Source organism: Micromonospora sp. NBC_00860 (genome assembly GCF_045207375.1).
In the GTDB taxonomy this organism is placed as follows: Bacteria; Actinomycetota; Actinomycetes; order Mycobacteriales; family Micromonosporaceae; genus Micromonospora; species Micromonospora vinacea.
On sequence record NZ_CP108825.1, the window covers coordinates 283,593 to 396,306 of the forward strand.

Annotated in this window: 106 protein-coding genes, 1 other RNA gene and 1 pseudogene (2 of these 108 only partly in view); 65 read left to right on the forward strand and 43 right to left on the reverse strand. The window is 71.8% G+C overall.

Translation table 11 applies throughout. The features are described 5' to 3' along the window. Positions 1-161: the final stretch of a DinB family protein gene (locus OH804_RS01395; protein WP_406062241.1), read on the forward strand. It extends 358 nt beyond the left edge of the window; the window shows 161 of its 519 coding nt (coding positions 359-519); its start codon lies beyond the left edge, outside the window; its stop codon occupies positions 159-161. Positions 162-189: 28 nt separating this feature from the next. Here OH804_RS01395 and OH804_RS01400 read toward each other — a convergent pair whose 3' ends face one another. Beyond that, on the reverse strand, positions 190-1,062 hold the full coding sequence (locus tag OH804_RS01400; RefSeq protein WP_406062243.1) for a carbohydrate kinase family protein: 873 nt from the start codon (positions 1,060-1,062) through the stop codon (positions 190-192). Positions 1,063-1,247: 185 nt separating this feature from the next. On the opposite strand from OH804_RS01400, the gene OH804_RS01405 reads away from it, so the two are divergent. Together OH804_RS01405 and OH804_RS01410 are read left to right on the forward strand one after the other, a co-directional pair. Next, positions 1,248-4,484 (forward strand): SNF2-related protein, encoded by a 3,237-nt coding sequence (locus OH804_RS01405; RefSeq protein ID WP_406062245.1) that lies wholly within the window; start codon positions 1,248-1,250, stop codon positions 4,482-4,484. Positions 4,485-4,560: 76 nt separating this feature from the next. Beyond that, positions 4,561-5,460 carry an SWIM zinc finger family protein gene (locus OH804_RS01410; protein ID WP_406062247.1) on the forward strand — a complete coding sequence of 300 codons (900 nt, stop codon included), beginning with the start codon at positions 4,561-4,563 and terminating at the stop codon, positions 5,458-5,460. A 4-nt stretch (positions 5,461-5,464) separates the two neighbouring features. On the opposite strand, the gene OH804_RS01415 is transcribed toward OH804_RS01410, so the two are convergent. After that, complete coding sequence (locus tag OH804_RS01415; protein ID WP_091409372.1) at positions 5,465-5,722, reverse strand: DUF3040 domain-containing protein; 258 nt, start codon at positions 5,720-5,722, stop codon at positions 5,465-5,467. Positions 5,723-6,154: 432 nt separating this feature from the next. Here OH804_RS01415 and OH804_RS01420 point away from each other — a divergent pair, with 432 nt between their 5' ends. The 5 genes from OH804_RS01420 to OH804_RS01440 are packed head-to-tail and all read left to right on the forward strand — an operon-like array spanning position 6,155 to position 12,445. After that, positions 6,155-8,236 carry a DUF1800 family protein gene (locus OH804_RS01420; protein ID WP_406062249.1) on the forward strand — a complete coding sequence of 694 codons (2,082 nt, stop codon included), beginning with the start codon at positions 6,155-6,157 and terminating at the stop codon, positions 8,234-8,236. A gap of 8 nt (positions 8,237-8,244) precedes the next feature. Beyond that, positions 8,245-9,627 carry a DUF1501 domain-containing protein gene (locus tag OH804_RS01425; protein WP_196919094.1) on the forward strand — a complete coding sequence of 461 codons (1,383 nt, stop codon included), beginning with the start codon at positions 8,245-8,247 and terminating at the stop codon, positions 9,625-9,627. Then, a complete protein-coding gene (locus OH804_RS01430; protein WP_196919092.1) occupies positions 9,624-11,042 on the forward strand; it encodes a ferric reductase-like transmembrane domain-containing protein in 1,419 nt (472 codons plus the stop codon). Before OH804_RS01425 ends, OH804_RS01430 begins: the two co-directional genes overlap by 4 nt. A 13-nt stretch (positions 11,043-11,055) precedes the next feature. Then, positions 11,056-11,673: an FMN-binding protein gene (locus OH804_RS01435; RefSeq protein ID WP_406062252.1), complete on the forward strand. Its 618-nt coding sequence runs from the start codon at positions 11,056-11,058 to the stop codon at positions 11,671-11,673. A 49-nt stretch (positions 11,674-11,722) separates the two neighbouring features. After that, entirely contained in the window at positions 11,723-12,445 is a 723-nt protein-coding gene (locus OH804_RS01440; RefSeq protein ID WP_406066384.1) for an FAD:protein FMN transferase, read from the forward strand. Between the two features lie 263 nt (positions 12,446-12,708). Here the strand turns inward: OH804_RS01440 and OH804_RS01445 are convergent, their stop codons facing one another. Beyond that, a complete protein-coding gene (locus OH804_RS01445; protein ID WP_196924577.1) occupies positions 12,709-13,380 on the reverse strand; it encodes a bifunctional DNA primase/polymerase in 672 nt (223 codons plus the stop codon). A 248-nt stretch (positions 13,381-13,628) separates the two neighbouring features. On the opposite strand from OH804_RS01445, the gene OH804_RS01450 reads away from it, so the two are divergent. The 7 genes from OH804_RS01450 (at position 13,629) to mctP (ending at position 20,341) form a co-directional block, all read left to right on the forward strand. Then, the gene (locus OH804_RS01450; RefSeq protein ID WP_196919084.1) at positions 13,629-14,858 is read left to right on the forward strand and encodes a helix-turn-helix domain-containing protein; all 1,230 of its coding nucleotides are present in this window, start codon (positions 13,629-13,631) and stop codon (positions 14,856-14,858) included. Positions 14,859-14,874: 16 nt separating this feature from the next. After that, positions 14,875-15,447 (forward strand): flavoprotein, encoded by a 573-nt coding sequence (locus tag OH804_RS01455; RefSeq protein WP_196919082.1) that lies wholly within the window; start codon positions 14,875-14,877, stop codon positions 15,445-15,447. Between the two features lie 118 nt (positions 15,448-15,565). Continuing rightward, the gene (locus OH804_RS01460; protein WP_372433022.1) at positions 15,566-16,402 is read left to right on the forward strand and encodes a Nif3-like dinuclear metal center hexameric protein; all 837 of its coding nucleotides are present in this window, start codon (positions 15,566-15,568) and stop codon (positions 16,400-16,402) included. Next, positions 16,392-17,129, forward strand: coding sequence for a zinc ribbon domain-containing protein (locus OH804_RS01465; RefSeq protein ID WP_406062255.1), 738 nt, complete (start codon positions 16,392-16,394; stop codon positions 17,127-17,129). The genes OH804_RS01460 and OH804_RS01465 overlap by 11 nt, the downstream gene beginning before the upstream one ends. A 3-nt stretch (positions 17,130-17,132) precedes the next feature. Next, positions 17,133-18,296, forward strand: a complete 1,164-nt coding sequence (locus OH804_RS01470) for a bifunctional RNase H/acid phosphatase (RefSeq protein ID WP_406062257.1) — start codon at positions 17,133-17,135, stop codon at positions 18,294-18,296. 153 nt (positions 18,297-18,449) lie between these two features. Next, positions 18,450-18,692, forward strand: a complete 243-nt coding sequence (locus OH804_RS01475) for a DUF3311 domain-containing protein (RefSeq protein ID WP_112582616.1) — start codon at positions 18,450-18,452, stop codon at positions 18,690-18,692. Continuing rightward, positions 18,692-20,341: a monocarboxylate uptake permease MctP gene (gene mctP, locus OH804_RS01480; RefSeq protein ID WP_406062259.1), complete on the forward strand. Its 1,650-nt coding sequence runs from the start codon at positions 18,692-18,694 to the stop codon at positions 20,339-20,341. Before OH804_RS01475 ends, mctP begins: the two co-directional genes overlap by 1 nt. Before the next feature lie 434 nt (positions 20,342-20,775). On the opposite strand, the gene OH804_RS01485 is transcribed toward mctP, so the two are convergent. Further along, entirely contained in the window at positions 20,776-21,237 is a 462-nt protein-coding gene (locus OH804_RS01485) for a MarR family winged helix-turn-helix transcriptional regulator (protein WP_406062261.1), read from the reverse strand. A gap of 54 nt (positions 21,238-21,291) precedes the next feature. Between OH804_RS01485 and OH804_RS01490 the strand changes: the two genes are divergently transcribed. Next, on the forward strand, positions 21,292-22,524 hold the full coding sequence (locus tag OH804_RS01490) for an MFS transporter (RefSeq protein ID WP_406062263.1): 1,233 nt from the start codon (positions 21,292-21,294) through the stop codon (positions 22,522-22,524). 107 nt (positions 22,525-22,631) lie between these two features. On the opposite strand, the gene OH804_RS01495 is transcribed toward OH804_RS01490, so the two are convergent. After that, on the reverse strand, positions 22,632-23,393 hold the full coding sequence (locus OH804_RS01495; protein WP_406062265.1) for a sulfite exporter TauE/SafE family protein: 762 nt from the start codon (positions 23,391-23,393) through the stop codon (positions 22,632-22,634). A 127-nt stretch (positions 23,394-23,520) separates the two neighbouring features. On the opposite strand from OH804_RS01495, the gene rnpB reads away from it, so the two are divergent. Continuing rightward, positions 23,521-23,936, forward strand: an RNA gene (gene rnpB / locus OH804_RS01500) — RNase P RNA component class A. A 356-nt stretch (positions 23,937-24,292) separates the two neighbouring features. Continuing rightward, the gene (locus tag OH804_RS01505) at positions 24,293-24,988 is read left to right on the forward strand and encodes a hypothetical protein (RefSeq protein WP_406066789.1); all 696 of its coding nucleotides are present in this window, start codon (positions 24,293-24,295) and stop codon (positions 24,986-24,988) included. Positions 24,989-25,214: 226 nt separating this feature from the next. Here OH804_RS01505 and OH804_RS01510 read toward each other — a convergent pair. Continuing rightward, a pseudogene (locus OH804_RS01510) lies at positions 25,215-25,508 on the reverse strand (DUF4241 domain-containing protein); the annotation flags it as partial. 115 nt (positions 25,509-25,623) lie between these two features. Between OH804_RS01510 and OH804_RS01515 the strand changes: the two are divergent. The 4 genes from OH804_RS01515 to OH804_RS01530 all read left to right on the forward strand — a co-directional run bounded on the left by OH804_RS01515 (position 25,624) and on the right by OH804_RS01530 (position 27,473). Next, complete coding sequence (locus OH804_RS01515; protein ID WP_406062267.1) at positions 25,624-25,926, forward strand: tyrosine-type recombinase/integrase; 303 nt, start codon at positions 25,624-25,626, stop codon at positions 25,924-25,926. A 115-nt stretch (positions 25,927-26,041) separates the two neighbouring features. Further along, on the forward strand, positions 26,042-26,332 hold the full coding sequence (locus tag OH804_RS01520) for a hypothetical protein (RefSeq protein WP_406062269.1): 291 nt from the start codon (positions 26,042-26,044) through the stop codon (positions 26,330-26,332). Positions 26,333-26,398: 66 nt separating this feature from the next. Beyond that, positions 26,399-26,833, forward strand: coding sequence for a hypothetical protein (locus OH804_RS01525; RefSeq protein WP_406062271.1), 435 nt, complete (start codon positions 26,399-26,401; stop codon positions 26,831-26,833). 82 nt (positions 26,834-26,915) lie between these two features. Further along, a complete protein-coding gene (locus OH804_RS01530; protein ID WP_406062273.1) occupies positions 26,916-27,473 on the forward strand; it encodes an RBBP9/YdeN family alpha/beta hydrolase in 558 nt (185 codons plus the stop codon). Here OH804_RS01530 and OH804_RS01535 read toward each other — a convergent pair. Further along, complete coding sequence (locus tag OH804_RS01535; protein ID WP_406062275.1) at positions 27,448-27,942, reverse strand: nuclear transport factor 2 family protein; 495 nt, start codon at positions 27,940-27,942, stop codon at positions 27,448-27,450. The two genes, OH804_RS01530 and OH804_RS01535, sit on opposite strands and share 26 nt — an antisense overlap. A gap of 218 nt (positions 27,943-28,160) precedes the next feature. Between OH804_RS01535 and OH804_RS01540 the strand changes: the two genes are divergently transcribed. Continuing rightward, complete coding sequence (locus OH804_RS01540) at positions 28,161-28,568, forward strand: hypothetical protein (RefSeq protein WP_406062277.1); 408 nt, start codon at positions 28,161-28,163, stop codon at positions 28,566-28,568. Positions 28,569-28,644: 76 nt separating this feature from the next. On the opposite strand, the gene OH804_RS01545 is transcribed toward OH804_RS01540, so the two are convergent. Together OH804_RS01545 and OH804_RS01550 are read right to left on the reverse strand one after the other, a co-directional pair. Further along, the gene (locus OH804_RS01545; RefSeq protein WP_406062279.1) at positions 28,645-28,836 is read right to left on the reverse strand and encodes a DUF397 domain-containing protein; all 192 of its coding nucleotides are present in this window, start codon (positions 28,834-28,836) and stop codon (positions 28,645-28,647) included. Further along, a complete protein-coding gene (locus OH804_RS01550) occupies positions 28,823-29,629 on the reverse strand; it encodes a helix-turn-helix domain-containing protein (RefSeq protein WP_406062281.1) in 807 nt (268 codons plus the stop codon). The genes OH804_RS01545 and OH804_RS01550 overlap by 14 nt, the downstream gene beginning before the upstream one ends. 270 nt (positions 29,630-29,899) lie before the next feature. Between OH804_RS01550 and OH804_RS01555 the strand changes: the two genes are divergently transcribed. Beyond that, positions 29,900-30,166, forward strand: a complete 267-nt coding sequence (locus OH804_RS01555; protein WP_406066387.1) for a hypothetical protein — start codon at positions 29,900-29,902, stop codon at positions 30,164-30,166. Beyond that, positions 30,163-30,429 carry a hypothetical protein gene (locus OH804_RS01560; protein WP_406062283.1) on the forward strand — a complete coding sequence of 89 codons (267 nt, stop codon included), beginning with the start codon at positions 30,163-30,165 and terminating at the stop codon, positions 30,427-30,429. Before OH804_RS01555 ends, OH804_RS01560 begins: the two co-directional genes overlap by 4 nt. 73 nt (positions 30,430-30,502) lie before the next feature. Here OH804_RS01560 and OH804_RS01565 read toward each other — a convergent pair whose 3' ends face one another. Beyond that, the gene (locus tag OH804_RS01565) at positions 30,503-33,298 is read right to left on the reverse strand and encodes a TIM-barrel domain-containing protein (protein WP_406062285.1); all 2,796 of its coding nucleotides are present in this window, start codon (positions 33,296-33,298) and stop codon (positions 30,503-30,505) included. Positions 33,299-33,515: 217 nt separating this feature from the next. Between OH804_RS01565 and OH804_RS01570 the strand changes: the two genes are divergently transcribed. Genes OH804_RS01570 through OH804_RS01585 form a run of 4 tightly spaced genes read left to right on the forward strand, consistent with a single transcriptional unit; the run spans position 33,516 to position 35,279 of the window. Continuing rightward, the gene (locus OH804_RS01570) at positions 33,516-33,881 is read left to right on the forward strand and encodes a hypothetical protein (RefSeq protein ID WP_406062287.1); all 366 of its coding nucleotides are present in this window, start codon (positions 33,516-33,518) and stop codon (positions 33,879-33,881) included. Further along, positions 33,878-34,240: a type VII secretion target gene (locus tag OH804_RS01575; RefSeq protein WP_196919046.1), complete on the forward strand. Its 363-nt coding sequence runs from the start codon at positions 33,878-33,880 to the stop codon at positions 34,238-34,240. Before OH804_RS01570 ends, OH804_RS01575 begins: the two co-directional genes overlap by 4 nt. 47 nt (positions 34,241-34,287) lie before the next feature. Then, entirely contained in the window at positions 34,288-34,959 is a 672-nt protein-coding gene (locus tag OH804_RS01580) for a hypothetical protein (protein ID WP_406062289.1), read from the forward strand. Beyond that, on the forward strand, positions 34,956-35,279 hold the full coding sequence (locus OH804_RS01585) for a hypothetical protein (RefSeq protein ID WP_196919042.1): 324 nt from the start codon (positions 34,956-34,958) through the stop codon (positions 35,277-35,279). Before OH804_RS01580 ends, OH804_RS01585 begins: the two co-directional genes overlap by 4 nt. Positions 35,280-35,376: 97 nt before the next feature. Here OH804_RS01585 and OH804_RS01590 read toward each other — a convergent pair whose 3' ends face one another. Next, positions 35,377-35,760, reverse strand: a complete 384-nt coding sequence (locus tag OH804_RS01590) for a hypothetical protein (protein WP_307788482.1) — start codon at positions 35,758-35,760, stop codon at positions 35,377-35,379. A 311-nt stretch (positions 35,761-36,071) separates the two neighbouring features. On the opposite strand from OH804_RS01590, the gene OH804_RS01595 reads away from it, so the two are divergent. Then, a complete protein-coding gene (locus OH804_RS01595; RefSeq protein WP_231392368.1) occupies positions 36,072-36,398 on the forward strand; it encodes a YciI family protein in 327 nt (108 codons plus the stop codon). Then, complete coding sequence (locus OH804_RS01600; RefSeq protein ID WP_406062292.1) at positions 36,395-37,591, forward strand: RNA polymerase sigma factor; 1,197 nt, start codon at positions 36,395-36,397, stop codon at positions 37,589-37,591. The genes OH804_RS01595 and OH804_RS01600 overlap by 4 nt, the downstream gene beginning before the upstream one ends. Here OH804_RS01600 and OH804_RS01605 read toward each other — a convergent pair. Genes OH804_RS01605 through OH804_RS01615 form a run of 3 tightly spaced genes read right to left on the reverse strand, consistent with a single transcriptional unit; the run spans position 37,578 to position 39,680 of the window. Beyond that, positions 37,578-38,036 carry a hypothetical protein gene (locus OH804_RS01605; protein WP_406062294.1) on the reverse strand — a complete coding sequence of 153 codons (459 nt, stop codon included), beginning with the start codon at positions 38,034-38,036 and terminating at the stop codon, positions 37,578-37,580. The genes OH804_RS01600 and OH804_RS01605 overlap by 14 nt on opposite strands. Before the next feature lie 59 nt (positions 38,037-38,095). Beyond that, positions 38,096-39,022, reverse strand: coding sequence for an expansin EXLX1 family cellulose-binding protein (locus OH804_RS01610; protein ID WP_406062296.1), 927 nt, complete (start codon positions 39,020-39,022; stop codon positions 38,096-38,098). 55 nt (positions 39,023-39,077) lie between these two features. Then, positions 39,078-39,680 carry a TetR/AcrR family transcriptional regulator gene (locus tag OH804_RS01615; RefSeq protein ID WP_196919037.1) on the reverse strand — a complete coding sequence of 201 codons (603 nt, stop codon included), beginning with the start codon at positions 39,678-39,680 and terminating at the stop codon, positions 39,078-39,080. A 118-nt stretch (positions 39,681-39,798) separates the two neighbouring features. Here OH804_RS01615 and OH804_RS01620 point away from each other — a divergent pair, with 118 nt between their 5' ends. The 3 genes from OH804_RS01620 to OH804_RS01630 all read left to right on the forward strand — a co-directional run bounded on the left by OH804_RS01620 (position 39,799) and on the right by OH804_RS01630 (position 42,960). After that, entirely contained in the window at positions 39,799-40,635 is an 837-nt protein-coding gene (locus OH804_RS01620) for an SDR family oxidoreductase (RefSeq protein ID WP_406062299.1), read from the forward strand. A 156-nt stretch (positions 40,636-40,791) separates the two neighbouring features. Beyond that, positions 40,792-42,018 (forward strand): epoxide hydrolase family protein, encoded by a 1,227-nt coding sequence (locus OH804_RS01625; RefSeq protein WP_196919035.1) that lies wholly within the window; start codon positions 40,792-40,794, stop codon positions 42,016-42,018. Then, entirely contained in the window at positions 42,019-42,960 is a 942-nt protein-coding gene (locus OH804_RS01630; RefSeq protein WP_196919034.1) for a redoxin domain-containing protein, read from the forward strand. Here OH804_RS01630 and OH804_RS01635 read toward each other — a convergent pair. Further along, positions 42,947-43,831 carry a transglutaminase domain-containing protein gene (locus OH804_RS01635; RefSeq protein ID WP_406062302.1) on the reverse strand — a complete coding sequence of 295 codons (885 nt, stop codon included), beginning with the start codon at positions 43,829-43,831 and terminating at the stop codon, positions 42,947-42,949. The two genes, OH804_RS01630 and OH804_RS01635, sit on opposite strands and share 14 nt — an antisense overlap. A 66-nt stretch (positions 43,832-43,897) precedes the next feature. Between OH804_RS01635 and OH804_RS01640 the strand changes: the two genes are divergently transcribed. Together OH804_RS01640 and OH804_RS01645 are read left to right on the forward strand one after the other, a co-directional pair. Then, positions 43,898-44,494, forward strand: coding sequence for an N-acetyltransferase (locus OH804_RS01640; protein WP_196919032.1), 597 nt, complete (start codon positions 43,898-43,900; stop codon positions 44,492-44,494). A gap of 25 nt (positions 44,495-44,519) precedes the next feature. Further along, positions 44,520-45,419 carry a hypothetical protein gene (locus OH804_RS01645; protein WP_196919031.1) on the forward strand — a complete coding sequence of 300 codons (900 nt, stop codon included), beginning with the start codon at positions 44,520-44,522 and terminating at the stop codon, positions 45,417-45,419. Between the two features lie 33 nt (positions 45,420-45,452). On the opposite strand, the gene OH804_RS01650 is transcribed toward OH804_RS01645, so the two are convergent. After that, positions 45,453-45,662, reverse strand: coding sequence for a GrpB family protein (locus OH804_RS01650; protein ID WP_196919030.1), 210 nt, complete (start codon positions 45,660-45,662; stop codon positions 45,453-45,455). A gap of 138 nt (positions 45,663-45,800) precedes the next feature. Between OH804_RS01650 and OH804_RS01655 the strand changes: the two genes are divergently transcribed. Genes OH804_RS01655 through OH804_RS01665 form a run of 3 tightly spaced genes read left to right on the forward strand, consistent with a single transcriptional unit; the run spans position 45,801 to position 47,982 of the window. Further along, positions 45,801-46,673 (forward strand): GyrI-like domain-containing protein, encoded by an 873-nt coding sequence (locus OH804_RS01655; protein WP_406062305.1) that lies wholly within the window; start codon positions 45,801-45,803, stop codon positions 46,671-46,673. A gap of 20 nt (positions 46,674-46,693) precedes the next feature. Then, complete coding sequence (locus tag OH804_RS01660; RefSeq protein ID WP_406062307.1) at positions 46,694-47,026, forward strand: PadR family transcriptional regulator; 333 nt, start codon at positions 46,694-46,696, stop codon at positions 47,024-47,026. Further along, complete coding sequence (locus OH804_RS01665) at positions 47,020-47,982, forward strand: hypothetical protein (protein WP_406062309.1); 963 nt, start codon at positions 47,020-47,022, stop codon at positions 47,980-47,982. The genes OH804_RS01660 and OH804_RS01665 overlap by 7 nt, the downstream gene beginning before the upstream one ends. Positions 47,983-47,985: 3 nt before the next feature. On the opposite strand, the gene OH804_RS01670 is transcribed toward OH804_RS01665, so the two are convergent. Together OH804_RS01670 and OH804_RS01675 are read right to left on the reverse strand one after the other, a co-directional pair. Next, positions 47,986-48,483: an NUDIX domain-containing protein gene (locus OH804_RS01670; protein ID WP_196919027.1), complete on the reverse strand. Its 498-nt coding sequence runs from the start codon at positions 48,481-48,483 to the stop codon at positions 47,986-47,988. Positions 48,484-48,529: 46 nt separating this feature from the next. Further along, entirely contained in the window at positions 48,530-48,955 is a 426-nt protein-coding gene (locus tag OH804_RS01675; protein ID WP_196919026.1) for a hypothetical protein, read from the reverse strand. Between the two features lie 232 nt (positions 48,956-49,187). Between OH804_RS01675 and OH804_RS01680 the strand changes: the two genes are divergently transcribed. The 4 genes from OH804_RS01680 to npdG all read left to right on the forward strand — a co-directional run bounded on the left by OH804_RS01680 (position 49,188) and on the right by npdG (position 52,662). Then, positions 49,188-49,391, forward strand: coding sequence for a hypothetical protein (locus OH804_RS01680; protein WP_196919025.1), 204 nt, complete (start codon positions 49,188-49,190; stop codon positions 49,389-49,391). Between the two features lie 82 nt (positions 49,392-49,473). Further along, entirely contained in the window at positions 49,474-50,352 is an 879-nt protein-coding gene (locus tag OH804_RS01685; protein WP_231392367.1) for a histone, read from the forward strand. Between the two features lie 80 nt (positions 50,353-50,432). Then, positions 50,433-51,863, forward strand: coding sequence for an RNB domain-containing ribonuclease (locus OH804_RS01690; protein WP_196919024.1), 1,431 nt, complete (start codon positions 50,433-50,435; stop codon positions 51,861-51,863). A gap of 100 nt (positions 51,864-51,963) precedes the next feature. After that, complete coding sequence (gene npdG, locus OH804_RS01695) at positions 51,964-52,662, forward strand: NADPH-dependent F420 reductase (RefSeq protein ID WP_091409546.1); 699 nt, start codon at positions 51,964-51,966, stop codon at positions 52,660-52,662. Positions 52,663-52,765: 103 nt separating this feature from the next. Here the strand turns inward: npdG and panB are convergent, their stop codons facing one another. Together panB and OH804_RS01705 are read right to left on the reverse strand one after the other, a co-directional pair. After that, entirely contained in the window at positions 52,766-53,611 is an 846-nt protein-coding gene (gene panB / locus OH804_RS01700; RefSeq protein WP_406062313.1) for a 3-methyl-2-oxobutanoate hydroxymethyltransferase, read from the reverse strand. A gap of 196 nt (positions 53,612-53,807) precedes the next feature. Further along, entirely contained in the window at positions 53,808-55,565 is a 1,758-nt protein-coding gene (locus OH804_RS01705) for an NAD+ synthase (RefSeq protein WP_406062315.1), read from the reverse strand. Between the two features lie 285 nt (positions 55,566-55,850). Here OH804_RS01705 and glnA (OH804_RS01710) point away from each other — a divergent pair, with 285 nt between their 5' ends. From glnA (OH804_RS01710) to OH804_RS01725, 4 genes are all read left to right on the forward strand, one after another. Beyond that, on the forward strand, positions 55,851-57,200 hold the full coding sequence (gene glnA, locus OH804_RS01710; protein ID WP_091409557.1) for a type I glutamate--ammonia ligase: 1,350 nt from the start codon (positions 55,851-55,853) through the stop codon (positions 57,198-57,200). An 89-nt stretch (positions 57,201-57,289) separates the two neighbouring features. Beyond that, on the forward strand, positions 57,290-57,715 hold the full coding sequence (locus OH804_RS01715; protein WP_196919021.1) for a DUF350 domain-containing protein: 426 nt from the start codon (positions 57,290-57,292) through the stop codon (positions 57,713-57,715). Positions 57,716-57,784: 69 nt separating this feature from the next. Then, a complete protein-coding gene (locus OH804_RS01720) occupies positions 57,785-58,477 on the forward strand; it encodes a YafY family protein (RefSeq protein WP_196919020.1) in 693 nt (230 codons plus the stop codon). A gap of 152 nt (positions 58,478-58,629) precedes the next feature. Continuing rightward, the gene (locus tag OH804_RS01725; protein ID WP_406062318.1) at positions 58,630-59,007 is read left to right on the forward strand and encodes a VOC family protein; all 378 of its coding nucleotides are present in this window, start codon (positions 58,630-58,632) and stop codon (positions 59,005-59,007) included. A 255-nt stretch (positions 59,008-59,262) separates the two neighbouring features. On the opposite strand, the gene OH804_RS01730 is transcribed toward OH804_RS01725, so the two are convergent. Further along, a complete protein-coding gene (locus OH804_RS01730) occupies positions 59,263-59,727 on the reverse strand; it encodes a hypothetical protein (protein WP_196924571.1) in 465 nt (154 codons plus the stop codon). 184 nt (positions 59,728-59,911) lie between these two features. On the opposite strand from OH804_RS01730, the gene OH804_RS01735 reads away from it, so the two are divergent. Beyond that, positions 59,912-60,802 carry a virginiamycin B lyase gene (locus OH804_RS01735; protein ID WP_406062320.1) on the forward strand — a complete coding sequence of 297 codons (891 nt, stop codon included), beginning with the start codon at positions 59,912-59,914 and terminating at the stop codon, positions 60,800-60,802. A 152-nt stretch (positions 60,803-60,954) separates the two neighbouring features. On the opposite strand, the gene OH804_RS01740 is transcribed toward OH804_RS01735, so the two are convergent. Further along, entirely contained in the window at positions 60,955-61,854 is a 900-nt protein-coding gene (locus OH804_RS01740) for an LD-carboxypeptidase (RefSeq protein ID WP_231392828.1), read from the reverse strand. 149 nt (positions 61,855-62,003) lie between these two features. Between OH804_RS01740 and OH804_RS01745 the strand changes: the two genes are divergently transcribed. The 5 genes from OH804_RS01745 to mptB (OH804_RS01765) are packed head-to-tail and all read left to right on the forward strand — an operon-like array spanning position 62,004 to position 70,402. Further along, the gene (locus OH804_RS01745) at positions 62,004-62,771 is read left to right on the forward strand and encodes a type 1 glutamine amidotransferase (RefSeq protein WP_196919016.1); all 768 of its coding nucleotides are present in this window, start codon (positions 62,004-62,006) and stop codon (positions 62,769-62,771) included. Further along, positions 62,771-65,794: a bifunctional [glutamine synthetase] adenylyltransferase/[glutamine synthetase]-adenylyl-L-tyrosine phosphorylase gene (locus OH804_RS01750; RefSeq protein WP_406062322.1), complete on the forward strand. Its 3,024-nt coding sequence runs from the start codon at positions 62,771-62,773 to the stop codon at positions 65,792-65,794. Before OH804_RS01745 ends, OH804_RS01750 begins: the two co-directional genes overlap by 1 nt. Continuing rightward, a complete protein-coding gene (locus OH804_RS01755; RefSeq protein WP_406062324.1) occupies positions 65,787-67,400 on the forward strand; it encodes a hypothetical protein in 1,614 nt (537 codons plus the stop codon). Before OH804_RS01750 ends, OH804_RS01755 begins: the two co-directional genes overlap by 8 nt. A 45-nt stretch (positions 67,401-67,445) precedes the next feature. Further along, a complete protein-coding gene (mptB, locus tag OH804_RS01760; protein ID WP_406062326.1) occupies positions 67,446-68,855 on the forward strand; it encodes a polyprenol phosphomannose-dependent alpha 1,6 mannosyltransferase MptB in 1,410 nt (469 codons plus the stop codon). 14 nt (positions 68,856-68,869) lie between these two features. Then, positions 68,870-70,402 (forward strand): polyprenol phosphomannose-dependent alpha 1,6 mannosyltransferase MptB, encoded by a 1,533-nt coding sequence (mptB, locus tag OH804_RS01765; protein WP_406062328.1) that lies wholly within the window; start codon positions 68,870-68,872, stop codon positions 70,400-70,402. Between the two features lie 451 nt (positions 70,403-70,853). On the opposite strand, the gene glnA (OH804_RS01770) is transcribed toward mptB (OH804_RS01765), so the two are convergent. Then, a complete protein-coding gene (gene glnA / locus OH804_RS01770) occupies positions 70,854-72,278 on the reverse strand; it encodes a type I glutamate--ammonia ligase (RefSeq protein WP_406062330.1) in 1,425 nt (474 codons plus the stop codon). 262 nt (positions 72,279-72,540) lie between these two features. Between glnA (OH804_RS01770) and OH804_RS01775 the strand changes: the two genes are divergently transcribed. Next, the gene (locus OH804_RS01775; RefSeq protein WP_196919012.1) at positions 72,541-72,939 is read left to right on the forward strand and encodes an RDD family protein; all 399 of its coding nucleotides are present in this window, start codon (positions 72,541-72,543) and stop codon (positions 72,937-72,939) included. A gap of 257 nt (positions 72,940-73,196) precedes the next feature. Here OH804_RS01775 and OH804_RS01780 read toward each other — a convergent pair whose 3' ends face one another. Continuing rightward, positions 73,197-73,883, reverse strand: a complete 687-nt coding sequence (locus OH804_RS01780) for a DUF4191 domain-containing protein (protein WP_196919011.1) — start codon at positions 73,881-73,883, stop codon at positions 73,197-73,199. A 207-nt stretch (positions 73,884-74,090) separates the two neighbouring features. Here OH804_RS01780 and OH804_RS01785 point away from each other — a divergent pair, with 207 nt between their 5' ends. Next, a complete protein-coding gene (locus OH804_RS01785) occupies positions 74,091-74,261 on the forward strand; it encodes a hypothetical protein (protein WP_167493919.1) in 171 nt (56 codons plus the stop codon). Between the two features lie 119 nt (positions 74,262-74,380). Further along, entirely contained in the window at positions 74,381-77,275 is a 2,895-nt protein-coding gene (locus OH804_RS01790; protein ID WP_406062333.1) for an AAA family ATPase, read from the forward strand. A 62-nt stretch (positions 77,276-77,337) separates the two neighbouring features. Here OH804_RS01790 and OH804_RS01795 read toward each other — a convergent pair whose 3' ends face one another. Next, positions 77,338-79,041, reverse strand: a complete 1,704-nt coding sequence (locus OH804_RS01795; protein WP_406062335.1) for a hypothetical protein — start codon at positions 79,039-79,041, stop codon at positions 77,338-77,340. A 53-nt stretch (positions 79,042-79,094) separates the two neighbouring features. Next, the gene (gene lipA, locus OH804_RS01800; protein ID WP_091407425.1) at positions 79,095-80,090 is read right to left on the reverse strand and encodes a lipoyl synthase; all 996 of its coding nucleotides are present in this window, start codon (positions 80,088-80,090) and stop codon (positions 79,095-79,097) included. Between the two features lie 452 nt (positions 80,091-80,542). Between lipA and aspS the strand changes: the two genes are divergently transcribed. Then, entirely contained in the window at positions 80,543-81,829 is a 1,287-nt protein-coding gene (gene aspS / locus OH804_RS01805) for an aspartate--tRNA(Asn) ligase (RefSeq protein WP_406062338.1), read from the forward strand. A gap of 38 nt (positions 81,830-81,867) precedes the next feature. Here the strand turns inward: aspS and lipB are convergent, their stop codons facing one another. From lipB to OH804_RS01820, 3 genes are all read right to left on the reverse strand, one after another. After that, positions 81,868-82,509 (reverse strand): lipoyl(octanoyl) transferase LipB, encoded by a 642-nt coding sequence (gene lipB / locus OH804_RS01810; protein WP_406062340.1) that lies wholly within the window; start codon positions 82,507-82,509, stop codon positions 81,868-81,870. A 97-nt stretch (positions 82,510-82,606) separates the two neighbouring features. Then, entirely contained in the window at positions 82,607-83,848 is a 1,242-nt protein-coding gene (locus tag OH804_RS01815) for a TolB family protein (protein WP_406062342.1), read from the reverse strand. A gap of 57 nt (positions 83,849-83,905) precedes the next feature. Then, on the reverse strand, positions 83,906-85,738 hold the full coding sequence (locus OH804_RS01820) for a DUF2079 domain-containing protein (RefSeq protein WP_406062344.1): 1,833 nt from the start codon (positions 85,736-85,738) through the stop codon (positions 83,906-83,908). Between the two features lie 217 nt (positions 85,739-85,955). On the opposite strand from OH804_RS01820, the gene OH804_RS01825 reads away from it, so the two are divergent. Continuing rightward, complete coding sequence (locus tag OH804_RS01825; protein WP_406062346.1) at positions 85,956-87,179, forward strand: PHB depolymerase family esterase; 1,224 nt, start codon at positions 85,956-85,958, stop codon at positions 87,177-87,179. Between the two features lie 25 nt (positions 87,180-87,204). Here the strand turns inward: OH804_RS01825 and OH804_RS01830 are convergent, their stop codons facing one another. Both OH804_RS01830 and OH804_RS01835 read right to left on the reverse strand, forming a co-directional pair. Further along, positions 87,205-88,119, reverse strand: coding sequence for an LLM class flavin-dependent oxidoreductase (locus OH804_RS01830; protein WP_406062348.1), 915 nt, complete (start codon positions 88,117-88,119; stop codon positions 87,205-87,207). 74 nt (positions 88,120-88,193) lie between these two features. Further along, positions 88,194-89,093 (reverse strand): TIGR01777 family oxidoreductase, encoded by a 900-nt coding sequence (locus OH804_RS01835; protein ID WP_196919002.1) that lies wholly within the window; start codon positions 89,091-89,093, stop codon positions 88,194-88,196. Between the two features lie 322 nt (positions 89,094-89,415). Here OH804_RS01835 and OH804_RS01840 point away from each other — a divergent pair, with 322 nt between their 5' ends. After that, entirely contained in the window at positions 89,416-90,267 is an 852-nt protein-coding gene (locus tag OH804_RS01840; RefSeq protein WP_406062350.1) for an NAD(P)H-binding protein, read from the forward strand. Positions 90,268-90,297: 30 nt separating this feature from the next. Here OH804_RS01840 and OH804_RS01845 read toward each other — a convergent pair whose 3' ends face one another. Continuing rightward, positions 90,298-91,296 (reverse strand): aldo/keto reductase, encoded by a 999-nt coding sequence (locus OH804_RS01845; protein ID WP_406062352.1) that lies wholly within the window; start codon positions 91,294-91,296, stop codon positions 90,298-90,300. Between the two features lie 56 nt (positions 91,297-91,352). Here OH804_RS01845 and OH804_RS01850 point away from each other — a divergent pair, with 56 nt between their 5' ends. Then, positions 91,353-91,748: a MerR family transcriptional regulator gene (locus OH804_RS01850; RefSeq protein ID WP_406062354.1), complete on the forward strand. Its 396-nt coding sequence runs from the start codon at positions 91,353-91,355 to the stop codon at positions 91,746-91,748. On the opposite strand, the gene OH804_RS01855 is transcribed toward OH804_RS01850, so the two are convergent. Both OH804_RS01855 and OH804_RS01860 read right to left on the reverse strand, forming a co-directional pair. Then, positions 91,745-92,227: a hemerythrin domain-containing protein gene (locus OH804_RS01855; RefSeq protein WP_406062356.1), complete on the reverse strand. Its 483-nt coding sequence runs from the start codon at positions 92,225-92,227 to the stop codon at positions 91,745-91,747. The genes OH804_RS01850 and OH804_RS01855 overlap by 4 nt on opposite strands. Before the next feature lie 112 nt (positions 92,228-92,339). Next, a complete protein-coding gene (locus OH804_RS01860; protein WP_406062358.1) occupies positions 92,340-93,677 on the reverse strand; it encodes a low temperature requirement protein A in 1,338 nt (445 codons plus the stop codon). Between the two features lie 153 nt (positions 93,678-93,830). Between OH804_RS01860 and OH804_RS01865 the strand changes: the two genes are divergently transcribed. Continuing rightward, positions 93,831-94,766, forward strand: a complete 936-nt coding sequence (locus OH804_RS01865) for an SDR family NAD(P)-dependent oxidoreductase (protein ID WP_196918996.1) — start codon at positions 93,831-93,833, stop codon at positions 94,764-94,766. A 65-nt stretch (positions 94,767-94,831) separates the two neighbouring features. Here the strand turns inward: OH804_RS01865 and sucB are convergent, their stop codons facing one another. Together sucB and lpdA are read right to left on the reverse strand one after the other, a co-directional pair. Continuing rightward, entirely contained in the window at positions 94,832-96,664 is a 1,833-nt protein-coding gene (gene sucB / locus OH804_RS01870; RefSeq protein ID WP_196918995.1) for a 2-oxoglutarate dehydrogenase, E2 component, dihydrolipoamide succinyltransferase, read from the reverse strand. Positions 96,665-96,730: 66 nt separating this feature from the next. Beyond that, the gene (gene lpdA, locus OH804_RS01875; RefSeq protein WP_196918994.1) at positions 96,731-98,122 is read right to left on the reverse strand and encodes a dihydrolipoyl dehydrogenase; all 1,392 of its coding nucleotides are present in this window, start codon (positions 98,120-98,122) and stop codon (positions 96,731-96,733) included. Between the two features lie 178 nt (positions 98,123-98,300). On the opposite strand from lpdA, the gene OH804_RS01880 reads away from it, so the two are divergent. Beyond that, complete coding sequence (locus tag OH804_RS01880; RefSeq protein WP_196918993.1) at positions 98,301-98,630, forward strand: hypothetical protein; 330 nt, start codon at positions 98,301-98,303, stop codon at positions 98,628-98,630. 48 nt (positions 98,631-98,678) lie between these two features. Here OH804_RS01880 and OH804_RS01885 read toward each other — a convergent pair whose 3' ends face one another. Next, positions 98,679-100,253, reverse strand: coding sequence for a leucyl aminopeptidase (locus OH804_RS01885; protein ID WP_196918992.1), 1,575 nt, complete (start codon positions 100,251-100,253; stop codon positions 98,679-98,681). A 162-nt stretch (positions 100,254-100,415) separates the two neighbouring features. On the opposite strand from OH804_RS01885, the gene gcvT reads away from it, so the two are divergent. Continuing rightward, the gene (gene gcvT / locus OH804_RS01890) at positions 100,416-101,546 is read left to right on the forward strand and encodes a glycine cleavage system aminomethyltransferase GcvT (RefSeq protein WP_406062363.1); all 1,131 of its coding nucleotides are present in this window, start codon (positions 100,416-100,418) and stop codon (positions 101,544-101,546) included. 140 nt (positions 101,547-101,686) lie between these two features. Here gcvT and OH804_RS01895 read toward each other — a convergent pair whose 3' ends face one another. The 4 genes from OH804_RS01895 to OH804_RS01910 all read right to left on the reverse strand — a co-directional run bounded on the left by OH804_RS01895 (position 101,687) and on the right by OH804_RS01910 (position 107,618). Continuing rightward, positions 101,687-102,982, reverse strand: coding sequence for a DUF2314 domain-containing protein (locus tag OH804_RS01895; protein WP_406062365.1), 1,296 nt, complete (start codon positions 102,980-102,982; stop codon positions 101,687-101,689). Positions 102,983-103,049: 67 nt separating this feature from the next. Beyond that, positions 103,050-103,823, reverse strand: coding sequence for an adenosylcobinamide-GDP ribazoletransferase (locus tag OH804_RS01900; RefSeq protein WP_406062367.1), 774 nt, complete (start codon positions 103,821-103,823; stop codon positions 103,050-103,052). Then, positions 103,813-105,762, reverse strand: coding sequence for a bifunctional adenosylcobinamide kinase/adenosylcobinamide-phosphate guanylyltransferase (locus tag OH804_RS01905; RefSeq protein ID WP_406062369.1), 1,950 nt, complete (start codon positions 105,760-105,762; stop codon positions 103,813-103,815). The genes OH804_RS01900 and OH804_RS01905 overlap by 11 nt, the downstream gene beginning before the upstream one ends. Positions 105,763-105,821: 59 nt before the next feature. Continuing rightward, positions 105,822-107,618, reverse strand: a complete 1,797-nt coding sequence (locus tag OH804_RS01910) for a protein kinase domain-containing protein (RefSeq protein ID WP_406062371.1) — start codon at positions 107,616-107,618, stop codon at positions 105,822-105,824. A gap of 145 nt (positions 107,619-107,763) precedes the next feature. Between OH804_RS01910 and OH804_RS01915 the strand changes: the two genes are divergently transcribed. After that, positions 107,764-107,964 (forward strand): hypothetical protein, encoded by a 201-nt coding sequence (locus tag OH804_RS01915; RefSeq protein WP_196918986.1) that lies wholly within the window; start codon positions 107,764-107,766, stop codon positions 107,962-107,964. After that, entirely contained in the window at positions 107,964-108,761 is a 798-nt protein-coding gene (locus OH804_RS01920) for a site-2 protease family protein (RefSeq protein ID WP_196918985.1), read from the forward strand. Before OH804_RS01915 ends, OH804_RS01920 begins: the two co-directional genes overlap by 1 nt. Positions 108,762-108,824: 63 nt before the next feature. Here OH804_RS01920 and OH804_RS01925 read toward each other — a convergent pair whose 3' ends face one another. Both OH804_RS01925 and OH804_RS01930 read right to left on the reverse strand, forming a co-directional pair. After that, the gene (locus OH804_RS01925) at positions 108,825-109,823 is read right to left on the reverse strand and encodes an aldo/keto reductase family protein (protein WP_196918984.1); all 999 of its coding nucleotides are present in this window, start codon (positions 109,821-109,823) and stop codon (positions 108,825-108,827) included. Between the two features lie 44 nt (positions 109,824-109,867). Continuing rightward, positions 109,868-112,714, reverse strand: the 3' portion of a protein-coding gene (locus OH804_RS01930; RefSeq protein WP_406062374.1) for a WG repeat-containing protein. 1,815 nt of this gene lie beyond the right edge of the window; only the last 2,847 of its 4,662 coding nucleotides appear in the window; the start codon falls outside the window, past its right edge — the gene reads right to left on this strand; its stop codon occupies positions 109,868-109,870.

Sequence of the window (112,714 nt, forward strand, 5' to 3'; positions counted from 1 at the left end):
TCGCCGCGAGCGTCGACCTCGACCACGTGGTGCCGCACCCGCAGCTCGGTGAGGTGTCGGTGCGCTGGATCCTGGTGCACATGATCGAGGAGACGGCCCGGCACGCGGGCCACGCCGACATCCTGCGCGAGCTGACCGACGGCGAGTGCGGCGCGCTCTGAACCCGGGGTCGGCGCAGGCCGTCGGCGGTCAACCGGTGGGCAACAGGCCCGGCGGGTATTCCATCCCGTCATGCGTGCAGGCCGCAGCGGCAACCCGCGCCGCGTACCGGGCGGCACGCGGCAGTGGCTCGCCGCGCAACCGGGCGGCGATCAGGCCGGCCGCGAAGGCGTCGCCGGCCCCGTTGCTGTCCACCACCGGCTTTTCCGCGGCGGCGGGCGGCACGGGCACCGCCGTTCCGTCGCCCGGGTACAGTTCGGCGCCGTCCGCGCCGCGGGTCACCACCACCGTCCGGGGCGCCAGCGTGCCGGCGAGCGACGCGGCCCGGTCGCCCAACCGCACCGTGCTCAGCAGCACCAGGTCGGCGACCTCGGCGAACGGCCGATGGTAGGTGTTCTCGCCGTCCCAGTCGTGCAGGTCGGTGGAGAGGGCCACGCCCGCCGGAGCGGCGGCCCGCACGGCGGGCAGCAACGGCACCACCCAATCCATGATCGAAAGGTGTACGTGCCGGGCGTCGCGGACCAGCGCGGCCAGCTCGGTGGCGGGAAACGGTGGAACGCCCTGCCATGGGCGCGGGTCGTACAACGACGTGCGCCGCCCGCCCGGTTCCACCAGGTTCACCGATCGGCGGGTGCCGCCCCGGTGCTCGGCCAGCAGCGCCGGCACCTCGGCCCGGGTCAACGCCGCCCGGACCAGCTCACCGGCCGGGTCCGCACCGAGGGTGTCGACAACCAGTACGCGCAGGCCGAGCGCCCGGGCGGCCAACGCCACCCCGGCCCCGGTGTTGCCGATCCGCAGCTCGATCGGCTCGACGGTGTGGGAATCGGCAGCCGGCAGCGGCAGCGCGGGCACCCGTACCCGCACGTCCACCCCGAGCCCGCCAAGAACCAGCAGATCGATCACGAAGCCGACGCTAGCCCGTTGCCGCTCGCACCTCCAGCGCCCCGCGATCTTGCGGTTTCTGTTGCGACAAAAGGCGCATCGTTCGCAGAACGCCAACACGAACGGCAAGATCGCGCAGGTGGGGGGCGTCGGTCCGGTCAGCGGGGCCGCCTATCCTGGGGGCGGGCGGCGACTAGGGGGAGCAGGTGCTGGTCATCCACGGGCTGTGGTTGCCCGGCGACAGCTCGACCGGCGGCCTCGCCGTCTGGGCCGAGGACAGCACCGCACCGATTCCCGCTGCGCGTTCGGGCCGACCGGCCCGGGAACGCCAGCACCCCTTCGCCGCCGGGCACACCGACCTCGCCGCCGCCCTCGCCGACACCGCCGAGCCGACCCGGCCGGACACCGCGCTGCTCACCCTGCCCACCCTGGCGGGCGCGCCGACCGACTCACCCGAGCTGATCCGGGCCACCGTCGCACCCGCGGCCCGCGGCCGGCTCACAGTGGCCGGGTGGCGGGTCCCCATCCTGGTGTACGCCCCGGACGACGCCCTGTCGCTGCTACAAGCCCTGGACGACATCCCGGCGGTGCCCGGTGCCACCCTGCGGCACCTCGCCGAGCTGGCCGACTTCGCCGCCGACCTGGTGACCCGTGGCCGCGTCCTCCCCGGCGTGCGCACGACGACGGGTGACCAGCCGCCCGGCGGGGCCGCGATGTCGGGCGACCAGACGGCAGGCCGCCAGACGGCCGGCGCCGGCGTCACGGCGGCGTCGGGTGCTGCCGAGCAGGTGCCCGCGCAGGCGGTGTGGCGTCCGCTGCTGACCGGCACCGACGCCGCCTGGGCGCGGTCGCTGGCGCTGGCCCTGCCACCCGCCGCCCGAGCCGCCGTCCTGCCGCCCGCTACCGAGTTGACCGCCGCCGCGCTGGTCGCGGATGCGCTCGACGCGCTGACCGACGCCGCCGCGCGGGCTGCGCTGGCGACCACCACGCTGGCCCGAGGGCTGCGCCCGGGCGGCCCGGCACCGGCCTGGTTGGCCGCGCTCGCCGGCCCGCAGCGGGACTTCACCATCGACCCGGCCGGGTTGACCGCCCTCGCCGCCGAACTGGACGCGTGGCAGCGCGACGCCGCCGGTGGCCCGGTGCGGGCCAGTTTCCGCCTGGTGGAACCGGCCCCCGACGAGGTCACCGAACCGATCCTGGCCACCCGGGCGGTGCCCGCCGACAGCGTGCCGGTGCCGGTGCCCGCCGAGAACGTGCCGGTGCCGGTCGATTCGCCCGGTGGTGGGCGCTGGCGGCTGGAGTTCGGGTTGCAGGCCGCGGACGAGCCCGGCCTGCACGTCGACGCCGCGGAGATCTGGCGGGCGCCGCATTTGCTCGGCGGCCTGGCCGGCCGGACCGCCAGCCCGCAGGAGACGCTCCTCGCCGAGCTGGGCCGGGCCAGCCGGCTCTGGCCGGACCTGGACGCCGCGCTGCGGACCGCCGCCCCGGAGGCGATGGAACTGGACGTCGAGGGGGCGCACCGGTTCCTCAGCGCGGGCGCCCCGGTGCTGCACGCTGCCGGTTTCGGGGTGCTGCTGCCGTCGTGGTGGCAGCGTCCGTCGGCGCGCCTAGGTGCTCGACTGAAGGCGCGCAGCCGTACCGCGCCGGGCACCGTGGGTGGCACCGACGCCGGGGTCGGTCTGGACGCCCTGGTCGACTACCGCTGGGAGATCGCGCTCGGGGACCAGCCGCTCTCCGCCGAGGAGTTGGCAACGCTGGCCGAGATGAAGACCCCGCTGGTACGGCTGCGCGGCCGGTGGGTGGAGCTGGACCCCGGGCGGCTCGCCGCAGGCCTCCGCCTGCTCCGCTCCGCGGGCGAGTTGACAGTCGCCGACCTGCTCCGGCTCGGGCTGGCCGACGGCGACGCCACCGGCGCGCTGCCGGTGCTGGAGGTGACAGCCGACGGGGCGCTGGGCGACCTGCTCGCCGGCGCGGTCGAGCGGCGACTCACCCCGCTGGACCCGCCGCCGGGCTTTCAGGGAACGCTGCGGCCGTACCAGCAGCGCGGGCTGGCCTGGCTGGCCTTCCTGCGCTCGCTCGGCCTGGGTGGTGTGCTCGCCGACGACATGGGGCTGGGCAAGACTGTGCAACTGCTCGCGCTGCTCGCCGGGGACCCGCCGGAGGCCGGGCCGACCCTGCTGGTCTGTCCGATGTCGCTGGTCGGCAACTGGCAGCGGGAGGCGGCGCGGTTCACCCCGGGGCTGCGGGTGCACGTACACCATGGTGCCGAGCGGGCGCGGGGGGCGGAGTTCACAGCGGCCGCGCACGGCGCGGACCTGGTCCTCACCACCTACTCGGTGGCTGCCCGCGACGCCGCCGACCTGGCCGGCATCGACTGGCACCGGGTGGTGGTGGACGAGGCGCAGGCGATCAAGAACGCGTCGACCCGGCAGGCCGAGGCGGTTCGCGCGCTGCCCGCCCGGCAACGGGTGGCGGTGACCGGTACGCCGGTGGAGAACCGCCTCGCCGACCTCTGGTCGATCATGCAGTTCGCCAACCCGGGACTGCTCGGGCCGGCCGCGACGTTCCGCAAGCGGTTCGCCGAGCCGATCGAGCGGCACGGCGACGCCGAGGCCGCGGAGCGGCTACGCCGGATCACCGGCCCGTTCGTGTTGCGCCGGCTCAAGACCGACTCGTCGATCATCTCGGACCTGCCGGAGAAGCTGGAGATGGAGGTGCTCTGCAACCTCACCGCCGAGCAGGCCGCGCTGTACCGGGTGGTGGTCGACGACATGCTCGCCCGGATCGAGACCAGCGACGGCATCGAGCGTCGCGGCCTGGTGCTGGCCACCATGACCCGGCTCAAGCAGGTCTGCAACCACCCCGCCCAGCTGCTGCGCGACGGCTCGCCGCTGGAGGGCCGCTCCGGAAAGCTGGCCCGGCTCACCGAGATCCTGGAGGAGGTGTTGGCGGCGGGGGAGCGGGCGCTGCTCTTCACCCAGTACGCCGAGTTCGGTGCGATGTTGCGCGGTCACCTGTCGGCGCGGTTCGGCCGGGAGGTGCTGTTCCTGCACGGTGGTCTCGGCAAGGCCGAGCGGGACGCCCTGGTGCAGCGTTTCCAGTCGGCGGAGGGTCCGCCGCTGTTCGTCCTGTCACTCAAGGCCGGCGGCACCGGGTTGACCCTGACCGCCGCGAACCACGTCGTGCACGTGGACCGGTGGTGGAACCCGGCGGTCGAGGACCAGGCCACCGACCGGGCGTTCCGGATCGGGCAGCGCCGACGTGTGCAGGTCCGCAAGTTCGTCTGCGCCGGCACGGTCGAGGAGAAGGTGGCCGCGCTGATCGCCGACAAGCGCAGCCTCGCCGAGCGGGTGGTCGGCACCGGCGAACAGTGGATCACCGAGCTGTCCACCGGACAGCTGCGGGACCTGTTCGCCCTGGAAGCCGGCGCGGTGGTGGAGTGAGCGAGCGGAGCGAGCGAACCATCAGGCACAGCAGCGTTCTGTCGCACGTCGGCGCGGAGCGCAGCGGAGCGCTGGCGTGAGCACGGACCGGTTCGCCGACTACGGACGTCCGCGTCGGGTCGACGGGGGCCTGCGGGCGCGCAGCGCCCGGGGCGCGATTGGCCGGTCCTGGTGGTCGCGGCGTTTCCTGGAGGTGTTGGAGTCGTTCGCGCTCGGCACCCGGCTGACCCGGGGCCGGTCGTACGCGAGGGCCGGTCAGGTGCTCACCCTCGACATCGGACCCGGGCGGGTCAGCGCGGTGGTGCAGGGTTCCCGGCCGCAGCCGTACCAGGTGTCGATCGCGCTGAAGCCGTTCCCGGCGGCGCTCTGGTCCCGAATCGAGGATGAGCTGGCCGGGCAGGCGTTCTTCAGCGCCCGGCTGCTCGCCGGGGACCTCCCCGACGAGTTGGAGGAGCTGTTCGCCGCCGCCGGCGCGCCGCTCTTCCCGACCGCCGTGGACGAGTTGACCCAGCGCTGCAACTGCCCCGACTTCGCGGTGCCGTGCAAGCACCTCGCGGCGACGTTCTACCTGTTGGCCGAGGCGTTCGACGCCGACCCGTTCGAGCTGCTGCACTGGCGCGGCCGGTCCCGCGCGGAGTTGCTCGACGCACTCCGCGCCCGGCGGGCCGCGACCACCGGTGCCGCCCTGCCAGCCGACCCACCGTCCGAACCGGACGGTGTCGTGTCGACAGTGGAGTCCCCGGCGCCGGTCGGCGCCGCCCGCGCGCTTGCCGGGCTGTCGGCGACGCCGCTGGCGGAGACGGCGGATCGCTTCTGGTCGGCGCCGGTGCCGCTGCCGGATCGGCCGCCCCGACTGGTGACCGGCACCGACCTGCTGCTGCGCCAGCTCGGCGCCCCGGCCCCGGCCATCGGTGGGCCGGGACTGCTCGAACGGTTGCGACGCGCGTACCGGGCGTTCGGCCCGGCCGACCGGTGAGCCGTCACGTCCACCGGCGGCGGAACCGCCACATGATCGCCGCGTTGGCCACCAGCACCACCGCGCAGATCGCGCCGGTCAGTCGACCGGCGAACACGGCTATCGCCGGCAGCGACGCCCACAGCACGATGGTCAACAACATCAGATAGCGGCCCCTGCGGGCCCGGGCCCGATGGTCCAGCCGGTTGAAGAAGGCCGGGTCACTTTCCCGGAGCTGACGGGTGATCTGGTCGAATCTGCGCTGATCCTCTTTGCTGAGCATGGCGCTGCCTTCCCCTCACGCGTTCAGCGGTTCGGCGGCATACCCGCTGCGGTGGCGGCTCACGCTCACCCGCTGTTGCTACTTTTCCTCCACGCGAGCGCGCTTCACGTCCGGCTTACCTGAACCTTAAGTTTGCCTGTGGTGGTGAACGGTGCCGAAAGTGTCGGGTACGGCGGTGTGGTCCGGTCCGTGCACGGCTGCCGCACGTACGCCCTGCTGGGAAGGTCTGCGAACCGGTACGCCCCACCGCGCTCCGCCGCTGTCGCACTGAGCGCTGTCTTAAGTGCCCTCACGAGTGGGTTCCGGCCACCTTGAAGGGCCCTGGGGCCTTGGTTACCTTGCCGTAGCAACCCCCCTCAGGCAACAGTCGCCGCACCTGCCGCACCTGCCCGGTAGCAGCTTTCGGCGCTCATCAGAAATCGGGATTGGTACATGGCCGACCAGAATGTGCCACCACGTCGACCGCGGGACGACCGCGGTTGGGACGGACATCAGCACCCCAGCGCTGACGGCTACGGCGACCCCCACCCGCCCGCGCCCTACGGCTACGACTCGCCCAACCCCTACCAGGCCGGCTACGCCGCGCAGGCCGACCCGCGTGAGCAGTACGCCGGGCAGCCCGCGCCCGCCCCGCGCGGTCCGCAGTGGGTCGGCCCGGAGGGCCTTGGCCGCCCGGCCCCGGCGCGACCGGCCGGCACCGGACTGCCCACCCTCGACGATGACGACGAGTCGGGCCGCAAGGTCGGCCGACGTAAGGCGATGGTGGCCCTCGGCGGTACCGCCGCCGTCGTCGCCGGTGGCGCGGCGCTCGCCATGACCCCGCAGATCCGTGGCCTCTTCGGCGACGAGGCGGCGGCTGGCGACGCGACCGGCAGCACGGTGACCGATGGCACCGCGGCGCGGCCCAGCGGCCAGCAGCCCAGCACTGTGCGTACCTACACCGAGCAGAACGAGAGCTACATGGGCTCCCGGGCCGGTGAGGCGCTGAAGAAGAACGCGCCCGTCGGTGGGCGGACCTTCTCCGGCCCCGCCGCCGCCGCGGCGGCGACCAAGGTGACAGTGAAGACGGTGCTGTCCAAGGACCCGATTCTGCACCTGGCCCGGCGCGCCACCTTCGGCGTGACGCCCGGGGTGGTCGCCGACATCAAGCGCGAGGGCATGGACGCCTGGATCCGCGCCCAGCTGGACCCGGACAAGTTGGAGCCGAGCAAGGGTGAGCTGAAGCTCGCCGAGCTGCCGACCCAGAAGCTCTCCGTGCAGCAGCTGCGCGACCAGCGGGACAACCTCAACGAGCAGGGCGCCAACCCGGAGCGGGAGATGGTCGACGCGACCATCGCCCGGCAGATCTGGTCCAAGCGCCAGCTGTTCGAGGTGATGGTCGACTTCTGGAACGACTTCCTGCACGTCGCGGCGGACTTCGACGGCGGCGAGGTGTACCGCAACTCGTTCGACCAGGACGTCGTGCGCAAGCACGCGCTGGGCAGCTACCCGGAGATGCTGATCGCCGCGAACAAGCACCCGGCGCTGCTGATCTACCTGAACCAGAAGGACTCCCGCAAGGACGCGATCAACGAGAATCTCGCCCGGGAGAACCTCGAGCTCTACTCGGTCGGCGTCGACGGCGGTTACAAGGAGCCGGACGTCCGGCAGGCCGCCATGTTGCAGACCGGCCGCGGTGTGGACGACAAGGGTAAGTACGTCTTCCGCCCCGAGCAGCACTACGTCGGCAAGGTGAAGATCCTCGGCTTCACCCACGCGAACAACTCGGCCGACCCGAAGAAGGCCGAAGCGGCGATCGACGCGTACATCACCTACATCGCGACGCACCCGTCGACAGCGAAGTACGTGGCGCAGAGTCTCGCCACCCGGTTCGTCTCGGACACCCCGCCGAAGTCCCTCGTGGACCGGCTGGCCAAGACGTACACCACCAACAAGGGCATGATCAAGCCGGTCCTGATGACGCTGTTCTGCTCCTCGGAGTTCTGGGCCGGTGTGGGCCAGAAGGTGCGTCGGCCGATGGAGTACCTGGTCGCCACGTACCGCGCCCTCGGCGTCTCGCCGGAGGCGTCGCCGAAGCACAACAACGGCGACAGCAAGCGCACCGCGTACGCCCGGGGGCTGCGCCAGATCCACGACAAGATGCGCGAGCTGGGCCAGTACCCGATGGGCCAGCCCACTCCGGACGGCTACCCGGACGTCTACGTCGCCTGGACCTCGGCCGGTGCCATGGTCAACGGCTGGAACGAGGCGGGCGAGATCCTCGCCGGCTACCGCACCACCTTCACGTACACGGCGCCGGAGAAGCTGGTCGCCAAGCCGCCGGCGACGGCCGGGGCGTACGTGGACGCGCTCTCCCAGCGGCTGGTGGGCCAGAAGTTGAGCACGCGGGAGAAGAACCTCATCCTCGGCGTGGCCGGTGTGGCGGCGACCGCCAAGGTCGACGCCACGTTCAACGGGGCCATCACCGCCGTCGCGCGGGCGATCCTCGCTTCCCCCCAGCACCACCTCCGGTGAGGCACCCGATGGAGAAGACTGTGTACAACTCTTTCCCCCTGCACCCCGAATGCCCCGACGTGCGACGGCTGGCCGACAACCCGGCTGAGGCGTTGCTGCGCGCCGAGGCGGACATCGTCGCCGCCGAGAACGCCGCCGAGTTCGACAGGTACCGCACCCTGGAGAACCTGGAGGAAGCCCAGCAGGACGGGCGGGGCGTGACCCGGCGGACCTTCGTCGCCGGTGCCGCGGCCACCGCCACCGCGCTGGCCACCGCCCAGTTCGTCACCACCTCGGCGTCGTTCGCGGCGACCAAGACCGGCACCCTGATCCACGTCTTCCTCTACGGCGGGCTGGACGGGCTGAGCCTTGTCGCGCCGGACAACGACCCGACGCTCAACAAGGCCCGCCCCGACCTGCTGCTCGGCAACGACTCGCTGGCCCTGGGCCGCGGCTTCAAGATGACCAGCGCGTTCAAGCCGCTGGAGAAGTGGCTCTCGGCCGGGCAGCTGGGCTTCATCCCGGCGGTCTCCGACGAGCGGCTGTCCCGCAGCCACTTCCAGGCCGCGGACGCCTGCAACCTGGGCGGCCTGCCCAACGAGACCGGCGGCCGGGGTTGGCTCGACGGTCTGGTCGACAACCTGGGCAAGGGCACCGCGTTCCGCAGCGTCGGCGTCGGCAGCACGCTGCCCCGCTCGCTGGTCGGCAACAACGGCGCACTCTCGCTGAACAGCGTCGGCTCCCTGCGCCTCAACGGTGACGAGCGGTTCCGCGCCGCCACCGAGAAGGCCATCAAGGGGCTCTTCACCGGGATCAACCACCCGGTCGAGGAGGCCGTGCAGGAGGGCATGGGCGCGCTGGCCACCGCCCAGAAGCTCGCCGCGAAGCCGTACCAGCCCGCCGAGGGCGTCAAGTACGAGGGCGTCGGCAACGCCTTCCAGCAACTCGCCCAGTTGATCAAGGGCGGCGCCAACGTGCGGGTCGCCACTGTCGGCATGGGCGGCTACGACACCCACGAGAACCAGGGCACCCGCGAGGGCGGCCAGCTGTACCGCCGGCTGAACGAGCTGGCCAGCGCGATGGCCGCCTTCTTCACCGACCTCGGCCCGAAGGCCGCCGACGTGACGATCATGGTGTCCAGCGAGTTCGGCCGTCGGGTCGGCTCCAACACCGGCGGCACCGACCACGGGCACGGCGGCGTTGTCACGGTGCTCTCCGGCAAGAAGCTGGCCGGTTCGCTGCTCGGCACCTGGAACGGCCTGGACAAGCTGGACTCCGGTGACGTGCCGGAGTACAACAACATGTTCAACGTCTACGGCGCGGTGGCGCAGGGCCGCTTCGGGCTCACCAACGCGGAGGTCGACAAGGTCTTCCCCCGCCAGAAGTACGCCCCGATGAAGCTGTACGCGTGACGTATTCGCACACCCACGCCGCCGGCCGTCGTACCGGGACCTCGTCCCGGCACGGCGGCCGGTCGGCTGCGCCCGTACCCCCGCAGATCCCGGACCGGCGCGGGCCCGGCGGCCGACGGCTGCTGGGCGTGCTGCTCCTGGTCGGCCTGCTCGCCAGCGTGCTGCCCTGGTGGCTGGGCACCCCCGCCGGATCGCTGCGGACCACAGCGGCCACCGTCACCGCGGCCGGCCGGATCACCGGCCTGGTCGCCGGCTACCTGCTGCTGGTGCAGGTGCTGATGATGAGCCGACTGCCGGTGCTGGAACGGTGGATCGGCGGCGAGCAGACGGCCCGCTGGCACCGGGACATCGGTGCCACCCTGCTGGTCACCGTGCTGGCGCACATGTCGCTGATCCTCGTCGGCTACGCCGACCTGCGTAAGCAGTCGGTCCTCGCCGAGGTCGGCACGTTGCTCGGCGACTACGAGGACATGGTCTCGGCGTTCGTCGCCACCGGCATCATGATGCTTGTCGGGTTCAGCAGCATCCGGGCGATCCGGCGGGCGTTGCCGTACGAGATGTGGCACCTGCTGCACCTGTCCAGCTACCTGGTCCTACTGCTCGGCTTCGGCCACCAGTTCACCCACGGCGCGCAGCTGTACCGGCCCGGCCCGGTGCGAACCGGCTGGATCGCGCTGTACCTGCTGGTGGTCGCCGCCCTGCTCTGGGGTCGTGTGATCGCGCCGTTGGTGTTCAACCTGCGCTACAAGCTGCGGGTCGCCGACGTGGTCGCCGAGAGCCCCGACACCATCTCCATCTACCTCACCGGGGAGCGGCTCGGCCGGCTGGCGATGCTCGGCGGCCAACACTTCCGCTGGCGGTTCCTCACCCGGGGCTGCTGGTGGCAGTCGCACCCGTTCTCCGTCTCCGCCGCGGCCAACGGCCGCTGGCTGCGGGTCACCGTCAAGGTGGTCGGCACCCACACCGCCGACCTGCGCGACCTGGAACCGGGCACCCGGGTCTGGGCCGAAGGCCCGTCGGGCACCTTCACCGCCGCGCACCGGCTCCGCGAGCGGGCGCTGCTGATCGCCGGCGGCAGCGGCATCACGCCGATCCGGGCCATGCTGGAGGAGTTGCCGCCGGGCGCGGCGCTGATCTACCGGGCCCGGACACCGGCCGACGTGCTGCTCAGCCGCGAGTTGGACTGGCTGGCCCAGGAACGCGACACCTCCGTCTGGTACGTCATCGGCTCCCGCGACGACCCCGGCCCCCGCCAACTGATGAGCCCGGACGGGTTGCGGCAACTGGTGCCCGACGTGGCGCGGCGCGACGTCTACCTGTGCGGGCCACCCGGTTTGGTGGAACAGTCGGTGCGGGCGCTGCGGCGGGCCGGCGTGCCCCGACGGCAGATCCACCTGGCCACGTTCGAGCTGTAGGAAGGGCATCCCCATGCGTCGCGCGCTCCTCGCGATCACCGGCCTGGCCGCCAGCACCACCGCGCTTGTGGTGTTCAAGGGCTCGCCGAGCACCAGCCAGGTCGCCCAGAACCTGCCGACCGCCCAGCCGGTCAACCCCTCCGGACCGGGCACCGACCCCGGCGCCGCAGCGGGTGCGCAGGGCACCGACCCGGCGGGCGGCACGCCGACCTCATCGGGAAGCGCCAAGCCGTCCACGTCGCCCAAGCCCGGCAAAACCACCGCCCGCCCGTCGGGCACCAAGACGACGAAGGCCCCCAGCGCTCCGCGGACCACCACCAAGGCGCCCCAGTCGACCACCCGCCGGGTCACCGGAACCGGCTTCGACGCGGTTGACGGCAGGGAGAAATACGGGTTCGTGCAGGTGCAGATCGTGGTCTCCGGCAACCGGATCGTCGAGGCCGTCGCGCTGTCGCTGCCCAGCGGAGGTGAATCCGACATCCACAGTGGCGACGTCCGCGGCTCCTACGACGGCGGCGGCGGCCAGGTGGTGCAGAAGCAGAACGCCAACCTGAACACCGTCTCCGGTGCCACAGCTACCAGCGAGGCCTACAAGAAGTCGCTGCGGTCCGCCATCGAGCAGGCATTCTGACGTGCGGGCCACGCTGACCCGACCCGGGCTGTGCCGGGTCGAACAGATCATGGGTACGACGATCACCCTGGACCTCGCCGACGACCTGCCACCGGCGACGCTGCGCCAGTTGGCGGACGAGGTCTTCGCCTGGATGCACGAGGTGGACGCGCGATTCAGCACCTACAAGCCGGACAGCGAGGTGTGCCGCTTCGACAGGGGTGAGGTGCTGCTCTCCGAGGCGTCCGCGGACCTGCGGTACGTGCTGGAGACCTGCGCCGACCTGTGGGGCGCCACCGACGGGTTCTTCGACGCGTACGCCACCGGTCGACTCGACCCGTCCGGCTTCGTCAAGGGCTGGGCCGCTCAGGTCGCCTCGGACCGCCTGGTCGCCGCCGGTGCCGTCAACCACTGCGTGAACGCCGGCGGCGACGTACGGGTGCGGGGTTTGTCGCCGTCCGGGGAGCCGTGGCGCATCGGCATCCGGCACCCGTGGGACGCGATGGCGGCCTGCCTGGTGCTCACCGGGACCGACCTGGCCGTGGCCACGTCCGGCGTCTACGAGCGGGGACGCCACGTGCTGGACCCGCGCCGGGGCGCGCCGGCCAGTGGGCTGCGCTCGGTGACCGTGGTCGGCACCGACCTCGGGGTGGCCGACGCGTACGCCACCGCCGCCCTCGCCATGGGCACCCCCGGCCTCAACTGGCTGAACCGCCTGGACGACCACACCCACGCGGCGATAACCGACAACGCCCGCCAGTACCACTCAGTCGCCCTCCCGCTGACCGACTAGCGGAGGGGGCGGTGGGTGCCGGCTGGGCGAGAGCCGGTGGGGCGTGGGCGGCCGGGGCGGGAGCCGGACGGTCGGGTGCCGGCCCACCGGCGTCCTGGGTGGCTGCGCCGGGGCGGCTCGGTGCCGCCGGGGTGAGGCGCTCTGTCGTTGCTGGACATCGTTCCCCCGTTCGTGGCGCGCGTTCGCACCGTCCCCCTGTCAACGAGGACCGGCGCCTCGGCGACGCTGTCGGGCACCGGATCGAATCGTCGATCCGGCCGCTTTCACATGCCTCGCCGGGGCAGCGGCAGGTGACCGGGGAGCAGGTCGGGGGCGAGCGTCACCCCGGTGGCCCGCAGCGCCCCGATCAACGTGTTCTGTACGAGGTAGGAATCCGGCAGCTGCCAGCGCGCCTGCTCGGGGGCGACCGCCCAGCGGACCGTGCCCTCCGGCAGCCGGGTGGGCGGCGCGGGGATCCACGAGCCCGGCCCGTGCCGGACCACGTGGAAGCAGTGCTCCAACTCCGGTCGGAGCGGATCGCCGGGGCGGACCAGGAACATCCACCTCCCGGTGGGCGTGACAAGCACCGGCCCGCGTACGCCGGTGCCGGCCGGGTGGATCTGGACCGCGTCGAGCACGTGCCGGCCGAGGTGGGCGGGCACCTCCAGCACGTCGAAGGCCCGGCCGGTGGGCAGCAGCACCCCGTGCGGTCGGCTCCGCCACCAGGTCGCCACCCGGGCCGGGTCGGCGCTGGCGGCCATCTCCCAGTTCTCCAGGGCGGGGTGGCAGCCCACTGTGGGACAGCCGGCCCGGCCGCAGACGAAGCGGCTGCGGGCCAGACAGGCACCCGGGGTGACCTCCCAGCCGTGTACGGCGTACCGGATGGCGACCCGGCGCAGCCGGACGCGTTCCAGCGGCGACAGTTCGGCGACGCGTGGTCCGACATTCCCCCACATGTGTGCCAACTCCTCTCGTCGGGCCCGGCGTTCGCCAGGTCGCATGTCGAGCACCGTCACTGCCGTAACCCACGATCGTTGAGGTTGACGAACGGCTCGTGCAACTTGCACGAAAAGTACGAGGACCAGCTGTACGGCTGACGTACATCCTGTGCGACCAGGCAAAACCTGAAAGTGAACAGAAGTCGCCGCACCCGCGGACATCGCCCCGACTCGATTGGTCGTCGGTGGCAGGGGAGGATGGGGAGATGGACGAGCTACCCATAGGACGGCGAGTTGCCTACTGGCGGGGGCGACGCAAGATGTCGCAGCAGGTCTTCGCGGACCGGCTGGGCAAGTCCAAGAGCTGGGTGGACAAGGTCGAACGCGGCGTCCGCCGGTTGGACAAGTTCTCCGTCCTCTACGAGATCGCCGACATCCTCCAGATGGATGTGCAGCTGCTCATGGGCAAGGATCCGGAGCGGCGCGCCGACGCCCTCAACTGCATCGACCAGGTCGAGGTGCAGGAGATCCGGGCGGCGCTGGAACGCTACGACTCGATGAGCGCGTATTTCGACGCGGCGCCGTACCCGCCGCCGATGGACGACATGCGCAAGGCCGTCAACCACGCCTGGCTCACCTACCAGTACGGCCGCTACGGGATGCTCACCCGGGCGCTGCCGAAGCTGCTGCGCGACGCCCAGGCGGCCGACGCCGCCTACGGCGGTGACCGGGCCGCCGAGGCGGCCCACCTGCTCGGGCAGGTCTACCAGATCGCCTCCTCGGTGCTGCGCAAGCTCGGCGAGTGCGAGCTCGCCTGGTTGGCCGCCGACCGGTCCATGGCGGTGGCCCAGCGGGCCGACGACCCGCTGCTGGCCGGGATCGCCACCACCCGGGTGTGCAACGCCCTGGTCGCGATGGGGCGGGCCCGTCCCGCGCTGGAGCTGAACGTCCAGATCGCCAACCGACTGGCACCGGGTGGGAGCAACGAGGTCTCCCCGGCCCGGCTTTCCGTCTACGGGATGCTGCTGCTCCAGGGCGCGATGGCAGCGTCCCGCATTGGCGACTCGGCCAGCGTCGACGACCTGATCAACTGCGCGCAGGAGGCCGCCACCCTGCTCGGCGGTGACCACAACCACTACTGGACGTCGTTCGGTCCGACCAATGTCGAACTGCACCGGGCCGCCGCCGCGGTGGAGCTGGGCGACGGGGGGCGGGCCGTGGAGGTGCACCAGCTGCGCATCGCGGAGCCCTCGTTCAACGCGCTGCTGCCCGAGCGTCGCGCCCACCACCTGCTCGACATCGCCCGCGGGTACGCCCAGCTGGGTGACGTGGCGAACGCCGGCGAGATGCTGCTGCTCGGTGATCGGCTCGCTCCGTCGGAGATCCGCTGCCGGCCGATCGCGCACGAGGTGATGTCCGACATCCTCCGTCGCACACGTGGTGCGCCGCCTTCTCCGGTAGCGGAGTTGGCTGAGCACATGGGAGTAGGGGTATGAGCGCGGAGCCGGTGTGATGGCCGGTGCAGCGCGCAACAGCGGGCGCCGCGAGGTGCTCTACGTCATCGCCTGCGGTTCGCCGCTGGCCCGGCACGTCGGTCGTCTGGTCGACCTGGCCCAACAGGACGGTTGGGACGTCTGCGTGGTCACCACGCCGGACGGCGCGAAGTTCATCGACCAGCCGGCCCTGATCCGGCAGACCGGCCACCCGGTGCGGACGCACTACAAGAATCCCGGTGACCCGGACGTGTTGCCGCCCGCCGACGCCATGATCGTCTGCCCGGCCACCGTCAACACCGTCAACAAGTGGGCGGCCGGGATCACCGACACCCTGGCGCTCGGGTTGTTGGTCGAGGCCCAGGGCAAGGGCGTCCCCATCGTCGCGGTGCCGTACACGAACGCGGCGATGGCCTGCCATCCGGCGTTCCGTGCCGGGGTGGCCCGGCTGGCCGAGTGGGGCGTCACTGTGCTCTTCGGCGACGATGTGATCGCCCTGCATCCACCCGGAACGGGGGAACAGCACACGCACACCTTCCCCTGGGCGATGCCGCTGGCGGCGTTGCAGACCGTCTCCTGGAGCGCCGCGTAGCGCCTCCGGCAGACCTCCCGCGCGACGTGGCCGGGCCGGGTGTGACCGCCCGGTGGCCTCCACGCCGGTAAGCTGGCCCGCCGTGAGCACAAGCGGATCCGCTTCCACTGTCAGCGACGTGGTGGCCGAGCTGGAACGGCGCTTTCCGCCAGTCTGGGCGGAAGAGTGGGACCGGGTGGGCCTGGTGCTCGGCGAGCCGGCCGCCCCGGTCCGCCGGGTGCTCTGCGTGGTCGACGTGGTGCCCGAGACCGTCGACGAAGCCCTCGCCGCCGACGCGGACATGATCGTCGCGCATCATCCGCTGCTGCTGCGCGGGGTGTCGTCGGTTGCGGCGACGACCTTCAAGGGGCGGATCATCCACCGGTTGATCCGGGCCGGGGTGGCGCTCTACGCGGCACACACCAACGCCGACGTGGCCTCCCCGGGCGTCTCCGACGCCCTCGCCGCCCGCTTCGGGCTCACCGACCTCCGCCCGCTCCAGCGGCCCGTGCCCGGTTCGCCCGCCCACGGCGACGACAGGGGTTTCGGCCGGATCGGCGAGCTGCCCCAGCCGATGACTCTCGCCGAACTGACCCGGCACGCCGCCTCGGTGCTCCCCGTCACGTCCTGGGGAGTTCGCGCGGCGGGGGATCCCGGGCGTATGGTTCGTACCCTCGCCGTCAGCGGCGGGTCGGGGGACAGCTTCCTCGGCGCCGCGACCGCCGCCGGGGTGGACGCGTTCCTCACCGCCGACCTGCGGCACCACCCGGCCGGCGAGCACCTCGCCGCCGATGGTCCCGCCCTGATCGACGCCGCCCACTGGGCGACCGAACGACCGTGGCTGGACGACCTGGCCGCCTTCCTCCGGGAGGCGCTGGACGTCGAGACGCTGGTGTCCGACCTGGACACCGACCCGTGGACCGTGCACGCCGCCGCACCCGTTGTGGACGACAAGGAGCCCGACCGTGAAGGCTGACCCTCAGGTGCAGCGCCGCCTGCTCGACCTCCAGGCGATCGACACCAACCTCGCCCAGCTCGCCCACCGTCGGCGGTCGCTGCCTGAGCGGGCCGAGCTGGAGTCGCTGGCCCGGGAGTTGTCGTCGATGGAGGACGAGCGGGTCCGCGCCCAGGTGGCGGTGGACGACCTGGACCGGGACATCGCCCGGTTGGAGAAGGACGTCGAGCAGGTCCGGGCCCGCAAGGAGAAGGACGAGAACCGGCTGGCCGCCGGCACCGGCCCGGCCCGAGAGCTGGAGGCGCTCCAGCATGAGCTGGTCTCGCTGAAGCGCCGCCAGGGCGACCTTGAGGACGCCGAGCTGGAGCTGATGGAGCAGCGGGAGACCGCGCAGGGCGTCCTGGACGGCGTGGAGCAGCGACTGGCCGAGACCCGGGACAAGCGGGCCGCGACCGAGCAGCGCCGCGACGAAGCGCTGGCCGAGATCGCCAAGGAGGAGGAGTTCAAGCGGGGGGCCCGTCAGCCGCTCGCCGGCGACCTCCCGAGCGACCTGGTCAACCTCTACGACAAGATCCGCGAGGACACCGGGTTGGGTGCCGCGCTGCTCACCGCGGGCCGCTGCGGCGGGTGCCGCCTGGACCTGTCCGGCGCCGACCTGGCCCGGATCCGCAAGGCAGCCCCCGACGACGTGGTCCGCTGCGAGGACTGCCGACGGATCATGGTCCGTACCAACGAGTCGGGCCTGTAGGTCGTGGCGCCACGCGTGGTCTCCATCGAGGCCGACGGTGGGTCCCGGGGCAATCCCGGCCCCGCCGGCTACGGCGCGGTGGTCCGCGACCCGGAGACCGGTGAGGTGCTCGCCGAGCGATCCGAGTCGCTCGGCACGGCCACCAACAACGTCGCCGAGTACCAGGGCCTGATCGCCGGGCTGACCGCCGCCGCCGAACTCGGCGCCGCCGAGGTGGACGTCCGGATGGACTCCAAGCTGGTGGTCGAGCAGATGTGCGGCCGGTGGCAGATCAAGCACCCCGGCCTGCGGCCCCTCGCCGCCCAGGCCGCCGCGCTGGTAGGCCGGTTCACAGCGGTCCGGTTCAGCTGGATCCCCCGCGAGCAGAACCGGCACGCCGACGCCCTCGCCAACGCCGCCATGGACGCCGCCGCGGGTCGTCCCCCGGCGACCGCGGCCCCCGCCCGTCCCGCGGCGGCAGGCACCGAGCAGCCCGCGGGGACACCCGCGACCGGCAGCGACCCGGCCACCGCGCCGGCCTCCTGGGAGCCACGCCCGACCTTCACCGCCACCCGGCTGATCCTGGTCCGGCACGGCGAGACCCCGTACACCGAGCAGAAGCGCTACTCCGGGCGCGGCGACGTGCCGCTCTCCGAGCGCGGGCGGGCCCAGGCCCGCGCCACCGGCGCCCGGGTGGCCGAGCTGGCCCCGTCCGTCGCGGCCGTGGTCAGCTCACCGTTGTCCCGGTGTACGGCCACCGCGGCGTCGATCGCCGGGGCGCTCGGTGACGTGCCGGTCCGCACCGAGGACGACCTGATCGAGTGCGACTTCGGCCAGTGGGAGGGGCGCACCTTCGCCGAGGTGCGCCAGCAGTGGCCGGGGGAGATGGACGCCTGGCTCGCCTCACCCCGGATCGCGCCGCCGGACGGGGAGTCGTTCACCCACGTCGCCGAACGCGCGCACCGCGTCATCTCCGGGCTCCTCACCGCGTACCCCGGTGAGACAGTGGTGGTCGTCTCGCACGTCTCGCCGATCAAGCTGGTGCTGCGCGACGCCCTCGCGGCCGGTGACGGCTTCCTGCACCGGCTCTTCCTGGACGCGGCCGGCATCTCGGTGCTCGACATGTGGCCCGACGGCGGCGTGGCCGTGCGCACCGTCAACGACACCGCCCACCTCTCCGCTCTCTGAGCCGTTCACCCTTCGGCTGGTTGGGCGCGCCGTTCGGCGCACCCGGTCGGCCGTTGGGCGCAGCACCTCCCAGGCGGGCACAGTGACCGCCGTCACAGAGTCGTAGCCTCCGGCCGTTACAGCCAATGCCTCGACTCCCCGGAGGTGTGTCAGATGACTGCACCCGAACCGGAGGCGCCCACCACGGCGCCGTCCAGGGCGAAGGACCACAGCCCCTGGAACTGGTTGCTCTTCATCCCCATCGTGGTGCCGCTGATCCCGGCGTTCTTCAATGGCGACTCGCCCCGGGTCTTCGGCTTCCCACGCTTCTACTGGCTGCAACTGGCCTTCATCCTGCTCGGCGTCGGCACCACCACGTTGGTCTACCAGATGACGAAGAAGCGGGGAGGCCGCTGATGTGGCGCGACCATCTCACCGAAATCATCGTCTTCTCCGTGCTGTTCCTCCTGGTCAGCGTGATGGGCTTCGTGGCCGCCCGGTGGCGGGCACCGAAGGACATGGCGCACCTGGACGAGTGGGGGCTGGGCGGGCGCAGCTTCGGCGGCTGGATCACCTGGTTCCTGGTCGGCGGTGACCTCTACACCGCTTACACCTTCGTGGCGGTGCCGGCGTTGATGTTCGGTGCCGGCGCGGCCGGGTTCTTCGCCGTGCCGTACACCATCGTCATCTACCCGCTGGTCTTCCTGGTGCTGGTGCGGCTCTGGTCGGTGTCGCACCGGCACGGGTTCGTCACGCCGGCCGACTTCGTCCGCAACCGGTTCGACTCGCCGGTGCTGGCGCTGCTGATCGCGATCACCGGCATCGTCGCCACGATGCCGTACATCGCGTTGCAGCTCGTCGGCATCGAGGCGGTGCTCAAGACGATGGGCGTCACCGGCGACAACGCACTGGCCCGACACCTGCCGATCATCATCGCGTTCGCCATCCTGGCCGCCTACACGTACCAGTCGGGGTTGCGGGCGCCCGCGCTGATCGCGTTCGTCAAGGACAGCCTGATCTACATCGTGATCCTGGTGGCGGTCGTCTACCTGCCGTACAAGCTGGGCGGCTGGGGTGACATCTTCGCCGCCGCCGACGCGAAGTTCGACGCCTCACCCAACCCGAACGACGGCATCCTGCTCAACGGCAACAACCAGCTTCAGTACGTGACGCTGGCCCTCGGCTCGGCGTTGGCGCTGTTCCTCTACCCGCACAGCATCACCGGTGTGCTGGCCAGCAGGAACCGCGACGTGATCAAGCGGAACATGTCGGCGCTGCCCGCGTACAGCCTGCTGCTCGGGTTGATCGCGCTGCTCGGCTACATGGCCATCGCGGCCGGTGTGAAGCCGTTGCCCGGCAACTCGGCCGGCTCGGTGGACAACAACACCATCGTCCCGCTGCTGTTCGACCAGCAGTTCCCGGACTGGTTCGCCGGTGTCGCGTACGCGGCGATCGGCATCGGCGCGCTGGTGCCCGCGGCGATCATGTCGATCGCGGCGGCGAACCTGTTCACCCGCAACATCTACAAGGAGTACCTGAAGCGGGATGCCTCCCCGGCCCAGGAGGCGAACGTCTCGAAGATCACCTCACTGGTGGTGAAGGTCGGCGCGGTGGCCTGCATCGTCTTCCTCGACCCGCAGTTCTCCATCGACCTCCAGCTGATCGGCGGCGTGATCATCCTGCAGACGCTGCCGGCGGTGGCGCTGGGCCTCTACACCCGTTGGTTCCACCGCACCGGCCTGATCGTCGGCTGGGTGGCCGGCATGGGGTTGGGCATGTGGATGCTCTACCAGGTGGCCAGCCCGACCCGGAAGCACTTCGGCGGCTCGGCGTTCCCGCTGTCGGAGTTCGGGTTCGACACCACCCGGACGATCTACGTCGGCATCGTCGCGGTGGCGGTCAACCTGGCCGTGGCGGCGCTGGTGACGCTCGCTTTGCGGGCCGCGAAGGTCGAGGAAGGGGCCGACGGCACCGAGCCGGACGACTACTTCGCCGACGAGGGCGACCCCCGGGTCACCCCGGGCACCGACCGCGACGCCGACTCGGCCCGCGAGCCGGTCGCCTGACCTCAGGTACGAACGCCCGGGTGCCGACGTCTGTCGGTGCCCGGGCGTCCGAGAGGTGGAGGGCCTGCTCAGCTTCTACGAAGCGACGCTTTCGGAGCGAGGGATCCGGCGGCCGTACTGATCCGACAGCCATCGACGGCAGTTGGCCGCACCAACCCGCACGGTCGTCGTCGTGGGGCGGACGCCCCGACCAGCGTGATGACTCACAGGCATCATGATGCCTGCGAGTCATCAACCTGTCCCGCGCTGTCCTCGCCTCCTCGCCTCCTCGCCTCCTCGCCTCCTCGCCTCCTCGCGCCCCGCGTCCCCCGCGTCGATCTTGCAGTTATGGTGCCCGGCCGGTGGTGATTCACGCTGTTTGTCCCCCACCACAAGTGCAAGATCGACGAGGCGGGTTGGGGTAGGGCGCGGCGGGGGGGCGGGGTGGGGTGGGGTTAGCGGGGGCGGTTGCGGTTTATCAGGGCCTGGTTTAAGCGGGCTAGGAGGGCTGCCAGCATGGCTCGGTCCTCGCCACTCCAGTCGGCCAGCATGTCGCCGTAGAGCCGGGTGCGGGCGGCCTGGACGGCGGCCATCCGTTGCAGGCCGGCCGGGGTGGGGGAGATGACAGTGCCGCGGCCGTCGGACGGGTCCGGGGTGCGGGTGATCAGGCCGTCGCGCTGAAGCGCTGACACCTGCCGGGTGACCGTCGAGCCGTCCAGGTTGAGCCGGGCGGCGAGCGCCGAGACGTTCTGCGGGCCGGCGTCGGCCAGGTGGCGCAGGATGACGTACGCCGCGCGGTCCAGCACCCGGTGCTCGGCGGTGCCGGTGGCCCGCCGGGTGGCCTCGCCGAAGCGCATCAGCAGGGCCACCTCGGTCTCGATCCGGCCGAGGGTGCTCTCGTCATGGTCGTCGCTCATAGCTGTATGATACAGAATAAGTACCTGTACGATACAGCTATCTGAGGAGTCGGAGTGGATCGGCGTTCCGAACCGAACCGCAGTGCCATCTACGCCACCACGCTGGTGGCCTTCCTCGCCATCGCCGGCATCGCCGTCGTCGACCCGATCCTGCCCGCCATCGGCGAGGCGATCGGGGTCACCGCCTGGCAGGTCGAGCTGCTGTTCACCGCGTACATCGCGGTCATGGCCCTTGGCATGATCCCGGCGACCCTCGCGAGCGGCCGGTTCGGCTTCAAGCCAGTGCTCATCACCGGCGTCTCCGTGGTCGGCCTCGCCGCCATCCTCGCCTCGTTCAGCGACAACATCGTCCAGCTGTCAGTGCTGCGCGGTGTCTGGGGGCTGGGCAACGCGATGTTCTTCGCCACCGCCATGGTGGTGCTGGTCAACCTGGCCGTCGACCGGGAATGGGTGGTGGGCCTCTTCGAGACCGCGCTCGGTCTCGGCTTCGCCGTCGGACCGCTGATCGGCGGTCTGCTCGGCGAGGTCAGCTGGCGGCTGCCGTTCTTCGTCTGCGGCGTCTTCATGGTCCTCGCCCTCGGCGTGGCCTCCCGCAAACTCCGCGAACCCACCAACCGGCAGGCCCCGGTACGCGTCGGCCAGATCTTCGCCACCTACCGCCGGCCGGCGTTCATCGCCCTCTGCGTGGTCACCGCCGCGTACAACTTCGTGTTCTTCGTGGTGCTCGGCTACACGCCGCTCTTCCTCGGCTTGGACGTCATCCCGTTGGGGCTCGCCTTCACCGGCTGGGGGATCGGCCTGGCCGCCGGCATCATGGTGATCGGTCACCGGTTGGCCCACCGCATCGGCGCGGTACAGACCGTCGGCGTGGCCATCGCCGGCCTCCTGGTCTGCATGGTCCTCTTCGCCACCTCCAGCAGCACCGCCGAGGCGCTCGTGGTCCTGGTGCTCGCCGGACTCTGCATGGGGCTCGCCAACGCCAACCTCACCGACCTGGCGCTCGGCCTCGGCTCCAGCGACCGGCGCGTCGCCAGCGGCGCGTTCAATCTGGTCCGCTGGGGTGCCGCCGCGCCGGCGCCGATCATCTCCGGCAAGCTCGCCGAGCAGTCGCTGTCGCTGCCGTTCTGGGTCGGCTTCGGGGTGCTCGCCGTCGGCGTGCTGGTCTACCTGGCCTTCGCACACGTGATGGCCGCCGGCTACGGCGAGCGGGTGCTCTGGTCCCGCTGGAACCGCGCCGCCGCGGAGACCGAACACACCGCCGAGGAACCGGTAGGCGAGGCCTACTGACCGCGGGGCTCGTCTCCAAGATCCGCGCACTTTCGGGGAAACTGCTGCCTCGCTGCCGGTTGAGGCAGCACTTTCCCTGAAGTTGCGTGGATCTTGCGCGGGCGGGGTCAGTTCAGGGCGCGCCAGAGCAGGTAGAGGCCGATCGTCGTGCCGAACACCACGATCACCGTCTTGAGCACCACCGACGGCAGCCGACGAACGAGCCGGGCGCCCGCGTACCCCCCAATCAGGGTGGCGGGCGCGACCACCGCGACCGCCGCCCAGTTCAAGGGGCCGAACAGGGCGAACACCACGAGCGTCGTGAACCCCACCACCGCCGACAGCAGATTCTTGATCGCGCTCACCCGGGCCAGTGTCGCGTCCAGCACCAGGGCCAGCCCGGCCACCAGCATCACCCCGAGCGCCGCACCGAAGTAACCGCCGTACACCGCACCGAGGGCGACCATCGTCTGCACCGCCACCGTCCGCCGGCGTGGCGACAGGTCCTGGGGGTGACCGACCAGCCGGCGCAGCGGATCCTGGAAGGCCAGGACCGCTGTCGCGCCGAGAACCAGAAACGGTACGACCAGCTCGAACGCGCGGGCCGGAGTGGCCAGTAGCAGCAACGCACCGAGGATCGTGCCCGCGATGGTGGTGGGCACCAGCGTGGCGAGTGCGCGGGGGCGCGGCAGGTCCTGCCGGCTGCCCGCCACGCTGGCAAGGTACCCGGGAAATACGGCGACGGAGTTGCTGACGTTCGCCGGCACCGGGGGCAACCCGATCGCGATCATCGCCGGAAAGGTGATCAGCGAACCGCCACCGGCCACCGCGTTGACAGTGCCAGCGGCGAGACCGGCGGCGAGCAGCAGCGCGGCGTGGGAGAGATCCATAGCCCCACGAGGCTAGCCGTTGCCCTACGGCACGCATTCGCCGGATCGTTCTTGAGCTGCGCGATCTTGCTCAGGCGGGGCGGCAATACCGGCAGCGCGCTCGTCGTTAGGATGAGAGCGCGACGGACGAGTCGACCGGGCGGCCGCGTCGGCGGGCTTCGGCCCGCCGCCGAGGAACGTCCGGACTCCACAGGGCAGGGTGGTTGTTAACGGCAACCCGGGGCGACCCGCGGGAAAGTGCCACAGAAAACAGACCGCCGACCCCAACGGGGACGGTAAGGGTGAAACGGTGGGGTAAGAGCCCACCAGCACCCCGGGTGACCGGGGTGGCTCGGTAAACCCCACCCGGAGCAAGGCCAAGCAAGGGCCGTCACCGCAAGATGACGACCCGGCGCAGACGCTTGAGGGCTGCCCGCCCGATGTCTGCGGGTAGGCCGCTGGAGCCTGCCGGCAACGGTAGGCCGAGATGGATGGCCGCCGCCGGCGCAAACCTTTCGGGGTACGCGCCGCGCACAGAATCCGGCGTACAGGTCGACTCGTCCGTCGCCCACCAGGTCAGAGCCGCGACCAAGGCTCTGGAGCTGATCGTATCTTCTGACGTTGGTTGGCGTTGATGGTCAACATTGGGCGACGTTTGACGCCCTGGAGACGCCCTGACGCCCTGAGCGCACCCTGATCTTTGGGCAGCACCGTCAGCTTGGGAACTCGCTGGGGCGCCGGTCCGGGCCGAAGTCAACGAACCGCGCTCCTGGTCACGGTGCCCGTGGTTGACCGCCGTTCCCCGTGGCTTCCCGGCGCGACGGGCACGTAGGGGGCACGCACCAACGTAACCGGCGCCACCAGCCAAGCTCAGTCAGCCGCACCAGCGCAAGCGGCTACGGGTCTGCGAGGATCGGCAGATGCCCCTCCTCGGCTATCTCAACCGCTTCCGCCCACCGGTTGATGCATCCGTGCTTGTCGACGCGACGCCGTGGCTTACTGACCCCTTGTTCTGGCCGGCGTTCCTGCTCTCCGTGGGCGGCTCCTACACGGCTGCGGTGGCCTTCGACCTCGATCCGGCAGATGTCGAGGTCTACGCGGAGGAGATGCACCAGCACGGCATCTGGCCCGTCATCTCTCTGAACCTCGTCCAAGGCCACCGCATGCACATCCTCTTCCGCAACTACGAGGACGATTCGGGATGGGACTACCTGCTTCAGCAAACGGGATCCGACGACGTGATCACCGCCGCGTCGCTGGAGGGCGGTTTCCACGGGCCGGCACTCGCCTGGCCCGAGCTGGTCAGGACAGCGAGTCAACCGGACCCGAAGCACAGTCAGGCGGAACGTCTCCTCCTGCTCCTTCCTGCTGTGGGTGATGCCGCCATCCCGCGCGGAGCCAACCAGAGGGTAGCGGCGGCCGTCACCGCTGTAGGCGCTCAACGGCGACAGAATGAGGTTGCCGGGGAGCTGCTGGCCGGAAGCAATCGATTCTGGGGCGACAGTGATTGGACAGAGCAGGAGGGGCTGCCCGTCTGCCTCGGCCACCACAGCCCTCGTCACCTGGAAGCGCCGGCTGACCGCCTTGCCCTGCTGGCCGAGGCCTTCGGCGGCTAGACCCGCAGCGGCTCGGTGGCAAGCCAATCCGGGCTGTGGACTGGCGCGGCAGCCGGAAGCCCAGAGGTCGACGGCGGCTAGCCACGCCGGCTTCCGGACCGCCGTGCTCCGCCTCCTGGTCGTGGTTTACGAGCCGGTCAGACTCAGTACCAGTACGGGAGCGGCGTCCACCGGGTGTCGGTGGCCTCCGCTCCGGCCGCGAAGCGAGCCGGGGCGGCTCCCAGCGCACCGTCGGCTGATCCTTGACAACGAGCTGAAGAGCCGCCGTGCGGTCCTGCGGTTCGCTCCCGCTCTGATGGACCGCCGCGACCCACGCGGCCAGTCGATACCGGCCAGGCTCGACCGTGACCGTGAACGGGGCCGCTGTTTCGGGGGCAATCAACGGATCGCAACCGACGAGCTGACCACTCGGCAGCGTCACCATGCCAGCCGGATGCCCCTTGATCACGTACTCGACGCCGCCTTGGGTGAACCGAGCACCGTCGACCAACACCGTGGTCAGATCAGGCAGGTATGGCATACATCCTCCAGCGCTACCAGCACAGCACACACCCCTAGGAACTGGCAGCGATCATGCCAAGCTTGGGCTGCCACCCATCGTCACGGGGCTGGTCGTGCCGTCAAGGTCGGCTGTCGTGCATGTCCTGGGGAGGATTCGTCACCCGGCGAGTGCGATCAACCGACGCACCTTCGACGACAAGAGTTGGCGACCCGCCGTGCTGGCGCCCGGCATCACGCCGACCCGGGCCACCAGGATGCACGCCCTACGGCACTTCTCTGCGTCGTCGCTGCTCGACGCAGGGGAGAGCATCAAGGCTCTCGCGTCGTACCTCGGGCATGCCGATGCCGGCTTCACCCTCCGGGCCTACACGCGCCTGATGCCGGCCAGCGAGGAACGTAGCCGGCGTGCGATTGATGATCTGTTCGCGGCATCGTAGAGCCCGAAAGCGGCCGTCGCGCGAGATACCTCGACAGACAGGATTCGAACAGATGGACCGACACGCCCTCCGACCTGGTGATCACTTCGAGCTTGCCTGCGAAGCGGTCGAGTGGGTGGACCGGGCCTCCTTCCCGGCCGTGGCCCGGGTCGTGTTCACCGATGCGCAGGGCCACGCATGGTCGCTCATCGACAAGGCGGCGATCTTCGGTACCGACCTCGATCCCGAGTCCGCGTTGCCGAGACCGGCTGTGGTGCGGTGCGTCGTCAAGGAGTTCCGGGATGAGTCCGATGGTTCGTCGGTGCCGCTGGTCCTGGTCTCGACCGATCCTGACGGCGTAGCGGCCGAGGACGGAACGGCCGTCTTTCTCGTGTCCCCGGACCTCTTAGGCCCGACGGCCGGGTAGTGGCGGTGCGATGCTCCGATCGGGGCATGAGCGGCTGCGCCAACCTCACCTACTAACGTGGATGTGGTGGCAGCAGAGGCAGCGGGGGCCTTTCGTCGGACCGCGATCGAGCGGTCAGATCAGCGCGTCGCCTGGGAACGGGCGGACAAGGCCTTCTTCGCTGCCGGAGCGTGTCACGTCCTCGCCTGGGTCTGTCGAGACTCGTACCCGGACCGGTCGATTGAGGTGGCGGCGGTGCGGTTGGCCGGCGACCTGCAAATCTTGCACGTCTATGCGATCTGGGCTGGCTGGGCGTTCGACCATTCTGGTTGGAATCCGGAGCCGCTCCTGCTGGCTGTCAACGCGGACTTCGAGGGCCACCCACTGGAGCGCATCGGAATCGCGGTCGATCTCGCCGAATTTTGTGGGGATCACCATCACCGAATGCCGGACCAGTATTGGCGTGACCCGCTCCCACGTGCTCGCCAATATGTGGGTCGATACACCCCGCCGTGGGCGTAACGCCCGGCAGGGGACAGCGGCGTTCTGGCGGTGCGGTACGCGCTTCGCCCAGTCCCGGGGATCGGCGCACTATCCTCCCAGGATGACGCGTTACCTGGTCGTGCCCGGTCGAGGAATTCCGTCCCCCGACCACTGGTCGCGCGGCTGGGTCAGGGACTGTCCGGAGTGCCATTGGGCGCCTGAACCCCCGGGGCCACCGTACGTCGCCGCTGAACGGGTCGCCGCGCTGCACGCAGCGATCAGCGCCGACAGTGAGCCGGCCATCCTCGTGGCGCACAGTGCGGGATGCCTGACCGTCGCCATCTGGGCCAGCCAGCACGTCGGTCCCGTCTGTGCCGCCCTGCTGGTCACACCGCCGTACCTGGATCCGGACTGGACTCCCGACCCGCGCGAAGCCGTCGATGTGTTCATCGGCCATGTGCCACGGGAACCACTGCCCTTCCGCTCGATCCTGGTCGCCAGCCGCAACGACCCATCTGCCACATTCGAGCAATTCGAGGCGTACGCGCGAGACTGGGGCTCGGAACTGTTCGACGCGGGCGCGGTCGGGCACCTGGACTCCAAGACCGGGTTCGGCGCGTGGCCAGAGGGTCTGGACCTGGTCCGATCGTTGGCTATCGAGGCGCGGCACGGGGCATGATCTGCCGCTCCCCGGTGTTGGCCATCGAGTGCAACATTCCGGCGGCGAGCGGGATGAGCCGTGCGAGGCCAGGTTGTTTGTTGCGCCGGGCCAGTTCGGGGCCGAGCTTCGTCATCAGCCGGGTCAGCGCCGGCAGGGGGCGAACGAAGAGCGTGATCTCGGTGATCAGGCCGTCGGCATCCAGGCGGAGGCGCTGCGCTTCATACAGGCGTCGGTCACCGACCTGAGCTTCGTAGAACAGCGCCACAGTGCGGCCCTCGGCAACCTGGTCGGTGTAGGTGATGCCGTCGATCGCGGCCAGGGCCACCTCAAGCAGGTCGCGCACCTGCTGGTGACCGTGGAACGTGAACTGCTCGGTGATCGGCGAGATCAGTGTGACATTCGGGCTGAGAGCGGCGATCGCTGCCGCGGCGTCACCTGCCTCGCCAGCGCCACGCCATGCGGCGACGGCGTGATACGGCTGATTCACCGGTACCCCTTTCGGGTCGTGCCCGGACTTCGACGCCGAGCGTGACGCTCACCGGGTGGATCTACGACTCGACCTTTCGAGTATCACCGTCGATGACGGCGGACGGATCCCTCTCTCGGACCAACGGCGTCCCCCGTCGAGGTGAGCTCGGCCGACCCCGCGTGGCGCAACCACCACGAGTACGCTGTCGCGGTTGCCTGAGCACGTCGGAGGACGCGGTGAGTTGGGACGTGCTCGTCTTCGCCGCCCCGCCCCATACCAGGTCGGTTGACCAGCTTCCGCAGGACTTCGCGCCGCCGCCCCTGGGCACCGGACCGGACATCAGGCGATGTCTACGGGAGAACTTCCCGGACCTCGACCTCGCGGATCCTGCGTGGGGGCAGATGGCCGGCCCAACGTGGAGCATCGAGTTCAACATCGGGTCGGACGATCCCGTGGATTCGATCATGTTGCACGTAAGCGGCGGCGGCGACGACATCTTGGCCGTTGTCGCACGGATCGTCGCCGTGACCGGTGGTCGCGCCCTCGACATTTCGACGGGCGAATTCCTGACCGGCGATTCCACTCAAACCGCTGGCTGGCACGGCTTCCAGCAGTACCGGGACCAGATCCTCCGTCGTAGCTGACGTCTGTCACCGGCTGGTATCGCGACGGCTGCGTCGAACGCGCCCTGCCCTGGGCGCTGTCGTACGTCGGCCTCGCTTACGGCCGCTCCGACACCTGTGCGACGAACGCGGCCCAGGCAGTTGGAGCGAAGGTCAGTGCCGGTCCGGCGGCGTCCTTCGAGTCGCGCACGGCCACAACACCGGGCAGGTTGCTTGCCACCTCGACGCAGTTCCCGCCGCTCGCGCCGCTGCGGGTGGACTTGCGCCACCGGGCGTTACTGAGGTCCATGATGGCTCTCAACTTCCTTCAGCAGGTCGATGGACTGCCGGCGCGGTAGAGCCTCGTTCCGGACGCTCTCCCACCTTACCTGAAGCGTAGCTACATCATCGTCCTTGTCGATGACGTCCCCGCCAAGCTGGTTTTCGAGGTGGCCAACCCACACGCCGTCGTTGGACCGGGCCAAGGCGAACGGTCCGGACAGCCCGATGTGCAGGCCGCTGCCGATCGGGATGACGTGGACGTGAACGTGGGGGAGTTCGGCCATCGCGACCAGGTGGGCGACCTGCAGGGCCATGATTCCGCCCAGACCATCACCCGTACGCCGGATCGCGGCTTCGTCCAGCACGGCGACGAACTGTGGCCGGCGCTCGCCGGTCAGGATCGCTTGCCGGCTCATGCGCCCCTGCACGCGTTGCTCAACCTCGTCATCGGTGAGGCTTTCGACTGTTCGCAGGACGGTACGGGCGTAGTGCTCCACCTGTAGTAGGCCGGGGATCAGGTTGGGCTCGAAGTAGCGAAGCTGTGTCGCTTCGCGCTCAGCGTCCAGCCAGGGCAGGAACCACGACGGTGCGCCGAACTTCGTCGCCAGGCGTTCGAAGAGCCCGCCGTTGTTGAGCCCTCGATCGGCACCCTTGATGAAGTCGATCGTCAGCGCTCGCGTGCCGCTCTCTATGGCGCTGACGTGTGAGGCGCTGAAGCCCGCAGCGCGGCCGAACGACTCTTGCGTCATGCCGGAAGCCCCTCGGGCGCGGCGGATCTCGCCAACGATGAACGCCGATAGCGGCCCCGGTACGTCAGCCATACAACGCCCCTCAACTCAAAGATCGACTACCCGAGGTGCCACACGTCGGGGCCCTGTTAGGCCAGGTCACCCCGGACGTCGAAAGCACCTTCCGAGCGTAATGGCCTCCACAGCAGAGTGTCACTAAGCGCGGCTGGCAGGCCCACGAGATCCGGCGGTCGCGTTCGTAGCGGGGCCGCTCCCGACGGGCGAGCACTCACGGGAGCGGCCCCTTCCCGACGGCACCAAGGGGAGACCGTGCCCGACGACAATCCCGAGACGATCGGGAAGATGAAGGCCGGCGACGTGGTCCACCTGACCACCGCGGCGAGCGTGCAGTTTCTGCGCCCGATCTTCGTTCGCGTCATCCGCGAGCTGCCCGAGCGGCACACGTACGACGGTTGGGTTTGGATTGAGGGTTACCAGCTGAACGCGGCGGGCGACGCGGTGGCGCGGCGCGAGTTGTACGTGATGCGTGCGGGCGTGCGGTTGGAAGCCCTGCCCGTCAAACCGACCAGCAAAGCCAAACGCCGGCGGCGTCCGGTGCGGGTCGGATGATCGCCCGCCCTCGCCCGCACCTGCCGATGCGCCCGGCGTGGCTGTGCCGCAACTGCGCCGCGCCCTGGCCGTGTGGCCCGGCTCAGCTCGCGCTCGTGACCGAGTTCTACGGTCATTCGATCGCGCTGGCGTTCTACCTGGCCGCGTCGATGCAGGAGGCGATCGACGACGTGTACGGCCTGGGCCTGCGCCCGGACCTGGCCGCCATGCACGCCAGGTTCCTCGGCTGGTTGTCGCTGGCCCGCCGGCCCCACCGACGCTGAGCCCCGCCAGGCAACGCACCGGCCGGGTGGGTTGCCCCACCCGGCCGGTGCGTGGATTCCTGCAGAACAGGCTTTAGTGCTTCTTGAACACCGGCATGGTGTCCAGCGTGGTGGTGATGTTCTGCGTGGTGCCGCCCCGGTATGTCTTCCCGGTGAAGATGTCGGTCCAGCTGTTGCCCGGCGGGAACCACACCGACGTCGTGGCGGTGGTGCCTGGCGTCGTCACGGGTGCCACCAGGTAGTCCGGGCCGTAGAGGTACTGCGAACCGGCGGTGGCGTAGGCGGCCTGCTCATTCGGGTAGGCCAGGTACATCGAGCGGACGATGGGCGTACCCGTGCGGGTTGCTTCCTTGGCGGCGGCGTAGGTGTACGGCTGCAGTTCCTTGCGCAGGTTCAGGAACTTCTTGGCCGACGCGTTGGCCGCCGGGCCGTACTGCCAGGGCAGCCGGTCGCTGTGGTTGGAGTGCAGCCGGTCGATCGGCTGGAACGTGCCGAACTGGACCCACCGGGCGTAGAGGTCGTCGGGCAGCTTGGTGCTGCCCGGTTCGGTGCCCGGCTCCTGGAGGCCGCCGGTGTGCCCGCCGATATCGTGGCTGACAGCGGCCAGCCCGGTCGCGGCCGACTCGCCCGGCGTGTAGCCGACCTCCATCTGCAGGGTCTGCCAGTCGGAGGTGGTGTCGCCGGTGAAGTGCAGCGTGGTGCGCTTGTCGGCCCACGGTCCGGTCGACACCGGGGTCGGGCTGCTGTAGCCGCCGGCCTGCAACGAGCCGTACGCGCGGGAGAACGCGAAGCCGGTCTTGTCGGCGTACTGCTGGTTGATCCACGCGTCGGCGGTCACCCCGGCGAGCGAGGACTTCGTGTTGTCGCAGCACCAGTCCAGCCACCACAGGTCCGGGCCCTTGCTGCCCTTCGGGATCATCCCGTCGTGGAGCTGCATGTACGCCTTGAGCTGGTCCGGGTCGCCGAAGTCGAACGCGTAGCAGTCGGGACCGCCGTTGCAGCCGACGCGCTGGAGCTTGCCCTTCGCGGTGGCCTGGGCCTGCGCGAACTTCGGGTCCGAGCCGAGGATGCTCGGGTGGATGTTGATGCCGGTGTGCAGGCCCTGCTTCCTGGCCCAGTCGAAGAACGCCTTCGGGTCGGGGATCCGGGTGGGGTCGATGCTCCAGCCGTTCCACTTGTCCGGCGCCTTGACGTCGGTGTCGAGGACGAGCACATCCAGCGGCACGCCCTCGGCCTTGGCCCGGGTCACCAGGTCTTGGAACTCGGTGGCGGTGCGGTCGTAGTACTCGGAGTACCACACCCCGTACGCCCACTTCGGCAGCAGCTTCGTGGGCCCGGTCAGGGTCGACAGGTCCTTCAGGCCACTGGTGAAGTCCTGCCCGTACGCGAAGACGTAGCCGTCCTGCTCGGCGGCGGGCCGGGGCTTGGTGGTGCTCAGGGCCGAGGCCGAGTCGTCGAGCAGGTACCAGCCGTCCTGGTAGAGCAAGCCCGGAGCGGTGAGGGCGGAACCGGTCACGCCGTCCAAGCCCCGGCGGTAGCCGCCGAGCGGCGCGTGCGGGGCGAGCAGCGGGGAAGTCTTGCTCGTGACGGCGACCGTGTCCACGTTGACGTTGCACCTGGCGTCCGTGGGGCAGCCCAGCGTCACCGTGTTGGTGCCGCGGTCGAGGTGGACCGGGACGGAAACGGTGTTCCAGTAGTCCCACCCGCTGGTCGGCGGAAGGGTCGCCGTGACCGGCGCAGCCGTTCCCGCGGTGACCGACATGGTGCGCGCCTGGCTCGGCTGGGCGCCGGCCTGGCCGTTGGCGTACCGGATCTGCACCCGGTAGTCACCAGCCGACGGAACATCCGTCACGGTGAGCGCGACGGCCGAGGTGGTGCTCTCCAGACCGGCCAGGAATCCCGTACCGGAGGCGCCGTTGTGGTCGTTCGCGGGCCTTGCGCCGCCGGTCAGCGCGCCGGTCTCGGCCTCTGCCAGCGTGCCGAACCGCAGGGGCTGCGGCTGGGGCGGAGTCGGCGCCGGGAACGAATCACCCGGGTTGACCACCGCGAGGCTGTCGACGTTCACGTTGCCGGAGTCGTTCGGACCCCGCACGACGCTGATCTCGTGCCGGCCCGCAGTGAGGTCGACGGGCACGCTGGCCAGGCCCCAGGTGTCCCAGTTCGCGGTGGGTGGCAGCGTCAGCGTGCGGCCAGTGTCGCCGTCGACCTGCACCGTCAGGGTGCGGTCCACGTTCTGGCCGTCGCCGCCGGTGCTGTTGGCGTAGCGGACGCTGAGCTGCTTCGCGCCGCCGTCCGGAGCGTCGAGCGCGAACGTGACCGAGTCGCCGGACGAGGCGAAACCGGCAGCGAAGCCGCGTCCGGTGAACCCCTGGTGGTCGGTGGCCACGCCAGGGCCGTTCAACTGCAGCGATTCGGCCTCGCAGAGCGCGCCGAACGCGCAGGCCGGGGCGGTGTGGCCGGCCCACGGTTGGCCCTGCACGGTCTGCTTGCCGGCCTTGAGCTGCACGGTGAGGTTGTCGGCGGTGAACGCGCCCGAGCCGACCCGGTAGCGCAACGTCATCGCGCCGGTGTCGATGGTGAGCCAGCCGTGATCGACGCGCTTGGTGAAACGCGTACGGGGGAAGTCGTCGCGCCCGACGGCGTTGAACGTCGCGGCGTCGGTGAACCTGCCGTCCTTCTGGTACTCGGTGCGGATCAGGGTCGGGGACAGCACTTCGAAACGTGCGTCACCCGACCGTACGGCTCCGTCTTGCGCCCGGTGGCGGCTGGCCTGGGCCGGCGCGGACGGGGCGAGCGCCAGCCCCGTGATGAGGATGCCGACCGCGGCGGCTGCCGTCGCGCGGCGGCGCTGTGAGTTCCGATAGAGCAAGATGCGCTCCTCGTCTCATATGGAGGAAATGAGTCGATGACAACGCTGTCACTGGACTGAAACGCATGTCAACGGGCCTCGCAGGGTGTCACTTCTCTCTTTCGCCAGCAGCGATCGCACTCGTCCGGCAGGCGCCGCCGCATCAGCGACGAGAACCTGTCGCGGCGGGGTAAGGACGGGGTCGCGGTGCGTGGTCGGACTGTGGGATGGTGCGGTCGTGGGTGAAACGGGGCAGACGGATCCGGCGACGGCGACGCCGGAGAAGCTGGATCAGTGGCATGACTTCCGAAAGAGCGTCGCGCTGGTGTCGATGGTGCTCTTCTTCTTCTGCGTGGTCGGCCTGGGTTTCCTGGTCTACCAGTTGGCGATCGTGGGAGACGACGACGGGACCTTCAGCGCCTGGTCGTTCTTCCGCTTCATGTCGGTGGCGGTACCCCTCGGAGTGGCTGCCGTGGCCGGCCTGGGTGTCTATCGAGCCAGCACCAATGCCGAGTCGAAACGGCGCGGTCGGCTCATGGCCCTCGCGTTGCTCGCTGCCGCGATTCTGCTCGTGGTGACCGGAGTGATCGGGGATCGCCTGTGAGCTTCTTCGTCGAACCCAGCGCCTTGGAGCGCGGCGCCACGCACCTCAACGAAGCCACCGTCGACGCGCAGACCGCCAAGAAATACATCCTCAAGCACACCGACATGGCCTGGCACGAGCAGGGCTTGCTCAACGAAGCGTGGCCCGCCCATCAGAAGCTCGTCGACGAGATGGACAAGCGGCTTACCCACCTGACGGACCTGCTCGACAAGTCACGCGAGGCGCTCCAGGAAACCGCCAGCTACTACCGGCGTACCGACACCGGCAACGCGGCGCAGCTGGATGCGACCTACCCGAGCACCGATCGCAGCGGCTACGAGCTGCCCACCGGGCAGCCGACGGGTGGCAACGCGCCATGAGAGAGCCCACAGAGTTCCTCGTCGAGCCCAGCGACCCCGACCCCACAATGACCAAGGGCTTCGCCAACCCGATCGGTGTCCTGGACGCGATCTCCATCTCGCACTGGGTCAACCAGATCATCAAGGACTGTGCCGGCTACGACGTCATCGGCACCATCACCAACGCCCTCGTCGGCGACTGGGAGAGCTTCTACAAGGCGGGCGACGCCTACGGCAACCTCGGCCAGAGCCTGCAGGCCCTCGGACAGAACCTCAGCCTGACCGCCTCCCACATGGATGAACAGTGGGATGGGCATGCCTCTGACGCGGCCTTCGTCTACTTCCGTCAGCTCACGAAGGCACTCGTTCAGCAGAACCTCGTCCTCATCGAGATCAAAGAGAAGTACCACGAAGCCGCGCGGGCCATCTGGCTCCTCGCCGACATGATCGGCGGTCTGATCAAGATGATGATCGACAAGGCCATCATCATCGGCGTCAGCGCCGCCGTGGGCACCGCGCTCATCGAGACCGGCGTCGGTGCCGCCGTCGGCTACGGCGTAGCCGCCTGGCAGGTGATCGAACTGGTCAAGAAGGTCAACGATGCCGCGCTGAAGATCCAAGCCGCGGGCACCGCGATCATGGGCTTCTTCAGCTTCCTCAAGACCCTCGCTGAACAGGGTGGCGACCTGTCCAAGGTCCCCCTGCCCGATCAGCCCTACACGAGCCCGGTGCTCCAATGACGCAACCTGAACCGCAACCAGAGCAACAGTTTCTCGACCTCACCGAGGGAGACCCGGGCCTCGCCAAGCTCCTGCACGCCAGCCTCACCCGGCTACGCGACGGGGTCGCTGGCGACGGCCTCCAGGAAATGGCCCGTGACATCCTCGCCGGCCACACCGACCTGCGCCAGATCGGCGCAACCGACGCCTACGGCGGAGATTTCCTCGACCGCTACCACCGGTTCAAGACCTGGGAAGAGAACCTCGACCCGGACGAGCGGCAACGCATCACCAACCAGGCCGAACTCGCCGCAGACCTGGGGCCTCAGGAACGGCAGTAGGGGGTGCAACAGCAAAGCGGGTCGTCTCGCCCGTCGACCATCACCTCAGACGCGTAGGTGAGCCCGCGTGCGGAGGGCCGAGGCGCGACGGTGGCAGCTACCAGATGTGCGCGCGCTCGTCGATGAACCGAGGCGGCTCGCCGAGGAAGGTGTCGACCGGCACCGCACCGTGCGCCAGGTTGAGAGTGTCCAAGCGGTACAGCGTGGCGCCGCCATTGATCCCGGCCAAGCGGTAGTTGATGTGCCAGCGCAGCCATTCGCCCTCGGCGAGGCGCACCGCGGGCGGCCGGCGGTGACGGCGCGGCATACCCCAGGCCGCCGCGATCAGTTCAACCTGAAGCCTGCCGTCCACCGGCCGCAGACGCATGTCGCTCCGGTGCGGCGGGCGGGTCAGGCCCTCGCGAGGCTCGAACCCATCGGCCTCCGCCATCTCGATCTCCTGGGTGAGCGGCGCCGCCCGCGCGGGCAGGGCAAACGACACCGGTACGGCGTTACGCCGGGTCGCCTCGGCTCCGCCGCGCGAACGCCTGGTCCACGATGTGCGAACCCACTGCACCACAGCATCCACACGGCGATGTTTCGCCGCTACCTGTCCTGACGCAACCCAGATTCGGTGTCCCACCGCTTCAGCACGAAAGGCCACCACGGCGTCGCCCACGGTCGTTGACACGTACCCGGAAACAGGTTCGGCTGGTTGTCGGATTGGGACCCTCGCTGGTCGTCTGGTTGGTGGAGGCGCCTCACCGCCTCGCCCCGCGGACCACTATTGGAGGAACTATGAAGTACGTGCTCATGTTCGTCGACACGCCACAGTTCGCCGCCGACCTGGCCGCCATGGATGAGCCCGAGCGGAACCGGGCCTACGCCCGCGTGCAGCAGTGGTTCGCCGACCACCATGACAAGATCACCCATCACGCCTACCTGATGCCGCCGGACACCGCCACCACAGTGCGGCTGGACCGGGCTGAACCGCTGGTGTCCGATGGTCCGTTCGTGGAAGGCAAGGAAATCGTCAGTGGCTACGCCGAAATCGAGGCGGCCAATCTTGACGAGGCACTGCGGATCGCCAAGTCGTGGCCAGCCTGCCCGGTGGTGGAGATTCGCCCCATCGCCGGATGAGCCAACCGACGTACGCTGAGCTGGCCCGCGTGGTCCGCGATCACGCGGGTCAACTCGCCGCGTCCCTGGTGCACCTGGTCGGTGATTTCAGCGCCGCCGAGGACCTCGTCCAGGACGCCATCGAGGCTGCGCTGACCCACTGGCCGGTCGAAGGGATCCCTGACCGGCCAGCTGCGTGGATGTACACGGTGGCCCGTCGCCGCGGTCTGGATCAGATCCGCCGCGAGCAGCGTCACCGACGGAAGCTGGCGTTGGTGGCGTGGCCGGCCGAGCCGCCACCAGACGACCGACTTCGGCTGATCTTCACCTGCTGCCATCCGGCTCTGCCCCGGGCCGCCCAGGTCGCCCTCACGTTGCGGGTGGTCTGCGGTCTGACCACCGCGCAGATCGCCCGAGCGTTCCTCGTCCCGGAGAGCACCGTCGGGCAGCGCATCACCCGCGCCAAACGAAAGATCAACGACGCGGGCATCCCGTACCGGATCCCGTCGGCGGACGATCTCGGCCCCCGGCTCACCGAGGTCCTTGCGGTGATCTACCTCCTCTTCAACGAGGGGTACCTGTCCACGGGCGGCGACCAGGCCCAATCCCGCGACCTGGCCGACGACGCCGAGTTCCTCGCCGCCCTGCTGCACCAGCTCATGCCCACCGAACCCGAGGTCGCGGGTCTGCTCGCGCTCATCCGGCTGCATCGAGCCCGAATCAGTGCCCGCTTCGACCGGGACGATGAGATCGTCCAGCTCCAGCACCAAGACCGATCTCTCTGGAACCGCAGGGCCATCGCCGCCGCTGGCCGGCTGATCGTCCAGGCGGCAGCGCGGAGAAGACCAGGCCCGTACCAGCTTCAAGCGGCCATCGTCGCCTGCCATGCCGAGGCCACCAGGTGGGAGGAGACCGACTGGACCCAGATCACTGTGCTCTACGACCTGCTGCTGCGCCTGGCACCGTCACCGGTCACCCGGCTTCACCGGGCGATCGCGCTGCGCTACGTCAGCGGACCGTCAGTCGCGCTCACCGAAGTCGACGCCCTGGCCGGCGAACTGAACGAATACCACCTTTTCCACGCCACCCGAGCCGAACTGCTCCGCGACCTCGGCGACGCCACCCAGGCCCGGACCGCCGACGAACGCGCCCTCGCCCTCGCCACCAACCCGGCCGAACGATCCCTCCTGCGCCACCGCCTCAACTGGGCCTGACCGGGAGCGACACGCGTACTGCCTCGGTTCGTGACTGTGTCGTCAACCGCGCGCCCTCGTGCTTGTCGAGAAACCCGGTCAGTCCACTGAGCGGGGCAGCCTCCATCAGCGGGTGATCATCGGCTCGCGGGGAGAACGCCGCAAGCAACGCCGACCGCAGGTCAGCGTCGAGCAGCGGCAAGACGTAGGGTGCCGTGGCGTCGGGGTGGAAGTCCTCTGGGCAGGTGCCGCGTAGGAACATCAGGTCGAAGACCCGGTGGGTGGGGCTGCCGAGTTGTGGCTCGTCAACTGTGGTCAGGATCGTCCCCAGCCGAAACCCGGGTGCAGACTCCGCAAGGCCGTCCAAGAACTCAGTTTCCTTGCTGTTCCACCAGCGTCTGACCTCGTCCTCGGGTACGTCCTCGACGATCGCGACCAGCCACAGCTCTTCGATCCAGCCATCCACTCGTGCATTGTGCCCGTGGTCGCTGCCGACGGTTACCGCTCGTCGCCGCTGCGGCTCGGTCAGCAGCGAGGGGCGTCCAACGGGGCGGCGCCGGCGAGCGCTTCGACTGTCGCCGTCGGTGCGGCCGACTCCGCCGGGGTCGGCGAGGGCGCAGCGCTGGGGGTCGGCGGGGCCGCGGGTGAGCTGCTGGGTGTGGGGGAGGCGCTGGCGAGGGTGGCCGTGCTGCGTTGCACCTGCTTCGTGACCAGGCGGATGCCGGTGGCGGTCGCCTGGCGTCCGTACACGTCGGTGACCCTGATGCTGTAAGGCCCGGGGCCGAGCCCGCCCTCGATGGTCCAGTGGTTGTCGCTCTGCCGGGCGGCCTTGCGGAAGCCGCCCGCCGGTCCCTTCGCCTCGACCGAGCGCAGTGGGTTGCCGTGGTTGCCGACCTGCACCGCGAACCAGTATTTCGAGGCGCCGCCCTTGATCCGGAAGGTGAGCCCTCCGTCGAGCGGCGGGTTCACCACCGCCCGGTACGTGACGGGAGCGATGCCCTGCGACCGGTCGGCGATCTTGGTGAACGCCTCGGTGGAGAGGTCGATCTTGCTGGGTCCGCAGCCACCGCACTGGTCCATGACCATGACCCGGACCTTGCCCTTCGGGCCGCTCACCTCCAGATAGCTGCCGCAGGCCGCCGATCCGGCGTACTGGGAGGAGCCGAGCGCCACGTAGAGCCGATCCGCTGGCGGGCCCGGGAACGAGCAGTTGCCACCCGAGCGGCCCGCGTCGTAGAAGCTGGCCTTTCCCTTGTGGACGGTGTTGCCGGTGGGAGGCGCGGCGCAGGCCGGGGTGGCACCGCCGCGTACGGCGAGGGTGATGCCGAGGACGGCGGCCAGGGCGGTGACTCCGGCGCCCGCCAACCAGTGTCTGACCCGTCGACCCGTCCGGGGCGTGCCGTCGTTGCTCGCCGGGATGTCGTTGTCGGGGGCCGCGCCTGGTGCCGTCACGGCGCCTGATGTTGCCGCACCACGCTGCGGCAGCGCAAAGCCGTCCCAGCGATCGTCACTCGCTGGATCGGCGGGGGCGCAGTCCGTTGAGGGCGGTGGCGACGACGAGGTCGGCGTACTCGGCGGTGAGCGGCCCGCTGCGTTGCAGCCAGCGGTTGAGCACGGGCCCCCAGATCATGTCCACCGCCACGCCGAGGTCGACGTCATCGGCGATCTGGCCGGCCCGCTGGGCGCTGCGCAGGCGCTCGCGTTTGGCCTCCTTCAACGGCCCGTCCAGCCGTTCGGCGTACGCCGCGGCCAGCTCGGGGTCGTGCGCGATCTCGGTGGCCAGCGCGCGCATCGGCTGCTCGTACCGGGGGTCGTTCATCTCCTCGACAGTGGCGCGCAGCACCACTGTCAGGTCCGCCGCCAGGTCGCCGGTGTCCGGCAGCGTGGGCGGCCCACCCTCGGTGGCCTCGCTGAGCATGAGGAAGGCGTCGAAGATGACAGCGCCCTTCGACGGCCACCAGCGGTAGATGGTCTGTTTGCCGACGCCGGCCCGCGTGGCGATGCCCTCGATGCTGAGCTTCGCGTACCCCGTTTCCTGAAGCAGGTCGAAGGCCGCGGTGAGGATGGCGCGTCGGGAGGTCTCTCTCCGGCGGGCCGTGTTGGGGGTCATGGGCCGAACGATACCAGTTTACGAGACGAACCGTCTCGTCTTGACGGCGGCGGTGTCGCGAGCCTAGTCTCGGTCCATCGCGAGACGGACCGTCTCGTCTTGAAATGAGGAGAAGTGCATGCGTACCTGGTTCATCACCGGTGCCAGCCGCGGCCTGGGCCGCGCCTTCGCCGACGCCGCACTCGACCGGGGCGACCGGGTGGTCGCCGCCGCCCGGACCATCGCCCAGGCCGACTTCGACGAGAAGTACGCCGACCGGCTGCTGGCCCTGACCCTCGACGTGACCGACCGGGCGGCCGTCATCGCCGCCGTGGACACCGCCGTCGAGCACTTCGGCCGGCTCGACATCGTCGTCAACAACGCCGGCACCCTGTCCATGGGCATGATCGAGGAGTTCACCGAGGCCGAGGCGCGCGCCCAGTTCGAGGTCAACCTCTTCGGCGCGCTCTGGGTCAGCCAGGCCGTGCTGCCGCACCTGCGCGCGCAACGCTCCGGCCACATCGTGCAGGTCTCCAGCATCGCCGCGCTCGGCGGCTTCCCGAGCACCGGCCTGTACAGCGCGAGCAAGTTCGCCCTGGAGGGCATGAGTGAGGCGCTGGCAATGGAGGCGGCGGCCTTCGACATCACTGTCACTATGGTGCAGCCGGGCGGATACTGGACCGACCTCTACACCAGCGTGCGCGCCACCACACCGCTGGACGCGTACGCACCACTGCGCGCCGAGTTGGAGCGGCAGTGGGCGGAAGGTTCCATCGACAGCGAACCCCGGCTGGCCGCCGAGGCACTGCTGCGACTGGTCGACAGCGACGACCCTCCGCTGCGGCTCCTGCTCGGCAGCATGGTGTACGACCTGGCGTTCGACATCACCCGCCGACGGATGGACACCTGGGCGGGTTGGGAGCAGGTCAGCCGCGCCGCCGAACACGCCGTCGCCGCCCCTGGCCATGACACATGAGAGGGCTGCTCGTATCGCCACGAGCAACCGGCACCGCGTTCTAGGCTCCGAGATATGGCGGCGGCGTGCCCAATCCATGGCACATAAGTCCGGGCAGTGCCTTCACCCCATGATTTCTCCTCGCGAGGCGCAAACCTAGACGGAGAGGAAACACGCATGGCTGTCAAAACCAAGACTCGTCCGGGCACCACGGAGATTCGGCCGTTCTCGGTCGACATTCCTCAGGCTGACCTCGATGACCTGAAGAGGCGCATCAAGGCCACCCGCTGGCCGGACAAGGAAACGGTGGACGACCAGTCGCAGGGCGTGCCACTCGCGACCATTCAGGCCGTCGCGCGCTATTGGGAGAAGGAGTACGACTGGCGCAAGGTCGAGGCGCGCATGAACTCCGTACCGCAGTTCATGACCACCATCGACGGGGTGGACATCCACTTCATCCATGTGCGCTCGAAGCACGAGGACGCGCTGCCGCTCATCGTCACCCACGGGTGGCCCGGGTCGGTGATCGAGCAGATGAAGATCATCGAGCCGCTCACCGACCCGACGGCGCACGGCGGGAGCCCGTCGGACGCCTTCCACCTGGTGATCCCGTCGCTGCCCGGCCACGGTTTCTCCGGCAAGCCGACCGAGCCGGGGTGGAACCCGCAGAAGATCGCAACCGCCTGGACCGAGCTGATGAAGCGTCTCGGCTACAACCGGTTCGTCGCGCAGGGCGGCGACTGGGGCGCGGTGATCGTCGACCAGATGGGCCTTCAGGCGCCTCCGGAACTGCTCGGCATTCACACCAACATGCCCGGTGCGATCCCACCGGAGATCGACCTGTTGTTCCAGGGCGACACCACCGGCGCGAACAACGCCATGGGCTCGCTGCCATCCGGCCTCTCCGACGACGAAATGCGTGCCGCCGAGGAAGCCAACTACGTTTGGAAGCACGTCGCGTACGCCCTCATGATGGCGACACGTCCGCAGACACTGACCGGGTTGGCGGATTCCCCGGTCGGCCTGGCGGCATTCCTGCTCGACCACGACGCGAAGAGTCTGGCGCTGATCGCTCAGGTCTTCGACGGCGCCAAGGCGGGCCTCACCCGCGACGACATCCTGGACAACATCTCGCTCTACTGGTTGACGAACACCGCGATCTCCGCGTCCCGTCTGTACGCGGAGAACAAACTGTCGTTCTTCGCCGCCAAGGGCGTGAACGTCCCGGTCGCCGTGAGCGTTTTCCCCGACGAGCTGTACGAGGCGCCGCAGAGTTGGGCCGAGCAGGCGTACTCCAACCTCATCTACTACAACAAGCTCGACGTGGGCGGGCACTTCGCGGCCTGGGAACAGCCGAAGATCTTCTCCGAAGAGCTTCGTACCGCGTTCCGGTCGCTGCGCTAGATGGCCGTGCACGTGCCCCCGCTCAACGGGGCGGCCGAGTGGCTCAACTCCGAGCCACTCGGCCCCGCCGACCTGGGTGGGCGCGTCGTCCTGGTCAACTTCTGGACGCTGACCTGCATCAACTGGCTGCGTCAGGAGCCGTACGTGCGTGCCTGGTCGCAGGCCTACCGGGACGACGGGCTGGTCGTCGTCGGGGTGCACACCCCGGAGTTCGGGTTCGAGCACGACGTCGACTGGGTGCGGCAGGCGGTGGCGGCCCGATCGATCGACTACCCGGTGGCGGTCGACAACGACTACGCGATCTGGAGTGCGTTCGACAACCACTACTGGCCGGCGCTCTACTTCGTCGACACCGGCGGCGTGATCCGCGACGAGCACTTCGGCGAGGGACGCTACGAACAGTCCGAACGGGCGCTCCGGCAACTGCTCGGCATCGAGCGGAACCCGGTACCCGTCAAGGGTCTCGGGCCGGAGGCGGAGGCCGACTGGGCCAACCTGCGCACGCCCGAGACGTACCTCGGGTTCAGCCGGGGCGAACACTTCGCGTCGCCGAACGGCCCGGCGCTCGACGAACGCCGCGCCTACCAGGTGCCGGCGAGCCTCGACCTCAACCAGTGGGCGTTGGCGGGGGAGTGGACGATCGGGTCGGAGAACGTCGTGCTCGACCAGGCCGGCGGCGGCATCGCCTTCCGGTTCCACGCCCGCGACGCGCATCTCGTGCTGGCCCCCGGGGCCGGACAGTCGATCCCGTTCCGCATATCGCTCGACGGCGCGGCCCCCGGCCCGTCACGCGGCGTCGACGTCGACGAGGACGGCAACGGCGTGCTTCAGGACGGCCGCCTCTACCAGCTCGTCCGCCAGGACGGCGCGGTCCGGGAGCGGACCCTGGAGATCACGTTCGGCGAGCCCGGCGCCCAGGCCTACGCCTTCACCTTCGGCTGACACGCAGATCGACAGTGTTCACCGTGTCGGAAACGGGTGAAAAGCTCTTCACCTGAGCGCCGGGACGCAGGCGGCTGTCGGTCGCGTACCGGTCGGCGAGCGCCTTCTCCGCGGCCTCGTCGCCGTCGTCGGCTTCGAGCAGCAGGGCGGCGATCTCGTCGGCGAGCGTGAGGTCGGCGTTGGTGAGGTCATCGGTCATCGCGCCGAAGCTGTCCCACAGCAGCAATTCGTCCTTCTGCCGATGGGCCAGCTCGTGCAGGACGTAGTCGTAGATGAACCAGGCGCCGTGGACCGGCACGTCGGGGGCCACGCCGTAGACGTCGGGGTCGATCGTCCCGGCCCGGTACGCCGACCACACCCGCGCGGCCGAGTCGAAGAGGCCGGCCTTCGGGTCGATGTCGTAGCCGTCGAACCCCCAGTCGCCGGCGGGGTCGAGCTCCGGGTCGGCCCAGACCCAGCGGTCGCCGTTCCAGTACTCCATCAGCACGTGATCGTGGTGCCAGCCGGGGGTGAAGTAGGAGGCGAAGCCGACCCGGCTGCGGCTGGGAATGCCGTGCTGACGGAGCACCGCCACCGAGAGCAGCGTGTGGTCCCGACAACAGCCGGCCACCCGATCGACGGCCGGACGCTCGGCGGCCAGGGGCAGCGGGAATCGGGACTGGTCGGTGTCGAGGATGCGGTCCACCCAGCGGCAGTTGACCTCCTCCAGCCGGTCGGTGGGCAACTCGACGCCGCCAGCGCGGTAATGGACGATCACGTTGCGGGCCGTCGCCGCCACGGTTGCGATGTCGGCAGGCACCGCGTCGAGCAGCGCGGCATGCCGACCGGGGTCGCTGTACGGGGAGTGCTGCCGGTAGTCCTCGATGTCCATGCGGCAAGTCTTTGTCCTGCCACCGTGTCAGGGTCAAGACGCTGGCACGAGATATCGTCGACTGTTGTGACAGCGCCCGAGATCACCATTGCCACCCCCACGGACCGCGCCGCGGTTGTCGAAACTCTGGTCGCCGCGTTCGTCAAGGATCCCGTGCTGCGGTCTCTCTTCCCGGACGAGGAGACCTACCCGCGGTACGCCGCCACCTTCTTCGGGCACCTCTTCGACAAGCGGGTGCAGCTGTCCTCGATCTGGACGATCGGTGGCGGCGCGTCGGTCGCCATCTGGGAGCCACCGGCAGGGCAGCCGGCTGACCCGCCGGCTCCCGGGCACGGATCGCCCGACGAGGCGCGATACCCCGCCGACGTGCTGGCCCGCGTCGAGAGCTACAACGAGACCGTGCACGCCGCGCTGCCGACGTTCCCGTTCTGGTATCTCGGCGTCCTGGGCACCCACCCGGAGAGCGCCGGACGCGGTTGGGGCCGTGCCGTCATGCGGGCCGGGCTGGAGCGTGCCGCCGCCGACGGACTGCCGGCGATCCTGGAGACCAGCAACCCGGGCAACATCGAGCTGTACCGCCGCGCCGGCTGGGAGGTGGTGGGCTCCCTGGCAGAGCCCGTGCCCACCTGGATCATGCAGCAGCCACCGCGCCGAGCACTGTGATTTGCCGCCTCCTACGATCGGCGGCGTGCACACCACCCCTTCCAGCCCCATCGACGTGCCACAGGTCTTTCCGGCGGTCGCCCCGTTTGCGCGGACGACCGTTCGGTTGCATCCCCGCCCGGGTGCGCCGACAGCGGAGCAGAGTTCGGTGGGCGGCCCGCTGCTGTGGCCGGCCGACGAAGCCTGGCCGGTGTGCGACGGACCGGAGCCCGGCGACCACTACCTCGACACTCCGGGTGAACCGGCGGCGCCGCTGGTGCCCGTGGTCCAGTTGCTGGCCGAGGACGTGCCCGAGGTGCCGTTCCCGGCCGGCGCGGACGTCCTACAGGTGTTGTGGTGCCCATTCGAGCATGAGCCGTGGACGTCACCTCGCCCCGAACTGCGGTGGCGTCGCCGCGCCGACGTCGGCGCCAGACTTCAGGAAATGCCCGCGCCGGATGTGGAGTCAGATCCATCGCACGTCCCCCACCCCTGTGTGCTCGACCCGGAGCGGATCACCGAGTACCCATCCTGGGACCTCCCGCGTGCCGTCTGGCCGCAGATCGAGGACACGATGAAGCGGGTGGCGCAGGAGACCGGTTGGAGGTACGAAAGCGATCTGGCGGTCGCATCGGGGATCAAGGTCGGCGGTTACCCCGGCTGGACGCAGTCTCCGCACTGGCCGGTCTGCGGGTGCGGCTCGTCCATGGACCATCTGCTGACGGTCGCCAGCTGGGAGTTCAGCCGAGGTGACGAGAAGAGATGGATTCCAGTAGAGGATCGTCCGGCGATGGCCGGTTGGGAGACGGCCACCACCGACGATCACCCGTGGTCGACGATCCAGAACCCCACCGGGCTCATGCTGGGCGACGTCGGCGGCATCTACCTGTTCGTCTGTACGACCTGCCCCACCAGGCCGTTCGACTACCGCTTCGACTGCTCCTGACGAACCCGGCTGGTCGCCGTCGGCGACCCGAGGTCATCCGGCGGCGAAGATGCGTGCGTAGATCTCGTCGATGACGTCGTTCTTCGCCAGGCTGTAGTCGCGGGGTCGGTGCGCCGTGTCCCGCGCGAGGCGGCGCTTGGTCGCGGCGTACCGCTCCCGGTCGTGCGGATGCGCGCGCAGCCAGTCGCGGAAGAGCTGCGTGGAAGCGCTGCACGACGTCCTGCGGATACTCGGCCACGTCAACCTCCTCGGGAAGCAAAGTCCGCCAGGCTACGACACGACGACCGGTGCTGCCGTACCCGACCGATGCGGGCATCGGATGTCGGGTGGGCTGCCGGTCCCGCGACCTAGCGTCGGTACTCGAAAGGGAAGGAGGCCCGGGTGCTGGATCGGCTCAACGAGGCCATGGCGTACATCGAGCTCCACCTCGACCAGAAGATCGAGGTGGCCGAGCTGGCGCGGATCGCGCTGACGTCGGAGTACCACTTCCGGCGGCTGTTCTCCGCACTGGCCGGGATGCCGCTGTCGGAGTACATCCGTCGGCGTCGGCTCACCGTCGCCGGTGCCGACGTGCTGGCGGGGGAGAGGACGCTGCTCGACGTCGCGGTGCGCTACGGCTACGGCTCGGCCGAGGCGTTCGCCCGGGCGTTCCACGCCGTGCACGGCGTGGGGCCCGGAGAAGCCCGGCGTACGGGGGCAGCGTTGCGCGCCCAGCCCCGGATGTCCTTCCGACTCACAGTCGAAGGGAGCGGCAGCATGGAGTACCGGATCGTCGACAAGGACGTGTTCGCGCTGGTGGGGCGCAAGGCCCGGGTCCCGCTGGTGCACGAGGGGATGAACCCGGCGATCGTCGCGTTCATCCGGAGCATCGACAAGGAGACGACCGAGCGGATCGAGGCGCTCTCCGATCAGGAGCCGAAGGGGATCGTCAACGTCAGTGACAACCTCGCCGACAGTCGGCAGGAGGGCACCGAGCTGGACTACTGGCACGGGGTGGTGACCAGCGCCGCGCCGCCGGAGGACCTGGACGCGCTGCCGGTGCAGGCCGGGTCGTGGGCGGTGTTCAGCACGTCCGGTGCGTTTCCGCAGGCGGTGCAGTACCTGTGGCGTGACGTGTTCACCCAGTGGTTTCCGTCCAACCCGTACCGCAGCCGGCCTGGACCGGAGATCTCCCGGGTCCGGGTGTCGGCGGACGGCACCCAGGCGGACGCCGAGCTGTGGATTCCCGTCGAACGGGTACCCACCCCTATGTAGAGTTCCGATACAGTGATCGGATGCGGATGACCATTCCAGTCGCGAAGGTGCTCGCGGCGCTGCTCGCCGAGCCCGACGAGCAGCGCTACGGGCTCGACCTGATGCGATTGACCGGCCTGCCCAGCGGCACCCTCTACCCGGTGCTGCACCGGTTGCAGGGGGCCGGCTGGCTGGCCGCCGACTGGGAGACGATCGACCCCGTCGCGGCCGGGCGGCCGGCCCGCCGCTACTACCGACTGACCGCCGTCGGGGTGGCGCAGGCCCGCCAGGCGCTCGCCGACCTGCGAGCCGCGATCCCCGACGGCCGTCGCTCGTGGGGCGGCACCGAACCCACCGGGGCGCCGGCGTGGTGACCCGCCGGGCCGCCGAACTGCTGTTGGAGTTGGCCGCGCGCCGCTGGCCGACCGAGGTTCGCGACGACCTGCGCCGCGAGTGGACCGCCGAGCTGCACGTGCTCGCCGAGAGCGGTCACCGGACGAGGATGCTGGGCTTCGCGGTCAGCCTGGCCGTCAGTCGTGCCGGTGCCCCGATCGTCGACCGCCGCCTGATGCGCGGTCGGGTCGGCCGCACCGCCGCCGCACTCCTGCTGTCCCCGCTCGCCTGCGTCGGGATCGTGCTCGTCAGTGCGTACGCCCTCATGCCGATCGAGCGCATGGTGACCCAGGACTGGTACGAGCGGTTGCAGAAGCCGATCTGGACGGCGCTCACCGTCGGGCTGGCGGTGCTGCTGGCGGTGTTCGCCGCGCGCTGGGCCCGGCACACAGCACTCGACGGCCCGCTACGCATCGCGCTCGGCGTGGTGCTTCCCGTCGGCGTGACCGCTGTCGTGTTCCTGTCAGCCATCTCCCCGGACGACCTGGTCACCTTCGTACCCGGGCTGCTGCTCTGGTTGGCCGGCCTGACGCTGGCCCTCTGGGCCGCGGCAAGCCTCGCAGGCCGGAATCGACTCCGCGCAGCCTGGTGGGTGGGCGTCCTCGGCGCACTCGCCGCCGCCGACCTCGCGGTGATTCTCGCTGTCGTCGACGTCGTCGCGGCGGGCGGTCGCGCCGGCCCGGTCAGCAGTCCGACGCCATTGGGCGGCGTCGACTGGATCTCCTCACCGCTGTGGCTCCTCGCCACCTGGACGGAATGGAACATCAGCCTGCCCCGGCCCACCATCTCATGGGAGATCTTCCACATCGTCACCAACGAGGTGCGGACGGAACCCATGCTCTACCTGGCCTGCATGCCGTACGCGCTCGCGTACAGCATCCGGGCGGCCCGGTCGGCGCCCGCCGCCCCCGTCGCCCTCGCGCCGACCCCGGTGTGAACCTCAGTCGGGTACGTCGTCCCAGGTCGTACCCGGCTCCAGGTAACCGGTCAGCTGGTTCTCCCGCAGCGCGTACGCGATGACCAGCAGGGCGTGCTTGTCCAGCTCGGGCAGCCGGTCCAGCGGGAACCACCGCACGGCCAGCGACTCGTCGTCGTTGACCCGGGCAGTGCCGGCCACCAGCCGGCACAGGAACCCCAGGTTCAGGTACTCGCAGCGGTCCCCGTTCGGGTACGTGTGCGGGTGCGACACGGCGCTGGACATCCGTACCGGGGCGACGTCCAGGCCCGTCTCCTCGCGCACCTCGCGGACCAGTGCGGTGGCCGGCTGCTCGCCGGGCTCGACGAAACCGCTGATGACCGACCAGCGCCCGTCGTCGGCGCGCTGGCCGAGCAACAGTTCCCCGGCGTCGTTGCGGACCACCGCGCTGACGCTCGGCAGCCAGAGCAGGTCGTGACCGACGTGCTTGCGCAACCCCACGATGTAGTCCGGTGTCGCCATCCGATGATCATAGGCCGCGCGACCCGCCGGACAGCGGTCACGCGGGTCAGCGGACGATCCGCACCACCTGTTCGGCGCGGACCTCTTCGCAGTTCGCACCCGGGCAGGCGTAGACCACCATCAGCAGCAGTGCCTCGCCGGTGTGGAACGGGGCGCCGGCGACGTCGGCCGGGATCAGCACGGACAGTGGTTGCGACTGCCCGGTGCAGTCCCAGAGGCGCCACTCCGGCACGGAACCGTTGGCGATGCGGTTCCCGGCGGCCTGGGTGATCGTGCCGCGCAGGTCCGCGTAGGAGCCCTCGTCGCAGGTCACCACGAAGTCCAGGCGCACACCGGCGCCCTTGGCGACCAGGGTCACCGACTTGATCTTGAGGGTGGGGGCGGCGGCGGCAGCTGGTGCCGCACCGACGAGCACGAGCAGTGGCAGAACGAGGGCCAGGATCATGGCGGGCAGGCGGCGGGTACGTGGCATCGCAGGGCTCCGTCTCCGGTGGCCCCGCCCAGGGTGGACGGAGGATGACCGCCTCTCATCATCGATCCCGGTCACTGGCCCGGTCAATTGTCGGAGTGTTCGGAAAAACTCCCGAGCTGGGCTTTCTTTGCGGTTTCGGCCCGCAGCGGGGAATGCATATCTACTGTGGAGATCGTCGGCGACTTGTGCGATCCGGTGGCGGCCGGCCGGTTCGCGGTGCACAGTGATTCCCATGAGCGACAGCGAACGTGGTGGGCAGTTCTACTGGTGCACCCGGCATCACCGGGTCGAGACGGACGCCAACGTGTGTCCGGCGAAACATGTTCTCGGCCCGTACGACTCGGCGGCCGACGCGGAGAACGCCCTGCAACGCGTGCAGGAGCGGAACGAGGCGTGGGATGCCGAGGACGCTCGTTGGGCCGGGGAGGACAGATAGGCGGCGCGGGACGGCTCGCGCCGAGGTATTTCGTGCTCCGCGAGGACGCACGCGAGAGCACGCCCCCGAGGAGGGAACCACGATGGCCGAAGCACAGCAGGCCACCAAGCGCCCGGCCGCCCGACGCACCACCGCGAAGAAGACCGCCGCGGCGGAGCGGAACACGGCGGCGAGCCGGACCACCCCCGTGCGCAAGTCCACCACGGCAGCCGCGAAGGCACCGGCCCGCAAGGCCGCCGGCGGGGCGGGCCGCGCCCCGGCCAGGAAGACCACCACGGCGGCCACGAAGGCCCCCGCGAAGAAGGCCACGACCAAGACCACCGCCGCGGCCAAGAAGGCCCCCGCGAAGACCTCGACCGCCACCCGCAAGACGACCGCCACCGCCAAGCGGGCCCCGGCGTCCACGGCGCGCAAGACCACCGCCGCCGCGAAGAAGACAACGGGTACGGCGAAGAAGACGGTGAGCGCGGCGAAGAAGACCACCGCCAGCGCGGCGAAGAAGACCACTACCGCGGCGAAGGCCCCGGCGCGCAAGACCACCACCGCGGCGAAGGCCCCGGCGCGCAAGACCACCACCGCGGCGAAGGCATCGACGCGCAAGACCACCACCGCGGCGAAGGCTCCGGCGCGGAAGGTGGCGACCAAGGCGTCCGCCGCCAAGAAGACAACGGCGAAGAAGACGACCGCCAAGAAGGCGCCGGCGAAGAAGACAGCGTCCACCCGCCCCAGCGGCGGTGCGCGCAAGGCCCCGGCCAAGAAGGCCCCGGCCGCGAAGGCGACGGGCACCTCGTCGACCACCGCCCGCAAGGCGGCGGCGAAGAAGGCCCCGGCGAAGAAGACCGTCGCGGCCAAGGCGCCGGCCCGCAAGGTGACAGCCCGCAAGTCACCCGCCCGCCCGGTCGCCGCCCGAGCCACCGCCCCCAGGGGGGCCCGCAGCGCCGCCCGGAAAGCGACCGGCTGAGCGCGGACCATCCCCGCACCGGGCGGATTTCCGGCCGGTCACCGGAAGCGGATCACCCGTGACGCTGTCAGGATTGACCCGTGGTCATCCGACGCGTACTCGCGCCCCGCATCGACTTCGGCGCGTTGCGCCGCGAGCTCGGCCTGTCCGAGGAGTTCCCGGCCGACGCCCAGCGTGAAGCCGACGAGGCGGCTGCGGCACCGCCGCAGCCGCCCGTCGACCGCACCGACATACAGTTCGTCACTCTCGACCCCGCCACCTCGCGGGACCTGGACCAGGCGATGCACCTCACCCGCCGCCCGGGTGGGGGCTACCGCGTGCGGTACGCGATCGCCGACGTCGCCGCGCACGTCACCCCCGGTGACGCGTTGGAGGCGGAGACCTGGCGGCGGGGGCAGACCATCTACCTGCCCGACGGCAACGTGCCGCTGCACCCGCGCACCCTCAGCGAGGGTGCTGCCAGCCTGCTGCCCGACGACGACCGGGCCGCTGTGGTCTGGACCATCGACCTGGACGCCGACGGCGGCACCGTGGCCGTCGAGCTGGAACGCGCCCTCGTCCGCAGCCGCGCCAAGCTCGACTACACAGGCGTGCAGGCGGCAGCCGGGGCCGGGCGGCTACCCGACCCGATTGCGCTGCTGCCGGAGATCGGCGACCGACTGACCGCCCGTGGGCTGCGCCGGGGCGCCATCAACCTGCCGCTGCCCGAGCAGGATCTGGAGCCCGACGGTGACGGCTGGCGGTTGGTGCTGCGCGCGCCGGTGCCCATGGAAGAGCACAACGCGCAGATCTCCCTGCTGACCGGCATGGCCGCCGCCGACATCATGCTGGCCGGGCGGGTGGGCCTGCTGCGGACGATGCCGGCGCCCAAGCCGGAGGCGGTGCAGCGGCTGCGGGCCGCCGCCGCGCCACTGGGCGTGCACTGGCCGGACGACGTGGGCCCGGGGCAGGTCATCGCCGGTCTGGACGCCGCCCAGCCACGCGCCGCCGCGTTCATCGACCAGGCGGCCGAGCTGATGCGCGGTGCCGCGTACACCGCCTTCGACGGGGAGCTGCCGGAGCAGCCGGAACATGGCGGCGTGGCGGCCGCGTACGCGCACGTGACGGCCCCGCTGCGGCGGCTGGCCGACCGGTACGCCACCGAGGTCTGCCTGGCCCTGCACACGGGCCAGCCGGTGCCCGACTGGGCCCGCGCCGCGCTGCCCCGGCTGCCCGAGGTGATGGCGAGCACCGACCGGACCGCCTCGGCGGCCGCTCGTGGCGCCGTCGAGTTGGCCGAGGCGGCGGTGCTGGAGCATCGGGTGGGCGAGACCTTCGACGCGGCCGTCCTCGACGTCGACGCCCCGCCCAACGGCAAGTCCCGGCCCCGACCGCCCGGCGGCACCGTCGCGCTGGACGCCCCGCCGGTACGCGCCCGCTGCCTCGGCCAACTGCCGCTCGGCGAACGGGTCCGGGTCCGTCTGGTCACCGCCGACCCGGCGGCCCGGACCGTCCTGTTCGAGCTGGCCTGACCGGTCCGCCGGTCCTCGCCGGCGTGGTCGGTGACGGCAGCGGGGATTCTCACAGTGCTCGGCGCTGCTGAGCTACCGAGTGGTTTGCGAGGATGAGGCCATGGCATACGACGCGAGCACGCTGCCCGACGTGTCCGGGCTGACGGTCGGCATCATCGGCGGCACCGGCGACCAGGGGCGGGGCCTCGCCTACCGGTTCGCGCGGGCCGGCCAGACGGTGCTGATCGGGTCCCGGTCGGCTGAGCGGGCCGCCGAGTCCGCGGCCGAGATCGCCGCCCTGCCCGGGGTGCCGGCCGGTGGCAGCGTCACCGGCGCGGCCAACGACGAGGTGGCCCGACGCAGCGACGTGGTGATCATCGCGGTGCCGTGGGACGGGCACGCCGCCACCGTCGCCGCCCTCGCCGAGCCGCTCGCTGGTCGGATCGTCGTCGACTGCGTCAACCCGCTCGGCTTCGACAAGCAGGGCCCGTACGCGCTGACCGTCGCCGAGGGCAGCGCCGTGCAGCAGGCCGCCGCGTTGCTGCCCGACTCCCGGGTCTGCGCGGCGTTCAACCACGTCAGCGCTCCGCTGCTGGCCGACCCCGAGGTCGACCGGATCGACCTGGACGTGCTGATCTGCACCGAGGACCGTGAGCTGGTCGACATCGTCGGCGCGCTCGCCGCCCGGATCCCCGGGATGCGGGGCATCTACGCCGGCCGGTTGCGCAACGCGCACCAGATCGAGGCGTTCACCGCGAACCTGATCGCCATCAACAAGCGCTACAAGGCGCACGCCGGCATCCGCGTCACCGACCTCTGACCCCAGCGGCCTGATCCACTCCGGTTCCATGACGTCGCGGTGTCCCGGTTGCCCGGGACACCGCGACTTTGGCAAACCCGAGTGGATCAGGCCGTGCCCGGTACTAGAAGGTGTGTTCGGCGGCCGGGAACTCGCCGCCGCGGACCTCGTCGGCGAAACGGCGGGTGGCGTCGGTGAGAGCGCCGGCCAGATCCGCGTACCGCTTGACGAAGCGCGGGGCCTTGCCGGTCCGCAGCCCCGCCATGTCCTGCCAGACCAGCACCTGGGCGTCGGTGTCCGGGCCCGCGCCGATGCCCACAGTGGGGATCGTCAGCTCGTGGGTGATCCGCTTGGCCACCTCGCCGGGCACCATCTCCAGCACCACAGCGAACGCGCCCGCCTCCGCCACCGCCCGTGCGTCGGCCAGCACCTCGTCGGCGGCGTCGCCGCGACCCTGCACGCGGTAGCCGCCCAGTGTGTGTTCGCTCTGCGGCGTGAAACCGATGTGCGCCATCACCGGAATGCCGGCGCCGACGATCGCGGCGATCTGCGCGGCGTTGCGGCGGCCACCCTCCAGCTTCACCGCGTGACAGCCACCCTCCTTCATGAACCGGACGGCGGTCCGCAGCGCCTGGGCCGGGCCCTCCTCGTACGAGCCGAACGGTAGGTCACCGACGACCAGCGCCTGCCGGGTCGCCCGCACCACGGCCCGCACCAGCGGTAGCAGCTCGTCGGCGGTGATCGGCAGGGTGGTCTCGTAGCCGAACACGTTGTTCGCGGCCGAGTCGCCGACCAGCAGCACCGGCACACCGGCCTGGTCGAAGATCGACGCCGTGTACTGGTCGTACGAGGTGAGCATCGGCCAGCGCTCGCCGCGCTCCTTGGCGGCCATCAGGTCGCGGGTGCGGACCCGCCGGGTGGCCGGGCCGCCGTACAACGCGGTCACCTCGTGCGGAGTGGACTCCACCATCTCTGTCTCCCTTCCTCGAGGCCGCCTGCGCGGTCCCCGGGTTCCGTCGCGATCGTCGCACCGCGAGACGGGCTGACGGCAGGGCCCAGTGCAAGATGTCACTCCACCAGCGCAAGGCTGGCCGGGACCGCGCCGCGCGCTCACCGCGTGGCGCTGCCGGGCCGCGCCACCGACCCAGCACCCCCAGGGGTACGGCTCAGCCGTGCTCGCGCCACCGGTTGGTGATCGGCAGACGGCGGTCCCGACCGAACGCCTTCATGGAGATCTTCGTGCCCGGCGCCGACTGCCGTCGCTTGTACTCGGCGGTATCCACCAGCCGCAGCACCTTGTCCACGATTGCCGGGTCGTGACCCGACTCGACCAGCCCGTCGCGGCCGAGGTCGCCGTCGACGTAGCCGATCAGGATCGGGTCCAGGACGTCGTAGTCGGGCAGGCTGTCGCTGTCGAGCTGGCCCGGGCTCAGCTCGGCGCTCGGCGGCTTGCCGATCGAGTTCTCCGGAATCGGGGCGGTCTCACCGCGCCGGGCCGCGTCCCTGTTACGCCACTTCGCGAGCCGCCAGATCAGCGTCTTCCAGACGTCCTTGACCGGGTTGAAGCCGCCCACCGAGTCGCCGTACAGGGTGGAGTAGCCGACCGCCAGCTCACTCTTGTTGCCGGTGGTCAGCACCAGGTGGCCCTCCTGGTTCGACAGCGCCATCAGGATCACGCCACGGACCCGGGCCTGCAGGTTCTCCACTGCCACGCCGGACAGCGACAGGTTGGCCAGGAAACCGTCGACCATCGGCTGGATCGGCTCGACGCGGTAGTCCAGGCCGGTGCGCTTGGCCAGGTCGGCGGCGTCCTCCCGGGAGTGCTCCGAGGAGTGCTGGCTGGGCAGCGACACCCCGACCACCCGGTCCGGACCGAGCGCGTCGACGGCGAGCGCGGCCACCACCGCCGAGTCGATGCCGCCGGAGAGACCGAGCACCACCGACGGGAACCGGTTCTTGTTGACGTAGTCGCGCAGGCCCAACACCAGCGCCTGCCACACCTCGGCCTCGTCGGCCACCGGCTCGATCAGCCCGCCGGTGGCGGCCGGGCCGGACGGCGTGGGCGGAACGCCGTCCAGCGTGCTGTGCACGATCCGCATGCCGTCGGCCACCGTCTCGGTGGTCGGCGGGGTGGCGGCAGCCGGCAGCTCGACGTCGTGCACGAGCAGGTGCTCGACGAACTGCGGGGCCCGGGTGAGCAGCTCACCGTCGGCGCTCACGATCATCGAGTCGCCCTCGAAGACCAGCTCGTCCTGGCCGCCGGTCATGTTGACGTACGCGATGGCGGCGCCCGCCTCGGCGGCCCGGCGGCGGACCAGCGGCAGCCGGATGTCGTCCTTGTTCAGCTCGTACGGCGAGCCGTTGATGTTGACGACCAGGCCGACGCCGGCCCTCCGGGCGGCGGCGAACGGACCGCCGGCCTGCCACAGGTCCTCGCAGATGGTCAGCGCGACGTCCACGCCGCCGATCCGCACCACCGTCAGCTCGTCACCGGAGACGAAGTACCGGTCCTCGTCGAAGACCCCGTAGTTGGGCAGGTGGTGCTTGAAGTAGCGGGCGGCCACCACGCCCCGGTGCAGCAGCGCGGCGGCGTTGCGGGCACCCCGGCCCGGCTCCGCGTCCCCGCTGACCTGCGGCGGGCCGTCGGCGTCCAGGTAGCCGACCACCACCGGCAACTCGCCGAGACCATCGGCGGCCAGGTCCGCGGCCAGCCGCTCCACGGCGGCCCGGGACGCGGCCACGAAGGAACGCCGGAAGACAAGATCCTCGACCGGGTACCCGGTCAGCATCATCTCCGGGAAGAGCACCAACTGGGCACCGGCATCGGCGGCCTGGCGAGTCCAGCTGCGGACCAGGTCGGCGTTTCCGGCGAGGTCGCCGACGCTCGGGTTGACCTGGGACAGGGCGAGACGCAGGGTGGGCATGCCTTCATCTTGCCCCAGCCTCGGCGCGACAATCCGTACCCTCGGACGAGATTGCCGCCACCTGCTGCGGCAGGCGCCCGCGAGGCCGCGGCGGCAGGAGCCCGGCCGTCATGGTGGCCGGCGCGGGTGGCACGGCCGGGGCCTGCGCTCGCCGGGCGGGACACGAGGGGACGGCCGGCGGCAGTTCGCGTAACGTCTGCGTAACCAGGCCCGGGAACACTGGGCGATCAGGTCGGGTAGAGCCCGGCCAAGGCGGACAAAAGAGTGTCGCGAGGGGTTGGGGAAGTGGACCGTCAGCAGGAGTTCGTCCTCCGCACGCTGGAAGAGCGGGACATCCGGTTCGTCCGGCTGTGGTTCACCGACGTTCTGGGCACGCTCAAGAGCGTTTCGGTGGCACCCGCCGAGCTCGAGGCGGCCTTCGAGGAAGGCATCGGCTTCGACGGCTCGGCGATCGAGGGCTTCGCCCGGGTCTTCGAATCGGACATGGTGGCCATGCCCGACCCGACCACCTTCCAGGTCTTCCCCTTCGAAGGCGGCGTCAGCGGCGAGAGCGCCCGGATGTTCTGCGACATCCTGCTGCCCGACGGCGGCCCGTCCTGGGCCGACCCCCGGCACGTGCTGCGCCGCGCGCTGTCCAAGGCGGCCGAGAAGGGCTTCACCTTCTACACCCACCCCGAGATCGAGTTCTTCCTGCTGGAGAACGGTCCGCAGGACGGCTCGGTGCCCACCCCGGTCGACACCGGCGGCTACTTCGAGCACACCACCCATGCCGTGGCCCGGGACTTCCGCCGCCAGGGCGTGCTGGCGCTGGAACGGATCGGCATCTCGGTGGAGTTCAGCCACCACGAGGTCGCGCCCGGCCAGCAGGAGATCGACCTGCGCTACGCCGACGCGCTGACCACCGCCGACAACATCATGACCTTCCGGCACGTGGTCAAGGAGGTCGCGCTCTCCACCGGTGTGCAGGCCAGCTTCATGCCGAAGCCGTTCACCGACCAGCCGGGCAGCGGGATGCACACCCACCTGTCACTGTTCGAGGGGGAGCGCAACGCCTTCCACGACAGCGGCGACCCGATGAAGCTGTCCAAGGTGGCGAAGTCCTTCATCGCCGGTCTGCTGGTGCACGCCCGCGAGTACACGGCGGTCACCAACCAGTGGGTCAACTCGTACAAGCGGCTCTTCCCGCAGCACCTGCCCGACCGGATCACCGAGAGCCCGGCGTACGTCTGCTGGGGTCACCTCAACCGGTCCGCGCTGGTCCGGGTTCCCGCGTACGGAAAGCCCAACTCGGCCCGCGTCGAGGTCCGCTCGCTGGACTCGGCGGCCAACCCGTACCTCGCCTTCGCGGTGCTGCTCGGCGCCGGCCTCAAGGGCATCGAGGAGGGGTACGAGCTGCCGCCGGGCGCCGAGGACGACGTCTGGTCGCTGACCAGCGCGGAGCGCCGTGCCATGGGCTACGAGGCGCTCCCGGAGAACCTTGCCGAGGCGATCGACGTGATGGCCGGCTCCGAACTGGTCGCCGAGGTGCTCGGCGAGCACGTCTTCGACTTCTTCCTGCGCAACAAGCGGGCCGAGTGGGAGCAGTACCGCCGCGAGGTCACCCCGTACGAGCGGCAGCGCTACCTGGCGCTGTAGACGTCGGGGCTGACGCGATTGCGCGCTGCCGCTATCGTCTCGATCACCGCGCCGGTACCCCCTCCGGGCGGAGAGTCGGGAGGCAGTCGGTGCTGGAGGATCTGCTCAGCGGTGCCTGGCAGAGCGTCGTGTTCGGGATCGTCGGCGTCGGGCTCATGGCCGCCGGCTTCGGGCTCGTCGACCTGCTCACCCCGGGCCGGCTACGCGACCTGATCTGGGTCGACCGCAACGCCAACGCCGGGTTGCTGCTCGCCGCCAACCAGCTCGGCATCGCCGGGATCGTCTTCACCGCGATCCTCACCAGCTACAGCGACTTCGGGAAGGGGCTCGCCTCCACCGTGGTCTTCGGGCTGGTCGGGTTGGCGATCATGGCGTTGGCCTTCGTGGTGCTGGACCTGCTCACCCCCGGCAAGCTCGGCGAGGTCATCTGCTCGCCCGAACCGCACCCGGCCGCCCGGGTCAGCGCCGCCACCCACTTCGGGGCAGCGCTGATCGTCTGCGCCTGCATCGCCTGAGGCGGCTGCCCGCGCCGCCGTGCGGGCGGGCGCTGGAGGGCGTCGTACCCCGGTCGTAACGTGCCGGGCATGAACCGCACGGATCGCCTCTACGCGCTGGTCGAGGAGCTGCGGGCGGTGTCACCACGGCCGCGCAGCGCCCGCTGGCTGGCCGCGCGCTTCGAGGTGAGCAGCCGGACCATCGAACGGGACCTCGGCGCGTTGCAGGAGGCCGGGGTGCCGATCTGGGCCGAGCCCGGGCGCACCGGTGGCTACGTCCTGGACCGCGCCCGCACCCTGCCGCCGGTCAACCTGACCGCCGCCGAGGCGGTGGCCATGGCAGTGGCGCTGCACCGGCTCGCCGGCTCTCCGTTCGCCGGACCGGCCGCCACCGCGCTGCGCAAGCTGGTGGCGGTGCTGCCGGCAGCCGACGCCGCCGAGGCACACCGTCTCGCCGGCCGGGTGCACCTGATCGGCGACGGGCCGGCCACGCCCGTCCCGGCCACCGTCGCCGACGCGGTCGCCGCGCGGCGGGTGCTCCGCATCCGGTACGCCGACCGCGCCGACGCCGACTCGACCCGGGACGTCGAACCGCTCGGCTACCTCGGCAACTCCCGACACTGGTACCTGGTGGCCTGGTGCCGTCTGCGCGACGAACTGCGGTGCTTCCGCACCGACCGGATCCGGAGCGTCCGGGTGCTGCCCGACGTGGTGCTCCGGGAGCTACGCCTGACGGATCTCGACATCCCGCACGAACGGGTTCGCCCGCTGAGCCTGGTCTGAACCGGGCTGGGCGCGGCGGGCCCGGGCGGGTCTCGTCGCTGGAAACCCCGCCGGGTGATCCGGAAACACCGACAGGACGTTGTCGCCAACGGCCCCGAGACTGCTCCAGACGACGGCCGAACGGCCGGCACGGAAATTTCTGGAGGCAGTAGATGTCGAGGTCCACCACGCCCATCACCTGGTTCGAGATCGGCACCGATCGGCCCGAGGACGCGGAGCGGTTCTACGGGGAGTTGTTCGGCTGGACCTTCGAGGAGCAGGGCTCGACCAACGGCGGGTCCTACCGCGTGACCGGGGCCGGCGGCGACAGCGGGATCGGCGGGGCGATCCGGGCGACCGACGGGACGGCACCGAACTACGCGGTGTTCTACGCCGAGGTCGCCGACGTCGCGGAGACCTGCCGACAGGCCGAAGCGGCCGGCGGCCGGGTGCTGGTGCCAGCGCGTACCGCACCGAGCGGTCTCACGTTGGCCCACCTCCTCGACCCGGCCGGCAACCACCTGGGCGTGTTCACGCCCCCACCCGCATAGCCCCGGTGATCGACTCGGTTTTCATGATGTCGCGGGGTTCGAGCGCCCGGGACACCGCGACTTCCTGGAAACCGAGTGGATCAAGCTGCGGCAGGCCCGAGCCGGCCCCGACCGACAGGGCGGACCGGGGCCGACGGGGGCCCATCGAGGCCGGCCGGGTCCGCCCGGGGCCCATCGAGGCCGGCCGGGTCCGCCCGGGGCGTACCGAGGGCGACCCCGGCCTGCCGGCGCCTGTCGCGGCCGGACCTACCGGAACTACTTGCCGGGCGTACCAGCGCCGTGGTGACCGCCCGGGCCGCGGTGGCCGCCGGGGCCGGGGAAGACGCCGGCCTCGACGGCCTTGGTGATCGCGTCGGCCTGCTCCTGGGTGAGCTTGCCGTCCTTGACGGCCTGGTCCAGGCGCTGCTTGAGCGCGGCCTGCCGGTCCTCGGCGGACGGGCGCTGCGGTCGGTCGGTCGGGCGGTGCTGCTCGCGGATCTTCTCCAGTGCGGCGGTCACCTTGTCGGTGGGCACGCCCAGCTCCTTGGCGAGCGCCTCGGCGAACTCGCCCTGCCGGTCGGCCTTCGCGCCGGGAGCCGTGCCCGGGGCCGGGGCGGTGCTGGCGCTCGGTGTCGGAGTGTCGGCAGCGAACGCGATCGTCGGGGCCGCGATCCCGACGCCGAGGACGCCGGCGGTGGCCAGACCGGCCAGCAGGTGCTTCCTACGGATGGTGCGGGACATGCTGTCCTCCAGAGGTTCGGTCATCCTGCGCTGTCGTAACCGACAGTGACCGGGCTGTCTGGGCGGAAGCCGTGGCGACCCTGTCAGCGAGCTGGCAATCCTGGGTGGCGGTGGCTGAAATCGGTTGTTCGTCGCTGGCTGAGCGGTCAGGGTGGATGATCCACCGACGGAAGGACACCGCGGAATGACCGTCGAAATTCGGGAGATCCCACTCGTCGAAACGGACGCCGGGCCGTACGGCATCACGCCCGGCCCGGACGGCGCGCTGTGGCTGACGCTGGCCCATGCCGGCGGCGTCGCCCGGCTCTCGCCCGACGGCGCGGTCCGGACCTACCCGCTGGAGCCGGCCGGCGGTCGCCCACTGATCATCACGGCCGGGCCGGACGGGGCTCTCTGGTTCACCCGCTCCGGAGACGACCGGATCGGGCGGATCACCGTCGACGGCGAGCAGCGCACCTTCGCCCTGCCGCCCGGTACCGGGCCGGGCGGCATCGCGGCTGGGCCTGACGGCGCGCTCTGGTACGCCGGGATGACCTCCGACACGATCGGCCGGGTGGAGACCGACGGCACCCACAGCGCGTTCCCGCTGCCGGTGACCGGCGGATTCGCCTCGATGATCACCGCTGGCGCGGACCAGGCTCTCTGGTTCACCCTCAACCAGGCGAACGCGATCGGCCGGATCGACCTCGACGGCAGGGTCACGCTGCATCAGTTACCCACAGCGAAGGCAGGCCCGGTCGGCATCGCTCTCGGCGACGACGGCGCCATCTGGTTCGTGGAGATCGCCGCCGGTCAGCTCGGCCGGATCGAGCCGGATGGCGAGATCGTCGAGTTTCCACTGCCGGACCGGGCGGCCCGCCCGCACGCGATCGTCGCCGACCCGGACGGCGGCGCGTGGTTCACCGAGTGGGGTGCCAACCGGATCGGTCACATCGACCCCACCGGACGGATCGAGGGCTGGGCCCTCCCCACCCCCAACGCCGAACCGCACGGCATCACCCGCACCCCCACCGGCATCTGGGCCGCCCTGGAAATCGGCGCAATAGCCCACCTGACCCCACCCACCCCCGCCTGACCCGGAGATCCGCCCGTCCCTCACCCCTGCCCTGGTTGACCAAGAGGTTCGCGTCAGGATCCGCTCCGAACATGACGCAAACCTCTTGATCACCGGGGCGGGGAGGGGCCGGAGGGCGGGGGAGGGCGGGAGGGCGGGGGAGGGGAGCGGGGTTATTGGACTGCCGGGGTTGCGGTGAGGGTGGCGGTGGTGGTGTCGAGGGTGGCGGTGGTGCCCACCGGGACTGTGAGCTGGTCGGGGCCGTGGCCGATGGGGAGGCCGCCGAGCACCGGTACGCCCAGGTCGCCGAGGCGCTCGGTGAGGACGTCGACGATGGTGGTGTCCCAGCCGTCGCCGCAGTCGGTGAACTGCCCGACCGCCACCCCGGCGAGTCCGTCCAGCGCGCCGGCCCGACGCAGGTGGGTGAGCATCCTGTCGACCTTGTACGGGGGCTCCTGCACGTCCTCGATCAACAGCACCGCACCGGTCAGGTCGGGCAGGTCCGGTGTGCCGATCGACGCGGCGATCAGGCACAGGTTGCCGCCGAGCAGGGTGCCGGTGGCACGACCCGGGACGCGTACGCCGAAGGTCTCCTCGGTGGGGACCGCGGTGATCGACACCGGTTCGGTAGTCATCAGCGCCGCGTGCAGGGATTCGGCGGAGCGCAGCGACGTCCGCTCGTCGCGCCAGGCCGCCCCGGGGCCGTGCACCCCGGCCAGGCGGGCGCCCCGCCACAGGGCGAACTGCAACGCGGTGATGTCCGAGAAGCCGGCGACCACCTTCGGATCGCGGCGTACGGCGGCCATGTCGATGGCGTCCACGATCCGTTGGGCGCCGTAGCCGCCCCGCGTGCAGATCACCCCGCGTACGTCAGGGTCGGCGAAGGCGGCGTTGAGGTCGGCGGCACGCCTGTCGTCGGTGCCGGCGAGGTAGCCGTGGCGGGCGTACGCGTTCGGCGCCGGCACCGGGCGCAGGCCCCAGCCGGTGAGCAGTTCCACGCCCCGGGCCACCCGCTCGGGCGACGTCGGCCCGGACGGCGACACCAGCAGCACCGTGTCACCCGGGCGCAGCATGGGCGGGCGTACGGCGGTGGTGTCCTCGCTGATCACAACCGCAGAGCCTAACCATCCCGCGGTGATCGGGACCCGCGCACGGGCGACGGGAGGGCGCGCGGCCCGTGCCGGGGCGTGGTGCCGTGCCGCGTACCGGCTAGCCTCGACGGGTGGCAACCGCGCTGGTGATCGAGAACGACCCGACGGACGACGCGCGCCGGCTGGGTGAGTGGCTGACCGAGGCTGGGCTGGAACTGTGGGTGGTTCGCCCGCACGCCGGCGACGAGCTCCCCGCCGACCTGGAGGGGTACGCGGCGCTGGTGGTGCTCGGCGGCGACCAACAGGCGTACCCGTTGCCGGACGGCTCGCCCGGCGCACAGTGGTTTCCGGCAGTGGAGGGCCTGCTGCGCAAGGCGGTCCGGTACCGGGTGCCGACCCTGGCGGTCTGCCTGGGCGCGCAGCTGCTCGCCACCGCGCACGCCGGGTTGGTGGAGCGCAGCCCGTCCGGGCCGGAGATCGGCCCCGGCGTGGTCGGCCGGCGCGACGCCGCCGAGAACGATCCGTTGTTCCGGTACGTGCCGTTGATCCCGGACGTGCTCCAGTGGCACGCCGACGAGATCACCGAGCTGCCTCGGGGAGCGACCCTGCTGGCGGCCTCCACCCGCTATCCGCATCAGGCGTTCCGCCTCGGTGACCGGGCGTGGGGGTTGCAGTTCCACATCGAGTGCGACGCCGCGATGATCGCCGACTGGGCCACCGACTCGGCCCAACTCGCCGAGCTGGGCTACGACCCGGAACTGGTGGTCGCCGCCTGCGCCTCGGTGCTGCCCGACGTCGAGGAGGTCTGGCAACCGTTCGCCGCCCGGTTCGCCGCGCTGGCCCTCGGCGAGTTGGACGACAGCACGATGCGGCGCGGCCTGCCGCTGCTCGGGCACTGATGAGCCGGCCGACCAGGGCACCGGGCCGGCTCGCCCGGTACGGCTTCGGCACCGCCGAAGGCGACGGCGGCGCGCGCGCCGCGGACCTGCTCGGCCCGGAGGGGCTGCGCCTGTGGCAGCCGGCCGAGCAGGAGCCGGTCGACGAGGGCGCCGCGGAGCTGCTCGCCGCGCTGTCCCGGGCCGCCGACCCGGACCTGGCGCTGCGCCAACTGCACCGCATCGTGGAGGCGGAGGGCCGCAGCACCGAAGGCAGCACCGCCGAATCGCCGCTGCTCGCGGACCTGCACAAGGATCCCGGGCTACGACGGCGGCTGATAGCGGTCCTCGGCGCGTCGGCGGCGCTCGGCGACCACCTGGTAGCCCACCCCGAGCACTACCGGGCGCTGCGCACCGCCCCGGACGGGCTCGCCCCGACCGCCGAGGGGCGGCTGGAGCCAGCGGACGGCGGCAACCCGGTGGCGGCGCTGCGGACCGCGTACCGGTTGGCGTTGTTGCGGATCGCGGCGGCCGACCTGACCGGCGGTCGCGGCCTGGAGCAGACGATGGCCGCGCTCTCCGCGCTGGCCGACGCCACGCTCTCCGCGGCGTACGAGATCGCGGTCGCGGAGCTGGCGGAGGGGACCGAGCGGCCCCGACTCGCGGTAGTGGCGATGGGCAAGTGCGGCGGCGGCGAGCTGAACTACGTCTCCGACGTGGACGTCATCTTCGTGGCCGCCGAGGACGCCGACCTGTCCGCCGCGACCCAGGTGGCGACCCGGTTGATCTCCATCTGCGGGTTGGTCGCCTGGCCGGTGGACGCCGCGCTTCGCCCCGAGGGCAGCCGGGGCCCGCTGGTGCGGACCCTCGCCAGCCACCTGGCCTACTACCGGCGGTGGGCGCGCACCTGGGAGTTCCAGGCGCTGCTGAAGGCCCGGCCGGCCGCCGGTGACCTGCCGCTGGCCCAGGAGTGGATCGACCAGCTCGCGCCGCTGGTCTGGCGGGCGGCCGAGCGGCCCGAGGCGGTCGAGGACGTCCGCGCCATGCGCCGCCGGATCATCGACCACATCCCGCCGAAGGAGCTGGAGCGCGAGATCAAGCGCGGTCCCGGCGGGCTGCGCGACATCGAGTTCGCCGTCCAGTTGCTGCAACTCGTGCACGGTCGCGGCGACGAGACGTTGCGCCCGCCCGGCACCATCCCGGCGTTGCGCGCGCTCGTCGCCGGCGGCTACGTCGGGCGGGCCGACGGCGAGGCCCTGCTGCGCGGCTACCGCTTCCTGCGCAGCGTCGAGCACCGGCTGCAACTCCAGGGCCTGCGTCGTACGCACACAGTGCCCGCCGAGCCGGGCGCGCTGCGCTGGCTCGCCGCCGCGCTGGGTTTCACTGCCACGCCGGGGCGCAGCGCCGTGGAGAGCTTCCGGGCCGAGTGGGTCACCCACGCCACCGAGGTACGCCGACTGCACGCCAAACTGCTCTACCGGCCGCTGCTGGAGTCGGTGGCCCGGGTGCCGGCCGACGGGCTGCGACTCACCCCGGAGGCGGCCAGGAACCGCCTGGAGATCCTCGGCTTCGCCGACCCGGCCGGGGCGTTGCGTCACCTCCAGGCGCTCACCGGCGGGGTGAGCCGCACGGCGGCCATCCAGCGCACGTTGCTGCCGGTGCTGCTCAGCGAGTTCGCCGACGCGCCCGAGCCGGACCGGGGGCTGCTCAACTACCGCAAGGTCTCCGACAAGCTGGGCAGCACCCCCTGGTATCTGCGGCTGCTACGCGACGGCGGCCCGGTCGCCCGTCGGCTGGCCCGGGTCCTCGCCCTGTCCCGGTACGTCGCCGACCTGCTCGCCCGCGACCCGGAGGCGCTGCGGTTGCTGGCCGAGGAGAACGAGCTGGCGCCACGCGCGCCCGAGGTGCTGCGGGAGGGTTTCCTGGCGGCGGCGGCCCGGCACACCGACCCGGTCGAGGCGACGAGCGCGGTGCGCGCGCTGCGACGCCGGGAGCTGGTCCGGGTGGCCTGCGCCGACCTGCTCTGCCGGGCCGGCGCGCTCGCACCCAGCCCCACCCGGGCGGACGGCGCGAACCGGCCCGCCCGCGGGCTGTCCGACATCACCGAGGTCGGTACGGCGCTCGCCGACGTCACCGATGCCACCCTGGCCGCCGCGCTGCGGGCCGCGCAGGCCAGCCAGCCGGCGTCGGAAGGGCTGCGGTTCGCGGTGATCGGGATGGGTCGGCTCGGTGGGTACGAGTCGAACTACCTCTCCGACGCCGACGTGCTCTTCGTCTACGACCCGCCGCCGGGCACCAGCGAGAGCGCCGCCAGCGCCGCCGCGCACGCCGTCGCCGAGGAGCTACGCCGCCTGCTCGGCGTACCCGCCCCCGACCCGCCGCTGGGCGTCGACGCCGACCTGCGGCCGGAGGGCCGCCAGGGTCCGCTGGTGCGCAGCCTCGCCGCGTACGCGCAGTACTACGCCCGCTGGTCGCGGGTGTGGGAGGCGCAGGCGCTGCTGCGCGCCCGGTTCGTCTGCGGCGACGCCGACCTGGGCGCCGAGTTCGAGGCGATGATCGAGCCGGTGCGTTACCCGGCCGACGGGCTGACCCGCGAGCAGGTCGTCGAGATCCGCCGGATCAAGGCCCGGGTGGAGACCGAGAGGCTGCCCCGGGGCGCCGACCCGGCCACCCACACCAAGCTGGGTCGCGGTGGGCTCGCCGACGTGGAGTGGGCGGTGCAACTCGTCCAGCTCCGGCACGCCGGCGCGATCCCGGAGCTGCGCGGCACGCGTACCCTCGACGCCCTCGCGGCGGCCGAGCGGGCCGGCCTGATCGACCCGGCGGACGCCGCGGAGATGGCCGCCGGTTGGTCCCTGGCTGCGCAGGTCCGCAACGCGTTGATGCTGGTCCGGGGCCGGGCCGGCGACCAACTGCCCCGGCACGGGGTGGAGTTGGCCGGGGTGGCCCGCCTGCTCGGCCGCGACGACCCGGGGGAGTTCCTCGACGAGTACCTGCGCACCGGCCGCCGCTCCCGCGCCGCGGCCGAACGGGTCCTCGATGCCTGACGCGTCGCCGCGCCCAACCGGGCTACGCATCGCGGGCACGGCGACCGGAGCCGCGGTGCTGCTCGCCGTCGCGTTCCTCCTCGCGCCGCCGATGGGCACCGACCTCGCCGCGCAGGTGGCCCGTGCCGGGTTCACCGAGCGGTACGGGGCCGCGCCTGTCGACTTCGGCTGGTACGGCGGCGTCAACCAGTACGGCTACAGCCTCTTCACCGCCCGGTTGGGCGCGCTGATCGGGGTGCGTCCGCTGGGGGCGGTCGCCGCCGTGGTCGGCGCTGCCGCGCTGGGTTGGCTGTTCACCCGCAACCGGGCGCGCCGGCCGCTGCTGGCCGGCGTCCTCGGCGCTGTGGTGCTGGTCGGCAACCTGGCGAGCGGTCGGATCACCTTCGCGGTCGGGTTGGCGTTCGGGTTGCTGGCGCTCTGCGCGGTCAGCGCGGAACGCCCACCGCGCTGGCTCCGGTTGACGCTCGCCGCCGTCTGCGCCGCCCTGGCGACGGCGGCCAGCCCGGTGGCCGGCCTGTTCACCGGGCTGGCCGGCGCGGCGCTGCTGCTGGGCGCCCTGCGGACCGGCGACGGGCCGGGTCGCCCACTGCCCGGTGGCTGGCGAGCCGAGCGACCACTGGCCGAGGGGTTCGTCCTGGCCGTGGCGCCCGCCGTCACGCTAGCCCCGATCGCGTTCGTCTTCGGCAACGGCGGCACCCAGCCGTACTCGGCCGAGTCGATGCGCATCAACGTCGCGCTCGCGGTGCTGGTGGCGGTCGTGCTGCCGCGTCGCCGCCGGGTGCTGCGCGTCGGCGCGGCGCTCACCGTGCTGCTCCTGATCGGGGCGTACTACCTGCCCAGCCCGATCGGTTCCAACGCGCTACGACTGCCGATGCTGTTCGCCCTGCCCGTGCTGGCCGGGTACGCCGCGTTGCCCGGGCAGTGGCTGGCCGCGCTGCTCGCCGCGACCGTGTGGTGGCAGTCCCCGGTGATGGTGAGCGACGTGACGAGGGCCGGCGCCCCGGAGAGCGCCGAAAGCTTCTACCAACCGCTCGTCGCCGAACTCGACAGGCGGCAACCGGCCGGGCGGGTCGAGGTGGTGCCGCTGCGCGACCACTGGGAGTCCGCGTACCTGCCGCCGACAGTGCCACTGGCCCGGGGATGGGAACGCCAGGTCGACAGCGACCGCAACGCGCTGTTCTACGACGGCAACCTGAACGCCCAGACGTACGAGCAGTGGCTACGGCACGAGGCGGTGAGCTACGTGGTGCTCGCCCCCGACGCACCCGCCGACCGGTGGGGCCGCGAGGAGGCCGCGCTGATCCGCGCCGGCCTGCCGTACCTGCGGGAGGTCTGGAGTGACCCGACCTGGCGGATGTACGCAGTGGTCGATCCGACCCCGCTCGTCGGTGCACCGGGTCGACTCGTCACCGCCGACCGCGGCGCGGTCCGGATGACCGCCACTCCCGGGGACGTCCCGGTCCGGGTGCGCTGGTCGCGCTGGCTCACGGTGGACGGCCCGGACGGCTGCCTGCGACCGGGCGCGGACGGGTGGACCGAGGTGCGGGTCCGCGCCGCCGGCGACTACACGGTCTCCAGCGGGCTGGCGCCGGCGCGCCACTGCTGACCGTCCGGGTGCCTGCCGTCGGCACCCCGCCGTGATGCTGGCAGCATGTCCGGCGTGCCTTCCCACCTCGCGCGCTGGACCGGCCTGGCCGGCTCGATGCTGCTCGCGCTCTCCGCTTTCCTCGGCGGCGCGTTTCCGAGCGGCCCCCTGCGCAGCACCCCGGTCAGCATCTGGCAGGGGCCCAACGGCCCGCTGATCCTCACCGCCTGGGTGGTCGGCACCGGCCTGATGGCGTACGCCTGGTGGGCGCTGCGCGACGGGGGGCCCTCGACACGGTGGGCCCTGGCCACCGTCGGGCTCTGGCTACTGCCGCTGCTGATCGCACCGCCCTTCGGCAGCCGGGACGTGTACGCGTACGCCTGCCAGGGCGCCAGCTTCGTCGGCGGCATCAGCCCGTACGAACAGGGCGTCTCCGCGCTGCCCTGCCCCTGGCTGGACACGGTCTCGGTCATCTGGCGCGACACACCGGCGCCGTACGGGCCGCTGTTCGTCCTCATCGCGGGCGCCGTGGTGAAGGCCACCGGTTCGCTGACCGCCAGCATCGTGCTGTTCCGTGCGCTGTCGCTGGTCGGCGTGGCCCTCACCGCGTGGGCCCTGCCGGCGCTGGCCCGCCGGGCCGGTGTGCCGGCGAAGCGGGCGGTGTGGCTGGCACTGGGTTCCCCGCTGGTCGCCGCGCACCTGATCGGTGGCCCCCACAACGACGTGCTGATGCTCGCCGCGCTGGTCGGTGGGCTGGCCGTGGTGGCCGCGCACCCGGGCCGGCGCGGAATGCTGCTGGTCGGCGGCCTGCTCCTCGGAGTCGCGGTGGCGATCAAGGTGACCGCCGTGGTGGTGGTGCCGTTCGCCGCACTGGCCGCCACCGCCGGGCCGTACCGGATCCGCACGCTGATCCGCGACGGCAGCTGGGTGGTCGGCGGCACTGTCGCCAGCGTGGTCGGCGTGACAGTCGCCGGCGGACTGGACTTCGGCTGGATCGGCGGGCTGTCCCAGGGTGGCGCCGCCATCGCCTGGACGTCACCGCCGACCGCCGTCGGACAGACCGTCGGGTACGTCGCGGCGCTGTTCGGCGGCCACATCGACGCGCTGCCGGTCACCCGCGGGATCGCCGTGGTCCTCCTGGCCGTACTGCTCGTCTGGCTCTGGTGGCGGGCCCGCACCCGCGACCCGCTGTATTACGCCGGCCTCGCGCTCGCCCTCACCGTCGCGCTCGCCCCCGTCGTGCACCCCTGGTACTGGACCTGGCCGCTGTTCGTGCTGGCCGCCACCGCCCAACGGACCAGATGGTTCACAGGTGTCGCCCTGGTCGCGTCGTTCCTGGTGCTACCCGACGGCACCGGGCTGCCCCGGTACACCAAGACGATCGGGGCGCCGCTGATGACGCTGTTGGTGATCGTGCTGGTCATCCGATTGGTACGGTCGGCTCGGGCGGCCCGTCAGCCGGTCGCCGCCGACTGAGGGAAGGTGCGCCGGTGACCGCTCCCGGCACGCCCGTCTCGCCGCCCTCCGTGTCGTTGACGGCCTCGGGTGCCCGGTACACGGGCCTGGCCGGCGCGGTCCTGCTCGCCGTGGCCGGATACCTCGGCGGGGCGCTGCCCGACGCCCCGCTGGGCGGGACACCGGTGTCGATCTGGCGAGCCCCGGACGGCCCGGCGACGCTGACCTGCTGGCTGATCGGCACCGCACTGCTCGTCGGGGCGTGGTGGTCGCTGCGCTCGGGTGCGCCGTCGACCCGTTGGGCGTACGTCACCGCCGGGCTGTGGGCACTACCGCTGCTGGTCGCGCCACCGCTGGGCAGCCGGGACGTCTACTCGTACGCCTGCCAGGGCTGGACGTACGCGCACGGCGTCGACCCGTACACAGTGGGGGTGGCGGCGGCGGGCTGCCCCTGGCTGGACACTGTGGCACCGATCTGGCGGGACACCCCGGCACCGTACGGGCCCGCGTTCATGCTGCTCGCGGCGCTCGCCGTCGGCCTCGGCGGCGGGCTCACCGGCACCATCGTGGCGCTGCGCGTGATCGCCGTGGCCGGGCTGCTGCTGGCCGCACTCTGCCTGCCCGGTCTGGCGCGAGCGGCCGGGGTGCCGACCCGGCAGGCCGCCTGGTTGGCGCTGGCCGGTCCGCTGGTCGGCGTGCACCTGGTGGCCGGCGCGCACAACGACGCCGTGATGCTGGGCCTGCTGCTGTCCGGGCTGCTGGTCGTGGTCCGCCGACCCGGCCGGCCGGCGGCTCTCCTGCTGGCCGGAGCGCTGCTCGGGCTGGCCGTCACGGTGAAGGCCAGCGCCGTGGTGGTGGTGCCGTTCGCCGTGCTGGCCGGGATGCCCGGCCCGTACACGCTGCGGGCGTTGCTGCGCCACTGTGGTTGGCTGGCCGGTGGACTACTCGCCGCACTCGTGGTCACCTCGGCGGTGTCCGGCCTCGGCTTCGGCTGGGTGGGCGGGCTGACCCACAGCGGCGACTCCGAGCAGTGGACGTCACCACCCACCGCCGTGGGCTTCGTGGTCGACTACGCCGGCGCGCTGGTTGGCCGGGACCCGCAGGCGGTGCCGGGAGTCCGGGCGGTCGCGTTGCTGCTGCTCGTCGGAGTGCTGACAGTGCTCTGGTGGCGTGCCTGGCAGACCCTGCGCCAGTGGAACGAGGTGGCGGGTTCCGGGGCGGCTCACGTGGGGGCGTCTTCCGGGGTTGCGTCGCTGGGGGTCGACTGTCATCAAGTGACGCGGTCCCGGGTTGCGCTGCACGGCGCGGCGTTGGCGTTGGTCGCCACCGTCGTCCTGTCCCCGGTCTTCCACCCCTGGTACGCGACCTGGCCGCTGGCGCTGCTCGCGCTCACCGCCGCCCGTACGACGTGGTTCGTGCTGCCCGCCGCGGCGGCAGCCTTCCTCGCCCTGCCCGACGGCACCAACCTGGCCCGCGTCACCAAGGCACCCGGTGCCCTGGCGATGACCGCCCTGCTCCTGACCGTCCTCGTACGCACCCCGTTCGCCGCCCGCCGCCGCCATCGTTGATCATGAGGTTGGCGGGGACAAGGTGGACAAAACTCCCGGCTAACCTCATGATCACCGAGGCGGGGTGGTCAAGATCGCGCCTGAACCTGGATGGTGTGGGCTGCCGGTGGGTTCGAGGCCCCTGCTTCCAGGATTGAGCACGATCTCGGTGGGGGTCTACGCCCAAGATCCGCGCAACTGCAGGGAAAGTGCTGCCTCCCGGGCGTCGGAGGCAGCAACATCCCCGAAGTTGCGCGGATCTTGGCGCGAGGCGCGAGGCGCGAGGGCGCGGGGCGCGGGGGTGCGGGGCGCGGGGGTGCGGGGCGCGGGGCGCTCGGCGTGCGCGGAGTGCGCGGAGTGCGCGGCGTTACGGGGGAGGTGTCGGAGCGGAAACGGGCCGGCTCCGCGGTGAGCGGAGCCGGCCCGGCCGGTGTTCTAGCGACTGCTCAGCAGTCGTCGTGCATCTGACTGCTCAGCAGTCGTAGTACATGGCGAACTCGTGCGGGGTCGGGCGCAGACGCACCGGGTCGACCTCGTTGGCGCGCTTCCAGTCGACCCAGGTGGAGATCAGGTCGGGGGTGAAGACGCCGCCGTCGAGCAGGTAGTCGTGGTCGGCCTCCAGCGAGTCGAGCACGGCCGGCAGCGAGCCCGGCACCTGCTTGACGTCGCCCCACTCCTCCGGCGGGAGGTCGTAGAGGTCCTTGTCGATCGGCGTCGGCGGCTCGATCTTGCTCTTGATGCCGTCGAGGCCGGCCATCATCATGGCCGAGAAGGCCAGGTAGACGTTGGCCGACGGGTCCGGAACGCGGAATTCGACGCGCTTGGCCTTCGGGTTCGCGCCGGTGACCGGGATGCGGGTGCAGGCGGACCGGTTGCGCTGCGAGTAGACCAGGTTGACCGGCGCCTCGAAGCCCGGCACCAGGCGACGGTACGAGTTGACCGTCGGGTTGGTGAAGGCGAGCAGCGACGGCGCGTGGTGCAGCAGACCGCCGATGTACCAGCGGGCCATGTCGGACAGGCCGGCGTAGCCGGTCTCGTCGTAGAACAGCGGCTCACCGTTGAGCCAGAGGCTCTGGTGGGTGTGCATGCCGGAGCCGTTGTCACCGAAGAGCGGCTTGGGCATGAACGTCGCGGTCTTGCCGTTGGCCCACGCCTCGTTCTTCACGATGTACTTGAAGAGCTGGAGCTGGTCACCGGCGTGCAGCAGGGTGGAGAACCGGTAGTTGATCTCGGACTGGCCGGCGGTGCCCACCTCGTGGTGCGAGCGCTCCACGTTGAAGCCGGTGTCGACGAGGCGGCGCACGATCGAGTCACGCAGGTCGGCGTAGTGGTCGACCGGCGGGACGGGGAAGTAGCCGCCCTTGTACGCGGTCTTGTAACCGAGGTTGCCGCCCGCTTCTTCGCGGCCGGTGTTCCAGGCGCCCTCGATCGAGTCGATGTAGTAGAACGACTGGTGCGCCGAGGTCTCGTGGCGGATCGAGTCGAAGATGTAGAACTCCGCCTCGGCGCCGAAGTAGGCGGTGTCGGCAATGCCGCTCGCCGCCAGGTACGCCTCGGCCTTCTTCGCCACGTTGCGCGGGTCGCGGCTGTAGGCCTCGCGGGTGAACGGGTCGTGGATGAAGAAGTTGAGCGCGAGCGTCTTCTGCGCGCGGAACGGGTCGATGAACGCGGTGGCGACATCCGGGAGCAGGAGCATGTCCGACTCGTGGATCGCCTGGAAACCGCGGATCGACGAACCGTCGAACGCGAGGCCGTCGGTGAAGAGGTCGTCGTTGACGGACTCGACCGGCAGGTTGAAGTGCTGCATCACGCCGGGCAGGTCACAGAAACGAACGTCGACGAACTTCACGTCCTCGTTCTTGAGGTATCGCAGCAGTTCCTCGGGATTGGCGAACACACATCCTCCTGGCACGTCCACGGGGTGGCTAGGCTTCTGGCGACGCTAGGGCCAAGCGGTTGCCCGGCCATGTCTTGAGTGTTTCTGCCGTGTTACGTCCCTCGCGGAGCGTCAGCGACGCTCCTGTCCACGCACTCAGCCTGCGCGAACGCCGTACCGGCTGGGCCAGTGTAATGACATCTGATGCCTTTGGCCCGAATCGGCACGCAGTGGTGGCGACACCCGGCAGCGCCTCATCCGGGCGCGGATACCCTTGATCGCTGTGAGCAATCCGCAGGCCCCGGCAGCGCCGGCCACCGACCCCACCTTCGCCCCACCGAGCCTCGGCAAGCGGTTCGGTGCGCTGATCATCGACTGGGTGCTCTGCCTGCTGGTGTCCAACTTCTTCGCCGACCCGGTACGCGACGGCTGGGCCCCGGTGCTGGTGCTGGTGCTGGTGTACGGCATCTTCCTCGGCCTGTTCGCCCAGACGCCGGGCATGTACATCACCAAGATCCGCTGCGTGAACTGGCACGATGGTGGCCGGATCGGCGTGCTCCGGGGGCTGATCCGTGGCCTGCTGCTGGCCCTGGTCGTCCCCGCACTGATCATGGACGAGCACCGGCGCGGCCTGCATGACCGACTCGCCGACTCGGTCATCGTCGACGCCCCCCGCGGCTAGGCCAACCCCGCCAAGGCCGATCCGGGAGTCCTGGATCGCGTCCGAGTTCGGTCGATCATGGAGTTGTGGTGCCTGGATTGGGGCTGTACGGGCACTTCGTCACCCACCACAACTCCATGATCGACGAGGCGCTGCGCAACGGTGTTGAGGTTCAGGACGAGCGCGAGGGCGAGGGTGGCCCGGGGTGGGGCGGCATGGGGTGTACGCGAAGGAGCCGGACCCGTGTGGGTCCGGCTCCTTCGCGTACACCTGGGGGGTCAGCGGCCCCGCGACTGGCGGAAGGCGCCTGGCGGCCGCATGTTCTTCGGGATCGCGCCCTTGGGCATTTGCGGCCGGGCGGTGAGCGCCTTGAGTCGCTTGTCCAGCGAGTTGACGTCCTTGCCGGAGAGGGCGCGGGGCAGGCGCAGCAGCGTCGTCCGCAGCTTGCGGATCGGCAGCTCGCCCTCCTCCTGACCGATCACGTAGTCGTGCAGGGGAGCGGAGCCGATCACCTTGGACAGCCGCCGCTTCTCCTGGCCGAGCAGGCCGCGCACCCGCTGCGGGTTGCCCTCGGCCAGCAGGATCACGCCCGGGCGGCCGATCACCAGGTGGACCATGTCCATCTGGGTGGTCGAGCTGACCGCCGGGGTCACCCGCCAGTCGCCGCGCATGTTCTCCATGATCTGCGCCGCCGCGCCGGGTTGCCCCTCGGCGGCGTTCATCATCGCCTTGTTGGACCGCAGGTTGAGCACGATCAGCACCGCGAGCAGGACGAACAGGATGCCGATCGGCAGCCAGATCCAGCCCCAGAGGATGACCGCGACCACGGTGAGCGCGAGCGGGATCAGCACCGCCGCGGCGACCAACGGCGCGAACCACCGGTCCTGCTTGGCGGTGAACTGGAACACCATCCCGATCTGCTTCAGCCGCTGGCCGAACGAGACCTTCTCCTGGGGCTTTGCCATGCCGCAGAGTCTAGTGGTCGCCGCCGGCCCGGTTGATCCGCGTCCGGGTGCCCGGGCAGCTGAGTACCTTACGTCGCCGTACGTGCCCGGACGGGCCGGGTAAGGAGGCTGTGGGCGGGGAAGATGAGGCGCCATGCCCATGCCCGGGTGGGGCCTTCGCGCGAAGAGTCGTCAACAGAAGACGACGACGCCACGAAGGAGCCCGACATGTTCGGCAACGACGCTGATTTCCTGCTCACCCTGCACCGTACCCACGCCGCCGAGCTGCGCGCCGACGCGGCCGCCGACCGGCTCGCCCGGTCGCTGTCACGTCCGGTCAGCCGAGGGTGGTTGGGTCGGCGCAGGCAGGCCGGTCGCACCAGCGACGCCCGCCGGTGACCGCGCCCAGCGCGGCTGCCACGTCCACCGCACCGGCCCGCCCCGACCCGACCCCGCCGCCCGGCCACCGGCCGATCGGCGGGGCCGGCGGGGCGGGCCGCCATGGCATGCTCGAACACGTGACCGTACGCGCTGCCAGCTCCGTCCTCGTCGGGCGTCACCGCGAGATCGCGGCACTGCGGGGCGCGCTGGGCCGGGCGCGGGCCGGGGAGCCGACCACAGTGCTGGTCGGCGGCGAGGCGGGCGTGGGCAAGACCCGGCTACTGGAGGACTTCGCCGGCTGGGCCACCGACGGCGCGGCGCGGGTGCTCGTCGGCCAGTGCCTGGAGTTGGGGGAGGCGGGTCTGCCGTTCGCCCCGTTCGCCGCCGCGCTGCGGGCGGTGCTCCGCGCCGACGGCCCCGAGGTCTTCGCCGGATACGAGGCGGAGTTCGCCCCGCTCCTGCCGGAGCTGGGCCGCGCCGCGACGTTGGCCACCCCGCGTGCCGTCCCGCTCAGCGACGCCCCGCGCGGCTACCTGTTCGACCTGGTCGCCGAACTGTTCCAGCGGCTGGCCGATGCTCGCCCGCTGGTCCTGATCATCGAGGACCTGCACTGGGCCGACCGCTCCACCCGCGACCTGATCGGCTTCCTCGTCCGGGCGGCGAGGCCGGGCCGGCTGCTGCTGGTCTGCACCTACCGCACCGACGAGTTGCAGCGCGGCCACCCGCTGCGCCCGTTCCTCGCCGAGCTGGACCGGGCCCGGGGTGTGGAACGGGTCGAGCTGGGCCGCCTGGACCGCGACGGCACCGCCGCGATCCTCGCCGATCTGCTCGGCGCCGAGCCGCTCGCCCGCGCCGTCGACGACGTCCACGACCGCACCCAGGGCAACCCTTTCTTCATCGAGGAGTTGGCCGTCGCCGGTGACCCGATCGGCTGCGCGGCGCTCCCGGAGACACTGCGTGACCTGCTGCTGGCCCGGGTGGACCGGCTTCCCGAGCCGGCCCAGCGGGTGTTGCGGATCGCGGCCGCCGGCGGCACCCGTTTCGCCCACGACCTGCTCGCCGAGGTCGCCGGGCTGCCCGAGGCCGAGCTGGAGGACGCGTTGCGCGCCGCCGTCGCCGCCCAACTGGTGGTGGCCGACCGGGACGGTGACTACGAGTTCCGTCACGCGCTGGTCCGCGAGGCCGTGCACGACGAGCTGCTGCCCGGTGAGCACGCCCGGCTGCACGCCCGCTTCGCCGCCGCCATCGAGGCCCAGCCGCACCTGGTCGCCGCCGGCCGGGCCCCGGCCGAGATCGCCCACCACTGGCACGCCGCGCACGACCACCCGCGTGCCCTCGTCGCCGCGCGAGCCGCCGCGTGCGCCGCCGCCGACCGGTACGCGTACGCCGAGCAGCGCCGACTTCTGGAGCGGGCGCTGGAGTTGTGGGAGCTGGTGCCGGACGCCGCCGACCTGCTCGGCATGGACCACCTGGCGTTGCTGGAGCAGACCTTGGACGCCGCGGTCACCGCCGGCGACTTCAGTCGGGCCATCACCCTGACCCGGGCCGGGCTGGCCGAGGTGGACGCCGACGCCGCGCCGCTGCGCGCCGCCCGCCTGCTGGACCAGCGCGGTCGACTGATGGCCCTGCTGGGCAAGAGCGACGGCAGCCGTGAGCTGGACGAGGCGTACCGGCTGGCGGCCGGTGGCCCGCCCGGCGCGGAGCGGGTTCGGCTGCTCGCCGACATCGCCACCCACCTGGTCAAGATCGACCCGCAGAAGGCGGCCCGGGTGGCAGCCGAGGCCGCCACCGACGCCGAGGCGTTCGGGGTGAACGTGGCCCTGCTGTCGACGCGGATCGCGCTGCTCTGCCACGGCGAGCGGGACCTGACCGGCGGGTTGGCCGAGCTGGGCCGGGCGGTTGCCGCCGCCCGTGCGGCGGGGGACGCGCCGACACTGGTGCTCGCCATGGTGTTCGAGTCGGACATGCTCTGCGAGTTGGGCCGCTACGCCGAGTCCGCGCAGGCCGCCGAGGCTGGCGTCGCCGAGGCGCGACGGGTGGGGATCAGCCGCTCCACAGGTGCGTACCTGCTCTCCAACCGGGCCGAGGCGCTCATCGCGCTGGGTCGGTGGGACGAGGCCGAGGCGGTCTGCGCGGAGGCCGCCCGGATCGACCTGTCCGGTGTGACCGGGCTGCACTGGCTCCAGCTGGGTGCCGGGCTGCGGCTGGCCCGCGCCCATCCGGGCGCCGACGAGCTGGTGGACCGGGCGCTCACCTTCCTCAACCGGCCGTACCTGTGGCCGAACCACCGGCTGCCCCTGCACGAGCTGGCGATCGAGGCGGCGCTGGCCGCTGACGACAAGGTCGAGGCGGTACGGGCGGCCCTCGTCGCGGTGGCCGACGGAAGCCTGCCGCAGCTGCCCCGGGAGGGTTGGCCGGTGCTCAGCGCCGCCGCGCGTACCGCAGCCCGGGTGGGGGACCGGGAGCTGGCGGTCGCCGTGGCGGCGCTCGCCGCCGACCTGCCGGCGCTTCACCCGGCGGCCCGTGCGCACGCCGCCCAGGTCACCGCGCTGCTCGCTGTCGGCGACCAGGCGCTGCCGGCCTGGCGTACGGCGGTCGAGGCGTGGCGGGCCGACGGGCAGCCCTACCCGCTGGGCCGGGCGCTGCTGGCGCTGGCCGAGGCGACCGCAGCAGCCGGGGAACGCGACGAGACGGCGGCGGCGGTCACCGAGGCCACCGAGATCGGGCGGCGGCTGGGCGCGGCGCCGCTGGTCGAGGCGGCCGCAACCCTGGCGCGGCGGGTCGGCCTGCGTGGCGCGTCCGGGGGCGGGGCCGGCGCGGACCTGCTGACCGCCCGGGAGCGGGAGGTGCTGCGTCTGGTCGCGGAGGGGCACAGCAACAGCCGGATCGCCGAGCGGTTGTTCATCTCTCCGAAGACGGCAAGCGTGCACGTCTCCCGGATCATCGCCAAGCTGGGCGTGACCAACCGGGTGGAGGCCGCCGCCCTGGCCCACCGCCTCGGCCTGCTCACCGAGACCGCCGCGCCGCGCTGACGCGCGCGCCGAAACCGCCGGGCCGCGCGCCGAGGTCGCCGGGCTGACGTGCACCGCCGAGGTCAGCGCGGCAGGTAGATGCGCCAGCCCTCGATGGTGACCAGGTCGAGGCTGCCGGGCGTGACCCGCTGCCGCTCGTCGAGCACCTCCGCCAGGGGCGAGCCGGCCGGCGCGACCCAGGCCGGTGCCGCCGCGCTGTCGACCTCCCGGCGGTACGCGGGGTAGCGGTCGAAACCGGGGCGCAGTGTGTCGTCGACGACGGCGCAGACCACCTGTTCGGCGCTGGCGAAGGTGAGCCGGTTGCAGCTCCAGTAGCCGGAGCGAACGTGTCGTACGCCGAGCTGGCGCAGGGTGCTCACCAGCTCGGTGTGCCGGGCCTCGGCGGCCCGGGTCGCCGGGACGGTCTGCGCTGCCTGCCAGGTGGCGTGGGCGGCGGTGCCCAGCGTGGCGGCGAGCACCACCACAGCGACCGACCGGGTCAGCGTCGACCCGACACCGTGCCGGTCGGCGACTGCCGTTCGCAGCCCGTGCCGGGCCGCCGCCCACACCGGCCAGAGCAGCGCCGGCAACGAGATGAGCAGGCAGGACAGGTAGCGGGAACTCTCCACCGGGGTGAGCCCGGCGGAGCTGCTCACCGTGTACGCGCCGAGGGTGACCACGGCGGCCAGCACGAGCGCCAGCCGGACCGTCGCCGCCACCCGGGGTGACACCGTGCCGGGGCCGACAGCGGCCGGTTCGCGGGTGCGCAGGGCCCGCCAGGCGGTGACGGTGGCGATGGCCAGCAGCAGCGGCAGGGCGAGCGCCCACCACAGTTGCCAGTTGGCGCACTGCCCGGGAGCGCAGAAACCCATGCCCAGCGGCGGGCCGAGCAGCAGGCCGCCGTGCAGCCGGTCCGTCCAGCCGGCGGTGGCGTTCGCGCCGCTGGCCGCGAGCACCGCGTGCAGCGGGTTGCGCCCGGTCAGCAGGCTGTGCAGCAGCAGCGGGGCCGCCCCCAGCACGGCCGCCGCCCCGAGCAGTGCCCCGGCGGTGCCCCACAGCTCCCGGCGGCAGAACCCGACGAGCACCGCGCCGGTCGCCGCGACGTACGGCAGCACGAGCGGGTCGACCCAGAGCATCAGCCCGGCCAGGAATCCCCACGTCGCCCAGCGCGCCAGTCGCCAGCCGGGTCGCCCGGTGCCGGTCGCCCGCCCGTCGGGTTCCCCGGAGCCGGCCGATCGTTGCCCCGGTCGACCGGTGGCCAGCTCCACGGCGAGCACTGCCAGCGCCGCCCCGGCCGCGTTCATCTCGGGGTAGCCGCCGCCGGCGATCAGCTGGTTCTTGACGATCCGGTCGGAGCCGAGGGCAAGCAGCGCCACCATCAGCAGCCCGAACCACCGGTCCCCGGTCAGCCGCAGCGTCAACCGCCAGGCCAGCAGCAGGAACAGCGTGTACAGCGCCAGCGTGGGCAGCCGCAGACCGAGCAGCGACGGCCCACCGGCGAGGGCGAACACCGGCGCGGCCAGGTACGCCTCCAGCGTGCCCATGTACTGCTGGCCGTAGAACCAGACCGGGAAGTCCTCGCCCCGGGCGATGTGCAGCGCGGCCAGCCCCATTGTGGCCTCGTCGCTGTTCGTCGGCGGCGCGGCCTGCGTCAGCAGCCAGAGCCGGTAGCCCACCCCGGCGAGCACCGCCAACCCGGTGAGCCAACCGACCAGGCCGGGGCGTGCGCCGGGTCGCGGGCGCGGCGAGTCCGCGCCGCGCGGCTGCTCGCGTACGCCGACGGTCATCACAGGATCATGACACCCGGACGCCGAACGGCCGTGCGGCGCTGCCGGCGGAGTCAGCTGGCGGTGGCGACCGACGCGGCGGCGCGGGCGTCGATGGCCTGCTTGTAGAGCCGACCGGCCCGGTACGACGAACGCACCAGCGGCCCGCTCATCACGCCGGCGAAGCCGATCTCCTCGGCCTCCTCGCGCAGCTCCACGAACTCCTCCGGCTTGACCCAGCGGGTCACCGGGTGGTGCCGGGGCGAGGGGCGCAGGTACTGCGTGATGGTGATCAGCTCGCAGCCGGCCTCGTGCAGGTCGCGCAGCGCCTGCGAGACCTCGGCCCGCTCCTCGCCCATGCCGAGGATGAGGTTGCTCTTGGTGACCAGACCGTCGGCGCGGGCCTGCCGGATCACGTCCAGCGAGCGGTCGTAGCGGAACGCCGGCCGGATGCGCTTGAAGATGCGCGGCACGGTCTCCACGTTGTGGGCCAGCACCTCGGGGCGGGAGCTGAAGACCTCGGCCAACTGCTCGGGGACGGCGTTGAAGTCCGGGATCAGCAGCTCGACGCCGCAGCCGGGCTGCAGGGCGTGGATCTGTCGGACGGTCTCGGCGTACAGCCAGGCGCCGCCGTCGGGCAGGTCGTCACGGGCGACACCGGTGATGGTGGCGTACCGCAGCCCCATCGAGACGACCGACTCGGCGACCCGACGCGGCTCGTCGGCGTCGAACTCGGCCGGCTTGCCGGTGTCGATCTGGCAGAAGTCGCAGCGCCGGGTGCACTGGTCACCGCCGATGAGGAAGGTGGCCTCCCGGTCTTCCCAACACTCGTAGATGTTGGGGCAGCCGGCCTCCTGGCAGACGGTGTGCAGCCCTTCGCGCGAGACGAGCCCACGCAGTTGGGTGTACTCCGGCCCCATCTTGGCCTTGACCTTGATCCATGGCGGTTTGCGCTCGATCGGCGTCTCGGCGTTGCGCGCCTCGATCCGCAGCAGACGCCGCCCCTCGGGGGCCGCCGTTGCGGTGCGCGCTGCCTGGCCGGTCGTCGGCGCGGAGTGCTCGATCGTCACGAAAATGAGCCTACGCCGGACGGCAGGTGTCTATGTGCGTCAGGCGACCGGCGTCACGCCCCAAACGTTGTGACGCCGGACACCGGGGTGTCGAAAATGTGCGTCACACGAGCGGGATTCGGGTGCTACGGTCACCGCCAACAGCGACGACGGAGCCGAGTAGCCCCCGACCCGCCAGTGCAGAGAGCCGCCGGTGCTGAGAGGCGGTCTGGCGCCGGGGCGCGAAGACCCTCCCGAGCTGCGGGAAGAACGGCCGCGGGTCACCCGCGCCCAGTAGAGCCCGCCCGGCTGGCCCCGGTCATCAGGCGACGAAAGAGGCCCCCGCTTCGGCGGGGGTGAAGGTGTGGTGGCACCGCGAGGTTCCCGCTCGCCCACACCTCCCTGGGGCTGATGCCACGCATCGCTTCCCCAGGGCGGCGACGGCGTGGCGATCGACCGAGGAGCAGTACGCCATGCAACGAACCCTGTCCCAGCAACTGCCCGCCAGGATCGGCACGACAGTGCGGATCGCCGGTTGGGTGCACCGCCGCCGACTGCTCAAGTCGGTCGCCTTCCTGATCGTGCGGGACGCCACCGGCCTGGCCCAGGTGGTCGTCACCGACCCGGCCGTCCGCGCCGAGCTGGAGAAACTCACCGAGGAGACGGTCGTCGAGGTCACCGCGACGGCCACCGCGAACGACACCGCGCCCGCCGGGGTCGAGCTGACCGACCCGACGGTACGTCCACTCGGGTCGCCCGCCACACCGCCACCGTTCGACCTGTACCGGCCGGCGCTCACCGCGAGCCTGCCCACCCAGCTGGACAACGCGCCCACCGCGCTGCGGCACACCACCCGGTCGGCCGCGCTGCGGATCTCGGCGGCGGCGGTGGCCGGTTTCCGGGCCGCACTCGACACCCACGACTTCGTGGAGGTCCACACACCGAAGGTGGTCAGCTCCAGCACCGAGAGCGGAGCGAACGTGTTCGCGCTGGACTGGTTCGGCCGGCCCGCGTACCTGGCCCAGTCGCCGCAGTTCTACAAGCAGCTGATGGTCGGCGTCTTCGAACGTGTTTACGAGGTGGGGCCGGTCTTCCGGGCCGAGCCGCACGACACCGTCCGGCACCTCGCCCAGTACACGTCGCTCGACGCGGAGCTGGGCTTCATCGCCGACCACCGGGACGTGATGCGCGTGCTGCGCGACACGGTGGCCGGGATGCTGGACGCGGTCAGCGGGCGGGCCGGCGCCGCTCTGGCGACGCTCGGCGTCACGCCGCCGCAGGTGCCGGCGCAGATCCCGGCGGTGCACTTCACCGAGGCGCTGACGATCGCCGGCGCGCCCGCCGACGAGCCGGACCTCGCTCCCGCCCACGAACGGGCGCTGGGCGAGTGGGCAGTGCGTGAACACGGGTCGGACTTCCTCTTCGTCACCGGCTACCCGATGGCCAAGCGGCCCTTCTACACCCACCCCGACCCGGAGCGGCCCGCGTACTCGAACGGTTTTGACCTGCTCTTTCGTGGTCTGGAGCTGGTCACCGGCGGGCAGCGGCTGCACCACCACGCCGACTACCTGGCGGCGTTGGCGGCCCGGGGTGAGCCGGTCGAGCCGTATGTCGGCTACCTGGACGCGTTCCGGCACGGCATGCCACCGCACGGTGGCTTCGCCATCGGCCTGGAACGGTTCGTGGCCCGGCTGGTCGGCGCGGCAAACATCCGGGAGGTCACCGCGTTCCCGCGTGACCTGCACCGCCTGACGCCATGAGCGAGGCGGCCCCCGGCGTCGCCGCCGGGGGCCGCAGCTCAGACCTCGATGAGGGTGGAGAGTCGACGCTCGACCACCGGCAGCACGTCGGCGACGCTGACCGGGCGGCCCAGCTCGGCGGTGAGCGAGGTGACGCCCGCGTCCCGGATGCCGCACGGGACGATCCGGTCGAAGTACGTCAGGTCGCAGTCGCAGTTGATCGAGAAGCCGTGCAGGGTGACGCCCCGGGCCACCCGGATGCCGATGGCCGCCACCTTGCGGGCCGGCCCCCGGTCGTCCTCGGGCACCCAGACCCCGCTGCGCCCCTCGACCCGACCGGCGGTCAGCCCGACCTCGGCGCACACGTCGATGAGCAGCTCTTCGGTCCGGCGCACGTAGGCGACCACGTCCACCGGGTCGGGCAGGCGCAGGATCGGGTAGCCGACGAGCTGCCCCGGCCCATGCCAGGTGATCTTGCCGCCGCGGTCCACGTCGACGACCGGAGTGCCGTCCATCGGCCGGTCCCACGGTTCGGTGCGCTTGCCCGCCGTGTAGACGCTCGGGTGCTCCAGCAGCAGCACTGTGTCGCCGCGCTCGCCAGCCACCACCGACTCGTGCAGGCGCCGCTGCTCGTCCCAGGCGGCCTGGTAGTCGAGCAGGCCGGCGCGGACGGCCGTCAGGCCGGGGGTCGTCGTCGTCACGGCAACAAGCCTAGTCCCGCTACCGGCGATCTTCCCTGGTGAGCCACCTCACCAGGGCTTCGTCGTGCCGGTCGCGGCACACCTCGGCGGCTCGTCGTCACGCCGGAGCCGGGGCCGTCGCAATGCGGCGGCGACGAGTCCGGCGGACGACGAGAGCGATCGCGAGCAGCGTTGGCACGGCCAGCGTCAGGTAGACCCAGAGCGGGGCGGCGAACGGTGACGGCCGGGGCTCCGGCCCGCCGAACGCGGCCCGGGTCAGCAGGTCGCCCGGCACCATCAGGTCGGTCGACCCGACCGGCGTGGTCACCAACACCTCACGACCGCCGTCGGGCGACAGCGCGGCGAGAAAGGCTTGCCGGTCCGTGTCCGCCTCCGTTTCGCTGACATACCGCAGGACCGGGTCGTCGCCGCGCCAGCCGATGATCCCGCTGGCCGAGATGCCGGCCGGCAGGGCCTGGCCGACGGCTTGGCCGGTGGCCGTGTCCAGGAACTCGATCCGCCAGGTGCGCGCCGCCGCCTGCTCGGATGTGCACCTGGGGCCGGCGCAGCCGTCGAAGGCGAGCAGCGCGAGCCGCCGGCCGTCGGGATGCCAGGCGGCAGGACCGGCCAACATCCGCCGGTCGCCCAGGTCGACCTGCCAACGAGGGCCGCCGCCGGCCGGGTCGACGACCACCAGTCGCTGGCGCTCAGCGAGCTGGGCTGGCACGTCCGGCGAGCCGGTGACCGCCACCAGGTCGCCACCGGGTGACCAGGCCGCTGCGGTGTGCGCGGCGAAGGTGCCGACGTCGAGCGTCCGCTCGGTGCCCCGGAACGGGTCGACGACGAGCAGGTCGTCGGGCTTCTCCGGGTCGTTGAGCTGCTGATTGTCCGGCCCGAAGCTGATCACACTGTCATCGTTGCTGCGGGTGCCCAGCACCTGCTGCCCGTCCGGCGACCATGCCATCGGGTACACGCCCGTGCTCACCGTGCGGCGCTGCCGGCCGGTGGTGAGATCCAGTAGCTCGCCGAAGTACGGCCGGAGGTAGTGCCGTCCATCCGGGGAGAGCAGTCCGTGCCCCTCGCCGATGCGTATCGGGATCAGCCGGTACGCGCCGTCCCGGTCGACCAGCACACCTGTCGACTCGAAATAGCGGGTGCGGTCGGTGAAGAACAGCAGCGCGGCCGGACCGGCCGGGCGTTGCCCCACCGTGGCCTGCCACAGCCAGGGATCGTGCACCCGGGTCGGCACCACCCCGGCCGCGCTCCCGGCGGCCGTTGCGGCTGGTGTGTCGAGCGCGACGAGCCCCAGCACGAGCGCGACCACGGCAGCACGCCGCAATCGCCCGCCGGTCAATCTCATCGGCCCATTAGACGCGATGGCGACCGGTCGTGATGCCCCCGCCGGCCGTGTCGCGGCCTACCGGTCGGCCGGTGGGATGCGCCAGAGCCAGACGTCGTCGACCCGTTGCGGCTCGCCGAACAGGGCGGTGCCGGTACGCCGCAGCGCCTCCTCGTCGACCTCGAACTTCGCGCCGTGCACCTCGTCGGCGAGCACCACCGTCTCGATGCGCCAGTGCCGCAGGTCCGACTGGACCTCCCGGATTGTCCCGTCGGTGACGATGGGAACCAGCCCGGTACGGCCGGCCTGGTCCATCAACGCGCTCAGCGTGCGCGGCACCGGGCCGATCCGGCCCCGCCCGTCCGGCCCACCGGGGCCGAGGAAGAAGCCGCCGGGGATCTCGAACTCGCCCTGCCGGTGCGACAGCGCGTACGCCTGCCAGCGTTGGCCGTCCGGGTAGATGTCCACTGTCAGCGGCACCGGGGTCAGCACCCCGTCGGGGGACACGTAGTCCCGCCACGTGCCGGAGGTGATGAAGCGCGGGATCGGCTCCCGCTCGTCGGTCAGCAGGGGGGTGGGCAGCAGCGGCACCAGGGCCACCGCGAAGCCGACCAGCCAGGCCAGCTCCGTGGAGCGGTGCCGTGGTGGTGCGGCGCGCAGCTGGTCGACGGCGTACGCCAGCAGCAGCCCGACCACTGGCGCGACCACCAGCGCCAGTCGGGCCGGCAGCGCGGCGTTCACCACCGGAAGTTGCCCGACCAGGTCGAACGGCATGGGGAGGTCGGTGCGTCGGCCGTCGACCTTGGCGACCGGGCCGAAGGAGAGCACCGTGAAGATCAGCGCGAGGGCGCCCAGCGCCCAGAGGGTGGCCCGGCGGTGCGGGTCGGCCCGCCGCCAGAGGGCGACGAAACAGACCACTGTGAGCACCAGCAGCGGGATGCCGAAGAACGAGTTCTCCTCGGTTGGGTTCGGCGCCAGCGAGGTGCCCAGCCCGGCCTCGCCGGACAGCGAGCGGCGCGGGAAGGCGGCGAACGCCGCGATGTCCTCGGAGTGGATCACCGGGTCGAAGCCGGTGCCGTGGAACCGTTGTGGCCCGGCGAAGTGCAACCACAAGGGGTACGACAGCAGCACGCCGGCGACCACGGCGGTCACGCCCAGCCCGCGCAGGAAGGTGGGCAGCGCGGCACGTGCCTCCGCGCGGTTGGCCGGGTGCAGCGCCCAGATGGCGACGAACACCCCCAGCGCCAGCGCGGTGAAGAAGAGCCCCTCGGCGGCGATCGAGAAGGCCACCGCGACCAGCACGCCGAGGATCACCCCGTCGCGCAGCCAGTGCCCCGCGCGGCGCAGCGCGAACAACCGCCAGATCAGCAGCGGCACCAGCCAACCGGCGGTCCAGTTCAGGTGCGCGTTGGCGTGCGACACCATGCCGGGGGAGTAGGCGATGAACAGGGCGCCGACCCCGGCGGCCAGCCGGCTGCGCACCAGGTGCCGGGAGAGCAGCCAGTACCAGACCAGCGCGGTGGCGAGCAGGTTCAGGGTGAGGATCACCAGGAAGGTCGCCGGTGGTCCGATCAGGTACGTGAGCGGGGCGAAGACCACCGCGTACACGGTGATCGAGGTGTTGACCGCGAGGTTCACGCCGTCCGGCACGTTGATCAGGTAGGTGAAGAGCGGGTTGTCGCCGTGGGTGACCGCGTGCCCGCCGAAGGCCAACAGCCACTCGAACAGCGCCTGGTCGCTGGAGTTGACGGTGATGGTGCGGACGTTCGGGTCCCGCCACAGCCCGCTGGTCACCCAGACGGCGAGCGCGAGCGCCACCAGCACGACGATCAGGTCGGCCCGGCGGTCCCGGACGGTGCGCGGCGTTGACGCGGGTGCGGGCCCGGTGGCCAGCGACGGGGAGGACGGCACGCAGCGGACGTTACCAACCGGACCTGGACGGGCCGGTCAGACCTGCAAGGAGGGGACCGTTGGGGACGGATTCCACCCGCCACGTCGACGGTTCGGCGTACACAGCGTCCGTCGTGAATGTGTGAGTGTGCCCCATGTCATAGCGGCGACACATCGTCGTAACGTCACGGCAACTCGACAGTGACCCAGTTCACAGTCCGCCCCTCAGGAGGCCGCCGTGCGCCGCTCCTCGTCCACCCTCACCCGGCTGCTCGGTGCGGTCGCCGGGCTCGCCCTCGCCGTAGCGGGCGTGGTCGCCGTCGCCGCACCCGCCCAGGCCGCCACCCTCACCCAGGTCACCGGGTTCGGCTCCAACCCCGGAAACCTCGCCATGTACGCCTACCGGCCGGACGGCCTGCCGGCCAACTCCCCGGCCGTCGTCCTGCTGCACGGCTGCACCCAGAACGCCTCCGGCTACTTCGCCAACTCCGGCTGGCAGAAGTACGCCGACCAGTGGAAGTTCGCCCTGATCGTCGCCCAGCAGCCGTCCGGCAACAACGCCAACTCCTGCTTCAACTTCTTCGAGGCGGGCGACACCACCCGCGGTCAGGGCGAGGCGCTGTCGATCAAGCAGATGGTCGACCACGCCAAGGCCAACTTCGCGGTGAACGGCTCCCGGGTCTACGTCAGCGGGCTGTCCGCCGGTGGGGCGATGAGCGCGGTCATGCTGGCCACCTACCCGGACGTCTTCGCCGCCGGATCGATCATCGCGGGGATTCCGTACCGCTGCGCCACCAGCATGGTCAACGCGTTCAGCTGCATGAACCCGGGGGCGGACAAGACCCCGGCCGCCTGGGGCGACCTGGTCCGTGGTGCGTACTCCGGCTACACCGGCCCGCGCCCCCGGGTGGCGATCTGGCACGGCACCTCGGACACCACTGTCACGCCTCTCAACGGCACCGAGTCCCGTGACCAGTGGACCAACGTGCGGGGCGTGTCGCAGACCCCGACCAGCACCTCGTCGCTGCCCGGCAACACCAGCCTGGAGGTGTACGGCAACGACGACGTACGCCTCTACCGGATCTCCGGGATGGGCCACGGCACCCCGGTCGACCCGGGATCGGCGGCCGAGCAGTGCGGCACCGCTGGCGCGTACTTTCTGGACACCATCTGCTCGACGTACCGTGACGCGCTCTTCTTCGGCCTGAACGGCGGCGGCACCAACCCGACCCCGACCCCGACGGCCACCCCCACCCCCACGCCGACCCCGACGGCCACCCCGACCACGCCGCCGACCTGCGTGACGGCCAGCAACTACGCACACGTGGCGGCCGGTCGGGCGTACCAGTCCGGCGGCTACGCCTACGCCAACGGCTCCAACCAGCGGATGGGCCTGTACAACACCTTCTACACCAGCGCCCTCAAGCAAACCGCCCCCAACCACTGGGTAATCGGCTGCTGAGTCCCACCCCACCCCCGGCGTGGGATCAGGTCAGCCGGGCCAGGATTGGGGTGAGCGGATCCAGCGCATCGTCGCGGACCACGAACCGGGTCACCCCCCAGCGCCGTTCGTGCTCGGTGACCGCCGTGATGATCTCGTCCACCGTGCCGATCAGCACGAACGGGGTGGCCAGCAGTTCGGCGACCGTCATGCCGTTGCGCCGGGCCTGTTCCGCGGCGGCAGCCTCCGCGTCGTCGGTGACCACCACCGTCTGCACCAGCGCCTCCAGCGCCGGCGGGTCGGCCCGGCCGGCTGCGCCGGCGGCCACACAGGCCAGCTGCGCCTCGATCTGGTCGGCCCGCCAGCGCGCCTCATGCTGGTGGCCGTCGGCGAGGGTACGCCCGAAGCCGGTCAACCCGACCACATCGGCGTGCGCGCCGGCCCAGCGCAGCAGCGTCGAGTTCGCCGTACCCATCGTCAGCGGGATCCGCTCCTGCACCGGCCGGGGTTCGCGCAGCACCGCCTCGCGCATCGTCAGCTCGGCCGAGTCGACGGTGACCGAGGCGCCGTCGAGCAGGGCGCGGACCGCCTCGGCGACGGCCACGCAACGGCGGACCCGCCCGGCCACGTCGGGGCGTTCCCGGCCCACCGCGCGCCACTCCGCCGGGGTGTGACCGGCACCGACACCGAGCCGGGCCCGTCCACCGGAGATCAGATCGAGGGTGGCCACGTCGGCCGCGAGCAGCATCGGTTCCCGTACGCCGAGGTTCGACACGTACGAGCCCAGCCCGATCGTCGAGGTGACCGGGGCCGCGGCGGCCAGCGCCACGAACGGTGACGTCACGTCCCCGGGGTGGTCGGCGGCGAGCAGGGCGTCGAAGCCGGCGGTCTCGGCCCGACGGGCCAGCTCGGCCCAGCTCGCCGCGTCGGTCGGGGTGGCCTGGAGGGAGAAGGTCGCCATTGGTCCAGCATCGGCCCACGCCGGCTCACCGACGATCCGGTGACCGCCGATTCTGCCGAGGGCCGAACCACCGGTCAGGGGGTCAGGGCTGCTTGGAGGGCTTGGGGGAGGGTGGGGTGCTGGTAGCGGTAGGCGGCTCGGGTGAGGACGCCGGGGAGGACGCGGGTGCTGGTGAGGGCCTCGTGGGCGAAACCGCCGAGGACCACCTTGAGCGCCAGTGCGGGGATCGGGATGATCGCCGGGCGGTGCAGCTGCCGGGCCAGTTCCCGGGTGAACTCGGCGTTCGTCACCGGGTTCGGCCCCACCACGTTCACCGGGCCGGCGACCTCGTCGTGGTCGAGCAGGAAGCGGGTCGCGTCCAGCCAGTCGGCCATCGAGATCCACGGCAGCCACTGCCGGCCGCTGCCCAGCCGGCCGGCGATGCCCAGCTTGAACGGCAGCAGTTGCGGCTTGAGCAGCCCGCCCTCACGGTGCAGCGGCAGACCGGTACGCAGCCGGACCACGCGTACCCCGGCGTCCTCGGCCGGCCGGGTCGCGGCCTCCCACACCCGGCAGACGTCGGCCAGGAAGCCCTCGCCGGCCGGCGCGTCCTCCTCGACCGCCCGGTCGCCCGTGTTGCCGTACCAGCCGACGGCCGATGAGTTGAGCAGCACCCGGGGTCGGTCCGCGGTGGGCAGCCCGGCGATGGTGGTCGCCAGCGTGGTGGTGCTGTCCACCCGGCTGGTGCGGATCAACCGGCGGTAGTCGTCGTCCCAGCGCTTGTCGCCGACGCCCGCGCCGGCCAGGTTGATGACCGCGTCGGCCTCGGCGACCACGGCCGGGTCGAGGTGCCCGGCGGCGGGGTCCCACCGCCGCTCCTGCGAGTCGCGCGGCGACCGACGGACCAGCCGGGTGATCTGGTGCCCGTCCGCCGCGAGCCGGTCGGCCAGCCGGGTGCCGAGGAAGCCGGACGCGCCGGCCAGAAGGATCCGCATACCCCCATCTTCGTCCAGAACGCCGCCGACGGATGCGTGGGGCGGCCGACGTCACCGGCTGTGGGACGGACCGGCGAAGAAATCTGCGGGCGGCGCCATGCGGCGCGGAGAAACGCAGGTCAACGGGTCTCCCAGGGGCTGAGAAAGGCTACCGCGCGCTTTCGGTGGTTGGCGCGTTTCCACAGGTCAGAGCGAACGTGAACGCGGTGTTCGCGATTGCTTCGCGCATCGATCTGGCTGACCATGAGCCATCCGAGAGCGCTCCCGTTTGGCGGGGTCGGCTCACCATGCCCCGCCGTCGGGCAATCAGTGAGGAGGAACCATGCCGATCCTGGTGACTGGAGCGACCGGAACCGTGGGAGGAAGCCTCGTCCGGCAACTGGTGGCCGCCGGCCACGACGTACGCGCACTGAGCCGCGATCCGGCGTCGCCGGCGGCCGCCGCGCTGCCCAGCGGGGTGGAGGTGGCGGCCGGCGACTTCGCCAGGCCCCACACGCTGGCGCCGGCGCTGCGCGGCGTGACGCGCATGCACCTGGTGGCGATGGATGGGTACGGACCGCTGACCACCGGGCCGGAGATCCTGGAACTGGCCCGGAAGGCCGGCGTCCGTCGGGTCACCCACCTCGGTCACAACGACCCGAGCCGGGCCGACGACGACCCGCTCGAGGCACCGCACCGGCCGCTGCACCGGGCTGTCGAGAACTCGGGTCTGGAGTGGACGCACGTGTTTCCCGGCGAGTTCATGGCGAACACCCGGGACTGGGCGCACGCCATCCGGGCCGAGGGGGTGGTGCGGGCGCCGTTCGGTGACTGGAACAGCGCCTTGGTCCACGAGGCGGACATCGCCGCGGTCATCATGGCCGCGCTCACCGAGGACTGCCACGCCGGCCGGGTGTACCAGCCGACCGGGCCGGAGCCGGTCCGCCGCCGGGACGCGGTCCGGATGATCGGCGAGGCGATCGGCCATCCGGTGCGGTTCGACGAACTGACCCCGGAGCAGGCCCGGGAGTACTGGAAGGGCACCTATCCGGCCGAGGTGATCGAGTGGTTCCTGGAGATGGGCCGGTATCTCGACGGCAACGCCTGGGTCGCCCCGGACGTCGAGCAGGTGACCGGCCGCCCCGGGCGCACGTTCCGGCAGTGGGCCGCCGAGCACGCGGACGACTTCCGGTGACGGCACCCGGGGCGTGGACCGGCCCGGTGGTCAGGCCGCGGGGGCCGGGCGGAGGTCGGCGAGGAGTCGCTCCACCTCGGCGTACGACTCCGCACTCAGCGGGCCCAACTCCAGGGTGGCCAGGTTCTCGTCGGCCTGGGCCACAGTGCGCAGGCCGGGGATCGGCACCGTACGGGGGCTGCGCGCCAGCAGCCAGCCGAGCGCGCCCTGGGCCAGGGTGCGCCCGTCGGCGGTGAGCGCCGCGCGGACCTGGTCGACCCGGGCCGCCCAGCGTGGCGTCGGACGGCCGTCGGTGAACCACTCCAGCCACTCCGGTGCCCGTCCGCGCACATCGTCGGCCCCGACCGCCCGGGTCGACCCGGTGAGCAGCCCCATCGCCAACGGCCCACGGTTGAGGCTGGCCAGGTCGTGCTTGTCGCAGACCGCCAGCACCGCCGCGTTGTCGCGCAGCACCGACTCGTCATGCTGGATCGCGGCGCAGTGCGGGCCGGCGGCGGCGAACGCCTCCGCCGAGGACGGGTCGTCGGTGCTCCACCCGTACGCCCGGATCTTGCCCTGGTCGACCAGGGCCTCCAGGGTGTCGACCAGGTCGAGCGCGGCGGGCACCGGCAGTGCGTTGATGTGCAGTTGGTAGAGGTCGACGTGGTCGGTGCCGAGCCGGCGGAGCGAGTCTTCCAGGCTGCGTACCGCGAAGGCCGGGCTGGCGTCGGTGCCCAGCGCCCGCCGGGCGGCCTCTTCGCTGACGTTGCCGAACTTGGTGGCGATCACCACGCTGTCCCGCCGCCCGGCCAGGGCCTGACCGAGGATCCGCTCGCTGTGCCCGGCGCCGTAGTTGCTGGCGGTGTCGAACAGGGTCACCCCGAGATCGAGCGCCCGGTGGATGGTCCGAATCGACTCGTCGTCGTCCACATCACCCCAGCCGAACGGCTGCCCGTCCTCACCCCAGAGCGGGCCGCCGATGGCCCAGCACCCCATTCCGATCGCGCTCACCGTGATGCCGCTGCGTCCCAGCGTCCGTGTCGTCGTCATGGTCACCAGCCTCCAACCTGGAGCGCGCTCCAGGTCAAGCACTACCATCTCGCGACATGAGCGGTTACGCCCCCTCGGAGGCCGCCCGCCGCAGCGGCTTCAGCCTGGACACTCTGCGGTACTACGAGAAAATCGGCCTGCTGGCGGACGTGGAACGGACCGCGGGTGGGCAGCGGGTCTTCACCGACGACGACCTCGGCTGGCTGGAGCTGTTCCGGTGCCTGCGTGACACCGGGATGCCGATCGCGCAGATGCGCCGCTACGCGCAACTGGCCCGCGCGGGCGAACACACCGCCGACGAGCGCTGTGAGCTGCTGCAACACCACGCGACGCGGGTCGAGGAGCAGATGGATCTGCTCCAGCGCCAGTACGACCATCTCCGGGAGAAGATCCGCTTCTACGAGCGACTGCCCGCTGCCGCCCCGGGCCCGGAGGCCGGGCACGGCACCTAGAGGGGACCGGGCGCGGTCAGGCCGAGTAGTTCCTCGGTCGTCCCGGGTCGGCCGGTCAGCGCGTTCAGGGCGGCGACCAGTCGCTTCTCCTCGTACCGGAAGTGCGACTCCAGCAGGGCGGCCAACCCGGCCAACTCGGCGCGCACCTGGGCGACCGGCACCGCAGCGTCGCCGCCCAGCAGCGCCTCGACCCGTTCCAGGATCCCCGCCACCACCTCGTGATCGGTGATCAGGTTTTGGATGACCGGGCGCAGCTCGGGGGCCTCCTCGGCCAGCAACTGGAACGCGCCCGCGTCCTCGCCGGTGTGGTGTCGGCCGAGTGCGGCGCAGAAGGTCAGGCAGTGCGCCCGCAGGTCCCGGGACGGGGTGTCGAGGCTTGCCTGTAGTCGGGCCAGTTCCGCGCTGAGCCAGAGGTGGATCTCGATCATCTGATTGCCGACGGCGGCGAGCCGGCCGGCCGGTGAACCGGTTGGGTGCACGTTCGTCCCATGCTGTCCCCGCGCCTCCATGCCCACGGCGGCCTTCGGGCCGGGTGCACTGCGACGCTGCGGGGAAGTCTAGGACCAGCCGCCAGACCCGGGAAGGCCGGAGTCACGGCGTGGTCGGCTCGTCGGTCTCCCGGACGTCGTGCCAGCGCGCCCGCCAGGCGGCCTCGTGGGCCTCGTGGGTGGTCCGCTCCTGGAAGACGGCGGCCCGCAGGGCGTGCCGGGACTGCGCCATCACCATCACCTCCACTGCCACCAGCGCCACGCAGATCACGGTCGCCAGGGTGAGCGCGCCCAGCGCCGGCAGGTGCTGGCCGATCGGGAGGGCCCCCGTGAGCACCACGATGACACCGACGCGGGTCCAGCTGACGGTGTGCAGGGTGCGTAACTGGAAGAGCAGGTTGACGGCGAAATAGCAGATCAACCCGCCGAAGAGCATCGGCACGGCCGGCCCTTCGACCTTCTCGGCGATCCCGCCCGCCGGGTCGGTGATCTTGTGCAGGACCTCCTCGTTGCCGATCGAGAAGAGGATCACCCCGGCGATCATCGGCAGGTAGAGATACGCGTATGCGTCGCGGGCCATCGCCACCCGGGGGGCGCCCTCCGCCGCGTGCAGGGCGATCCGGGCGGCCGGCCCGATGAAGTCGAAGTGTGCCCACCAGAGGGCGGCGGTGACCACGATGCCGAGCGCGGCGGCGGCCACCGCCGGCCAGGTGACAGGCTTGCCGAGCAGGTTGCCGCCCACCCCCGTGGAAATGATTGACTCGCCCAGCGCGATGATCAGGATGAGGTCGTAGCGCTCGGTCCAGTGCTCGGCGCTTGTCACCCCCCAGCCCCAGGTCCCGACGATGAAGCCGGTGGCGTACTGCACCACCACCACGGCGATCCACAGGCCGTCGCGGACCAGGGCGGCCCGGTCGGGGTCGGTGATCTGCGGCGGGATGAGCGCGGCGGCCAGCAGCAGCACGATGCTCACCGCCAGCTCCGGGGCGAAGCGCCGCAGTTGTCGCCGCTCCTGCGGGCTGTCCCGCACCACGTGCTGATAGAGGATCCAGTGGATGCCGCGGACCACGACGTAACTGATGGCCACCAGCATCGGGCCGGCGGCGCTCCCCTTGGGGTCGTTGAACGCCTGCGGCAGCGCCAACGCGAACGCGAACAGGGCGACCATCGCGATCACCATGAGCACCGGGACGTAGCCCTCGCCGAGCCGGACCCGGGTGGCGACCAGGCTGTGCACCACCCAGATCCACCAGAGCACGGCGAGCACCAGGCCGGCGTGCAGCAGTTGCCGGCCGGAGATGTTCGCGGCGGTGGCGCGGGTGATGATGAAGAACGAGAAGACGAAGACCAGGTCGAAGAAGACCTCGAACTTGTCCACCCGGGCGCCGGGGGCGATCGGGACGGCTGGTCCCAGCTGTCCACCCCGCCGGTAGCCGCCCACGATCCCACTCTGGCAGCGTCGGGGCTGGTCGGAGGCCCGAACGGCGATGGCGACGGAGTCCGGCGTTACCTCCCGCCGGGTCGGGGAAACACCGGGGCCCACGGCCTCCCGCAGCGGGCCGGCCGGTCCGCCCACCCCGGACAAGGATGGACAATGACGACCAACAACCCGATCACCACTTCGTTCGCCCATCAGTCCACAGCCATGGACGTGATCCGGGGCGTGGACCTCGTCGGGCGACGGGCGATCGTCACCGGCGGGTCCTCCGGGATCGGTGTGGAGACGGCCCGCGCCCTGGCCAGCGCCGGCGCGGAGGTGACCCTGGCCGTCCGCAACCCGGACGCGGGTCAGCAGGCCGCCAACGACATCACCGGCACCACCGACAACGACCGGGTCCTGGTCGCCCCGCTCGACCTCGCCGACCAGGGATCGGTCGCCGACTTCGTGGCCAACTGGGACGGCCCGGTGCACATCCTGGTCAACAACGCCGGCATCATGGCCGCACCCCTGTCCCGCACCCCGCAGGGCTGGGAGTTGCAGTTCGCCACCAACCACCTGGGGCATTTCGCACTCGCCAACGGGCTGCGCCCGGCACTCGCGGCCAGCGACGGGGCCAGGATCGTCTCGGTCAGCTCCGCCGCCCACCTGCGCTCACCGGTGGTCTTCGAGGACATCCAGTACGACAAACGGGAGTACGAGCCGTGGCAGGCGTACGGGCAGTCCAAGACGGCCAACGTGCTGTTCGCCGTGGAGGCGACCCGGCGCTGGGCCGACGACGGCATTCTCACCAACTCGCTGATGCCCGGCGCGATCCGGACCAACCTTCAGCGCTACGTGAGCGAGGAGGAGCTGGATCGCCTGCGCGCGGGTAACGCGGCGGCCTGGAAGACCGTCGAGCAGGGTGCCGCCACCTCCGTGCTGGTAGCGGCCTCGCCGCTGCTGGACGGCGTGGGCGGGCGCTACTTCGAGGACTGTCAGCAGGCCGCACCCGCCCAGCCCGGCGGGCGGACGGGCGTCGCCGACTACGCGCTGGACCCGGAGGCCGCCGAGCGGCTCTGGCAGGTCTCGACCGCGCTGCTCAAGGGCTGACGACCGCAGACGAAAGGGCGCCCCGGTCGACGACGACCGGGGCGCCCTTTCGGCGTTGCGGTAGATCAGGCCAGGCCCAGCTCCGACTCGAAGTTGCCGGCCTCCAGCCGCTCCTTGACCGCGGTCAGGAAGCGGGCCGCGTCGGCGCCGTCGATCAGCCGGTGGTCGTAGGACATGGCCAGGTAGACCATCGACCGGACGGCGATGACCTCGCCCAGCTCCGGGTCGTTGACCACGACCGGACGCTTCACCACGGCACCCGTGCCGAGCATCGCCGACTGCGGCGACGGCACGATCGGGGTGTCGAAGAGCGCACCCCGGCTGCCCGTGTTGGTCAGCGTGAAGGTGGCACCGGCCATCTCGTCCGGGGTGATCTTGTTGGCCCGGGTCCGTTCGGCCAGGTCGGCGATCCGCTTGGCGATGCCGCCCATGTTGAGGTCACCGGCGTTGTGGATGACCGGCACGAGCAGCCCGCGCTCGGTGTCCACGGCGATGCCGAGGTGCTCGGCGGCCGGGTAGGTGATCGTGCCGCCGTCCAGGTCCATGCTGGCCTGGATGATCGGGTGGGTCTGCAGCGCCTCGACGGCGGCGAGGGCGAAGAACGGCAGGAAGGACAACTTCACGCCGTGCTTGGCCTGGAACGAGTCCTTCGCCTGGACCCGCATCTTGGCGACCTTGGTGACGTCGACCTCGACGACAGTGGTCAGCTGCGCCGTCTCGTGCAGCGACTGCTGCATCCGCTTGGCGATCGTCGCCCGGATCCGCGGCAGCTTCTCCGTGGTGCCCCGCTTGGTGCTCGGCTGCGGCTTCGCGGCCGGCTTGGCCGAGGGCGCGGCTGCGGCGGGAGCGGCCGCCGGAGCCGGAGCGGCCTTGGCGGCCTTCGCCTTCTCGGCGGCCTCCAGCACGTCCTGCTTGCGGATCCGACCACCCACGCCGGTGCCGTTGAGCGCGGCGAGGTCGACGCCGTGCTCACTGGCCAGCTTGCGCACCAGCGGGGTCACGTACCCAGCGGCCTCCTCGCCGGCGCCCGGCGCCGGGGCGGACGGGCGTGCCGGCGCCGAGGTCGACGCGGCGGGCTGCGCGGCCTGCTCGGTCTTCGCCGGCTGCGCCGAGCTCTCGGTCTCCGCGGCGGGCTCGTTGTACGACATGCCGGGGGTCGGCTCCTCGACCTTCGGCGCCGGCTCGGCCTTCGGCGCCGGCTTGGCCTCCGCCTTCGGCTCGGGCTTCGGCTCGGGCTGCGCCGGGGTGGGTGCCCCACCGGCAACGCCGATGATCGCCAGGTCGGCACCGACCGCAGCGGTCTCGTCCTCGGCGACCTTGATCTCCAGAACCGTGCCAGCGACCGGCGACGGGATCTCGGTGTCCACCTTGTCGGTGGAGACCTCGAGCAGCGGCTCGTCGACCTCGATGGTCTCGCCGACCTGCTTCAGCCAGCGGGTGACAGTACCCTCGGTGACGCTCTCGCCGAGGGCGGGCATCTTCACCGCGGTGCCCTCCCCCGACGGGGCGGCGGCCGGAGCCGGCGCCTCGGCCGGGGCCTCGTCCTGGGCCACCTCGTCGGCGGTGCCCTCGGCGGCGGCCGTCGGCTCTGCGGCCGGCTCGACCGACTCGGCCGGGGCCTGCTCCTGCGGGGCGGCCTCGCCACCGCCGGTCGACTCGCCCTCACCGGCGATGACGGCCAGCTCGCTGCCGACCTCGGCGGTCTCGTCCTCGCCGACCACGATCCGGCTCAGCACGCCCGCAGCGGGCGACGGGATCTCGGTGTCGACCTTGTCGGTCGAGACCTCGAGCAGGGGCTCGTCAACCTCGACCGTGTCGCCCTCCTGCTTGAGCCAGCGAGTGACGGTGCCCTCGGTGACGCTCTCGCCGAGCCGGGGCATGGTGACCGATACCGGCATTTTCTGAGACTCCTTCATTCCCCTGGTGGGATCTTCGCCCGTCGCCGGACGCCGCGGTTTGGATGATCAGGCGTGCGAGTGCAGCGGCTTGCCGGCGAGGGCCAGGTGCGCCTCGCCCAGGGCCTCGTTCTGGGTCGGGTGGGCGTGCACGAGCTGGGCGACCTCGGCCGGGTACGCCTCCCAGTTGTAGATGAGCTGCGCCTCACCGATCAGCTCACCCACCCGGGCGCCGATCATGTGCACGCCGACCACCGGACCGTCCTCGACCCGGACCAGCTTCACGAAGCCGGTGGTCTTGAGGATCTGGCTCTTGCCGTTGCCACCCAGGTTGTAGTTGTACGTCTTGACCTTGTCGGCGCCGTACTGCTCCTTGGCCTTCGCCTCGGTGAGACCCACCGACGCCAGCTCCGGGTCGCAGTAGGTGACGCGCGGGATGCCGACCTCGTCGATCACGGCGGGGGTCTGCCCGGCGATCTCCTCGGCCACGAAGATGCCCTGCTGGAAGCCCCGGTGCGCGAGCTGGAGGCCGGGCACGATGTCGCCGACGGCGTAGACGTTCGGCACGTTGGTGCGCAGCCGCTCGTCGGTCAGCACGTAGCCGCGGTCCATCTTGACGCCCTGCTCCTCGTACCCGAGGTTGGCGGTGTTCGGGCCGCGACCGACGGCGACCAGCAGCAGCTCGGCCTCGACGGTCTCGCCGCCCTGGATGGTCAGCTTGACGCCGTTCTCGGTCTTCTCGACCTTCTCGAACGGCTTGCCGACCTTGAAGTTGATCTTCCGCTTGCGGAACGCCCGCTCCAGCGCCTTCGACGACTCCTCGTCCTCGGCGGCGACCAGTCGGGGCAGCGCCTCGACGATCGTCACGTCCACCCCGAAGGACTTCCACACGCTGGCGAACTCGACGCCGATCACGCCGCCACCGAGCACGATCACCGACGACGGCACCCGGTCCATCGTGAGGGCGTGGTCGCTGGTGATGATCCGCTCGCCGTCGACCTCCAGGCCGGGCAGGCTCTTCGCGTACGAGCCGGAGGCCAGGACGATGTTGCGGCCGGTGTAACGCTTGCCGTCCACCTCGACCACGTTCTTGCCGACCAGCTTGCCGGCGCCCTCGACGACGGTGATGTTCTTCGAGCCGCCCACCAGGCCCTGCAGGCCCTTGTACAGGCGGGAGATCACACCGTCCTTGTACGAGTTGACCCCGGCCATGTCGATGCCGATCAGCTCGGCCTTCACGCCGAACTGCTCCGACTCCCGGGCCTGGTCGGCGATCTCGGCCGCGTGCAGCAGCGCCTTCGTCGGGATGCAGCCGTTGTGCAGGCAGGTGCCCCCGAGCTTGCCCTTCTCGACCAGTGCGACCTTGAGGTCGAGCTGGGCGGCGCGCAGCGCGGTCGCGTAGCCGCCGCTGCCACCTCCGAGAATGACAATGTCGAAGGTCGCTTCGTTCGGCTCGCTCACGTCCAACTCCCAGGTCGCGTCGCTGCATCGGGGGTCACGGGGATGTAACACGGACACACCCCACCTCGGTCATCTTGTCACCACTGAGCACAGGGTGCGTACTGAGGTGCCCAACGACACGTCATCGACACGTACCCTTGGCACCGTTGTCGATGACGCACGGTGGGGGAGAGATCCGGTGGGGTTGTTCCGGCGCCGCAAACAGACGGCTGTGCCGAGCCGTGACCGTGCCGCCGATCGTGGCGATCTGGACCATCTGGAGAACTTCATCCGGAGCCGGCGCGGCGTCGAGGCGTTCATCGAGCCCCGGACGACCGTGACGGAGACCACCGTCATCCTGATCGCCGACGACGGGGAGTGGACCCGCCGCCGCATCGACGGCCCGGACGGGGCCCGGCGCTTCGCGTACCGGATGGGTATCCCGGTGTACGACGTCCGGCTGATGGGCTACCCGCAGCGGATGCGCGACTTCAACGAGCGCCGCAAACGCCGCCCCGAGCGGTACTGAGACACGCGAAAGGGGCCCCCTGCGCAGGGGGCCCCTTTCGCGTGTTCGTCAGCCGTTGGCGGCGACGTCCTCGACGAGCTGCACCAGCGTGCGGACCGGAACGCCGGTGCCGCCCTTGGTCCAGTAGCCGAACGGCTCGCCCGGGTGGTAACCCGGCCCGGCGATGTCGATGTGCGCCCACGCCACGTCGTCGGTCACGAACTCGCGCAGGAACACCCCGCCCTGCAGCATGTGACCGGCCCGGTCCATGCCGGCGTTGACCTGCGAGATGTCCGCCACATCCGACTCCATGCCCTTACGGACGTCGTCGGGCAGCGGCATCGGCCAGGCCGGCTCGCCCACGGCGTCGCCGACCACCTTCACCCGGTCGCACAGCTCCGGGGTGCCCATCACGCCGGCCATCCGCTTGCCCAGCGCGATGACCTGCCCGCCGGTCAGGGTGGAGGTCTCGAACAGGTAGTCGGTGCCGTCCGCGCAGGCGCGGGCGATGGCGTCACCCAGGATCATCCGGCCCTCGGCGTCGGTGTTGAGCACCTCGACCCGCTTGCCGTTGAACATGGTGATCACGTCACCCGGCCGGTAGCTGGTGCCCGACGGCATGTTCTCCGCCATCGGCAGGTACGCGCTGACCGCCACCGTCGGCTTCAGGGCGGCGATCGCCAGCATGGCCGCGCCCACAGCGGCGGCGCCCGCCATGTCGGACTTCATCTCCCACATGCCCTGCGCCGGCTTGATCGAGATGCCGCCGGTGTCGAAGGTGATGCCCTTGCCGACCAGCGCGACCCGCTTGCCGTTGCCGCCACCCTCCGGGGTGTAGGTCAGCTTCACCAGCCGCGGCGGGGCCTCCGAGCCCTGCCCCACAGCGACGATGCCGCCGTAGCCGCCGTCGGCCAGCGCCGCCTCGTCCAGCACCTCGACGCCGAGACCCGCCTCGCGCGCCGCGCTGGCGACCGCGTCGGCGAACGACGGCGGACGCAGCTCGTTCGGCGCGGTGTTCACCCAGTCCCGGCTGAGCCGGACCGCGCCCGCCACCGCCTGCGCCCGGGCGATCTCCGCCTGGGCGCCCGCGTCACCGGCGTCCGGCACCGCGATGAGCACCTCGGCCACCGGCTCGCGCCGGGTCGGCTGGGGCCGGGTCTTGTAGCCGGCGAACCGGTACCCACCCAGCAGCGCGCCCTCGGCGACCGCGCGCAGCTCGGCCGACGCGTCCGCGTCGTCCGGCAGCGGCAGCGCCAACGCGACCCGGGGTGCGCCGGCCAGGGCCCGGATCGCCGCACCGGCAGCCCGGCGCAGCGTCTCCGGGGCCGGGGCCGCACCCGACGGCTCCGGGCCGAGCCCGACCGCGGTGACCAGCGGGGCGGTCACGGTGCCCAGCGTGGCCAGCTTGATGACCTCACCCGGCCCACCGGTCGCGCCGAGCAGCGCGAGGGTCTCGGTCAGCTTGCCGTCGAACGCGGCCGCGATGCTCTCCGCGCCGCTGGCGAGCAGCAGGGTGCCGGCGAGGCCGCTGGTGGCGCCCTGCTCTCCGGTCTGGCTGTGCACGCCGATCACGATCGCGTCGACGGCGAGCTCGGCCGGGTCGGTGTCGACCAGGCTCAGATTGGTGGTGCGGGGTGAAGTCACTGAAGCTACTCCGGGCGGGCCGGGCCGGTCGCGGCGTCGCGTACCAGCGGTGAAGGTCTCCGGCGGAACCTACCCGCCGGACGTCATGGCTGTCCCGCCGACAGCGCCAGCGGGCTCCCGCCGATGCTAACCAGCGACGTTGCCCCCGGTAAGTTGCCACCCATGACCGACGTGACCTCCGACGCCGCCGCGACCCGGCTGCGCCGTTCCCCGCTGCACGAGCGGCACCTCGCCGCCGGAGCCAAGTTCGCCCCCTTCGGGGGCTGGGAGATGCCGCTGGAGTACGCCGGCGGCGGAGTGCTCAAGGAGCACACCGCGGTGCGTACGGCGGTCGGGGTCTTCGACGTGTCACACCTGGGCAAGGCCCGGGTGAGCGGCCCCGGCGCGGCCGACTTCGTCAACTCCTGCCTCAGCAACGACCTGGGCCGGATCGGCCCGGGCCGGGCGCAGTACACGCTCTGCTGCGACGACGCCACCGGCGGCGTGGTGGACGACATCATCGCCTACCTCTACGCCGACGACCACGTCTTCCTCATCCCGAACGCGGCGAACACCGCCGAGGTGGTGCGCCGGTTGCGCGCCGCCGCGCCCGAGCAGGTGACAGTCACCGACGAGCACGAGGCGTACGCGGTGCTGGCCGTGCAGGGCCCCCGCTCGGCCGAGTTGCTGGCTGCCCTGGACCTGCCCACCGAACACGGCTACATGAGCTTCTCCGCCGCGAGCCTGGCCGGGGTGGAGCTGACCGTCTGCCGTACCGGTTACACCGGCGAGCTGGGCTACGAGCTGGTGGTGCCGGCGGAGCACGCGGTCGCCGTCTGGGATGCGCTCTTCGCCGCCGGTGCGGCGTTCGAGCTGCGCGCCTGCGGGCTGGCCGCCCGGGACACGCTGCGTACCGAGATGGGTTACCCGCTGCACGGGCAGGACCTCTCCCTGGACATCAGCCCGGTGCAGGCCCGCTCCGGCTGGGCGGTCGGCTGGGACAAGCCGGCCTTCTGGGGCCGCGACGCGCTGCTCGCCGAGAAGGCCGCCGGCCCCCGGCGTACGCTGCGCGGCCTGGTGGCCGTCGACCGGGCCATTCCTCGCCCCGGCATGACACTGCACGTGGGCGACACCCAGGTCGGCACCGTGACCAGCGGCACCTTCTCCCCGACCCGCAAGCAGGGCATCGCGCTGGCCCTGCTGGACACCGACGCCAACCTGACCGACGGCGACGAGGTCGAGATCGACATCCGAGGCCGCAGAGCCCCCCTGAAGCTGACGAAGCCCCCCTTCGTAACCCCCTCAGTGAAGTAACCCCACCCCCACCCCCACCCCACCCCGGCCCTTCCCGGCGTTGATCATGAGGTTGGCGGGGCGTTGGGAGATCAAATCCCCCGCTAACCCCATGATCAACCTGGGCTGGGGGTGGGGTTGGGGGGTGGGGGGTGGGGGGGTTAGCTGGAGGGGGTTGGGGGTTCGCCGGAGTCGAGGACTGCCTGGGTCCAGCCGCCTTCTATGACGCCTGTCGCGTCCAGGACGGCCCAGTCGACGACGTCGGAGGCCTCCACGACCACGGGGGCGCCGATGCGGACGCTCTCGTCGGTGTTGGCGTCACTGGCGCTCACACCCACGATGCGCTCCGGGGTCTCCCACGAGGTGACGCCCGCCCAGACATACTCCGGGCCGTCGTCCCCGGGCAGGCCGTACTTCACCACCAGCTGCGACTCGGTGGGGAGTTGACCGGCGACGAACCGGGCCCGCGCGTTGTCCAGCGCGGCCCGGGCGGTGGCGACCGCACGGCTCATCGCGTCACCGGAGCGGGCGTAGCGCACGTCCGGCTGGATCCCGGAGAACAGTGTCGCGCAGGCGGCGGCGTAGTAGCGCCCGTCCGGGCCGGGATGCCCGGCTGGCGGGCGGAGGCTGAGGAACGAGTCGGCCTCCGGGTCGGTCGCCGGGTCCAGTTCGAGGCGGAGCAGCACCGGGGCGGTGGCGCCGTGCTGCTCCGGGTTGCCGTACGCCACAGCGATGTCGTGCCCGGTGACAGTGGCCAGCACCGGCAGTTGCACGAACGCCGGCACCTCCTCGCCGGTGAGCCCGTCGGTCCAGTCCCGCAACAGTCGGCGGGCCGCCCCGGTCATCACCGCACCCCAGGCGCGGGTGAGGTGGTCGGGCACCCCCTGGGTCTGCAACTCCAGCAGGCCGAAGCGGCGTAGCCCCTTGGTGGTGAACCACAGGCCCTCGGTGTCCGACGAGTACGGCACCAGCACCCAGTCGACGAGTCGGATGCGGCCCTGCTCATCGGGGAGGGAGCGCAGCGCGGTCGCCGGGTCGAGGAACTGGAGGCCGAAGACGTCCACCACGTCGCTGTCGACGGATTCCGCCACGGCGGCCGCGACCGCCCGGGCGGCCCACTCGTGCGCGGGCGGCCAGCCGGGCCGGTACTCGGCCTGTACGACCACCAGGTGCGTCGCCGCCGCCAGCCGGGCCAGCTGCTCCGTGGTGGCACCGAACGCGGTGAGCAGATCCGGTGGCAGCTCGGGGAACTCGGAGATAGGCCGGGTGTCGACGCTCATCAGCGGGCTGTCGAGCATCTGCCGGGCCAGCCCGTGCACCGGCTCGGCCAGCCGGCCGGTCAGGGCCGCCACGGCGGTCTTCGCACTGACCTTCGGTAGCCCCGCCATCGGCACCAGGTAGGTCGCGCTGAGCGACTCCGGCACCGGTACGGGCAGGAAGTCGTCCGTGATGAGCATTGTGGGATCCCCCGGTGGCAGCGCCGGTGTTGTCGAGCCGAACGCTACCCGGCCCGCCGTACCCGGTTCAGCCGGACAGCACCAGACCCAGGTAGACCAGCGTGGTGACCACCTCGACGGTCGCCCCGAGGACGTCGCCGGTGATCCCTCCGAGCCGGCGTACCACGTGTGTGAGCAGCGGTAGTGCGACGGCGATCGCGGCGACGACGGCCAGCGGCCCCTGCCATGGACGGCCCGGCACCGCGGGCACCGCCAGCAGCACGACGACGACCGCGCCGGCGGCCAGTGCCACCGGGCCGACAGTGCCGGCCACCAACGCGCCCAACCCGTCGGGCCGGGCCGCCGGCACTCCCCGCCGGCAGGCCACAGTGACACCGAACCGCCCGGCCGCGGTCGCCGCGACCACCGCCGCGAGGCACCCCGGCCAGGACCGACCGGCGAGGTCGGCGAGCGCCGCCGCCTGCACCAGGAGTACGACCACCAGGGCGACCACCCCGAACGGGCCGACGTCCGGCTTCTTCATGATCTCCAGGGCGGCCGCGCCCCGCCGGTACGAGCCGAGCGCGTCCACGGTGTCGGCCAGCCCGTCCAGGTGCAGCCCTCGGGTGAGCAGCGCGGCGACGCCGACTGTCACACCGGCCGCCACCAGCGGGGGAGCGAGCGCCCCGGCCAGCAGCAGCACACCGGCCAGCAGGACGCCGAGCAGCGCGCCGACCACCGAGGCGAGGGCCATCGCCGTGCCGGCGACCGGGCGGTCGATGCGCCCGGCCCGCACCGGCAGCGTGGTGAACGTGGTGACCGCCAGCCGGGCTCCCGCGAGGAGCCGTGGCTCAGCCGGCACGCCAGCCCGACGCCGGCTGTTCGTCGACCTCGGTGCTGGCCGGGCCCGGACCGGCCGGCTCCGGCTCGACGAAGTCGGGCTCGGTGGAGTCGGGCTCGGTGAGATCCGGGTCGGCGTAGCTCGGGTCGGTGGACTCCGACTCGTCGGCGGCCGGATCGGTGTCGTCAGTGCCGGCCAGCGACGGGTGCACCGGCAGCGCGGCGGACAGCGCCAGCACCGAGCGCAGCAGCGGCAGCGCGACCAGCGCGTTCGCGCCCTCGCCGAGATCCAGCCGCAGGTCGAGCAGCGGGGTGAGGCCCAGCACGTCGGCGGCGAGCCGCACGGCCGGGTGCCCGCCGTGGTCGGCCAGCAGGCACCAGTGCCGGGCCTGCCCGGCCAGGTCACGGCTCACCATGCCGGCGGCCAGGCCGACCGGCCCGTCGAGCAGCACCGGCACCCGGCGGGCGGTCGCGCCGAGCAGCACGCCCGTGGCCACTGCCACGTCGCCGCCGCCCAGCTCGGCGAGGATGTCCTTGGCGCCGCGCGACGAGCGTCGGGTGCGGTGCAGCGCGTCGCGGACCGCCGCGCAGCGGATCATCCACGCCGCGTCGTCGATCTCGCCGGATTCGGTGATCACCCGGCCCAGCACGGCGGGTGGCTCCGCACCGGCGGTCGCCGCGAGCACCGCCGCGGCCGCCGCCTCGGTGCCGGCTCCGCACGCCCCGAGCACCAGCAGCTGTACGCCGGCGTCGGCGGCCTGCTCGGCCAACCGCCAGCCGTAGCGCAGCGCGGACTCCACCTGCTCGGGCGTGAGGGCCGGCTGGTCCTCGATCGGCGCGGCGGCCGGCGTGTCCACCACCTGGAGACTGGCGCCGCTCTCGGCGGCCAGCCGTGCCAACGCGCCCCGGCCGGCGCGGGCCTGCGCGGCGCGGCGCGCCGACTCACCAGCGACGGTGCCGGCCGACGCCCCGCCGGCGTGGTCGCCGTGCAGCAGCAGCACCCGCACCGAGCCCCAGGCGGCGGGGATCGAGGTGCCCTGGGTGGCGGCGGCGAAGCCCACCACCCGGTCCAGCACGCCCAGCCCGGCACCCGGTACGTCAAGCGTGGCCAGCCGGTCCACCGCCTGCGGGCCCGCGTACTCGTCGGGCATCGGCAGCTCCATGCCGGGCTGGATGACCAGCCCGGTGGACACCATCGGCAGCGCCATGGTCGGCGCGGCCCACGCGTTGCCCGGCTCCGGGGTCGGGGCGGCCGGCGGGGTGTGGGTCAGCACGTCGGGCAGCTGCACCTCGGGGGTCGGCTCGGTGTCGGCCAGGCTCGCCACGACCGGGGCGGTGGCGGCGGCCGTCGGCGCGGTCGCAGTGGCGGCCGGCGCGGTCACGGTGGTGGTGGCGGTCGACTCGGTCGCGGTGGCGACCGGCTTGAGCCAGACCGGCTGACCGGCGACGACCAGCACCACCGCGTCGCAGGCGTCGGCGACCGCACGGTTGGCCGCGCCCAGCGCGTCGGTGAAGGCCCGGCCCAGCGGGGTGGTCGGCACCAGCGACAGCCCCACCTCGGGGCTCACCAGCACCACCCGGGCGGCGCACCCGCGGATCGCCTCGGCCAGCTCGGCGATGGTCGCCACGTCGTCGGCGGGTTGGTGGTCCGGATCGAGCAGCACCGTCACCCAGCCGCCCAGGTCGTCGACGAGCAACGTCTCGTTGGGCTCGGCGGACTCGAGCACGTCGGCCAGCCGGCGCGGATCCTCGGTGGTCTCCTCGGTGGTCCAGCTGCCCGGCCGCCGGGCGCGGTGCGCCGCCAGCCGGGTCGCCCACTCGGTGTCCTCCGGGTCGCCCTCGGGCGCGGTGGCGACGTAGCGGACCACCGGAGCGTCGGTGACCAGGGACTCGGCGAACTCGGACTTGCCGGACCGGATACCGCCGAGCACCAGGACCGTGTTCCACCCGTCTACGGACATGCCCGTACCTTAAGGCCGCCCGGGGTTGCGGTGCCTGCCGGCCCGGTGCTCCCGGCCGTTCAGTCGCAGTGTTCGAACGCGCTGCCGTAACTGACCCCACCGGTGGAGCCGCCCCACTTGACGCACGTCCCGGCGGCGGTGGCCCGCACCGGTCCGGCGTAGTAGTCGAAGGACCCGCTGTCGGTGCTGCGTGTCCGCCCCTGCACCTCCAGGTACGCCGAGGCCGCCGACTTCGTGCCGACCGCGGTGTCCTTGAGGGTGACCACGCAGTTGGTGCCGGTGCCCGCGTGGTACAGCAGGTAGACCCGGCCCTTGCGCTGCCCGTCGCCGCCGGTCAGCGTCGCCGAGTCGATCACCTGGTAGCCGCTGCCGCACGCCTGGGCGGCCGTGTACGGGTTGGGCCGGCTGGACGGGGTGCGGCTGGGCGTCGGTCGGCTGCTGGCCGTACCGGTCGGTGTGCCGCCCGGCGTCGTGGTGCGGGCGGGGTCGCTGCTGGCCGTCGCGTCGACGGCGGCGGAGCCGGTCGGGTCGGCCGTCGCGGTGCGGCTGGCGCCCGGCGTCGTGGTGGGCCGGGGCCCGGTGGTGGTCGCGTCTGCGGGTGGTAGTGATCCGTCGGCGGCCGCCACCGACTCGCCGGCCAGCGCGGGCGGCTGGGCCGAACCCTGGTTGGCTTCGGGTCGCAGCGCCACCACGGCCACCGCGACGACCAGCGCGACGAGGACGACCGCGCCGGCCCCGAGCAGCAGTGGACGGCGCCGGCCCGCCGGCCCGCCCGGGAGCGCGTCCTCCCGGGTCGGCTTCGGCCCGGTCGTCGGTTCGGCAGTGCCGCTCGCCGGTGGGCGCGGCGCGGCGGGCCCTGCCGACACCGGCCCGGCGGGCGGCGCCGCCCCGACCGGCGGCGTGGGAGTCAGGCCGGCCGGCGGCACGGGAGCCGGGCCGACGGGAACGGCGGGGGCCGGGACGGCGGACGGGGTCGGAGCGGCCAGCGCCCACGGAGGGCGGGCGGAGACCGGGATGCTGGCCAGTGTCGCGTCGCGGGCGTCGGCGGCGGCAGCGGCCAACTCAGCGGCGCTGCCGAACCGGTCCTCCGGACGCTTGGCCAGCGCGCGGGCCACCACGGCGGCGACCGCCGGTGGGGTGTCCGCCGGCAGCGCGGCCGGGTCCTCCTGAGCGTGGCGGAGCGCCACCGCGAGGGGGTTGTCACCGTGGAAGGGCGGCTGCCCGGCAAGGCAGAAGTACGCCACCGCGCCGAGCGCGTAGATGTCGGTGGCGGCCGAGACCGGCTGCCCGGTGGCCTGCTCGGGGGACATGTACGAGGCGGTGCCGAGCACCATGTTCGCGGCGGTGAGCCCGGCCATGTCGCGGGACCGGGCGATGCCGAAGTCGACGAGCACCACGGTGCCGTCGGCCTTGACCAGCAGGTTGCCCGGCTTCACGTCGCGGTGCACGATGCCGGCGAGGTGGGCGGTGTGCAGCGCGTCGGCGGCCTGGGCCAGCACCGACATGGTGGTGGCCGGATCCAGCCGTCCCACCGCGCGCACCCGGGCGGACAACGGCTCGCCCTCGACGTACTCCATCACCAGGTAGTCGACCTGGCTGCCGTCGTCGAGCGCGGCCTGCCCCACGTCGTGCACCGGGACCACGCCGGGATGCCGCAGCGCGGCCAGCATCCGCGCCTCGCCCCGGAACCGGGCGGTGAACTCCGGATCGGCGACCAGCGACGGCAACAGCACCTTTACCGCGACCTCGCGTTCCAGCAGCACGTCCGTGCCGCGCCAGACCGCGCCCATCCCGCCCGTCGCCACCCGCTCGCCCAGCCGGTACCGGTCGCCGAGCAGTACTCCCCGCGTTAACACCGAGCCACCGTACCGGCCGGCGTCAATCGGTTTGATCCACCCCGTGGGTCCCGGCCGGGGCGAGCGAGCGGCCGTTGCGCGCCGGGCCGACTACGCTGGCGAGGGTTCGTCCCACGGGGACTTCAGCGGCGAGGGGAGACGCGGCATGGCGTGGAGCTGGCGGTACGAGGGCACGGACGGCCAGACGGTCGAGGGACCGGCGGAGTCGTTCAGCAGCCAGGCCGACGCCGAATCCTGGATCGGTCAGACCTGGCGGGAGCTCGCGGCGTCCGGCGTCACCTCGGTCGCGCTCGTGGAGGACGACCGGGTGGAGTACCGGATGAGCCTGCTGCCCACGGCCGAGTGATGGCCTACGACCGCCCGGGCGGTGACGGGCTGGTCCTCGGCGTACCCAGGGCGGCGTTCCGGCCCAGCCCGGTCTTCCTCGGCCTGGTCGCGCTCTTCGCGGTCAGCGGGGTGTTGACCTGGAACGGGTACGGCAGCGTCCGGTTCAACGTGTTCCTCTTCGTGGTGTCCGGCTGGCTGGTGTCGCTCTGCCTGCACGAGTACGCCCACGCGGTGGTGGCCTACCGGGCCGGCGACCGGGACATCGCCCACCGCGGCTACCTGACGCTCAACCCGTTCAAGTACACCCACCCGCTGCTGTCGATCGTGCTGCCGGTGGTGGTGGTGCTGCTCGGCGGCATCGGCCTGCCGGGTGGCGCGGTCTGGGTGGACCGGCACGCCATTCCGGGCCGACTGCGGCACACCCTGGTCAGCCTCGCCGGCCCGGCGACCAACGTGCTGTTCACGTTGGTGCTGGTGGCGGTGGTGCGGCTCGGCGCCCAGTCGGGTGGTCCGGTGGAGTTCTGGGCCGGGGTGGCGCTGCTCGCCTTCCTCCAGCTCACCGCCAGTGTGCTGAATCTTCTGCCGGTGCCTGGCCTGGACGGCGGCAACATGATCCAGCCGTGGCTCAACCCGCAGTGGCGCAAGATGTACGACCTGTTCGCGCCGTACGGCTTCATCCTGCTCTTCGCGTTGCTGTGGAACCCGCGCATCGGTGGGTGGTTCTTCGACGCGGTCTTCGCGGTCGGTGACCTGCTCGGTCTGCCGTCGTGGCTCTACGCCACCGGCCTGGAGCTGATCCGCTTCTGGCAGAGCTGACCTGAGCTGGGCCGACCGGCCCGGTCGGCGTGCAACACCCACGCCGGCCGGGCCGGACCCGTGTCAGGGACGCTGCGCGGGTGACTCGGTCTTTGCCGGGTCCCGCTCGGTGACCGGCCCGACGATGTCGTCGATCGCCTTGAGCAGGTCGGCGTCGAGCTTCACCCCGGCCGCCTTCACGTTGTCGTGCACCTGCTCGGGGCGGGACGCGCCGATGATCGCCGAGGAGACGTTCGGGTTCTGCAGGACCCACGCCACGGCGAGCTGGGCCATGCTCAGCCCGGCCTGCTCGGCGATGGGCTTGAGCTGCTGCACCCGGGTCAGCACGTCGTCGTTCATGAACCGGGAGATGAAGCCCGCGCCGGACTTCTCGTCGGTGGCGCGGGAACCGGCCGGCGGCGGCTGCCCCGGCAGGTACTTGCCGGAGAGCACGCCCTGCGCCATCGGCGACCAGACGATCTGCCCGATGCCCAGCTCCTCGCTGGCCGGCACGACCTCGCTCTCGATGACCCGCCACAGCATCGAGTACTGCGGCTGGTTGGACACCAGCGGGATGTGCAGCTCCCGGGCGAGCGGGTGCGCGGCGCGCAGCTGCTCGGCGGTCCACTCGGAGACCCCGATGTAGTGCGCCTTGCCGGAGTGCACGACGTCGGCGAACGCCTCCATCGTCTCCTCCAGCGGCGTGCTGTAGTCGTACCGGTGGGCCTGGTAGAGGTCCACGTAGTCGGTACGCAGCCGGCGCAGCGAGCCGTTGATCGACTCCATGATGTGCTTGCGGGACAGGCCACGGTCGTTGCGGCCCGGCCCGGTCGGCCAGTAGACCTTGGTGAAGATCTCCAGGCCCTCCCGGCGCTCGTTCTCCAGCGCCCGGCCGAGCACGTCCTCGGCTCGGGTGCCGGCGTACACGTCGGCGGTGTCGAAGGTCGTGATCCCCGCGTCGAGTGCGGCCCGGACGCAGGCGAACGCGGCGTCCTCCTCGACCTGCGACCCGTGGGTGATCCAGTTGCCGTACGAGATCTCGCTGACCATCAGGCCGGAACGGCCCAGGTGTCGGAATTCCATGTACCGACCCTAGCTCTAGTGGATCACCGGTGGCGATCGGTGACTCAGAGAACCGGGTTGGCGTCGGTGAGCAGTCGGTCGATCTCCTCCAGCACCTCGGCGCGATCGCCGTGCACCGGGTCGATGAGCGGCACGCCGCGCCGGTCCAGCGCGCCCCACCGCCCGTTGCCGCTCTCGACCAGGAACGCCACCGGGTGGATGACAAGCATCGGGTGCGACGGCGGGACCAGCACCGTGCCGGTGCGGTCCACCACGCCCCGCCGACCCGCCACGTCGACCACGGCGAGCCCCTCGTCGGTGAAACCGTCGATCTGCTGGCCGTCGGCCAACTCGGTGACGAAGCCGTGGTAGCGGGTCGGCACGACGATCCGGCCGGTCCGGTCGACCGCCCCCCACCCCTCGCGTCGCACCGCGGCCAGCCCGCGCCGGAACGGTCGTACCTCGGCGAAGTTGGGTGCGACCTGCACCGCGCCGGTCGCGTCGATCGCCGTCCAACCGCCCTCGCCGACCACCCAGGCCAGGCCGTCGCTGAACGGGTGCGCCGCCCGGAAGGACGGTGGGATCACCGTCGTGCCGAGCAGGTTGATCAGCGACCAGCGGTCGGTGTCCGGCCGCCGGACCCAGGCCAACCCGTCGTGGAAGGGCTGCGCCTCGGCGTACCGGGCGGGAATGACCACGTCGCCGTCCTGGCTGGTGTAACCCCAGAGCGGCCCGTCCCGGTGCGGCAACGGGGGCCGGTCCCGGTCGAGCACCTCGTCCCGACCCCGGGGGTACGGCCCGAAGCCATCCGCCTCGGCCCGGACGGTGACCGCGTCCAGGGCCACCCGGACCCGGTCCAGCAGTTCGGCGTCGCCCGCGCCGCGCAGGTCGAGCGCCTTCTCGAAGTGTTCGCAGGCCTCCATGAGCCGTCCCTGGTCGTAGGACGACCGCCCGGCGTGCTCGTGCAGCGCGGCCCGCAACCGGTCGGGCAACTCGACCGAGTTGGCCTGGGCGAAGAGCTGGTCCGCCTCGGCGAAGTCGCCGCGCCAGCGCAGCACGTGGGCCAGCCGGGCCTGGGCCAGCGCGGTCCGGCGCAGCTCGCCGGTCGCCTCGGCGTAGGTGAGGGCGAGCCGACCGTCGGCCAGCGCGTCGTCGAGGTCGCCGAGGATCCGCGACGCCACCGCCCGCAGGCTGAGCAGACGCGCCCGAGCACGGTTGTCGACAGCCGAGCCCAACTTCTCGGTCAACCGCCGCCGGATGGCCCGCAGGTCGTCCGGCTCGGTCAGCTCCTCGCGCAGGGTGACCGGGTCCAACCGCCACCGGTACGCGGCCAGCACCTGTTCCGGGTCGCCCGGGTCGGCCAGCGACGGGCGGGTCACCACCGGCGGCGCGTCGTCGGGTGGCGCGGACACCGGCACGTTCACCGCGTCTTCACCGCTGCGCGGACCGGGTACGGCCGAGGCGGGTGGCCCGGACGTCGGCTCCACCGACGCCGGCGGCCCGGAGACGGGCGCTGCCTCAGGCGCTGGCGGCGCGGAGACGGGTGTCTCGGCGAACGCTGGCGGCGCGGAGACGGGTGCTGCGGGCGGGGCCGAAATAGGCGGTGCCGGGGGCGCGGAGACCGGCGTGACCGAGGCAGTCGGTGCGGAGGCGGGCGGTGCGGAGACGGGCGGCGGGCTCGTGTCGTCCGCAGCTGGCACGGGCAGCGCGGTGTCGACCGGCCACTCGTCGTCCTGCCAGCCATCGGTCAGGCTCGTGCTCGGATCGTCAGCCGGTTCCGCCGGCTCGGCGTGTGGCGTGAGTTCGTCCGTCGGGCCGTACTCGACCGGATCGGTGTCCTCGGCGGGCAAAGCGGTGGAGAGCTGCTGGTCGGCCTCGCCCTCGGCGTCGAGGTCGGCTTCGGTCCGCTGGTGGGGCATCGCGACGACAGGTGCGCCGGAGACGGGCTGGTCGCCGTCCACCGTTCCCGCATCCGCAGCGGGAAGCGGGTCGTCCTCCAGGTCGTCCGCCCAGAGCCGGGGGGCATCGGAGACCGAGTCGGCGGGCGGCACGGAGACCGGGCGGGCGGGTGGCGCGGAGACGACCGGCGCGAAGGCGTCGTCTGGTGTCGACCCGCCGGGGTGCTCGTCGGCCACGTCGAGGTGGGTAACGACCCTCGGCGTCGACGTCTCCTCCGCGTCCGGTGCGGCCGGTGTCGTGGCGAGGTCGGGGTCGCCGGCCGTCGAGTCGTCGTCGGCCGGGTCGAACGACTGCTGATCCGTCGTCGGCTCATCCTGGTCGGATTCAGCGGGCGGGGCGGGGCTGAACCACGCTTCCGGCCCTCGGGCACGCGGGACGTCGTCCGGCTCGCGAACGGGCGCCACCGGCTCTTCCGAGGGCGGCGGGGGTACGTAGCGGCGCGGCGTACCGGGGGCCAGCGGAAGCGCCGGCACGACGTCCTCTGCCGGCGGCTGCGAGGCCGCAGGAGCCGAAGCCGCGGGGGTCGGGTCGGCTGGGGGCGGGGCGGGACGGGTTGCCGGTGGCTCCGGCGCCTGCCAGGTGGGTGGCGGGGCGACCGACGGGCGTGCGTCCGCCGTCGGGGCCGGTCGCTCCGGCGAGTACGGGCGCGGCGCGGCCGGGCGATCGGCGGAGTGTGGCCGCTCCGGGGAGGGCGAGCGGTCCGGGGAGACCGGGCGGCGGTCGGTCGGTGCGGTGCCGGCCGTCGGGTCGCCGACCCGACGGCGGTCCTCGTCGCCGCGCCGCTGCTCCGCAGGGTGGTCCCCGGTGCCGGGGCCGGGGTAACGCGGCGGCGGGGTGGGGTGGGCCCCGGACGCCGGTGGCGGTTCGGCCAGCGGCCGGTGTGCCGGTGCTGGCGGGGCAGCCGACCGCTCGTCGGCGCCGGGCGGGTCCACCGGCGCGGGCAGGTACTCCAG

Excerpts from the sequence above, each read along its gene's own strand:
- OH804_RS01415 (WP_091409372.1), bottom strand. The coding sequence starts at position 5,722 with ATGCTCAGCAAAGAGGATCAGCGCAGATTCGACCAGATCACCCGTCAG.
- OH804_RS01420 (WP_406062249.1), top strand. The coding sequence starts at position 6,155 with ATGGCCGACCAGAATGTGCCACCACGTCGACCGCGGGACGACCGCGGT.
- OH804_RS01425 (WP_196919094.1), top strand. The coding sequence starts at position 8,245 with ATGGAGAAGACTGTGTACAACTCTTTCCCCCTGCACCCCGAATGCCCC.
- OH804_RS01435 (WP_406062252.1), top strand. The coding sequence starts at position 11,056 with ATGCGTCGCGCGCTCCTCGCGATCACCGGCCTGGCCGCCAGCACCACC.
- OH804_RS01440 (WP_406066384.1), top strand. The coding sequence starts at position 11,723 with ATGGGTACGACGATCACCCTGGACCTCGCCGACGACCTGCCACCGGCG.
- OH804_RS01445 (WP_196924577.1), bottom strand. The coding sequence starts at position 13,380 with ATGTGGGGGAATGTCGGACCACGCGTCGCCGAACTGTCGCCGCTGGAA.
- OH804_RS01450 (WP_196919084.1), top strand. The coding sequence starts at position 13,629 with ATGGACGAGCTACCCATAGGACGGCGAGTTGCCTACTGGCGGGGGCGA.
- OH804_RS01455 (WP_196919082.1), top strand. The coding sequence starts at position 14,875 with ATGGCCGGTGCAGCGCGCAACAGCGGGCGCCGCGAGGTGCTCTACGTC.
- OH804_RS01475 (WP_112582616.1), top strand. The coding sequence starts at position 18,450 with ATGACTGCACCCGAACCGGAGGCGCCCACCACGGCGCCGTCCAGGGCG.
- mctP (WP_406062259.1), top strand. The coding sequence starts at position 18,692 with ATGTGGCGCGACCATCTCACCGAAATCATCGTCTTCTCCGTGCTGTTC.
- OH804_RS01485 (WP_406062261.1), bottom strand. The coding sequence starts at position 21,237 with ATGAGCGACGACCATGACGAGAGCACCCTCGGCCGGATCGAGACCGAG.
- OH804_RS01495 (WP_406062265.1), bottom strand. The coding sequence starts at position 23,393 with ATGGATCTCTCCCACGCCGCGCTGCTGCTCGCCGCCGGTCTCGCCGCT.
- OH804_RS01505 (WP_406066789.1), top strand. The coding sequence starts at position 24,293 with ATGCCCCTCCTCGGCTATCTCAACCGCTTCCGCCCACCGGTTGATGCA.
- OH804_RS01530 (WP_406062273.1), top strand. The coding sequence starts at position 26,916 with ATGACGCGTTACCTGGTCGTGCCCGGTCGAGGAATTCCGTCCCCCGAC.
- OH804_RS01545 (WP_406062279.1), bottom strand. The coding sequence starts at position 28,836 with ATGGACCTCAGTAACGCCCGGTGGCGCAAGTCCACCCGCAGCGGCGCG.
- OH804_RS01550 (WP_406062281.1), bottom strand. The coding sequence starts at position 29,629 with ATGGCTGACGTACCGGGGCCGCTATCGGCGTTCATCGTTGGCGAGATC.
- OH804_RS01555 (WP_406066387.1), top strand. The coding sequence starts at position 29,900 with ATGAAGGCCGGCGACGTGGTCCACCTGACCACCGCGGCGAGCGTGCAG.
- OH804_RS01560 (WP_406062283.1), top strand. The coding sequence starts at position 30,163 with ATGATCGCCCGCCCTCGCCCGCACCTGCCGATGCGCCCGGCGTGGCTG.
- OH804_RS01580 (WP_406062289.1), top strand. The coding sequence starts at position 34,288 with ATGACCAAGGGCTTCGCCAACCCGATCGGTGTCCTGGACGCGATCTCC.
- OH804_RS01585 (WP_196919042.1), top strand. The coding sequence starts at position 34,956 with ATGACGCAACCTGAACCGCAACCAGAGCAACAGTTTCTCGACCTCACC.
- OH804_RS01595 (WP_231392368.1), top strand. The coding sequence starts at position 36,072 with ATGTTCGTCGACACGCCACAGTTCGCCGCCGACCTGGCCGCCATGGAT.
- OH804_RS01600 (WP_406062292.1), top strand. The coding sequence starts at position 36,395 with ATGAGCCAACCGACGTACGCTGAGCTGGCCCGCGTGGTCCGCGATCAC.
- OH804_RS01615 (WP_196919037.1), bottom strand. The coding sequence starts at position 39,680 with ATGACCCCCAACACGGCCCGCCGGAGAGAGACCTCCCGACGCGCCATC.
- OH804_RS01620 (WP_406062299.1), top strand. The coding sequence starts at position 39,799 with ATGCGTACCTGGTTCATCACCGGTGCCAGCCGCGGCCTGGGCCGCGCC.
- OH804_RS01625 (WP_196919035.1), top strand. The coding sequence starts at position 40,792 with ATGGCTGTCAAAACCAAGACTCGTCCGGGCACCACGGAGATTCGGCCG.
- OH804_RS01630 (WP_196919034.1), top strand. The coding sequence starts at position 42,019 with ATGGCCGTGCACGTGCCCCCGCTCAACGGGGCGGCCGAGTGGCTCAAC.
- OH804_RS01635 (WP_406062302.1), bottom strand. The coding sequence starts at position 43,831 with ATGGACATCGAGGACTACCGGCAGCACTCCCCGTACAGCGACCCCGGT.
- OH804_RS01660 (WP_406062307.1), top strand. The coding sequence starts at position 46,694 with ATGCGGATGACCATTCCAGTCGCGAAGGTGCTCGCGGCGCTGCTCGCC.
- OH804_RS01670 (WP_196919027.1), bottom strand. The coding sequence starts at position 48,483 with ATGGCGACACCGGACTACATCGTGGGGTTGCGCAAGCACGTCGGTCAC.
- OH804_RS01675 (WP_196919026.1), bottom strand. The coding sequence starts at position 48,955 with ATGCCACGTACCCGCCGCCTGCCCGCCATGATCCTGGCCCTCGTTCTG.
- OH804_RS01680 (WP_196919025.1), top strand. The coding sequence starts at position 49,188 with ATGAGCGACAGCGAACGTGGTGGGCAGTTCTACTGGTGCACCCGGCAT.
- OH804_RS01685 (WP_231392367.1), top strand. The coding sequence starts at position 49,474 with ATGGCCGAAGCACAGCAGGCCACCAAGCGCCCGGCCGCCCGACGCACC.
- npdG (WP_091409546.1), top strand. The coding sequence starts at position 51,964 with ATGGCATACGACGCGAGCACGCTGCCCGACGTGTCCGGGCTGACGGTC.
- panB (WP_406062313.1), bottom strand. The coding sequence starts at position 53,611 with ATGGTGGAGTCCACTCCGCACGAGGTGACCGCGTTGTACGGCGGCCCG.
- OH804_RS01705 (WP_406062315.1), bottom strand. The coding sequence starts at position 55,565 with ATGCCCACCCTGCGTCTCGCCCTGTCCCAGGTCAACCCGAGCGTCGGC.
- OH804_RS01720 (WP_196919020.1), top strand. The coding sequence starts at position 57,785 with ATGAACCGCACGGATCGCCTCTACGCGCTGGTCGAGGAGCTGCGGGCG.
- OH804_RS01725 (WP_406062318.1), top strand. The coding sequence starts at position 58,630 with ATGTCGAGGTCCACCACGCCCATCACCTGGTTCGAGATCGGCACCGAT.
- OH804_RS01730 (WP_196924571.1), bottom strand. The coding sequence starts at position 59,727 with ATGTCCCGCACCATCCGTAGGAAGCACCTGCTGGCCGGTCTGGCCACC.
- OH804_RS01735 (WP_406062320.1), top strand. The coding sequence starts at position 59,912 with ATGACCGTCGAAATTCGGGAGATCCCACTCGTCGAAACGGACGCCGGG.
- OH804_RS01740 (WP_231392828.1), bottom strand. The coding sequence starts at position 61,854 with ATGCTGCGCCCGGGTGACACGGTGCTGCTGGTGTCGCCGTCCGGGCCG.
- OH804_RS01750 (WP_406062322.1), top strand. The coding sequence starts at position 62,771 with ATGAGCCGGCCGACCAGGGCACCGGGCCGGCTCGCCCGGTACGGCTTC.
- OH804_RS01755 (WP_406062324.1), top strand. The coding sequence starts at position 65,787 with ATGCCTGACGCGTCGCCGCGCCCAACCGGGCTACGCATCGCGGGCACG.
- mptB (WP_406062326.1), top strand. The coding sequence starts at position 67,446 with ATGTCCGGCGTGCCTTCCCACCTCGCGCGCTGGACCGGCCTGGCCGGC.
- OH804_RS01780 (WP_196919011.1), bottom strand. The coding sequence starts at position 73,883 with ATGGCAAAGCCCCAGGAGAAGGTCTCGTTCGGCCAGCGGCTGAAGCAG.
- OH804_RS01785 (WP_167493919.1), top strand. The coding sequence starts at position 74,091 with ATGTTCGGCAACGACGCTGATTTCCTGCTCACCCTGCACCGTACCCAC.
- OH804_RS01795 (WP_406062335.1), bottom strand. The coding sequence starts at position 79,041 with ATGACCGTCGGCGTACGCGAGCAGCCGCGCGGCGCGGACTCGCCGCGC.
- aspS (WP_406062338.1), top strand. The coding sequence starts at position 80,543 with ATGCAACGAACCCTGTCCCAGCAACTGCCCGCCAGGATCGGCACGACA.
- OH804_RS01815 (WP_406062342.1), bottom strand. The coding sequence starts at position 83,848 with ATGAGATTGACCGGCGGGCGATTGCGGCGTGCTGCCGTGGTCGCGCTC.
- OH804_RS01830 (WP_406062348.1), bottom strand. The coding sequence starts at position 88,119 with ATGGCGACCTTCTCCCTCCAGGCCACCCCGACCGACGCGGCGAGCTGG.
- OH804_RS01835 (WP_196919002.1), bottom strand. The coding sequence starts at position 89,093 with ATGCGGATCCTTCTGGCCGGCGCGTCCGGCTTCCTCGGCACCCGGCTG.
- OH804_RS01840 (WP_406062350.1), top strand. The coding sequence starts at position 89,416 with ATGCCGATCCTGGTGACTGGAGCGACCGGAACCGTGGGAGGAAGCCTC.
- OH804_RS01845 (WP_406062352.1), bottom strand. The coding sequence starts at position 91,296 with ATGACGACGACACGGACGCTGGGACGCAGCGGCATCACGGTGAGCGCG.
- OH804_RS01850 (WP_406062354.1), top strand. The coding sequence starts at position 91,353 with ATGAGCGGTTACGCCCCCTCGGAGGCCGCCCGCCGCAGCGGCTTCAGC.
- OH804_RS01865 (WP_196918996.1), top strand. The coding sequence starts at position 93,831 with ATGACGACCAACAACCCGATCACCACTTCGTTCGCCCATCAGTCCACA.
- sucB (WP_196918995.1), bottom strand. The coding sequence starts at position 96,664 with ATGCCGGTATCGGTCACCATGCCCCGGCTCGGCGAGAGCGTCACCGAG.
- gcvT (WP_406062363.1), top strand. The coding sequence starts at position 100,416 with ATGACCGACGTGACCTCCGACGCCGCCGCGACCCGGCTGCGCCGTTCC.
- OH804_RS01895 (WP_406062365.1), bottom strand. The coding sequence starts at position 102,982 with ATGCTCATCACGGACGACTTCCTGCCCGTACCGGTGCCGGAGTCGCTC.
- OH804_RS01905 (WP_406062369.1), bottom strand. The coding sequence starts at position 105,762 with ATGTCCGTAGACGGGTGGAACACGGTCCTGGTGCTCGGCGGTATCCGG.
- OH804_RS01915 (WP_196918986.1), top strand. The coding sequence starts at position 107,764 with ATGGCGTGGAGCTGGCGGTACGAGGGCACGGACGGCCAGACGGTCGAG.
- OH804_RS01920 (WP_196918985.1), top strand. The coding sequence starts at position 107,964 with ATGGCCTACGACCGCCCGGGCGGTGACGGGCTGGTCCTCGGCGTACCC.
- OH804_RS01925 (WP_196918984.1), bottom strand. The coding sequence starts at position 109,823 with ATGGAATTCCGACACCTGGGCCGTTCCGGCCTGATGGTCAGCGAGATC.